This window comes from Pseudomonas sp. DWP3-1-2 (assembly GCF_049896285.1).
GTDB lineage: Bacteria > Pseudomonadota > Gammaproteobacteria > Pseudomonadales > Pseudomonadaceae > Aquipseudomonas.
Genome location: NZ_JAFCTZ010000003.1, coordinates 1 through 112963 on the forward strand (window position 1 = coordinate 1; position 112963 = coordinate 112963).

Annotated in this window: 108 protein-coding genes, 2 tRNA genes, 1 pseudogene and 1 riboswitch (1 of these 112 cut by a window edge); of the genes and pseudogenes, 52 read left to right on the forward strand and 59 right to left on the reverse strand. The window is 59.3% G+C overall.

What is annotated here, in order from left to right; all coding sequences use genetic code 11:
* The 4 genes from ACP7B0_RS08900 to fhuF all read left to right on the forward strand — a co-directional run.
* Window positions 1-984: AMP-binding protein (locus ACP7B0_RS08900; protein ID WP_426140881.1), on the forward strand; the 984-nt coding region annotated here is incomplete at its 5' end.
* A 1-nt stretch (window position 985) separates the two neighbouring features.
* Window positions 986-5038, forward strand: coding sequence for an amino acid adenylation domain-containing protein (locus ACP7B0_RS08905; RefSeq protein WP_426140883.1), 4053 nt, complete (start codon window positions 986-988; stop codon window positions 5036-5038).
* A gap of 75 nt (window positions 5039-5113) precedes the next feature.
* Entirely contained in the window at window positions 5114-6469 is a 1356-nt protein-coding gene (locus ACP7B0_RS08910; protein WP_426140884.1) for a lysine N(6)-hydroxylase/L-ornithine N(5)-oxygenase family protein, read from the forward strand.
* A gap of 90 nt (window positions 6470-6559) precedes the next feature.
* Window positions 6560-7315, forward strand: a complete 756-nt coding sequence (fhuF, locus tag ACP7B0_RS08915) for a siderophore-iron reductase FhuF (RefSeq protein WP_426140885.1) — start codon at window positions 6560-6562, stop codon at window positions 7313-7315.
* Window positions 7316-7484: 169 nt separating this feature from the next.
* Here fhuF and ACP7B0_RS08920 read toward each other — a convergent pair whose 3' ends face one another.
* The gene (locus ACP7B0_RS08920; protein ID WP_426140887.1) at window positions 7485-8252 is read right to left on the reverse strand and encodes an ATP-binding cassette domain-containing protein; all 768 of its coding nucleotides are present in this window, start codon (window positions 8250-8252) and stop codon (window positions 7485-7487) included.
* 754 nt (window positions 8253-9006) lie between these two features.
* Here ACP7B0_RS08920 and ACP7B0_RS08925 point away from each other — a divergent pair.
* Window positions 9007-9231, forward strand: coding sequence for a hypothetical protein (locus ACP7B0_RS08925; RefSeq protein WP_426140888.1), 225 nt, complete (start codon window positions 9007-9009; stop codon window positions 9229-9231).
* Window positions 9232-9262: 31 nt separating this feature from the next.
* On the opposite strand, the gene ACP7B0_RS08930 is transcribed toward ACP7B0_RS08925, so the two are convergent.
* The 5 genes from ACP7B0_RS08930 to ACP7B0_RS08950 all read right to left on the reverse strand — a co-directional run bounded on the left by ACP7B0_RS08930 (window position 9263) and on the right by ACP7B0_RS08950 (window position 13835).
* Window positions 9263-9460, reverse strand: coding sequence for a DNA-binding protein (locus tag ACP7B0_RS08930; RefSeq protein WP_426141536.1), 198 nt, complete (start codon window positions 9458-9460; stop codon window positions 9263-9265).
* Between the two features lie 1091 nt (window positions 9461-10551).
* Window positions 10552-11595 (reverse strand): P63C domain-containing protein, encoded by a 1044-nt coding sequence (locus ACP7B0_RS08935; protein WP_426140889.1) that lies wholly within the window; start codon window positions 11593-11595, stop codon window positions 10552-10554.
* A gap of 243 nt (window positions 11596-11838) precedes the next feature.
* Complete coding sequence (locus ACP7B0_RS08940) at window positions 11839-12078, reverse strand: hypothetical protein (protein WP_426140890.1); 240 nt, start codon at window positions 12076-12078, stop codon at window positions 11839-11841.
* Window positions 12079-12563: 485 nt separating this feature from the next.
* The gene (locus ACP7B0_RS08945; RefSeq protein ID WP_426140891.1) at window positions 12564-13223 is read right to left on the reverse strand and encodes a DUF4145 domain-containing protein; all 660 of its coding nucleotides are present in this window, start codon (window positions 13221-13223) and stop codon (window positions 12564-12566) included.
* 535 nt (window positions 13224-13758) lie between these two features.
* Window positions 13759-13835, reverse strand: a tRNA-Met gene (locus tag ACP7B0_RS08950).
* 1683 nt (window positions 13836-15518) lie between these two features.
* On the opposite strand from ACP7B0_RS08950, the gene ACP7B0_RS08955 reads away from it, so the two are divergent.
* Both ACP7B0_RS08955 and ACP7B0_RS08960 read left to right on the forward strand, forming a co-directional pair.
* Window positions 15519-16589 carry a methyl-accepting chemotaxis protein gene (locus ACP7B0_RS08955; RefSeq protein ID WP_426141537.1) on the forward strand — a complete coding sequence of 357 codons (1071 nt, stop codon included), beginning with the start codon at window positions 15519-15521 and terminating at the stop codon, window positions 16587-16589.
* A gap of 481 nt (window positions 16590-17070) precedes the next feature.
* Window positions 17071-18399 carry a DUF3100 domain-containing protein gene (locus tag ACP7B0_RS08960; RefSeq protein WP_426140892.1) on the forward strand — a complete coding sequence of 443 codons (1329 nt, stop codon included), beginning with the start codon at window positions 17071-17073 and terminating at the stop codon, window positions 18397-18399.
* Window positions 18400-18555: 156 nt separating this feature from the next.
* Here ACP7B0_RS08960 and ACP7B0_RS08965 read toward each other — a convergent pair whose 3' ends face one another.
* A complete protein-coding gene (locus ACP7B0_RS08965; protein WP_426140893.1) occupies window positions 18556-19470 on the reverse strand; it encodes a LysR substrate-binding domain-containing protein in 915 nt (304 codons plus the stop codon).
* A gap of 119 nt (window positions 19471-19589) precedes the next feature.
* On the opposite strand from ACP7B0_RS08965, the gene ACP7B0_RS08970 reads away from it, so the two are divergent.
* Window positions 19590-20966, forward strand: coding sequence for an L-serine ammonia-lyase (locus tag ACP7B0_RS08970; protein ID WP_426140894.1), 1377 nt, complete (start codon window positions 19590-19592; stop codon window positions 20964-20966).
* Between the two features lie 682 nt (window positions 20967-21648).
* On the opposite strand, the gene ACP7B0_RS08975 is transcribed toward ACP7B0_RS08970, so the two are convergent.
* From ACP7B0_RS08975 to ACP7B0_RS08985, 3 genes are read right to left on the reverse strand one after another with little or no spacing between them, the layout of a single operon-like run.
* Window positions 21649-22806 (reverse strand): M20 aminoacylase family protein, encoded by a 1158-nt coding sequence (locus tag ACP7B0_RS08975; RefSeq protein WP_426140896.1) that lies wholly within the window; start codon window positions 22804-22806, stop codon window positions 21649-21651.
* A gap of 5 nt (window positions 22807-22811) precedes the next feature.
* Window positions 22812-24329, reverse strand: a complete 1518-nt coding sequence (locus ACP7B0_RS08980) for an aldehyde dehydrogenase family protein (protein ID WP_426140897.1) — start codon at window positions 24327-24329, stop codon at window positions 22812-22814.
* Window positions 24330-24332: 3 nt separating this feature from the next.
* On the reverse strand, window positions 24333-25223 hold the full coding sequence (locus ACP7B0_RS08985) for an NAD(P)-dependent oxidoreductase (RefSeq protein ID WP_426140898.1): 891 nt from the start codon (window positions 25221-25223) through the stop codon (window positions 24333-24335).
* Between the two features lie 144 nt (window positions 25224-25367).
* Here ACP7B0_RS08985 and ACP7B0_RS08990 point away from each other — a divergent pair, with 144 nt between their 5' ends.
* Together ACP7B0_RS08990 and ACP7B0_RS08995 are read left to right on the forward strand one after the other, a co-directional pair.
* The gene (locus ACP7B0_RS08990) at window positions 25368-26276 is read left to right on the forward strand and encodes a LysR family transcriptional regulator (protein WP_426140899.1); all 909 of its coding nucleotides are present in this window, start codon (window positions 25368-25370) and stop codon (window positions 26274-26276) included.
* A gap of 149 nt (window positions 26277-26425) precedes the next feature.
* A complete protein-coding gene (locus tag ACP7B0_RS08995) occupies window positions 26426-26947 on the forward strand; it encodes a CinA family protein (protein WP_426140900.1) in 522 nt (173 codons plus the stop codon).
* Between the two features lie 92 nt (window positions 26948-27039).
* On the opposite strand, the gene ACP7B0_RS09000 is transcribed toward ACP7B0_RS08995, so the two are convergent.
* The 9 genes from ACP7B0_RS09000 to ACP7B0_RS09040 form a co-directional block, all read right to left on the reverse strand.
* A complete protein-coding gene (locus ACP7B0_RS09000; RefSeq protein WP_426140902.1) occupies window positions 27040-27669 on the reverse strand; it encodes a LysE family translocator in 630 nt (209 codons plus the stop codon).
* Window positions 27670-27884: 215 nt separating this feature from the next.
* A complete protein-coding gene (gene ychF / locus ACP7B0_RS09005; RefSeq protein ID WP_426140903.1) occupies window positions 27885-28985 on the reverse strand; it encodes a redox-regulated ATPase YchF in 1101 nt (366 codons plus the stop codon).
* Between the two features lie 21 nt (window positions 28986-29006).
* Window positions 29007-29591: an aminoacyl-tRNA hydrolase gene (gene pth / locus ACP7B0_RS09010; protein WP_426140904.1), complete on the reverse strand. Its 585-nt coding sequence runs from the start codon at window positions 29589-29591 to the stop codon at window positions 29007-29009.
* A gap of 164 nt (window positions 29592-29755) precedes the next feature.
* Complete coding sequence (locus tag ACP7B0_RS09015) at window positions 29756-30370, reverse strand: 50S ribosomal protein L25/general stress protein Ctc (protein ID WP_426140905.1); 615 nt, start codon at window positions 30368-30370, stop codon at window positions 29756-29758.
* Between the two features lie 138 nt (window positions 30371-30508).
* Window positions 30509-31450 (reverse strand): ribose-phosphate pyrophosphokinase, encoded by a 942-nt coding sequence (locus tag ACP7B0_RS09020; RefSeq protein ID WP_002552145.1) that lies wholly within the window; start codon window positions 31448-31450, stop codon window positions 30509-30511.
* 45 nt (window positions 31451-31495) lie between these two features.
* A tRNA-Gln gene (locus ACP7B0_RS09025) sits at window positions 31496-31570 on the reverse strand.
* 37 nt (window positions 31571-31607) lie between these two features.
* The gene (gene ispE, locus ACP7B0_RS09030) at window positions 31608-32459 is read right to left on the reverse strand and encodes a 4-(cytidine 5'-diphospho)-2-C-methyl-D-erythritol kinase (protein ID WP_426140907.1); all 852 of its coding nucleotides are present in this window, start codon (window positions 32457-32459) and stop codon (window positions 31608-31610) included.
* 2 nt (window positions 32460-32461) lie between these two features.
* Window positions 32462-33079 carry a lipoprotein insertase outer membrane protein LolB gene (lolB, locus tag ACP7B0_RS09035; protein WP_426140908.1) on the reverse strand — a complete coding sequence of 206 codons (618 nt, stop codon included), beginning with the start codon at window positions 33077-33079 and terminating at the stop codon, window positions 32462-32464.
* Window positions 33080-33083: 4 nt separating this feature from the next.
* Window positions 33084-34811, reverse strand: coding sequence for a tetratricopeptide repeat protein (locus ACP7B0_RS09040; RefSeq protein WP_426140909.1), 1728 nt, complete (start codon window positions 34809-34811; stop codon window positions 33084-33086).
* A gap of 224 nt (window positions 34812-35035) precedes the next feature.
* Here ACP7B0_RS09040 and hemA point away from each other — a divergent pair, with 224 nt between their 5' ends.
* From hemA to ACP7B0_RS09070, 6 genes are all read left to right on the forward strand, one after another.
* Entirely contained in the window at window positions 35036-36313 is a 1278-nt protein-coding gene (gene hemA, locus ACP7B0_RS09045; protein ID WP_426140910.1) for a glutamyl-tRNA reductase, read from the forward strand.
* Window positions 36310-37392 (forward strand): peptide chain release factor 1, encoded by a 1083-nt coding sequence (gene prfA / locus ACP7B0_RS09050; protein ID WP_426140912.1) that lies wholly within the window; start codon window positions 36310-36312, stop codon window positions 37390-37392. Before hemA ends, prfA begins: the two co-directional genes overlap by 4 nt.
* A complete protein-coding gene (prmC, locus tag ACP7B0_RS09055; protein WP_426140914.1) occupies window positions 37393-38226 on the forward strand; it encodes a peptide chain release factor N(5)-glutamine methyltransferase in 834 nt (277 codons plus the stop codon).
* Window positions 38220-38990, forward strand: coding sequence for a molybdopterin-synthase adenylyltransferase MoeB (locus ACP7B0_RS09060; RefSeq protein WP_426141539.1), 771 nt, complete (start codon window positions 38220-38222; stop codon window positions 38988-38990). The genes prmC and ACP7B0_RS09060 overlap by 7 nt, the downstream gene beginning before the upstream one ends.
* A complete protein-coding gene (gene murI / locus ACP7B0_RS09065) occupies window positions 38983-39783 on the forward strand; it encodes a glutamate racemase (RefSeq protein WP_426140915.1) in 801 nt (266 codons plus the stop codon). Before ACP7B0_RS09060 ends, murI begins: the two co-directional genes overlap by 8 nt.
* A gap of 115 nt (window positions 39784-39898) precedes the next feature.
* Window positions 39899-40417 carry an acyloxyacyl hydrolase gene (locus ACP7B0_RS09070; protein ID WP_426140917.1) on the forward strand — a complete coding sequence of 173 codons (519 nt, stop codon included), beginning with the start codon at window positions 39899-39901 and terminating at the stop codon, window positions 40415-40417.
* Between the two features lie 109 nt (window positions 40418-40526).
* Here ACP7B0_RS09070 and ACP7B0_RS09075 read toward each other — a convergent pair whose 3' ends face one another.
* The 12 genes from ACP7B0_RS09075 to ACP7B0_RS09130 form a co-directional block, all read right to left on the reverse strand.
* Entirely contained in the window at window positions 40527-40841 is a 315-nt protein-coding gene (locus tag ACP7B0_RS09075) for a YkgJ family cysteine cluster protein (protein ID WP_426140919.1), read from the reverse strand.
* A 26-nt stretch (window positions 40842-40867) separates the two neighbouring features.
* Window positions 40868-41407, reverse strand: a complete 540-nt coding sequence (locus ACP7B0_RS09080; protein ID WP_426140920.1) for a DUF2878 domain-containing protein — start codon at window positions 41405-41407, stop codon at window positions 40868-40870.
* Window positions 41400-42668: a class I SAM-dependent methyltransferase gene (locus ACP7B0_RS09085; protein ID WP_426140921.1), complete on the reverse strand. Its 1269-nt coding sequence runs from the start codon at window positions 42666-42668 to the stop codon at window positions 41400-41402. Before ACP7B0_RS09085 ends, ACP7B0_RS09080 begins: the two co-directional genes overlap by 8 nt.
* Window positions 42655-43455: a DUF1365 domain-containing protein gene (locus ACP7B0_RS09090; RefSeq protein WP_426140923.1), complete on the reverse strand. Its 801-nt coding sequence runs from the start codon at window positions 43453-43455 to the stop codon at window positions 42655-42657. The genes ACP7B0_RS09085 and ACP7B0_RS09090 overlap by 14 nt, the downstream gene beginning before the upstream one ends.
* Complete coding sequence (locus ACP7B0_RS09095) at window positions 43452-44699, reverse strand: NAD(P)/FAD-dependent oxidoreductase (RefSeq protein ID WP_426140924.1); 1248 nt, start codon at window positions 44697-44699, stop codon at window positions 43452-43454. The genes ACP7B0_RS09090 and ACP7B0_RS09095 overlap by 4 nt, the downstream gene beginning before the upstream one ends.
* A complete protein-coding gene (locus tag ACP7B0_RS09100; protein WP_426140925.1) occupies window positions 44696-45484 on the reverse strand; it encodes an SDR family NAD(P)-dependent oxidoreductase in 789 nt (262 codons plus the stop codon). The genes ACP7B0_RS09095 and ACP7B0_RS09100 overlap by 4 nt, the downstream gene beginning before the upstream one ends.
* Window positions 45481-45903, reverse strand: a complete 423-nt coding sequence (locus ACP7B0_RS09105; RefSeq protein ID WP_426140926.1) for a nuclear transport factor 2 family protein — start codon at window positions 45901-45903, stop codon at window positions 45481-45483. Before ACP7B0_RS09105 ends, ACP7B0_RS09100 begins: the two co-directional genes overlap by 4 nt.
* Window positions 45896-47344, reverse strand: a complete 1449-nt coding sequence (gene phrB / locus ACP7B0_RS09110) for a deoxyribodipyrimidine photo-lyase (RefSeq protein ID WP_426140928.1) — start codon at window positions 47342-47344, stop codon at window positions 45896-45898. The genes ACP7B0_RS09105 and phrB overlap by 8 nt, the downstream gene beginning before the upstream one ends.
* Before the next feature lie 9 nt (window positions 47345-47353).
* Window positions 47354-48283 (reverse strand): MerR family transcriptional regulator, encoded by a 930-nt coding sequence (locus tag ACP7B0_RS09115; RefSeq protein WP_426140929.1) that lies wholly within the window; start codon window positions 48281-48283, stop codon window positions 47354-47356.
* Window positions 48284-48286: 3 nt separating this feature from the next.
* Window positions 48287-49243: a YbgA family protein gene (locus tag ACP7B0_RS09120; RefSeq protein WP_426141540.1), complete on the reverse strand. Its 957-nt coding sequence runs from the start codon at window positions 49241-49243 to the stop codon at window positions 48287-48289.
* 228 nt (window positions 49244-49471) lie between these two features.
* On the reverse strand, window positions 49472-49687 hold the full coding sequence (locus ACP7B0_RS09125; protein ID WP_426140930.1) for a TIGR02450 family Trp-rich protein: 216 nt from the start codon (window positions 49685-49687) through the stop codon (window positions 49472-49474).
* Window positions 49684-50670, reverse strand: a complete 987-nt coding sequence (locus ACP7B0_RS09130; RefSeq protein WP_426140931.1) for an NAD(P)/FAD-dependent oxidoreductase — start codon at window positions 50668-50670, stop codon at window positions 49684-49686. Before ACP7B0_RS09130 ends, ACP7B0_RS09125 begins: the two co-directional genes overlap by 4 nt.
* Window positions 50671-50960: 290 nt before the next feature.
* On the opposite strand from ACP7B0_RS09130, the gene ACP7B0_RS09135 reads away from it, so the two are divergent.
* Window positions 50961-51863: a TIGR01777 family oxidoreductase gene (locus ACP7B0_RS09135; protein ID WP_426140932.1), complete on the forward strand. Its 903-nt coding sequence runs from the start codon at window positions 50961-50963 to the stop codon at window positions 51861-51863.
* 13 nt (window positions 51864-51876) lie between these two features.
* Window positions 51877-52902 carry a ferrochelatase gene (hemH, locus tag ACP7B0_RS09140; protein WP_426140933.1) on the forward strand — a complete coding sequence of 342 codons (1026 nt, stop codon included), beginning with the start codon at window positions 51877-51879 and terminating at the stop codon, window positions 52900-52902.
* A 259-nt stretch (window positions 52903-53161) separates the two neighbouring features.
* Here hemH and ACP7B0_RS09145 read toward each other — a convergent pair whose 3' ends face one another.
* Entirely contained in the window at window positions 53162-54439 is a 1278-nt protein-coding gene (locus ACP7B0_RS09145; protein WP_426140934.1) for a uracil-xanthine permease family protein, read from the reverse strand.
* Entirely contained in the window at window positions 54439-55077 is a 639-nt protein-coding gene (upp, locus tag ACP7B0_RS09150) for a uracil phosphoribosyltransferase (protein WP_426140935.1), read from the reverse strand. The genes ACP7B0_RS09145 and upp overlap by 1 nt, the downstream gene beginning before the upstream one ends.
* A 183-nt stretch (window positions 55078-55260) precedes the next feature.
* Between upp and ACP7B0_RS09155 the strand changes: the two genes are divergently transcribed.
* The 3 genes from ACP7B0_RS09155 (at window position 55261) to ACP7B0_RS09165 (ending at window position 56835) form a co-directional block, all read left to right on the forward strand.
* Window positions 55261-55818, forward strand: a complete 558-nt coding sequence (locus tag ACP7B0_RS09155) for a hypoxanthine-guanine phosphoribosyltransferase (protein ID WP_426140936.1) — start codon at window positions 55261-55263, stop codon at window positions 55816-55818.
* A gap of 173 nt (window positions 55819-55991) precedes the next feature.
* Entirely contained in the window at window positions 55992-56480 is a 489-nt protein-coding gene (locus ACP7B0_RS09160; RefSeq protein ID WP_426140938.1) for a hypothetical protein, read from the forward strand.
* A 67-nt stretch (window positions 56481-56547) separates the two neighbouring features.
* Complete coding sequence (locus tag ACP7B0_RS09165; protein ID WP_426140939.1) at window positions 56548-56835, forward strand: PA4642 family protein; 288 nt, start codon at window positions 56548-56550, stop codon at window positions 56833-56835.
* A gap of 72 nt (window positions 56836-56907) precedes the next feature.
* On the opposite strand, the gene mqo is transcribed toward ACP7B0_RS09165, so the two are convergent.
* Entirely contained in the window at window positions 56908-58416 is a 1509-nt protein-coding gene (gene mqo, locus ACP7B0_RS09170) for a malate dehydrogenase (quinone) (RefSeq protein ID WP_426140941.1), read from the reverse strand.
* 731 nt (window positions 58417-59147) lie between these two features.
* Window positions 59148-59381 carry a hypothetical protein gene (locus tag ACP7B0_RS09175; RefSeq protein WP_426140942.1) on the reverse strand — a complete coding sequence of 78 codons (234 nt, stop codon included), beginning with the start codon at window positions 59379-59381 and terminating at the stop codon, window positions 59148-59150.
* Between the two features lie 173 nt (window positions 59382-59554).
* Between ACP7B0_RS09175 and ACP7B0_RS09180 the strand changes: the two genes are divergently transcribed.
* Complete coding sequence (locus ACP7B0_RS09180) at window positions 59555-60136, forward strand: YajG family lipoprotein (protein WP_426140943.1); 582 nt, start codon at window positions 59555-59557, stop codon at window positions 60134-60136.
* Window positions 60137-60215: 79 nt separating this feature from the next.
* On the opposite strand, the gene ACP7B0_RS09185 is transcribed toward ACP7B0_RS09180, so the two are convergent.
* Window positions 60216-60422, reverse strand: coding sequence for a hypothetical protein (locus ACP7B0_RS09185; protein ID WP_426140944.1), 207 nt, complete (start codon window positions 60420-60422; stop codon window positions 60216-60218).
* Window positions 60423-60568: 146 nt separating this feature from the next.
* On the opposite strand from ACP7B0_RS09185, the gene ACP7B0_RS09190 reads away from it, so the two are divergent.
* Complete coding sequence (locus tag ACP7B0_RS09190; RefSeq protein ID WP_426140945.1) at window positions 60569-60838, forward strand: hypothetical protein; 270 nt, start codon at window positions 60569-60571, stop codon at window positions 60836-60838.
* A gap of 54 nt (window positions 60839-60892) precedes the next feature.
* Here the strand turns inward: ACP7B0_RS09190 and ACP7B0_RS09195 are convergent, their stop codons facing one another.
* Complete coding sequence (locus ACP7B0_RS09195; RefSeq protein WP_426140946.1) at window positions 60893-62056, reverse strand: 1-acyl-sn-glycerol-3-phosphate acyltransferase; 1164 nt, start codon at window positions 62054-62056, stop codon at window positions 60893-60895.
* Window positions 62057-62183: 127 nt separating this feature from the next.
* On the opposite strand from ACP7B0_RS09195, the gene ACP7B0_RS09200 reads away from it, so the two are divergent.
* The 3 genes from ACP7B0_RS09200 to ACP7B0_RS09210 are packed head-to-tail and all read left to right on the forward strand — an operon-like array spanning window position 62184 to window position 63308.
* A complete protein-coding gene (locus ACP7B0_RS09200) occupies window positions 62184-62366 on the forward strand; it encodes a CPXCG motif-containing cysteine-rich protein (protein ID WP_426140947.1) in 183 nt (60 codons plus the stop codon).
* The gene (locus ACP7B0_RS09205; RefSeq protein WP_426140948.1) at window positions 62366-62626 is read left to right on the forward strand and encodes a putative signal transducing protein; all 261 of its coding nucleotides are present in this window, start codon (window positions 62366-62368) and stop codon (window positions 62624-62626) included. Before ACP7B0_RS09200 ends, ACP7B0_RS09205 begins: the two co-directional genes overlap by 1 nt.
* Before the next feature lie 52 nt (window positions 62627-62678).
* The gene (locus ACP7B0_RS09210) at window positions 62679-63308 is read left to right on the forward strand and encodes an SOS response-associated peptidase (protein WP_426140949.1); all 630 of its coding nucleotides are present in this window, start codon (window positions 62679-62681) and stop codon (window positions 63306-63308) included.
* 125 nt (window positions 63309-63433) lie between these two features.
* Here the strand turns inward: ACP7B0_RS09210 and ACP7B0_RS09215 are convergent, their stop codons facing one another.
* Both ACP7B0_RS09215 and ACP7B0_RS09220 read right to left on the reverse strand, forming a co-directional pair.
* Window positions 63434-64276 (reverse strand): methyl-accepting chemotaxis protein, encoded by an 843-nt coding sequence (locus ACP7B0_RS09215; RefSeq protein ID WP_426141541.1) that lies wholly within the window; start codon window positions 64274-64276, stop codon window positions 63434-63436.
* 15 nt (window positions 64277-64291) lie between these two features.
* Window positions 64292-65575: pseudogene (locus tag ACP7B0_RS09220) on the reverse strand (HAMP domain-containing protein); the annotation flags it as partial.
* Between the two features lie 225 nt (window positions 65576-65800).
* Between ACP7B0_RS09220 and ACP7B0_RS09225 the strand changes: the two are divergent.
* Complete coding sequence (locus tag ACP7B0_RS09225) at window positions 65801-66619, forward strand: M48 family metallopeptidase (RefSeq protein ID WP_426140950.1); 819 nt, start codon at window positions 65801-65803, stop codon at window positions 66617-66619.
* 180 nt (window positions 66620-66799) lie between these two features.
* On the opposite strand, the gene ACP7B0_RS09230 is transcribed toward ACP7B0_RS09225, so the two are convergent.
* The 3 genes from ACP7B0_RS09230 to ACP7B0_RS09240 form a co-directional block, all read right to left on the reverse strand.
* On the reverse strand, window positions 66800-67384 hold the full coding sequence (locus ACP7B0_RS09230; protein ID WP_426140951.1) for a TMEM165/GDT1 family protein: 585 nt from the start codon (window positions 67382-67384) through the stop codon (window positions 66800-66802).
* Window positions 67385-67455: 71 nt separating this feature from the next.
* Window positions 67456-67593: riboswitch (yybP-ykoY riboswitch) on the reverse strand.
* 40 nt (window positions 67594-67633) lie between these two features.
* Window positions 67634-68632 (reverse strand): methyltransferase, encoded by a 999-nt coding sequence (locus ACP7B0_RS09235; RefSeq protein ID WP_426140952.1) that lies wholly within the window; start codon window positions 68630-68632, stop codon window positions 67634-67636.
* Window positions 68633-68800: 168 nt separating this feature from the next.
* Window positions 68801-69766, reverse strand: a complete 966-nt coding sequence (locus ACP7B0_RS09240; RefSeq protein WP_426140953.1) for a 2-hydroxyacid dehydrogenase — start codon at window positions 69764-69766, stop codon at window positions 68801-68803.
* Between the two features lie 85 nt (window positions 69767-69851).
* On the opposite strand from ACP7B0_RS09240, the gene ACP7B0_RS09245 reads away from it, so the two are divergent.
* The 8 genes from ACP7B0_RS09245 to ACP7B0_RS09280 all read left to right on the forward strand — a co-directional run bounded on the left by ACP7B0_RS09245 (window position 69852) and on the right by ACP7B0_RS09280 (window position 81780).
* A complete protein-coding gene (locus ACP7B0_RS09245; RefSeq protein ID WP_426140954.1) occupies window positions 69852-70481 on the forward strand; it encodes a LysE family translocator in 630 nt (209 codons plus the stop codon).
* Window positions 70482-70760: 279 nt separating this feature from the next.
* Entirely contained in the window at window positions 70761-72437 is a 1677-nt protein-coding gene (locus tag ACP7B0_RS09250; protein ID WP_426140955.1) for a fatty acid--CoA ligase, read from the forward strand.
* A gap of 360 nt (window positions 72438-72797) precedes the next feature.
* Entirely contained in the window at window positions 72798-74735 is a 1938-nt protein-coding gene (locus ACP7B0_RS09255) for a DUF1302 domain-containing protein (RefSeq protein WP_426140956.1), read from the forward strand.
* A gap of 28 nt (window positions 74736-74763) precedes the next feature.
* The gene (locus tag ACP7B0_RS09260) at window positions 74764-76128 is read left to right on the forward strand and encodes a DUF1329 domain-containing protein (protein ID WP_426140957.1); all 1365 of its coding nucleotides are present in this window, start codon (window positions 74764-74766) and stop codon (window positions 76126-76128) included.
* A 264-nt stretch (window positions 76129-76392) separates the two neighbouring features.
* The gene (locus tag ACP7B0_RS09265; RefSeq protein WP_426140959.1) at window positions 76393-79128 is read left to right on the forward strand and encodes a LuxR C-terminal-related transcriptional regulator; all 2736 of its coding nucleotides are present in this window, start codon (window positions 76393-76395) and stop codon (window positions 79126-79128) included.
* A 67-nt stretch (window positions 79129-79195) separates the two neighbouring features.
* A complete protein-coding gene (locus tag ACP7B0_RS09270) occupies window positions 79196-80122 on the forward strand; it encodes a Gfo/Idh/MocA family protein (RefSeq protein ID WP_426140960.1) in 927 nt (308 codons plus the stop codon).
* Between the two features lie 209 nt (window positions 80123-80331).
* Window positions 80332-80976, forward strand: a complete 645-nt coding sequence (locus ACP7B0_RS09275; RefSeq protein ID WP_426140961.1) for an MBL fold metallo-hydrolase — start codon at window positions 80332-80334, stop codon at window positions 80974-80976.
* A 99-nt stretch (window positions 80977-81075) separates the two neighbouring features.
* Window positions 81076-81780: an OmpA family protein gene (locus ACP7B0_RS09280; protein ID WP_426140963.1), complete on the forward strand. Its 705-nt coding sequence runs from the start codon at window positions 81076-81078 to the stop codon at window positions 81778-81780.
* Window positions 81781-81905: 125 nt separating this feature from the next.
* On the opposite strand, the gene ACP7B0_RS09285 is transcribed toward ACP7B0_RS09280, so the two are convergent.
* From ACP7B0_RS09285 to ACP7B0_RS09295, 3 genes are all read right to left on the reverse strand, one after another.
* Window positions 81906-82811 (reverse strand): acyltransferase, encoded by a 906-nt coding sequence (locus ACP7B0_RS09285; RefSeq protein ID WP_426140964.1) that lies wholly within the window; start codon window positions 82809-82811, stop codon window positions 81906-81908.
* 77 nt (window positions 82812-82888) lie between these two features.
* Window positions 82889-84979 carry a phosphate acetyltransferase gene (pta, locus tag ACP7B0_RS09290; protein WP_426140965.1) on the reverse strand — a complete coding sequence of 697 codons (2091 nt, stop codon included), beginning with the start codon at window positions 84977-84979 and terminating at the stop codon, window positions 82889-82891.
* Window positions 84980-85062: 83 nt separating this feature from the next.
* A complete protein-coding gene (locus tag ACP7B0_RS09295; RefSeq protein ID WP_426140966.1) occupies window positions 85063-85359 on the reverse strand; it encodes a DUF3565 domain-containing protein in 297 nt (98 codons plus the stop codon).
* A gap of 14 nt (window positions 85360-85373) precedes the next feature.
* Here ACP7B0_RS09295 and ACP7B0_RS09300 point away from each other — a divergent pair, with 14 nt between their 5' ends.
* The 3 genes from ACP7B0_RS09300 (at window position 85374) to ACP7B0_RS09310 (ending at window position 87771) form a co-directional block, all read left to right on the forward strand.
* On the forward strand, window positions 85374-85859 hold the full coding sequence (locus ACP7B0_RS09300; protein ID WP_426140967.1) for an FKBP-type peptidyl-prolyl cis-trans isomerase: 486 nt from the start codon (window positions 85374-85376) through the stop codon (window positions 85857-85859).
* 120 nt (window positions 85860-85979) lie between these two features.
* The gene (locus tag ACP7B0_RS09305; RefSeq protein ID WP_426140969.1) at window positions 85980-86462 is read left to right on the forward strand and encodes a glutathione peroxidase; all 483 of its coding nucleotides are present in this window, start codon (window positions 85980-85982) and stop codon (window positions 86460-86462) included.
* Window positions 86463-86661: 199 nt separating this feature from the next.
* Window positions 86662-87771 carry an NADH:flavin oxidoreductase gene (locus tag ACP7B0_RS09310; protein WP_426141542.1) on the forward strand — a complete coding sequence of 370 codons (1110 nt, stop codon included), beginning with the start codon at window positions 86662-86664 and terminating at the stop codon, window positions 87769-87771.
* A gap of 45 nt (window positions 87772-87816) precedes the next feature.
* Here ACP7B0_RS09310 and ACP7B0_RS09315 read toward each other — a convergent pair whose 3' ends face one another.
* Both ACP7B0_RS09315 and cysZ read right to left on the reverse strand, forming a co-directional pair.
* Window positions 87817-88992, reverse strand: coding sequence for a glycosyltransferase family 4 protein (locus ACP7B0_RS09315; protein ID WP_426140970.1), 1176 nt, complete (start codon window positions 88990-88992; stop codon window positions 87817-87819).
* Between the two features lie 286 nt (window positions 88993-89278).
* Window positions 89279-90034 (reverse strand): sulfate transporter CysZ, encoded by a 756-nt coding sequence (gene cysZ / locus ACP7B0_RS09320; RefSeq protein WP_426140972.1) that lies wholly within the window; start codon window positions 90032-90034, stop codon window positions 89279-89281.
* Window positions 90035-90224: 190 nt separating this feature from the next.
* Here cysZ and ACP7B0_RS09325 point away from each other — a divergent pair, with 190 nt between their 5' ends.
* Together ACP7B0_RS09325 and trxB are read left to right on the forward strand one after the other, a co-directional pair.
* Window positions 90225-90824: a peroxiredoxin gene (locus ACP7B0_RS09325; RefSeq protein WP_426140973.1), complete on the forward strand. Its 600-nt coding sequence runs from the start codon at window positions 90225-90227 to the stop codon at window positions 90822-90824.
* A 141-nt stretch (window positions 90825-90965) separates the two neighbouring features.
* Complete coding sequence (gene trxB / locus ACP7B0_RS09330) at window positions 90966-91928, forward strand: thioredoxin-disulfide reductase (protein ID WP_426140974.1); 963 nt, start codon at window positions 90966-90968, stop codon at window positions 91926-91928.
* A gap of 160 nt (window positions 91929-92088) precedes the next feature.
* Here the strand turns inward: trxB and ACP7B0_RS09335 are convergent, their stop codons facing one another.
* The 6 genes from ACP7B0_RS09335 to ACP7B0_RS09360 form a co-directional block, all read right to left on the reverse strand.
* Window positions 92089-92430, reverse strand: a complete 342-nt coding sequence (locus ACP7B0_RS09335; RefSeq protein ID WP_426140975.1) for a HopJ type III effector protein — start codon at window positions 92428-92430, stop codon at window positions 92089-92091.
* Window positions 92423-92719, reverse strand: a complete 297-nt coding sequence (locus tag ACP7B0_RS09340; protein ID WP_426140977.1) for a DUF1244 domain-containing protein — start codon at window positions 92717-92719, stop codon at window positions 92423-92425. Before ACP7B0_RS09340 ends, ACP7B0_RS09335 begins: the two co-directional genes overlap by 8 nt.
* A gap of 43 nt (window positions 92720-92762) precedes the next feature.
* Window positions 92763-93134, reverse strand: coding sequence for a dihydroneopterin triphosphate 2'-epimerase (folX, locus tag ACP7B0_RS09345; protein WP_426140978.1), 372 nt, complete (start codon window positions 93132-93134; stop codon window positions 92763-92765).
* Window positions 93134-93697, reverse strand: coding sequence for a GTP cyclohydrolase I FolE (gene folE, locus ACP7B0_RS09350; protein WP_426140979.1), 564 nt, complete (start codon window positions 93695-93697; stop codon window positions 93134-93136). Before folE ends, folX begins: the two co-directional genes overlap by 1 nt.
* A gap of 21 nt (window positions 93698-93718) precedes the next feature.
* Entirely contained in the window at window positions 93719-94429 is a 711-nt protein-coding gene (gene folM / locus ACP7B0_RS09355) for a dihydromonapterin reductase (protein WP_426140980.1), read from the reverse strand.
* 250 nt (window positions 94430-94679) lie between these two features.
* Window positions 94680-95246, reverse strand: coding sequence for an antibiotic biosynthesis monooxygenase (locus tag ACP7B0_RS09360; RefSeq protein WP_426140981.1), 567 nt, complete (start codon window positions 95244-95246; stop codon window positions 94680-94682).
* A gap of 237 nt (window positions 95247-95483) precedes the next feature.
* Between ACP7B0_RS09360 and ACP7B0_RS09365 the strand changes: the two genes are divergently transcribed.
* Window positions 95484-96446 carry a MerR family transcriptional regulator gene (locus ACP7B0_RS09365; RefSeq protein ID WP_426140982.1) on the forward strand — a complete coding sequence of 321 codons (963 nt, stop codon included), beginning with the start codon at window positions 95484-95486 and terminating at the stop codon, window positions 96444-96446.
* Window positions 96447-96476: 30 nt separating this feature from the next.
* On the opposite strand, the gene ACP7B0_RS09370 is transcribed toward ACP7B0_RS09365, so the two are convergent.
* Entirely contained in the window at window positions 96477-97082 is a 606-nt protein-coding gene (locus ACP7B0_RS09370; RefSeq protein WP_426140983.1) for a hypothetical protein, read from the reverse strand.
* A 51-nt stretch (window positions 97083-97133) separates the two neighbouring features.
* Window positions 97134-97595 carry a PAS domain-containing protein gene (locus tag ACP7B0_RS09375; RefSeq protein ID WP_426140984.1) on the reverse strand — a complete coding sequence of 154 codons (462 nt, stop codon included), beginning with the start codon at window positions 97593-97595 and terminating at the stop codon, window positions 97134-97136.
* Between the two features lie 94 nt (window positions 97596-97689).
* Between ACP7B0_RS09375 and ACP7B0_RS09380 the strand changes: the two genes are divergently transcribed.
* The 5 genes from ACP7B0_RS09380 to ACP7B0_RS09400 all read left to right on the forward strand — a co-directional run bounded on the left by ACP7B0_RS09380 (window position 97690) and on the right by ACP7B0_RS09400 (window position 101803).
* Window positions 97690-98145, forward strand: coding sequence for a flavodoxin (locus ACP7B0_RS09380; protein WP_426140985.1), 456 nt, complete (start codon window positions 97690-97692; stop codon window positions 98143-98145).
* 111 nt (window positions 98146-98256) lie between these two features.
* A complete protein-coding gene (locus tag ACP7B0_RS09385) occupies window positions 98257-99051 on the forward strand; it encodes a class II aldolase/adducin family protein (RefSeq protein WP_426141543.1) in 795 nt (264 codons plus the stop codon).
* Window positions 99051-99986 (forward strand): alpha/beta fold hydrolase, encoded by a 936-nt coding sequence (locus tag ACP7B0_RS09390; protein WP_426140986.1) that lies wholly within the window; start codon window positions 99051-99053, stop codon window positions 99984-99986. The genes ACP7B0_RS09385 and ACP7B0_RS09390 overlap by 1 nt, the downstream gene beginning before the upstream one ends.
* Before the next feature lie 63 nt (window positions 99987-100049).
* Window positions 100050-100961, forward strand: coding sequence for an SDR family oxidoreductase (locus ACP7B0_RS09395; protein ID WP_426140987.1), 912 nt, complete (start codon window positions 100050-100052; stop codon window positions 100959-100961).
* Window positions 100962-101227: 266 nt separating this feature from the next.
* On the forward strand, window positions 101228-101803 hold the full coding sequence (locus tag ACP7B0_RS09400) for a hypothetical protein (RefSeq protein WP_426140988.1): 576 nt from the start codon (window positions 101228-101230) through the stop codon (window positions 101801-101803).
* A gap of 307 nt (window positions 101804-102110) precedes the next feature.
* On the opposite strand, the gene ACP7B0_RS09405 is transcribed toward ACP7B0_RS09400, so the two are convergent.
* Window positions 102111-102914 carry a SirB1 family protein gene (locus ACP7B0_RS09405; protein ID WP_426140989.1) on the reverse strand — a complete coding sequence of 268 codons (804 nt, stop codon included), beginning with the start codon at window positions 102912-102914 and terminating at the stop codon, window positions 102111-102113.
* 187 nt (window positions 102915-103101) lie between these two features.
* Here ACP7B0_RS09405 and ACP7B0_RS09410 point away from each other — a divergent pair, with 187 nt between their 5' ends.
* The 4 genes from ACP7B0_RS09410 (at window position 103102) to ACP7B0_RS09425 (ending at window position 107427) form a co-directional block, all read left to right on the forward strand.
* Window positions 103102-104139 carry a Glu/Leu/Phe/Val dehydrogenase dimerization domain-containing protein gene (locus tag ACP7B0_RS09410; protein ID WP_426140990.1) on the forward strand — a complete coding sequence of 346 codons (1038 nt, stop codon included), beginning with the start codon at window positions 103102-103104 and terminating at the stop codon, window positions 104137-104139.
* 78 nt (window positions 104140-104217) lie between these two features.
* Window positions 104218-105318, forward strand: coding sequence for a pyruvate dehydrogenase (acetyl-transferring) E1 component subunit alpha (pdhA, locus tag ACP7B0_RS09415; RefSeq protein ID WP_426140991.1), 1101 nt, complete (start codon window positions 104218-104220; stop codon window positions 105316-105318).
* A complete protein-coding gene (locus ACP7B0_RS09420; RefSeq protein WP_426140993.1) occupies window positions 105308-106294 on the forward strand; it encodes an alpha-ketoacid dehydrogenase subunit beta in 987 nt (328 codons plus the stop codon). The genes pdhA and ACP7B0_RS09420 overlap by 11 nt, the downstream gene beginning before the upstream one ends.
* A gap of 26 nt (window positions 106295-106320) precedes the next feature.
* A complete protein-coding gene (locus ACP7B0_RS09425) occupies window positions 106321-107427 on the forward strand; it encodes a dihydrolipoamide acetyltransferase family protein (RefSeq protein WP_426140994.1) in 1107 nt (368 codons plus the stop codon).
* Window positions 107428-107492: 65 nt separating this feature from the next.
* Here ACP7B0_RS09425 and ACP7B0_RS09430 read toward each other — a convergent pair whose 3' ends face one another.
* Window positions 107493-107651 carry a hypothetical protein gene (locus ACP7B0_RS09430; RefSeq protein ID WP_426140995.1) on the reverse strand — a complete coding sequence of 53 codons (159 nt, stop codon included), beginning with the start codon at window positions 107649-107651 and terminating at the stop codon, window positions 107493-107495.
* A gap of 73 nt (window positions 107652-107724) precedes the next feature.
* Window positions 107725-108513, reverse strand: a complete 789-nt coding sequence (locus ACP7B0_RS09435; RefSeq protein WP_426140996.1) for an MlaA family lipoprotein — start codon at window positions 108511-108513, stop codon at window positions 107725-107727.
* Between the two features lie 169 nt (window positions 108514-108682).
* On the opposite strand from ACP7B0_RS09435, the gene ACP7B0_RS09440 reads away from it, so the two are divergent.
* Entirely contained in the window at window positions 108683-109393 is a 711-nt protein-coding gene (locus tag ACP7B0_RS09440; protein WP_426140997.1) for a response regulator, read from the forward strand.
* Window positions 109390-110745, forward strand: coding sequence for a sensor histidine kinase (locus tag ACP7B0_RS09445; RefSeq protein WP_426140998.1), 1356 nt, complete (start codon window positions 109390-109392; stop codon window positions 110743-110745). Before ACP7B0_RS09440 ends, ACP7B0_RS09445 begins: the two co-directional genes overlap by 4 nt.
* A gap of 15 nt (window positions 110746-110760) precedes the next feature.
* Here the strand turns inward: ACP7B0_RS09445 and ACP7B0_RS09450 are convergent, their stop codons facing one another.
* Window positions 110761-112963, reverse strand: the 3' portion of a protein-coding gene (locus tag ACP7B0_RS09450) for a PAS domain-containing protein (RefSeq protein WP_426140999.1). It continues 896 nt past the right edge of the window; 2203 of the gene's 3099 nt are visible here — the last part of the coding sequence; its start codon lies beyond the right edge, outside the window; its stop codon occupies window positions 110761-110763.

Here is a 112963-nt window from a genome sequence, read left to right on the forward strand (position 1 = left end):
GCCCTGCCTGCGGAATTGCAGCGCCAGGTGTTGTCGCAAACAGCCAGTGAACTGCACAACCTGTACGGCCCGACCGAAGCGGCGATTGATGTCACGTCCTGGGCATGCCGTGAGGACGGTAACAGCGTGCCCATTGGTCGGCCCATCGCTAACACGCAAATCCACATTCTCGATGCCGATCTCAATCCCGTGCCGGTGGGCGTGGCGGGCGAGTTGTACATCGCCGGCGTCAACCTGGCCCGGGGTTATCAGGGACGACCTTCGCTGACGGCTGAACGCTTCGTCGCCAATCCTTACGGCGCCCCCGGCGAGCGCATGTACCGCAGCGGCGACCTGGCGCGTTGGCGTGCCGATGGCGCCATCGACTACCTGGGCCGCATCGACCATCAGGTCAAGCTGCGCGGTCAGCGCATCGAGTTGGGGGAAATTGAAGCGGTGTTGCTCGGTCATGAAACCGTGCGCGAATGCGTGGTCATTGCCCGCGACAATCAACTGCTGGGCTACTGGGTCGGCACCGATGCGGATGAAGCCGCGCTTAAATTTCACCTCGCCCGACACGTTCCTGAATACATGGTGCCGTGGCGCTTGATGCAGTTGGACGTGATGCCGCTCTCGGCCAACGGCAAGCTGGACCGCAAGCAACTGCCGCAACCCGAAGGGCAGGGCTCGCCGAACGGACATGTACCGCCGAGCAGCGATGCCGAACGCGCGTTGGTCGCTATCTGGTCCGAGGTATTGGGCGTGGAGCGGGTCAGCATCACTGACAGTTTCTTCGAGCTGGGCGGGCATTCGCTGAGCGTCATGCAAGTGCGCGCCCAGCTGCAACAACGCCACGGCTGTCACCTGCCGATCAACGCCTTCTTCGATCACGTCACCGTGCAGAAGTTGGCCCAGCAACTGCCGAGCGATTTGTTCGCGGCGGCAGTTGAGCAACGCGAGCGCCTGGATGACATGGCCCGCTGGCTGGATGAATTCGAGGTTTGAGATGAGTATCGATCCGCACCAAATCGCTCGACGTTTCGCTGAGCTGACCCCTGAGCGGCGTCAGGCCTTTCTCGCCAAACTCACTGAAAACGGCATCCGCTTCAGCGACCTGCCCATGGTTGCGCTGCCACGGGCGGACGCTTCGCCGCTGTCCGCCGCCCAGCGAGGCCTTTGGATCGCCTGGCAGCGCGAACCGGACAGCCCGGCCTACAACCTGGCGGGCGTGCTGCGCCTGGGTGGTCTGCTGGATGTTGACGCCCTGGGGCAGGCGTGCAACGACTTGCTCGCCCGTCACGAAGCGTTGCGCACGTCCTTTACCCAGGACGCCGAGGGCGAGCCGCAGCAATGCGTCAATCCCGTGCGGTCCCAGGCGCTGGAGTGCCTGGAAATGGACGAGGAGGCGTCGCGGCAACGGGCCAACGCGTTGACGTGTGAGCCATTCGACCTGCACGCCGGACCGGCGCTGCGCCTGGAGTTGCATCGCCTGGGCCCGCAACAGCATCGGCTGGTCATCGTGCTGCACCATATTCTCGCCGATGGCTGGTCCATCGGCCTCATCATCGAAGACCTGGCCACAGCCTACGCCGCACGCCGCGAGGGACAAGCCGCGCAATGGGCGCCGCTGCCTGTGCAATACGCTGATTACGCCGGTTGGCAACAGCGCTGGCTGGATGCGGGTGAGCAAACCCGGCAACTTGAGTATTGGCGCAAGCAACTTGACGATGACCACACGCCCTTGGCGCTGCCGCTGGACCGCCCACGCAGCGCGGTTCGCGATCCGCGAGGGGCAAACGTGCGAATGCAGTTGCCAGCGGACACCAGCGAGCGTTTGCGCGGCATTGCCAAAGCCAACGGCGCGACCACTTTTATGGTCATGCTGGCGCTGCTCAACCTGTTGCTCGCTCGTCAGAGCGGTGCAGAAAGAGTACGCATCGGCTCGCCGCTGGCCAACCGAACCCGCGCCGAAACACAGCGCGTGGTTGGCTATTTCACCACCCTGAGTGTGCTGAGCAATCGCGTTGACGAGCGGGGCAGTTTTACCGCGCTGCTGAATCAGGTGCGCGGCACCTTGCTTGATGCCCAGGAACATTCCCAGCTGCCATTCGACCAGCTCTTGCAAGCCTTGATGCCACCCCGTCAGGCTGGCACGCATCCGCTGTTTCAGGTCAAGTGCACCGAGCAATCGGCCAGCCGTGCGCAACGCTTCGCCGACCTGTCAATGAGCCTGGACGGGCTGGCGGCGGGCGATGTGCATTTCGACCTGAGTGTGGATTTCACGGATCGCGCCGAAGGCATTGAGGTGCTGATCGCCTACGCGTGCGACCTGTTCGACGTCGAGCGCATCGAGGCATTGGCGGGCAATCTGTCTTCGTTGGCAGAAGCCGTTAGCCTCGCACCGGGCCAGCCGCTGCTGGAGCTCGTCGTCGAACCTGAGCACAGCGCCGATGCTCCGGCAATCGCGGCGGAAGACGTGCTTGTTGGCTGGCAGCGCCAGCATCGCCTTGACCCGGACGCCGCAGCGCTGACCTGCAACGGCATGACCTTCAGTCGGGCGCAAATCGATCACGCCGCCCAGGCCCTGGGTCAGCACCTGCTGGCCCGTGGCATCGGTCCCGGTGCTCGCGTCGCGTTGCTGACCGGACGCACGCCTGGGCTGGTGACCGGCATCCTGGCGGTGCTCAAGTGTGGCGCCGCCTATGTGCCTATTGACCCACGCTGGCCGGCCGAACGCCGTGCGGCCGTGTTGGCGGACAGCGGCGCATGCCTGGTGCTGGGTGCCGATCCCCAGGTGCCAGGCCTGGACTGGCTGGCGCTGGATCAGCCGATGCCTGCGCAGCAGGTCCCCTGGCCGGCTCAGGTGTCGCCGTTACCGGCGTACTTGATCTACACCTCCGGCTCCAGCGGCACGCCCAAAGCCGTCGTCGCCAGCCGTGGCAATCTGGCTGCGTATGTCGCCGGGCTGAGCCAGCGGCTGCAATTGCCTGCGCACAGCAGCTTCGCCATGGTGTCGACGGTGGCCGCCGACCTCGGTCACACCGTGCTGTTTGTCGCCTTGAGCCAGGGTGGCGTGCTGCACCTGGCCGGCGATGAGCATGCCTTTGACCCGGACGCTTTTGCCCAGTGGCAAGGCGAGCAGGGTGCCGACGTGCTGAAAATCACCCCCAGTCATTTGCAGGCGTTACTCAACGCCCGGGAAGCGGCGCGGGTCCTGCCACGGCACACTTTGATTCTTGGCGGCGAAGCCACGTCCTGGCGGCTGCTCGATGACATTCGCACGCTTGCCCCGCACTTACAGGTTTTCAACCACTATGGCCCCACCGAGACCACGGTGGGCGCGCTGTGTCAGGAGGCCGCGAGTGCCGACCGCCGGCGCGCCAGAACCTTGCCCATCGGCACCCCGCTGGCAGGCGTTCAGGCTCGCGTTCTGGATGGCTATCTGAATCCGGTGGCTAATGGCGTGGTCGGCGAGCTGTACCTGGGCGGTCCGGGCGTCACTCAGGGTTATTCAGGCCGACCGGGCCTGACTGCCGAACGCTACGTGCCGGACCCGTACGGCGCGCCAGGTGCGCGGCTTTATCGCAGCGGTGATCGCGTGCGCCGCCTGGACGATGGCAGCCTGGAATACATGGGTCGCAGCGATGATCAGGTGAAAATCCGTGGCTACCGGGTCGAGCCGGGCGAAGTCAGCGCCGCGATTCGCCGCCTGGCGGGAGTGCGCGACGCGGCCGTCATCGCCTTGCCGGGCGAAGACGGCGGCGACCAGTTGCATGCCTATCTGGTGCTGGAGACCGGGACCGGCGTGGACATCCTGCGTCAATCCCTGGCGATCCAATTGCCGGACGCCTTGGTGCCGTCTCACTGGACCGTGCTGGAGCGATTGCCACTGACCCCCAATGGCAAGCTTGACCGTCGCGCCCTGCCGACGGTGCAGAAGGTCCAGCCGGTAAGCGAAGGACCACGCGGCCCGGTGGAACAGGCACTGGCGCAGCTGTGGAGCGACCTGTTGGGGCGCAGCGATATTTCCCGCGAGGCATCGTTTGGCGAACTGGGCGGTGACTCGCTGCTCAGCCTCAAGTTACTGGCACGCATCCGCAAGCAGGGCCTGCAAGGGGAGCGCAAGCTGACCCTGGCCGACCTGCTCAATGCCCCGAGCCTCGCCGCCCTGGCCGAACGGCTGACACCACCGCCAGTGGCCGACCCGGAGGTGGTGTTCCTGTCGCGTTCGGGGCACGGCGTGCCGTTGTTCTGTCTGCCGGGGCTGATCGTCAACAGCAGCGAATTCAAGCCGCTGGTGGAGGCCCTGGACGGCCAGCGGCCGGTGTATGGCTTTGTCAGTCATGTCTATACCGAACAACGCTGGCGTGGTTATGACGTGCCCGCGCTGGCTGGCGAATACGCGGACTACATTGCCCGCACCGTCAAGGGCGGGCGTTGCGCCTTGCTCGGCTGGTCGTCCGGGGGCGAGTTGGCTCTGGAGACCGCGCGCTTGCTGCAAGGGCGCGCCCAAGTGGATTTCCTGGGTTTGGTGGATGTGTTCGAGTCGGTGCCATTCCATCCGCAGCAGCAGCTCGACGAGGGCACGCGCGCCCAGGCGCAGCCGTTGCTGGAAAGCTGGCTGGCCCGCTCGGCCATGGCCGCCCGCTGGCGTGGGTTATTCGCGCTGATGGACGACCGTGAGCGCGACGCCCTGGCTGAACATGTGCTGGCTCACGGCGGGCAATTGCCCTGCGACGGACCGGATTTACTGTCTCGGGAATTCGAACAGTGGGCGTTGCTCGACAAGCGACTGAAAGCGGCCCGTCATGGGCACGCGCCATTGGCGATCAATGCCCACGTCTGGCAGGCCGACGACTCTCTGACCCGCAGCGAGCGTCTGCGCGACTGGCGTGCTTTGGTCAATGTCGTCCAGCAACACTGTGTGGCGGACGCACACCATCTGGACATCATCCGCCATCCGGGCTTCATGGCCGATCTGGCGCAGGCCTTGGCGGCCCTCGAAGCAGGTAAGCGACCAGAGGGCGCTAAATTCGTCGAGGCGGCGAGCGTCTTCTAAGAACACGTTATCCGGCGGCTGGACACGACGATCCGGCCACCGCTCTTTCACCCCCTTCTGGAAGGAATCGGTCACATGACACAGCACCTTACCCCGACGGCTCCCCACGACCTGATCGGCATCGGCTTCGGCCCTTCCAACCTGGCCCTGGCCATTGCCTTGCAAGAGCGCGCGGAGCAGAGTGGCAAGGCTTTTGACGCGCTATTCCTGGAACGCCAGCCGGACTACAACTGGCATGGCAACACCCTGGTCGCCCAGAGTGAGCTGCAGATTTCCTTCCTCAAGGATTTGGTGACCCTGCGCAATCCGTCCAGCCGCTTCTCTTTCGTCAACTACCTCAAGGCCCACGGCCGTCTGGTGGACTTCATCAATCTGGGCACTTTTTACCCGTGCCGTATGGAGTACAACGATTACCTGCGCTGGGTCGCCCTGCAATTTGCAGAGCAGAGCCGCTATGGCGAACAGGTACTGCGGGTCGAGCCGGTGGTGGAAACGGGCGGTCGGGTGCAGCGTCTGAATGTGATCAGCCAGGACCTGCAAGGCCGCGAAGTGATTCGCCAGACCCGTTCGGTGATCGTCAGCACCGGCGGCACGCCGAAGATTCCCCAAGTGTTTGCGGGCTTCAAGGACGACCCGAGGGTGTTCCACCATGCCCGCTACCTGTCGGCCATGGCCGCTCAGGCGTGCGCCCGTGGCGAGCCGATGCGCATTGCCGTGGTCGGTGCCGGGCAGAGCGCGGCGGAAGCGTTTATCGACCTCAATGACAGCTATCCGAACGTGCAGGTTGACATGATCCTGCGCGCCGCTGTGCTCAAGCCGGCCGACGACAGCCCGTTCGTCAACGAAATTTTCGGCCCGGACTACACCGATCTTGTTTTCAACCAGCCGGAGACAGAGCGCGAGCGGCTGATCCGCGAGTACCACAACACCAACTACTCGGTGGTGGACCTGGGTTTGATCGAGCGCATCTACGCCATCCTCTACCGTCAGAAAGTCTCCGGCATCGACCGTCACGGCTTCCTTTGCCGACGCATGATCGAAAGCGCCAGTGATGTCGATGGCCGTGTGCAATTGCAACTGCGCGACCTCGCCACCGGCAGCACCGAGGCGCGGCGCTACGACGCGGTGATCCTGGCGACCGGCTACGAACGTCGTTCGCATCGCGAACTGCTCGCCCCGCTCAAGGACTATCTGGAAGACTTCCGGGTCGATCGCGACTACCAGCTGCTGGCGCGCCCGGAACTGGAAACGCCGGTCTTTATCCAGGGCTTTAGCCAGCATTCCCATGGCCTGAGCGACACGCTGTTGTCGGTGCTGCCGGCCCGTTCCGGGGAGATTGCCGCCGCTCTGGAACAGCGGCTGGACGGCATTCGCCAGCCTCGTCCGGTGTACGAAGCGCACCGCGTGGGCGGTCGAAGCGTCTCGGCCTGATGGCTGAATATCGGCGGCTGTTCGGGTATGCTGGGTGAATGATGCTGTTTCTCATTTACCCATTTCCATGACCAAAGGTGCCAAGGGCTGATGATCGACGTGCTTGCACCGCTGTATCGCGGTGATTTCGAGGCCTACCGCGACGTGTTGGTGCTGGCCGACGATCCGCGTCCGGCCACCCCTTACGACAGGCTATTGACGCCTGCAGCCTTTGGCGACTTGCAAAGCCGTTTCGGCGCGCGCTACAGCGGCGACGACCGCCGTGCTCTGGTGTCCTTGTGGGCCAAGCACTACATCGTCAAGCTGCTGCCGCCCGTGCTGGGGGCCACCTTGTTGCTGCGCTGGCGTTTGCCATTGGCCCTGGCCGACACCGCCCTGGTGCTGGACGAGGGGCACTTGCCTCAGGCGTTTCACCTGATCGGTAAAGGCGAGCCGTTCGCGGCCGATGTGAGCGATCCGTTCGAACTGTTCTCAGGCTTGCTGGACGATCATTTGCAGCCGTTATTCCAAGCCATGGCCAGTCAGGTGAAGCTCTCGCCCAAGGTGCTGTGGAGCAATGCCGGCAACTATTTCGAAAATCTGCTTAACCTGATGGCCAAGGCGGGCATGCCCGCCGAACGCTTGGCCCCGGGACGCCTCTTGCTGGAATCCAGGACCCGCCCCGACGGCACCCGCAATCCACTTTTCCAGCCGGTGCAGTACTTGCCCGTCCACGATGAACACGGCCAGCCCACCTTGCGCCGCGAGCGCAAGGTCTGCTGTGTGCGCTATTTGCTGCCCGAGCTTGAGCTGTGCGGCAACTGCCCCCTGAAGGTCAAACCACCCGGCAAACTGGCGTGTGTCTGAGAGACGAAGGGGGGATGTGTACCGACTGTGCGCGAAGCGAATGGTGTTTGTAGGGGGGGGGCCGGCTTTAGCCAGGAAGGCTGCATTCCTGCCGACCGGATACATCGAATGTACCTGACTCTCCCCGGCTAAAGCCTGTCCCACGGGTTGAACTACCCGATGGGACACCTCAGTAGTGAAAACTGATCGCCGATCCATCGCGCGGGTGCGGCATGACGCCCATGCTGATGCCGTAGATGGACTCCAGCACTTCACTGTTCATCAGGTCCGCCGGTGGGCCCTGGATCAGCAATCGGCCGCTGTGCAGTGCCACCAGATGGTCGCAGTAACGCGCAGCCATGTTGATTTCATGCAGCACCACGACCACGCCCAGGTCCAGCTTGTGGCTCAATTCGCGAATCAACCCCAGCACCTCGACCTGATGAGCAATGTCCAATGCCGAGGTCGGTTCGTCGAGCAGCAGATAGCGGCTGTTCTGTGCCAGCAGCATGGCCAGCCAGACCCGCTGGCGTTCGCCGCCGGAGAGGTTGTCCACCAGGCGGTCGGCATAGGCGGTGGTGTGAGTCAGTTCCAGAGCCTGTTCGACCTGCGTGTGATCCTGCTCGCTCAAACGCCCCAGGGCGCCATGCCACGGGTAGCGGCCAAAACGCACCAGTTCGCGCACGGTGAGGCCGTCGGCAGCGGGCAGTTGTTGCGGCAAGTAGGCCACCTGCCGTGCGAACTCGCGGTTTTTCCAGGCCGACAACGGCACACCATCGAGTTTTACCGTCCCTTGGCTCGCGACTTGTTGGCGGGCCAGCAACTTGATGAGGGTCGATTTTCCTGAGCCGTTATGCCCGATCAAGCCGGTGATCTGACCATGGTTCAGGGTCAGGTCCAGCGGGTGCAGGAGGGTGCGCTCGGGGATGTCGAAAGAGACGGCCTGCAACTCGAACATGGAAAGGTCCTAGGGTAAAAGACGCTAATTTAGAGCAAACAAGAAGCATTATCAAAGGTTGCGTGGCGCGACTCAGTGCAGATGGCGCGTCACGGCGCCTGCGTGCAGTCTTTGCCTTCGCCCAGTCGGGATCTCCAGGTGCCGAACTCGTCAGTCGGCGATGGGAAGGATGCGGGTAGATCGGGGGATACACTAGGGGATACACGGTGCCGTCTGCTGGGATGGTTTTATCGTATCTAGCTACTCTCCAGAGGTCCGGTATAGGCGCTTGGATTGGGAGCTGGGTTCCGATGAACGGTCACTCCAATGGAGCTGGACTTCCAGCATCTGCCTTCATCCCAATCGATTGATTAGGCCTGCGTGCTGAGTCGCGTTTGCGCAGATCGCCTGCCGAAGATTTCCCCCTCTGCACCCAGACCTCGTAACCCTCCACGTCGATCAAAACCCGGCCATCTGGCGCATGGCACCAAACCTGTCCTTTCAGCCACACGTCGCCCTGAATCTTTGAGCGCACAGCGGCCTCGCTGTATCCCGACTCGCTAGAGAACTTTCTGATTGTCAGGTAGCGCATCGTTCATCTCGCTTTGACGTGTACGTTTTGTTAACGCCAGTGCCAGGCTGCTCTGTAGCTTTCGTGATGCTGATGAGGGTCATAAGTGAACCTCCGACTGCTGGCGTCGAGCCGACCAGTACTCGCGAATGAAACCTAGATCAATCAGACTAGACCATCATTTAGAGATAGCCGGAGTCGAGCATGGGTATATCAGTGAGCTATAAAATTGGAGAGATGACGCATTTTTTAGATATGGCGGGTTCTGTGCCATCCGATTCACTAAGCCTGAAGAAGCTGGTTGCGCAGCATCTTGGAGCGGACGATTCTCCAGCGACCGTGGATGAGCCGGATCTTACGCCTGAGCAGTTCGTCGACGCCCGTCTATCCCATGCCGGCGTCACCGATTTCCAAATTCATCGTCAGTAACCTTATGTTTGAGGTATCGGCCAATTCGCACTCAGAGCTGGCCTCCCATCCATTCCTCAATCGCTGAACGGCAATAGACGATTACATTTGCCGGATCGGTGCGCCAGTGCTTTCCCTCCAGCCAAACACCCCTGGACCGATATTTGCGGGCCGCCTCAATGCTGATCCCGAATACATAAGGCAAGAGCGCGCCTCTGAACCATTTTCCCGGAAAGGACTGTTGGGCTATTGGCTCACTCGCGCGGAGCCCATCGCGCTTTGTTGAGTGGTCCACTTCCACCCACTGCGAAAGATCCTGAATGGCGTCGGCAAGAGCTGACTGTTTTTCAGAGACCGCGCTGAGTAGCTGGGGAAGTGTTCTAGCTCGCTTCATGCGACAGCCCCTTCAAAAGGACGACGTAGCCTTGCAACTAATAACTCAGTTCCCGGGAGGGCTCAGTACCAAGGACTGATCAATCATCAGGATCTGAGGGCTCTTCAGGCCTCCGTCGCTCGACCAGATCAACCAGGCTGGCGCGAATCGAATCAGAATTGTCTTCGAAGACCTTCAGATAGCTGCGGATGCTGTCGGACGTCACAGTCGATCCGCGCTGCTCAATCCAGACGCGAACCTCGTCAATGGCTGACACCAGGGCGTTTATGTTCTGGTTGAGGCGAGAGAGTAGGGGGTTGGGTCATCCGGTAGGGACATGGCGTTTCCTCCATAGAAGAGGAAAGCGTAGCAGTGATGAACAGCTTACCGTTCGTAGGAAAGCCCTTACAACCATTGAGACCGTACTAGCCTTTCGAGGGGGGCCAATCTCAACAACAAAAGGGCTTCGAAGCATGAATATCCCAATGATACTAACTGTCGCTGTCGCCACATTCGTCGCGGGCTGCGCTTCCGATGCAGGGCACTCACCTGCACCGCCAGGAGCGACATCTCTAACGGGAAGCCAGATACCAGAGGCGCTTAACGGCAAGACGCTCAAGGGTACGACTTGGCAGAAAAAGCCGTTCACGATGAAATTTCACCCTGACGGAACAGAAATATTCCAAGAGTCCGGTGAGACTGCGAAGAGTGAGCGATGGGTAGTGAAGGGAAACCAGGTCTGCGTGTCTAGCCCTACCTACCCTGAGGAATGCAGTGAAGTGAAGGTCTCCGGGCAGGAGCTCTGGTTTATCATCCCTGGTACCCAAAAAACACGAAACCGCATGATCCTGGAGTAGGGGATCATTAAAAGGCATGGGTGCGGACTCTGGCAAGCGGCAGCTCTAAGAATAGCCTGGCAAATTGCAGGCAATAAAAAGCCCGGCGCTTGGCCGGGCCTGGGGTGGCTTTTAAATACCTTCGCCAGAGTCCGATTCGAGCTCCAAGGGGAGTGATAACGTCATTTCGAAAGGGGGAAGGATCCTGTCGAGCTTGTCTTTAAAATCTTGCCAGTTCACGCTTAATTGCATCACCGTAACCACTTTTAGCAGAAGCTCTTTGAGGCGGGGGTCGCCAACATCGGGCGTCAGGAGTCGATGGAGTTGATGCGTGGGACGGCCTTCCGAGTTGCGCTTGACCTTTTCCTTAAGGTCTTGCCAGACCCCCGGTGCCAAGCGGCGGTAGACTACGTCATTAGTTAGATGGCCGAAGTAGGGAGGCCTTTTAACAGAAGTGGAGTTAAAGGGAAGTCCCCTGAGCCTGAACATCTCCTCATAGAACTCTGCCGGGAATTTGCTCACGTAGGGCTGCATTTCCTTTGCGACAAAAGCTTCAAGGATTTTAGCCAGAGCATCCCTTGCCCGATCTTTTTGGTAGCCTGTGGCTTCGTCCACTAGAGCAACAATGCCTACTCGTGCGAAGCCCCTAATGAGCGCCTCGCATTGCTTGGCGAGTCCAGCTTGCCTATCACTCAAGGATCCTGCTGATCGCGCTGCCAGAACAGCCTCGCAAAGATCCGCAAGCACTGTAGCCGGGTAACCGTATGCGGACCTGCCTCCATGGGGAGGGCGGAAGCGGATTGGATTTTTGATCACCTCCGTTAACTCACTGTTAATTAGGCCATTTCCCTCCAAAGACTTAGCCAAAACAGTCAATCGATCATCGCCGCTTCTCGTAGAGCCTTTTGTCATACCCAGGCCAAGCAACAAGCCACTTTGAGAGATGACTCGCGTCTCATCTTCGAGAACGTAACATGCCATTTCAACATCGCCGATCTTCAGCGGACGATCTGAAGATCCGTGTGTAACCTTTGGAAGCTGTGCGACTTCTTGCTTAGCTTGTGCGCCACTTTTTGCGATTTCTGATCTGCGATCAGGCGTAAGCTTGGCTGCGCGTGCTACTCCTCCTTTTGCCTTCCCAGTAGGAGGTTTTGCGCCAGGTATCTTCTTGGTCATAATGCAAGCTCATGTGGGAATTTGCTTACATTAGCCCCGATGGTGATCATTATGCAAGCTGAAATAAATAGAGGCGGTGCACTGGCGTGAAATTATTTAGTAGTGCATGGCTATGCTGAAATGATTTTCAGGCTCTATGGTAAAGCCTTATCCTGCACAACCTTCACCTCATCAGCTCGCACCATAGAAGTGGTTCCCTGTCGCTTCGACTAGATATCCGCGCGCCTCACGAGATAGCCCGACCTACTCACCCCTCTCCCGCACAATCCGCCCCGCACCCACTTCTTCCGCATACCCATCCAGCTTGTCCTCTACCGCCTGGAGCACACCGGCAATCTTCAGCAGCGCCCAGGCGTCAGGCTCATTGCCTGCAAAACTAAGACGTTCCGCTATCCGCATCAGGTCAACGGCAGACCACTTCATATCCGCCGCCGAACTGGTCAGGTCACGCTTGAGCTGTTGGTTGGGTTTGTTGAGTGCCATGTTGCCTCCTGCAAGTCATCATCACCACTGGAGATCAAGCCGGCTGTCCATTCCACACGTACAGGACGCGAGCCAGGATGTACTCGCGGCTGTGAGTCTAATGAAATGAAGCTGGCAACTGGCTATCGGTGGAATATAACAAGGCTGTAATCCGTCCGCGCAGGCATTTTCGGATGGCAGCAGCCAAACGCTTCTGATCTGCTTCATTTGTCCCAGGTGATCGGCCTTAGCCAAATGGTCGCTCTGTGAGGTACCCGATAGGGTACCTATCTTGCCCTACCCTATACCGCGACGCTCATAAGCCGTTCACGGGTATATTCCGCAGTCGTTGTTCTCGCGTTTTTCTACCGTTGCCCCAGGGTGGCTTCCAATTTGAGGAGGCCGGGAAAGTTTTTTGTCTTTCCCCACCCCACAATAGGGCCTGAGATCAGGCGTGGACACATGAAAAATATGCGCAGTTTGAGCTGATCTCTTTGCAGTGTTCATCACTGAAGCGTTGTCGTGAGAAAGCGCTCAACGTCGTTGATCATCCCCTTGACATCGTCGGGGTTGAATTCGTCCTTGTTACCGTGAGCGGCGCTATTACGTATAGCAGCCATCGCGGTGATGCGTTTCTGTTGAAGCGAGTTATAGGCGCCAGCCTTGGTTAAGTCATCATTCATTCTGTTGAGGGTGGTGTGGCCGATGTCATGCTCTGTACACAGATTTCTCAGGCTCGTCTCCAAAACGACGCCCGCGATGACTGCGGCCGACGACGCATATCCCGCGGACAGCAGCTCGCTGGCCTGTTCAAGCTCGCTCCCGAATACTTCCGCCTGAACCAGATTGCGGACGGTGTTGAGGTATCCACCCTCATAGTCTTCTTTAGCGGCTAAAAAGACCTCCTTGACTCGACACAGTGTCTCGAAATCGTTCGAGTACATGGTTAGCTTTTCCGCCTCGATAAACGCTGTCAGGTGCAGGGATTTTTCTCCGCACGCATTGGACAGAAGTGACTTTGCCTTTACCCCCCAGCCGAGGAGAGAATTTGAGTCGATGTACGGATAAGACCCCATCATCTCGCTATTTTTCATCATCTTGGTGGCCTCAAGGGCCAATATCTGCGCCTCAAGCTCAGTAAAGCGTCGCTCGAACAGCTTCGTCATTCCGGATTCCTTTTCCTGGCTGGGGACAATTCCCGCGCTGATAGTCACCGGGCAGTGCGGCGTTGGCAATGGGCGCTGATGGCAACTCCAGCAGAGCCGTACCAACTTCTACAACGGGACGTCCCCCACCACCGGAGGAGGTTAGGCCTTTTGATTCCTGTCATCGCCAGTAGCTCATCCATGCGGATGATTATTGTCGAGGGGTCGTGCTTGTGTTGAGTGTGCATATCTGTTCACCGATGTGGATAACGTCGGCGTCAGATTCGTTTAGAGGAGATAGATGAGGAAGACAGGTCTGCGCGCAGACACCGGTGGATGGGGGACGTTATCGGAAAGGGGGCGACGTTTTATCTCGGAGCGCTTCATTTGGGCTTGTATCCCCTCGGTTCAATTAGCTGTCGAGGATGCACAGGGGATACACGGAGGGAAGATATTGGGGGATACAGGGAGAGATAGCCAGAAACAAGAAAGCCCGCACGAGGCGGGCTTCTTGAGGTGATTCATAGACTGCTGTAGACATCTATGGATCGGTACTTGGTGGCTACACAGGGACTTGAACCCCGGACCCCAGCATTATGAATGCTATGCTCTAACCAACTGAGCTATGTAGCCAAGTGGCGCGCATTATTCTCGGAGAACGAACATGTGTCAAGCGTTGTTCTGAAAAATTTATGCGTGCGATCAACCGGTTAGGAATTTCCCCTGACTCTTGCGGGGTGCTGGTTGGCGCGCTGGCCAGTGTTACGCAGCGTCCAGCATCCCTTAGGGGCCATTGATTATTCATTTTTGCGCTGCTCACGTAGCAAGGCGTTGATGATTTTCGGCCCCTCTTGCAGGTCTTCCAGGTTGAACGCCATGCAGCGGTACGCCTTCTGAAGGTCGTTCAGCACTTCATCAGGCCATTTTTTCCAGAAGAGTATTGAATGTTTCTGTTGGAAACCGGGTTCTGGGCCATCGGGTTGGGATGCCACACTACTAAGGGCGGACGGTCACCGGCCATTTGGCTTCTCCCCGGGCTTAAAATGTAAAAGCGTAACCATCGTTGGCGTATTTTTGAAGTTCTTGATGGAAATGGCGAGTTTCCCTGCTTTGCTCGGGCTTCAGGTCTTACGGTCTGAATTTTGCTTGTGTATTGGACATTGCTGGATACCTACACGCCTTGCGTGTGGCCAGACGTTACTCGTCGCGCAAACGCGGTGGCTATCGTAATTCAATCAATAACATGGCATTTTGCCTCTAATGAATTTTCAGTCAGGCATTTGCCACGGCAGCGCCGTGTTTGCAGAGCGTCCAGGGGAGTAGTCGGGCATGTACAGTGTGTTGTCGCCGGGGATGCGTTTGCTAGGACGCTTCCGTTTTGCTCGCAAGTTTCAGGTGTTGTTCCTGTTGTTCATGCTGCCGCTGGTGGGCAGCTTGTGGATGATCGGCCAGGACTATCGCACCAGGCTTGCTGTGATATCGGGCGAGCGCTCAGGTGTTCGCCAGTTATTGGCGCTGGACGTGCTGGATATTGAGCTCTCAGGCCAGCGCGATAACGCTGCACGCTGGAAGGCGGCCGATATCCTTCGCGAGCCGACGCCTGCTGCCAAGGCTGCGATGGCGGCCATGGATGCTGCAAACCCACGTATCGCACAAGCGCTTGAAGCGTTGAGGGTCACGCTGGAGCGGGAAGGGGCGGGTGGCGATGCCTTGAAGCGTTATGAAACGCTCAAGGCTTCGTTGACCGGCCTGGACATCGCTTCGTTGCGCACGGTCGGTTGGTGGCCAGACGGCTACGACCGTTTCACCAAAGCCCTGAGCGATGCTCAGGCATTGCGCGAGCAAATCGCTACAGACAGCGGCCTGATTCTCGACCCTTGGCTGGAAACCTACTTGTTGATGCAAATGTCGACCGGGCAGGTGCCGGAGCTGATCGAGCGTATCGGACGCCTGGCAAGTGTCGGGCAAACGTCGGTGGTCACCGGGCAGTTCAGTCTGCAAAGCCGCCTGCAGGTCCGCGAACTGCGTGGACGAATCAGTGATGCCCGTGAGCAATTGCTCAAGACGGGCACGTTGTTACAAGCCAAGCTGCCGTCGCAATTGCAATCCTGGTCTGACGAATACAGTGCCAGCATGCAGGTGCTGGATACCGAGCTCAAGGTGCTTGATGAGGGTGTTTTCGGTTCCAGTATCAAGCTGGACGCGCCTGCCTTTGAGCGCAGTGTGGATGCATTGTTGAATAACCTGGCGGCGTTGCGTAATCACTCCCTCAACAGTCTGGATGCGCGTCTGGCTTTTTATCGCGACCAATCCAACATGCAATTCATCCCCATCGGCGTGTGCTTTGGCTTGTTGCTGTTAGCAGGGCTTTATCTGTTTGCGTGTTTGCAGGCTTCGATTCGGCGCAGTGCCAGCGGCATCACGACCCTGGCGGAGTCCTTGCGTGATGGCAATCTGTGCGTCCAGGTGAAGGTCGAAGGCCGGGACGAGCTGGCGGCGATCAGTTCTGCACTCAACGTGGCGGTTGTGCAGTTGCGCACAAGCCTGCTGGGGGTCAATCACGAAACGTTGCAACTGGGGCAAGCCGTAAGGATTCTCAATACCCAGTCCAGTGGCACGCTCAATGAGGTCGAGGAGCAGCAGCACCAGATCAGCCAGATCGCCGCTGCGGCCACTGAGCTGGCGGCGACGTCTCAAGGTGTGGCCAGAAGTTGTGAACAGGCTTCCGACAGCGCCCGTCAGACGCGCAGGATCGCCGAAGAAAGCAGCCGCGACAGCCTGCGCACCACGGACAGCATCCAGCAGCTCAATCAGCGGTTGACCGATACCGCCTCTGCCTTGCAGCGGGTAAGCGAACAAGGCCAGCAGATTCAATCAGTGGTGGATGTCATTCGCGGCATCGCCGATCAGACCAATCTGCTGGCGCTCAATGCCGCCATCGAAGCGGCGCGCGCGGGTGAACAGGGCCGTGGTTTTGCGGTGGTGGCGGACGAAGTGCGCAGCCTGTCGCAACGTACCCAGGCCTCTACCGCGCAAATCGCCGGGACGGTCGACAGCTTGCGCTCGACGGTGAGCCAGGCGGTCGGGCTGATGGAGGCCGCGTGTGGTCAAGCCATTAACGATGCCGAATCAGTGACGGGGTTGGGTCAGCGGCTGGTGGAAATCGCCAGTGCGGTACAGGGCGTCACCGACACCCTGGCGCAGATTTCCACGGCAGTGGAAGAGCAGGCAAGCACGGCCGATGAAGTCAGCGGCAATATTCAGCAGGTCGATCAGGCGGCGGGTCGCTTGTTGGATGGCGCACGCGCCGTGAATCACGCGGCAGATACCTTGAGCCAAGGCAGCAAGGCCCTGAGCGATAACACGGCGCGGTTCCGGCTGGATTGATCGCCAACACAATCATCTGGCCCCGGATGGTTTTTCAGGCGCCCACGTGTGGGCGAGGCATCGAATATGCCTCGCCCTATCGCTGCCTCGCGTGGCTCTTGAGCCGCTAAACACCCTGCAGCCCCGGCTTGGGTGTTCTGTTTAAGGCAACAATAAATAAAATCCGCAATATTGGCGTGAGCCCTCACGCTACCCATACTCGAACTGCACCGCAGAGTGATTCAGCGCCGTTAAGTTCCCTCGGGTCGAGGCGATTTTCAGCCCTGAGCGCTGCGGTAGCCAACGGCCGATCTGCCGGTGGCCTGCGCATTTTCGCAGGTCGTGCCGCATGGATAAGAGCAATGAGACACGACTCACCTCAGCGTGAGTTTCCATGCCTGACATGGATTTGAATCTGCCCTGGGCGCCGTCGGCGCCTCCTGAAAAACAACAACTATTGGACGGCCGCATGACGGCTTTTCAGCAGGTGAAGGGGACTACCATGCAACATTCACACGCCGCGACACTGGGTGATAGCAGCGCTGTTTCATCGACGGTCAAGCTGTACATTTGGGCCGCCGTCGTTCTGATCATTGCCGAGTCGATCGGTGCCATCAGTATCCCGTTAGGTCCCGGTAAGGTCGTGCTGCTGCCCATGGTCTGGGCGTTGATCATGGGGGCGGGCATCGGTCTGATCAGTCGCCGGATGCCGGGCACTATCGGTCTGGATTACGGCGATCAAATGCGTTCGGCTTCGATCCTGCAACCTGCACTGCTGGTGTTTATCGCCAAGTTGGGCATGGTGGTGGGTGGTTCCTTGCCGGTGGTATTTGCCTCCGGCTGGGCGTTGATGTTCCAGGAGTTCGGGCATTTTGTCGGTACCGTGATCCTCGGCCTGCCAGTCGCCTTGATGCTGGGTATCAAGCGCGAAGCGATTGGTGCGACATTTTCGGTGGGTCGCGAGCCTAGTCTGGCCATCATTGGCGAGCGTTTCGGCATGGACTCCCCCGAAGGTCGCGGCGTACTGGCTGAATACCTGACGGGTACGCTGTTCGGTGCGTTGTTCATCGCCATCGTCGCCGGCTTTATCGCCAGCCTGGGGATCTTCCACCCCAACTCGCTGGCGATGGGGTCAGGCATCGGTTCCGGCAGCATGATGGCCGCCGCCGCAGGCGCCATCGCTGCCCAGCAAACGCCGGAAGTTGCCAAGGAAGTCATGGCCCTGGCCGCCGCGTCCAACTTGATCACGACCACCATCGGCACGTACTTCACGCTGTTTATTTCGTTGCCGCTGGCGATCTGGGGCTACCGGGTTCTGGAGCCGATCATCGGCCGGACCACCAAGGCATCGGTCCTGACCTCGGGGCCGAAACACGACGAGGTCGCGCTGGAAGTTCGCGATCTGAGTTGGGTGGGCAAGTTCAGCGCATGGCTGGCAGCCGGCGCATTGGCACTGATCGCCAACTATGTCGGCTACAAGACGCTCTCGTCGGCGGCCTTCGGTGGCGTGGCGATCATGATTCTGGCGGTGTTCATCGGCGAGATGCTGTGTGTGGCCTTGCGCCGCAAGATTCCGGCAGTGTGCACAGTCTCGATCGTGGCGATGTTCCTGACCTCGCCGCTGTGCCCTTGGGCCGCACAAGTGTCGCAGATGGTGGGCGCGGTCAACATGCTGGCGGTGATCACGCCCATGCTGGCCTTCGCCGGGCTGTCGATTGCCAAGGACTTGCCAGCGTTCCGCTTGCTGGGGTGGCGCATCGTACTGGTGTCGTTCCTGGCCAACTTCGGGACCTTCATCGGTGCCGTGATGATTGCCGAGTTCTTCCACTGATCCGTAAGCGTTTTTGCGGGTAGAAGTCCCGTCGGAGCGAGGCTTGCCCGCGAAGAGGCCAGTGCATCCCCGGCATTGTTGGAACCTGAAACAAGGCCTTCGCGGGCAAGCCTCGCTCCAACAAGGGGTCGTATTTCTCTGTGGGAGTGCAGATAATCAACGCATCAGCGCCTGCTCCACAAGCCAGTCGTGTACAGCGCGCCGCGAAGGCGTCTTGAGCGCACCTTCGCGGTAAACCAGTACGTATTTCTTTCGCGCTGCAATCGGATGGCCAAACGGCACGATCAATGAGCCTTGCTCCAGCTCATCGGTGATCAATGCCTTGCGGGCGATGGCCACGCCCATGCCCATGATTGCCGCCTCAATGGTCAGGTGATTGCGATTGAACGTGTGGCCGCGCCGCACATCGATGCCGGTGGCCCCGATGGCGTTCAGGTAAAACTCCCATTCCGCGTACTCGTAGCTGCCACGCCAGGCGGTGATGTCGTGCAGCAACGGGTAATGCACCAGTTGGCTGGGGGTGTCCAGCGGCGGCTTGCCTTCCTGCAGGGCGGGGGAGCAGACCGGAAACAACTCCTCCTCCAGCAATGAGGTGGTCATCAGGCCCGGATAGCTGCCGTCATTCAGGTCGATGGCCAGATCGAAATCGTCATCGCGCAGCGAGCCGCTGCTGTCTTCGGCGACGATGCGCAGTTGAATGTCCGGGAACGCCCGTTCCAGCAACGGCAAGCGCGGCATCAGCCATTTGCTGAGGAATGACGGGATACAGCGCAGCTTGAACACGCCGCCGATACGCCCCGAGTGCAGCAGGCGCAGTTCATCATCGATGCGGCTGTGCACTTCATTGGCGACCACCGCCAGGCGCTGGCCTTCGGCGGTCAATTCCAGGCCGCGTCCCACCCGATGAAACAGCGCAAAGCCGAGGCGCTCTTCGAGCTGGCGCATCTGCTGGCTGATGGCACCCGGGGTGACATGCAGCTCATCCGCGCAACGGGTGAAAGACAGGTGTCGGGCAGCGCAGGCGAAGACCTGAAGCCAGGCGTGCATTTGCGCGTTGAGGATTTTGCTCATTGATCAGTTCTGCTTAACCGTGGCTTAGGAAGTTTCGTTTGTCGATCCGCTGGCCAGTGCCAAGAATGCCAGCCATAGAAAAGTGGTTTTCCAAGCCTCTCACGAATCGAGCAATCTGTATGGCTATCAGCGTCTTCGACATGTTCAAAATCGGCATCGGCCCTTCAAGTTCCCATACCGTGGGACCGATGCGGGCGGCGGCGATCTTCAGCAACCAACTGCGTGAAATGCAGCTGTTGCAACAGGTCGAGCGCGTCGAAGTGCGTTTGTACGGTTCGCTGTCGGCCACCGGCGTCGGTCATGGCAGCGACCGCGCCGTGGTCATCGGCCTGATGGGGGAGTGGCCCGATCAGGTCGACCCCGCTCGGATGGCCCCGCTGATGCAGGCTGTGCTTGAGCAACAGGCGTTGCGGCTGGCGGGCGAGCATCAGATTGCGTTCGACTGGCAGCGCGACATGCGCTTGCTGGAAGAATGCCTGCCTTACCACCCCAATGGCATGACGCTCTGTGCCTATGGTGCCAGTGGCGAGCTGTATGAGCAGACGTATTATTCCGTGGGTGGCGGCTTTGTCATCGACGCCGAGCAAGCGGCCAAGGGCGTGCTGGACAGCGATACCACGGAGCTGCCCTATGATTTTTCCAGCGGCGCGCAGTTGTTGCGCTTGTGTAAGCAGCATGGTTTGAGCATTTCCGGCCTGATGCTGGAAAACGAAAAGGTCTGGCGCACGGAGGCTGAAATTCGCGGGAAGGTCATGCACATCTGGCGCGCCATGCAGGACTGCGTGAACAAGGGCTTGAGCGAGGAGGGCATTCTTCCTGGCGGGCTCAATGTTCGGCGCAGGGCGTTTCGTCTGCATCGCAGTTTGCAGGAGTTGGGTAAGCCCAACGTGATCAGCTCGACCCTGAGCGCCATGGAATGGGTCAACCTGTTTGCCTTGGCGGTCAACGAAGAGAACGCCGCCGGCGGGCGCATGGTCACCGCGCCCACCAATGGCGCGGCGGGCATTATTCCGGCAGTGCTGCATTACTTTATGAAGTTCAACCCTGATGCCAACGAAGACGACGTGGTTCGGTTCTTCCTGAGCGCGGCAGCGGTGGGGATTCTGTGCAAGAAAAACGCATCGATTTCCGGCGCGGAAGTGGGTTGCCAGGGGGAGGTCGGTTCGGCGTGCGCCATGGCGGCGGCGGGGCTTGTGGAAATTCTCGGCGCGACGCCGGAGCAAGTGGAGAACGCTGCGGAAATCGGCCTGGAGCACAATCTGGGGCTGACTTGCGACCCAGTAGGCGGGCTGGTGCAAGTGCCGTGCATCGAACGCAACGCCATCGCCGCCGTGAAAGCGATCAATGCCGCGCAAATGGCTCTGCGTGGCGATGGCGAACATTTCATCTCGCTGGATCACGCCATCCGCACCCTGCGCGATACCGGCGCTGACATGCTCGACAAATACAAGGAAACATCCCGGGGTGGATTGGCGGTCAAGTGGGTGGAGTGTTGAGCGCTCTCTAGCCGCCTCGCAGGACACGTGAGCCTCCACAAACCGATGTGGGCGCTCACTCGCACCGCGAGGCAGCGATAGCGGTTTGCCTGACACTCCGCTTCGCGGGCGTCGTAACCTCCGTGCGCTCCTACGGAAATCAGCGAACGGGCAGCTCCTGCTCAATCAACCCCCCCAACCGATGTGGGCGCTCACGAGCAACGCGAGGCAGCGATATCGGTTTGCCTGAGACTCCGCTTCGCGGACGTCGTAACCTCTGTGCGTTCCCACAGAGATCAGCGAATGGGCAGCTCCTGCTCCACCAGGCCCTAAACCGATGTGGGCGCTCACTCGCACCGCGAGGCAGCGATAGCGGTTTGCCTGACACTCCGCTTCGCGGGCGTCGTAACCTCCGTGCGCTCCTACGGAAATCAGCGAACGGGCAGCTCCTGCTCAATCAACCCCCCCAACCGATGTGGGCGCTCACGAGCAACGCGAGGCAGCGATAGCGGTTTGCCTGAGACTCCGCTTCGCGGGCGTCGTAACCTCCGTGCGCTCCTACGGAAATCAGCGAACGGGCAGCTCCTGCTCAATCAACCCCCCCAACCGATGTGGGAGCTCACGAGCAACGCGAGGCAGCGATAGCGGTTTGCCTGACACTCCGCTTCGCGGGTGTCGTAACCTCCGTGCGCTCCTGCCGAAATCAGCGAACGGGCAGCTCCTGCTCCACCAGGCGGGTCCACACCGCGACCCCCGGTTCGATGGCCTGATCATTGAAGTCGTAGTACGGATTGTGCAGCGCCGCTGACGGTTTTTCGCCGTCCACGCCTAGCCAGACATACGCACCGGGACACTCATTGAGCATGAACGCGAAATCCTCGGACGCCATGGATGGGTTGCAGCCCCACTGCACCTTCGATTCACCCACTGCCGCAATGGCTGCCCGGCGCATGGTCGCGGCGGCATCGACGTTGTTTTCCGTCACCGGGTAACCCACGGTGTAGGCCAGTTTGCCGCTGACGCCGAACGCCGTGGGCAATTGCTCGACGAATTCACCGATCAACCTTTGCACCTTGTCGCGCACCGGCGATTGCAGGCAACGCACGGTGCCGCGCAGCACGGCGGTTTCCGGAATCACGTTAATGGCTTCGCCAGCATTGAACTGGGTAATGCTGATCACGGCCGAGTCCAGCGGTGACAAGCGCCGCGAAGTGATGGTCTGCAAGCCCAGGACCAGCTCTGCAGCGGCAACGATCGGATCGGCGCCTTTGTCCGGCATGGCAGCGTGGCTGCCTTTGCCGGTCAGGATTATCTCGAAGGTATCCAGCGAAGCCATCATCGGCCCCGGATTGATCACCACATGCCCGGCCGGAACGCCCGGCCAGTTATGCAGGCCGTAAATGGCCTGCATGGGGAAGCGCTGGAACAGCCCGTCTTCGATCATCTTTCCGGCGCCGCCCAGGTTCTCCTCGGCGGGCTGAAACACGAAATGCACCGTGCCACTGAAATGGCGCGTTTCGCTCAGGTGGCGGGCGGTGGCCAGGAGGATGGCGGTGTGCCCGTCGTGGCCGCAGGCGTGCATGCAGCCTTTGTGATTCGAACTGTGGGAGTGCCGGGCCAACTCCTGGATCGGCAGCGCGTCCATGTCGGCGCGAATGCCAATCGTCGGCCCATCGCCGGTGCGCAAGGTGCCCACAACGCCGGTGCCACCGAGGCCGCGATGGACCTCGATGCCGAAGCTTTCCAGCAATTGCGCCACCCGTTCGGACGTGCGCAACTCTTCAAACCCCAGCTCAGGGGCGGAGTGGAAATCACGACGCCAGGCGATGGCGTCCTCAATCAGATGTTTGGAAACCGTCATTACCCTTACTCCAGACTCGCGCCATAGCCGAAACTGGCCGCGGGCACCGCAGCGGTTTCAACCCAGACGCTTTTGACTTCGCTGTACTCGCGCAATGCATCCAGCCCGGACGAGCGGCCGTAGCCGCTTTCACCGTAGCCACCGAACGGCGAGCTGACGTGGATCGTTTTGTAGCTGTTGACCCAAAAGGTCCCGGCGCGCACCTGTCTGGCGACTCGGTGAGCACGGCCGACATCCCGGGTCCAGACGCCACCGGCCAGGCCGAAGCGGCTGTCGTTGGCAATGCGGATCGCGTCGGCTTCGTCTTTGAACGGGATAGCCACAACCACCGGGCCGAAGATTTCTTCCTGGGCGCAGTAAAGGTCGTTCGTACCCGCCAGTACGGTGGGGTTGACGTAGTAGCCCGGCACATCCGGCAGCGGATCGGCATCAACGCCTACCAGTCTTGCACCGTCTTTCAATGCGCCTTCCACCATGGTTTTCACGTGGGCGTACTGTTTGGCGTTGTTGATGGGGCCGATCTGGGTGTGTGGATCGCCAGGATCGCCCACCTTGAATTGCTTGCCCGCTGCCGCAAGGGCGAGGGTGAAGCGCTCGAAAATCGACGCCTGCACCAGCAGTCGCGAACCCGACACACAGCTTTGCCCGGCACCGGAGAAAATCGCCGCTTGAGCGCCCCGCAAGGCGACTTCCAGGTCCGCGTCTTCAAAGACGATGTTGGCAGACTTGCCACCCAACTCCATCACACAGGGGATGCCCCGTTGCGCCGCAGCGATAGCGATGTGCTTGCCCGTGGCCGGTGAGCCGACGAATACGACTTTGCGGATATCGGCCTTGGCAATCAACGCCTGGCCGATGGTATGGCCGAACCCGGCAATCACGTTGACCAGCCCTTTGGGCACGCCCGCGCGCTCAATCAGCACAGCCACCGCCAGTGACGACAGCGCGGTCAGTTCGGAGGGCTTGAGGATCACCGCGTTACCGGCGGCGATGGCCGGAGCGATCTGCCAGCCGCAGGTGAAAATCGGTGCGTTCCATGGGGTGATTTGCAGCACCGTGCCCAAGGGTTCATACGTCACGTAATTGAGGTGCGAGGTCGGTACCGGAATGACTTCGCCGTGCAACTTGTCGGCCCAGCCTGCGTAGTACTCAAACATCTCGGCGACCTTCGCCACTTCGACCGTCGCGTCGCGGATCGGCTTGTTGGCGGTCAGGGATTCGATCTGCGCCAGGCTGTCAGCCTCCTGGCGTATCAAGGCCCCGACCTGATACATCAGGCGGCCACGGGCCTGGGCGGTCAGTGCGGCCCATTTTGCCTGGGCGGCTTTCGTCGCCGTATTGGTCAGTTCGACCAACGAAGTGTCGGCGTCGGCGTAGCTCAACATCGGGCTGTCATCGTGAGCGTTACGCACTTCAACCGGCGCGCCATGGCCCGCCACGAACTCGCCCCCGACATAACTGCCGACCGTGCTGCGGTCGCCCCAATACGGACGCATCAAGTCGAGAATCTTTTGTGTGCTCACGGGTTATTCCCCTTTGCCAAACAGTTGGGCGTCGGTGCGTTGCACGATGCAGTTGAAGTCTTCGCCATCGGGCAGCGATTCGCTGCTGGCGGCCCACAATTGCGCGACGACGCGTGACAGCGGCAAGTCCATATCAAGGCTTTCGGCCAGGTCGCGGGCCAGGCCAACGTCCTTGCGCATCAGCCCCATGGTGAAACCAGAGTTGTAGGTCTTGTTCAGTACCCAGGTCGGAAACATCACCTGAGTCGCGCCGCTACGCCCCGAACCTGCGTTGAGGCCAAGCATGAGTTTTTCCGGATCGACGCCTGCTTTGGCCGCCATGCTCACGGCTTCGGCGGTGCTGATCAGGTGGCAGGCGGCGAGCATGTTATTGGCGATCTTCGCCACGTTTCCCGCCCCACAGGTGCCCACGTGCACGCGGGTGCCGCTCATGGCTTCAAGGACCGGCATGACGGTGGCCAGATCCTCGTCCTGTGCGCCGATCACCATGGACATGGTGCCGGTGGCAGCGCCCTTCGGGCCGCCGGAAACCGGCGCGTCGATAAAGCCGATGCCTTTTTCAGCCAGCGCGGCGGCAACCTTGCGGCTGGCTTCGGGGGTGGACGTGGTGGTGTCGACGACGATCAGACCCCGATTGCCCTGTTCGAGGACGCCTTCAGCGCCCAGGCACACGGCTTCTACGTGCTCGGCCTTGGGCAGCGACAGAATCAGGACGTCGACCTGTTTGATCAGGGCAGCTCTGTCGATGACGGGTTTGACGCCGTTGCTCTCGGCGCTCGCCAGCGCGGAAGCCGACAAGTCGAAACCGCTCACATCGAAGCCTTTGCTGGCCAGGGTCGCGGCCATGCCGCCGCCCATGTTGCCCAAGCCAATCACACCTACTTTTATAGTCATTCGGAAATGCTCGCTTAGCTACTTGATACGCAAGGCCGCTGTTCAGGCTTGAGTTGCGGATGAGTCGAGTATGGACAGCGCTCTGCCCACGCAGCAATAATCGCTAAATTCATTTTTGTTGCGTTTACCGCAACGCAGGTGGCTATGAGTCTGGTTCAAGATCGACGCATTCTGTATTTCTTCGAAGCGGTGCGTTTGGGCAGCGTGCGTGCCGCAGCGGATTTTCTGGACGTAGCGCCTTCTGCCGTGAGCCGCCAGATCGCCCAGTTGGAGCACGAGCTGGCTGCGCCGCTGCTTGAGCGGCATCGACGCGGCGTGAAACCGACCGAAGCGGGGGAGCGCGTGTTGGGGTATTACCGTCAACGGTTATCCCAGCAAGAGGTTCTGCTGGAGTCGCTTCAGGCCCTGCGCGGTTTGCAAAGTGGCTCCGTGGTGCTGGCCGTCGGGGAAGGTTTCATTGACGGGTTGTCCGAGCCCCTGGCCAGGTTCTCCACGCTTTACCCCAAGGTCGAACTGCACGTGAACGTGTGTGGCACCAACGAAGTGATTCGCCAGATCGTGGAAGACGAGGCGCACATCGGCCTGGTGTTCAATCCACCCACCGATCCGAAGATCCGCTCACATGCCCATCAGAAACAACCGGTTTGCGTGGCAGTCAGCCCGGAACATCCCCTTGCACAATCAACGAGCCCGCTGCCGCTCAAGGGGCTGGATGCCTATCGTCTGGGCTTGCTCGGCGTGTCTTACGGCATTCGCCAGATACTGACCCTGGCCGAGCAACAGTCCGGGGTTTCGCTCATCCCGACCCTGACCTGCAATACCTTCGCCATGCTCAAGCGCTTTGCCATGCAGGGCGGCGTTACCTTGTTGCCAACCTTCGTCATGGTTGATGAACTGCAGAGCGGCAAGCTGATTGCGCTGCCGCTGGAATCCGAGGTGTTCAGCAACTCTCAGGTGCACCTCATCAGTCGTTTGGGACGACAACTGAGCGTGGGATCAAGCCGACTGTTGAATCAAGTGGCGCAGGAAATGACGGCGTTTCAGAAACATTGAGCTGTACCTCCGCCCGTTCGTCGTCAGGGCGGAAATCCCTGCAAACCTTTGTCTTTTTCTGTTCTCCCAATTAAAGACAGTGCTGGGTTAACGCCAGTCCGGACCACAAAAATCATCGCTTCAAGCGAGCCATCTCTGCGGAAAGTCATATGTCTATTGCCGCCACTACTGTTAGTTATCTGCGCCAATATTCATTGATATTGACGACAGCCGAGTCCTGCACAGCTGGCAAGATCGTCATGCTGTTGTCCGAGATCGAAGGCAGCGGGCAGTTGATCGAAAGTGGTTATGTCGTTTATTCCCCGCAAGCCAAACAGCGCCTGTTGCGGGTAAACCCTGAGACCATTAAGACGTTCAACCTGACCAGTTGCGAAGTGGCCAGGGAAATGGCGTTGGGTGCATTGCATGACAGCACGGCCAATGTCGCCGTGGCGACCACCGGCATTCTTGGGCCGGATGATGTCGATGGCATCCCGGCGGGTACCGTATGTTTTGCCTGGGCCTTTCAGTCAGAGCAAGGCCAGAGCCTGTTCAGCCGAAAACATCGATTCGCCGGGGCTCGCACTGAGGTGCAACAGTTGGCAGCCGAATACGCCCTGGAGTTGCTGCCGTCTTACCATCGGAGGGCACTGGCCGGCGAGCAGGTGCCGAAAACGCTTGATGAACGATGAACCTGACTATTGCGACATTCACTCGCTAGACGCTCACCGCTCATGTCGGATACCACGTCCTATACGACCAGGCATCATGCGCTCACTTCTCTTTACTTGTGAGTCAGCGCGAGTCGAACGCCCAGTCCGATGAATGTGATACCGATCACTCTGTCTATCCATTGTCTGACCTGCGGTCGTCCGCCGACCGCCCGCGCGGCTTTCGCGGCTAGCCATGCGACGGCAATATCATTGACCAGCCCCAGGAAAACGAACACTGCACCCAGCACCAGAAATGCCGCAGTTTTGTCGACGCTGTCGGGCGTTACAAATTGTGGAAAGAATGCGACATAAAACAGCAGGACTTTGGGGTTCGACGCATTCGTCAGGAAACCGCGAAACAAAAGCGTCCGATGGTTTAGCCGGGGCGTCGCAGCACGGATGTGGCCTGGCGTGGTTTTTGAGAAGAGCGTTCGCACCCCCAGATAGATGAGGTATAGCGCACCCAGGTACTTGATCGCGATGAACGCTGAAGGTGAAGTAGCCAGCAGGGCTGTGAGCCCGACCGCACAACAAATCGTGTGCAGGCATCCGCCCAAGGCAACACCCGCCGCGGAAAGAATACCTGCGCGCCGACCGTGCACCATGCTTTGGCCCGCGACATAAGCGACATCGGGCCCTGGCGTTGCATTGAGGGCCATGACTGCCAATACAAACAGCGGAAACTGGACGATGCCTAACATAGAAACATCCTTCTTCAACGGTGATCGGCAATAACCTGATGCCAGGCCAGCTGCTTGAGACTGTTCCTCACCATAGCCCCGAACGCTGCTATCAAGAAGGTGTGTTGGTCAGACAGTTACGTCCCTGAAACGCAAAAGCCCCGATATACGGGGCTTTTGCGGTCTTCGTCGGGTTCCATGCACGCTATGGAAGCCCGGAAAACGCTGCTTTCTGGTTAGACGTTAAACCGGAAGTGCAGCACATCACCGTCCTTGACGATGTAGTCCTTGCCTTCCAGACGCCATTTGCCCGCTTCCTTGGCTCCGGCTTCACCCTTGTACTGGATGAAGTCGTTGTAGGCGATGCATTCGGCGCGGATGAAGCCTTTTTCGAAGTCGGTGTGGATCACGCCAGCGGCTTGTGGGGCGGTGGCACCGACGCGGACAGTCCAGGCGCGGACTTCTTCGACACCGGCAGTGAAGTAGGTCTGCAGGTGCAGCATTTCGTAGCCTGCGCGAATCACGCGGTTCAGGCCCGGTTCTTCAAGGCCCAGGGCCTCAAGGAACATGTCCTTCTCTTCGCCGTCTTCGAGCTCAGCGATTTCGGCTTCGATCTTGTTGCAGACCGGCACCAGCATTGCGCCCTCTTCTTCGGCGATGGCGCGAACCACATCCAGCAGGGGATTGTTCTCGAAACCGTCTTCGGCGACGTTGGCGATGTACATGACCGGTTTGGTGGTCAACAGATGGAAGCCACGAACCACTGCCTTGTCGTCAGCGTTCATGTTCTTCATCAAGGTGCGGGCCGGCTTGCCTTCGGTGAAGTGGGCAATCAGTTGTTCCAGCAGGGCTTTCTGTACCACCGCATCCTTATCGCCACCCTTGGCGTTGCGGGTGACTTTCTGCAGCTGTTTTTCACAGCTGTCGAGGTCGGCGAAGATCAATTCCAGGTCGATGATCTCGATGTCGCGCTTCGGGTCGACGCTGTTGGAAACGTGGATCACGTTTTCGTCTTCAAAGCAGCGCACAACGTGAGCGATAGCATCGGTTTCACGAATGTTTGCCAGGAACTTGTTGCCCAGGCCTTCGCCTTTCGATGCACCGGCAACCAGGCCGGCGATGTCGACGAATTCCATGGTGGTCGGCAGGATGCGCTTGGGATTGACGATGGCTGCCAGTGCCGCCAGACGCGGATCAGGCATGGGCACTATCCCGGTGTTCGGCTCGATAGTGCAGAAGGGGAAGTTCTCCGCTGCGATCCCGGACTTGGTCAGGGCGTTGAACAGAGTGGATTTGCCGACGTTGGGCAGGCCGACGATGCCGCAATTGAAGCCCATGGTGTTTCCCCTCGAGTGATGTCAGGCCTTCTGGCTGTGCAGGTTTTTCATCGCTCGGTTCCATTCCCCGGCGAAGATATCCGGCAGCACGCCGAGGGCAAAGTCGATGCTGGCGTCCAGTTTTTCCTGCTCGGCGCGAGGCGCTCGACCCAGAACAAAACCGGAGACCTTGCTGGCGTCGCCCGGGTGGCCGATGCCAAGCCGCAAGCGGTGAAAAGTATTCTGATTGCCAAGCTGCGCGATGATGTCGCGTAGCCCGTTGTGACCGCCATGGCCGCCGCCCTGCTTGAGCTTGGCGACGCCCGGTGGCAGGTCGAGTTCGTCATGGGCCACCAGGATCGCCTCGACCGGAATACGGTAGAAACCGGCGAGTGCCGCGACGGACTGGCCGCTGCGGTTCATGAACGTGGTGGGGATCAACAGACGAACATCCTGACCCTGGTGACTGAAGCGCCCGGTCAGGCCAAAAAATTTGCGCTCGGCGACGAGATTGACCCGTTGCGCGTCAGCGATACGTTCAACAAAAAGAGCCCCTGCGTTATGCCGGGTCTGTTCGTATTCAGCGCCTGGATTTCCCAGGCCAACGATCAGTTGTATGGCAGTCACGACAGGGGCCCTTCTTTAGAGTTGTGGATAACACCGCTGATGACAGCGACAAACGTGGACAAAAACTGCTCATTTACCATGATGTAAACTCCGCGATCCTGCCCGATTTGCCTGCTGTCTTTCACGATGCTTCCAGAGCAACTCCGGCGTTACCCAGTAATGAATTACTCGGCGGTGCCTTCTTCTTCTTCTTCGCCTTCTTCAGCGGCAACAACGCGTGGAGCGTGAACGTTGGCAACAGCCAGGTCGTTACCGTGCGCCAGGGCCACGAACTCAACGCCTTTAGGTGCTTTGAGGTCGGACAGGTGAACGATCGAACCGATTTCCAGAGCAGACACGTCTACTTCGATGAACTCAGGCAGATCTTTCGGCAGGCAGGTAACTTCCAGCTCGGAAGTGACGTGCGAAACTTCGCCGCCTTTCTTCACTGGAGCTTCTTCACCGATGAAGTGTACAGGCACGATAGCGGTCAGTTTCTGGCCGGCTACAACGCGTACGAAGTCGGCGTGCATCACGTGGCCTTTGGCCGGGTGACGTTGCAGTGCCTTGATGATTACGTTCTGCTTCTTGCCCGCTACGTTCAGCTCGATGATGTGGCTGTACGAAGCTTCGTTTTCCAGCAGCTTGGCAACTTCTTTGGCCAGCATGCTGATGGACTCAGGGGCTTTGTCGCCACCGTAGACTACAGCTGGAACCAGGCTTGCGAGACGACGCAGGCGGCGGCTCGCACCTTTCCCCAGGTCGGAACGCAGTTCAGCATTCAAAGTAAATTCGTTCATGTTGTTTCTCCAAATTAACCACATCCGTCTTCGCGTTTGCGACCAGCGCTAAGACGGTATGGGCAAAAAAGCCCCGCCCTGACCGAATGTCAGGGCGGGGCGCTTTTCGTCTGCGAAATGTTTTGCCGGGACAAGCCCTTAGCGGAACATCGCGCTGATCGATTCTTCGTTGCTGATGCGGCGGACCGCCTCGGCGACTACCGGAGCAATATCCAGTTGACGGATACGGCTACAGGCCTGTGCTGCAGCGGACAACGGGATGGTATTGGTTACCACCAGTTCGTCCAGCACGGAATTTTCAATGTTTTCGATCGCCCGGCCCGACAGCACAGGATGCGTGCAGTAGGCAAAGACCTTGGCAGCGCCATGCTCTTTCAAGGCTTTGGCCGCGTGGCACAAGGTGCCAGCGGTATCGACCATGTCATCGACCAGAATACAGGTACGCCCTTCGACATCACCGATGATATGCATCACTTCAGAGTGATTGGCTTTCTCACGGCGTTTGTCGATGATCCCGAGGTCGACACCCAGGGATTTGGCAACGGCACGTGCACGCACGACGCCACCGATATCCGGGGAAACGATCATCAGGTTTTCGAAGCGTTGATCTTCAATATCATCCACCAATACAGGGGAGCCGTAGATGTTATCTACCGGAATATCGAAGAAACCCTGGATTTGGTCAGCATGCAGATCAACCGTGAGAACACGGTCGATCCCCACCACGGTCAGCATGTCAGCGACAACTTTCGCGCTGATAGCCACACGTGCGGAGCGCGGACGGCGATCCTGACGGGCATAACCAAAGTAAGGAATCACAGCAGTGATTCGGGACGCTGAGGAGCGACGGAAGGCATCAGCCATCACGACGAGTTCCATCAGGTTGTCATTGGTCGGTGCGCAAGTCGGCTGAATGATGAAGACGTCCTTACCGCGGACGTTTTCATTTATCTCAGTACTGATTTCACCATCGGAAAATTTACCGACGGAGACATCACCTAGTGGGATATGCAGCTGACGTACGACACGTCGAGCCAGATCGGGGTTAGCGTTCCCCGTAAAGACCATCATCTTGGACACGCGCAGTACCTAGAGGCTGAGGGTAACCTGGATGAGTATAGAAAATGGCAGGGGCGGCTGGATTCGAACCAACGCATGGCAGGATCAAAACCTGCTGCCTTACCGCTTGGCGACGCCCCTGTATCTGTTGCATCGAGTACCCAGTACCCGGTTCCTTTTAGAGCAGATCTTGCAGCTTGCGATGCAACATTGACACGTTGCTTCCTTTCGCTACAAACCCTGTAAGGGTCTCTGTAAGAAGGGCCGAGACTTTATCAGCTTCAGCTTTGTTTGGGAAGGCCCCAAACACACAACTTCCAGTTCCGGTTAATTTTGCTTCGGTAAATTTACCTAACAAATTCAAAGCGTTACGTACATCTGGATAACGCCTTGCTACAACCGGTAAGCAGTCATTTCGACTGTTTCCCTTGGGAACGGGGCGCACTTTAATGGGAGGAGTGTTACGTGTCAACAGTGGATCTGAAAAAATTTCCGCTGTACTTACAGATACTTGCGGCACGAGGACCAGATACCACGGTTCTTCAAGGTCTACAGGGGTGAGTTTTTCACCCACGCCCTCGGCAAACGCAGCATGTCCATGGACAAAAACCGGGACGTCCGCGCCCAGGGAAAGGCCCAGCGCCGCGAGTCGGTCTGCGTTCCATCCCAGGTTCCACAAATAATTCAAACCCAGCAGGGTCGTGGCAGCGTCAGAGCTTCCGCCGCCGATACCGCCGCCCATGGGCAGGCGTTTTTCCAGCCAGATGTCCACGCCGAGCTCGCAGCCCGATTGTTCTTGCAGCGCACGAGCGGCCTTGATGATCAGGTTGCTGTCGTGGGGAACGCCCGGTACGTCGGTCTGCAAGCGAATGTCGCCGTCCTGGCGAACGGCGAAGCTGAGTTCATCGCCGTAATCGAGAAACTGAAACAGGGTTTGCAGTTCGTGATAGCCGTCAGGACGACGGCCAAGAATGTGCAGCATCAGGTTCAGTTTGGCCGGGGCGGGCAGTGTCAGGCGAGGCTCGCTCATGTTTACTGCCCCAGTTTGCGCGGTTGCCAGTCCTTGATGACCAGCGTGACGTCGAGGTCCTGGCCATGCAGTTTGACGCGTTCAGGCAGCCAATAGCCGTTTTGCTCGACATAGCTCAGGTATTGAACCTGCCATCCGTCCTGTTCGAGGCTTGCCAGACGGCTGTCGCCATCAAGCATCAGACGACTTTTGCTGTCAGGTGCGGGAAGGCCGCGTACCCACCAGACAAGGTGCGAGACCGGAAGCTTCCAGCCCAGTTGATCCTGCAGCAGTGTTTCGGGGGTGGCAGCTTCGTAGCGGCCCTGATTGGCGACTTCCAGGCTGACCGCGCCGGGGCGACCGGTGAGGCGCGCCGCGCCGCGTCCCAGTGGGCCGGACAGGCGGATGTCGTAGTAATCCTGGCGTTGCAGCCAGAACAGCGTGCCGCTCCCCGAGTCCTTAGGTGCACGGATGCCGACCTTGCCGTTGATCTGCCAGCCGTCGAGGCTGCTCAGCTGTTGTTTGTGCTGGCGCCATTGCGCCGGGTCCCCTTTGCCCTCCAGGGCTTCACGGGAAGAAATACCGGCGCAGCCGGCGAGCAGGGCGATGAGGCTGAAGACGATTACATGGCGCAAAAACATAGAATTAAAGAGTCTCGGATCCGGTCAGGCGCAGCAAGGTGCTACGCAAAATAGGGCTGTCAGGTTGTTGTTCCAGGGCTTTGCCCCAGACTTTTCGGGCTTCGCGCTGTTCGCCTTTGGCCCAGAGCACTTCGCCCAGGTGTGCGGCGACTTCGTGATCCGGGAAGCGTTCCAGGGCCTGACGCAGCAGGCGCTCGGCTTCGTCCAGATTCCCCAGGCGATAGTTCACCCAGCCGAGGCTGTCGAGCACCGCCGGGTCATCCGGGTTGAGCTTGTGAGCTTTTTCGATCAGTTCCTTGGCCTCTGCGTAGCGCGTTGTGCGGTCGGACAAGGTGTAGCCCAAGGCATTCAGCGCCATGGCATTCTCGGGTTCACGCTTGAGAATCGCCCTGAGGTCTTTTTCCATCTGCGTCAGATCGTCGCGCTTTTCCGCCAGCATTGCCCGTGTGTACAGCAGGTTCAAGTCATCAGGGTACTGCTTGAGCGCCTGGTTCAGTACCTGCCAGCCACGTTCGGCCTGATTGTTATTGGCCAGGGTTTCGGCTTCGATCAGGTACAGCTGAATGGCGTAGTCCGGTTGCGCCTCCCGGGCTTCGGTCAGACGTTTTGACGCTTCGGCTGCGCTGCCGTTGCTCATCAGGATATCGGCCTGACGCAGTTGCGCGGTCAGGTAATCGGCGCCCGGGCCGACCTGGGCGTATTCCGACAGGGCACTTTGTGGGTCGTTGCGTTCTTCGTGGATGCGTCCCAGATTCAGGTGCGCAGAGTCAACGTGCGCGTCACGGGCGATCAGGTCTTCCAGATAGCCCGCCGCTTCATCCCACGCCTTGGCTTCCAGGCAGACCAGCGCCAGGGAGTAGCGCAGGTCGTCGTCCTCGGGGAATTGCTGGACAAGGCTGGAAAACTGGGCCTTGGCATCTGTCATGCGATTGAGCTCGACCAGCATGCGTGCATAGGTCAGGCGCAAGCGTTTGTCGTCCGGGTATTTCTTGATGCTTTTTTCAAGGATCGGCAGGGCTTCCTTGCTGCGGTCCATGCCTTGCAGCAAGCGCACGCGCAGCAGGATAGGCGCGATTTCGCCTTCCTTGGGCGGATTGTCTTCCAGTAATTTCAAGGAATTTTCGGCGTCGCCGTTTTGTTGCAACAACAGCGCCTTGCCGAAAATCAGCTGGCCGTTGTTGGGGTACTTCACGAGCAGCCGGTCAAAACTGGTCAGCAGCGCACTGCGCGTTTCAGGGTCCGTTTCGGAGGCAGACAGCGCGAGAAAATCGAAATGCGTGTCGCCCTGGCCCTGAAGCACTTTTTCCATGTAGGTCATGGAGTCGTCGTAACGACCGGCGCGAGCCAGCTGGATGGCGGCGGCGCGCTGGGCTTCAAGACTGGCCGGGTCGTTTCTGGCCCAGATCATCGCGGTGTCCAGCGCGGCCTGATCGGCGCCCAGGTACTCGGCTATGCGGAACGCCCGTTCGGAGACACCGGGGTCCTGAGTCTTGATGGCCTCGGTGACGTAGTTGTCCAGCGCGATGTCGAAGCGGTTGCGCTGCCCCGCGAGCTCGGCGCTCAGCAGGCTGACCAGGGTTTCCTGGGTGAACGATCCATAGACCTGAGGCTTGCCTTCAGGTGCGGGGGGCGCGTCCTTCGGTGCAGGCGTGGCCTGTGGCTCAACGGGGGCCATTGACTGGCAGCCGCTCAGAAAGACAAGGGCAAGGAATAAAGCGGAGGATCTATTCATATATTAAGAAGGGGCGACTTACCTGCGGTTTGGGCATCATGACACAAGGCCGGGAGCAAACCCACAGCCGGTTGAAAACTGCCGGGGTGCATTTTTTGCACGCTACAGGTCCCGTTCAGGGGCGCCTGTACAGTGCGTCTATTAGGACAATAGTCTGCGGTGGTTGTTCTGAATCTATTGAAGTAGGACAATTGTCGGCTTCACGTCACCATCAGCGACCTTGAATGGCCTTCCTTGCACTTGGTATTAACCATAAGACTGCCTCGGTAGACGTCCGCGAGCGCGTGGCTTTTACGCCTGAACAGTTGGTAGAGGCCCTGCAACAGCTCTGCCGTCTGACCCACAGCCGCGAAGCTGCGATCCTCTCGACCTGCAACCGCAGTGAGTTGTACATCGAACACGATGAACTCGCGTCCGATTCCATCCTGGCCTGGCTGGCCGATTATCACCAGCTGAGCCTTGAAGAATTGCGTGCCAGTGCCTATGTGCACGAGGACGATGCCGCCGTGCGCCACATGATGCGCGTTGCGTCGGGCCTTGACTCGCTGGTGTTGGGCGAGCCGCAGATTCTGGGTCAGATGAAATCGGCTTATGCCGTGGCCCGGGAGGCGGGAACCATTGGTCCGCTGCTGGGCCGTTTGTTCCAGGCCACGTTCAGCGCCGCCAAACAGGTGCGTACGGACACGGCGATCGGCGAGAACCCGGTCTCGGTGGCCTTCGCCGCCGTCAGCCTGGCCAAGCAGATCTTCAGTGATCTGCAGCGCAGCCAGGCATTGTTGATCGGGGCGGGCGAGACCATCACGCTGGTTGCCCGTCATTTGCACGAACTGGGCGTCAAACGCATCGTGGTGGCCAACCGGACGCTGGAACGCGCCAGCATCCTGGCCGCGGAATTCGGCGCCCATGCGGTGTTGCTGTCCGATATTCCGGCCGAGCTGGTCAACAGTGACATCGTGATCAGCTCCACCGCCAGCCAGTTGCCGATTCTGGGCAAGGGCGCGGTGGAAAGCGCCCTGAAGCTGCGCAAGCACAAGCCGATTTTCATGGTCGATATCGCCGTGCCGCGGGATATCGAGTCTGAGGTCGGCGAGCTGGACGACGTTTATCTGTATACCGTCGATGACTTGCACGATGTGGTAGCCGAAAACCTGAAAAGCCGTCAGGGCGCGGCTATGGCGGCCGAGCAGATGGTTACCGCGGGCGCCGACGAGTTCATGTTTCGCTTGCGTGAACTGGCTGCGGTCGACGTGCTCAGGGCTTATCGCCAGCAAAGCGAACGACTGCGCGACGAGGAACTGCTCAAAGCGCAGCGCATGCTGGCCAACGGTGCCAATGCCGAAGACGTGCTCGTTCAGTTGGCCCGCGGTCTGACCAATAAATTGCTGCATGCACCCAGCGTGCAACTGAAAAAACTGTCTGCCGAAGGCCGCCTCGATGCGCTGGCCATGGCCCAGGAACTTTTTGCCCTCGGTGAGGGCTCGACGGATAAACCCCCGCGATGAAAGCTTCACTGCTCAACAAGCTGGATATCCTCAGCGACCGTTTCGAGGAATTGACTGCGTTGCTCGGCGACGCGGAAGTCATTAGTGACCAGAACAAATTCCGCGCCTATTCCCGTGAATATGCGGAAGTCGAGCCGATCGTCGCCGCTTATAAACAGCTCCTCAAGGCACTGGCGGATCTGGACGGCGCACAGGCGCTGCTCAAGGACAGCGATCCGGACATGCGTGAAATGGCTGTGGAGGAAGTCCGGGAAACCAAGCAGTTGCTGGCGGAGCTGGAAAGTCAGCTGCAACGCATGCTGCTGCCCAAAGACCCTAATGACGGCCGCAACGTGTTCCTGGAAATTCGTGCCGGAACCGGCGGCGATGAGGCGGCTATTTTCTCCGGCGACCTGTTTCGGATGTACTCCCGTTACGCCGAGCGACGTGGCTGGCGGGTGGAAATCCTGTCGGAAAACATCGGCGAGCATGGCGGTTACAAAGAAGTCATCGCCCGGGTCGAAGGCGATAACGTCTACGGCAAGCTCAAGTTCGAGTCCGGCGCGCACCGCGTGCAGCGCGTTCCCGAGACTGAATCCCAGGGCCGTATCCACACCTCGGCGTGTACCGTCGCGGTATTGCCGGAGCCGGATGAGCAGCAGGCTATCGAAATCAATCCGGCAGACCTGCGTGTTGACACCTATCGTTCATCAGGCGCCGGTGGACAGCACGTCAACAAGACCGACTCGGCCATTCGGATTACTCACTTGCCCTCGGGTATCGTCGTCGAATGTCAGGAGGAGCGCTCTCAGCACAAGAACCGTGCCCGAGCGATGTCCTGGTTGTCTGCCAAACTCAATGATCAGCAAACCAGCGCAGCGGCCAACGCCATTGCCAGCGAGCGTAAATTGCTGGTGGGTTCGGGCGATCGGTCCGAACGCATTCGTACGTATAACTTCCCTCAGGGGCGAGTGACGGATCACCGCGTCAATCTGACTTTGTATTCGCTGGATGAAGTTCTGGCCGGCGGGGTCGATGCAGTGATAGAGCCGCTGCTCGCCGAATATCAGGCAGATCAACTTGCGGCATTGGGTGAGTAAATGACCATCATCGCCAGCTTGTTAAGAAGCGCCGAGCTTCCCGATTCGCCGACTGCGCGTCTGGATATCGAATTGTTACTGGCCGCAGCGCTGGGCAAACCGCGCAGCTTCCTTCATACGTGGCCGGAACGCATTGTCAGCAGCGAAGCGGCGTTGACATTCGCGTCCTATCTGCAGCGCCGCCGAACCGGCGAGCCCGTGGCTTACATTCTGGGTCAGCAAGGTTTCTGGAAGCTGGACCTGGAAGTGGCTCCGCACACCCTGATCCCCCGGCCGGAAACCGAAATGCTGGTGGAGGCTGCACTGGAACTGGTGCCGGGCTTCGCGCCGAACCGGGTGCTGGACCTGGGCACCGGCACCGGGGCCATTGCCCTGGCACTGGCGAGCGAGCGCCCGAACTGGCAGGTCACTGCGGTCGATCGGGTGATCGAAGCCGTCGCCCTGGCTGAACGCAACCGTCAGCGTTTGCATCTGAACAATGCCAAGGTGCTGAACAGCCATTGGTTCAGCGCCCTTGAAGGGCAGCGGTTCGACGTGATTATCAGCAATCCGCCTTATATAGCCTCGGCAGATCCGCATCTTGACACCGGCGATGTGCGTTTCGAACCCAATAGTGCCCTCGTCGCCGGGGCCGATGGCCTGGATGACCTTCGCCTGATTACCCGCCAGGCTCCGGCCCATCTGAATGCCGGCGGCTGGTTGTTGCTTGAGCATGGTTACGATCAGGGCGCCGCCGTGCGCGACCTGTTGAGCGGCCAGGGTTTCGAAAAAATCCAGACTCGCCGCGATCTGGGAGAGCACGAACGCATCACCTTCGGATGCCTGCCGTGCTGACCGACGGGGAACTGTTGCGCTATAGCCGACAGATTCTGTTGCAGCATGTGGACATTGAAGGCCAGTTGCGCCTCAAGCAAAGTCGGGCATTGATCGTCGGCCTTGGCGGCCTGGGTTCGCCCGTGGCCTTGTATCTGGCTGCGGCGGGCGTTGGCGAGTTGCATCTGGCCGACTTCGATACGGTCGATCTGACCAATCTGCAGCGTCAGATCATTCATGACACCTCCAGCGTCGGTTTGGGCAAGGTCGATTCGGCCATTGCCCGGCTGACCGCGATCAACCCTGAAATCAGGCTCGTTGCTCATCGCCGTGCCCTGGACGATGACACCCTGGCTGCGGCGGTGGACGCCGTGGACCTGGTGCTCGACTGCTCGGATAATTTCGCCACGCGCGCAGCGGTCAATGCGGCATGCGTTGCTGCGTGTAAACCTCTGGTCAGCGGCGCTGCAATCCGGCTGGAAGGGCAGTTGTCGGTGTTTGACCCGCGCCGCTCCGAGAGCCCGTGTTATCACTGCTTATACGGGCACGGTACTGAAGCCGAGCTGACCTGTAGCGAAGCGGGCGTGATCGGGCCCCTGGTCGGCTTGGTGGGCAGTCTGCAAGCGCTTGAGGCGCTCAAGCTACTGGCTGGATTCGGCGAGCCCATGGTCGGACGCCTGTTGTTGATCGATGCGTTGACCACGCGCTTTCGCGAATTGAAGGTCCGGCGCGATCCGGGGTGCAGCGTCTGTGGTTCAGCCAACGAACAGGGCAAGCATGAGTAGAGCCAGTGATGCGCCGGTAGGTGTTTTCGATTCAGGTGTCGGCGGGCTTTCCGTGTTGGGCGAGATTCGCCGCCTGCTGCCGAACGAGTCATTGCTGTATGTCGGTGATTGCGGAAACATTCCCTACGGCGAGAAAACTCCGGAATTCATTCGTGAGCGGTGCATGGTCATCGCCGGTTTTTTTCGCCAGCAGGGTGCCAAGGCACTGGTCCTGGCGTGCAATACCGCAACGGCAGCCGCTGCCGCTCAACTGCGTGAGCGCTACCCGGATTGGCCCATCATCGGGATGGAACCCGCGGTAAAACCGGCAGCGGCCGCCACGCGCAGTGGCGTTGTCGGCGTGCTGGCCACTACCGGGACGCTGCAAAGCGCCCGATTTGCCGCATTGCTTGACCGCTTTGCCGGGAATGTCCGGGTCGTCACTCAGCCATGTCCGGGGCTGGTTGAGCTGATCGAAACCGGTGATCTGTCCAGCCCGACCATCAGGGCGCTGCTGCAAAGTTATGTTGATCCACTGCTGGCCGAAGGCTGTGACACCATTATCCTTGGCTGCACCCACTATCCCTTCCTCAAGCCGTTGCTGCGCGAAATGATCCCCGAGTCGATCATTTTGATCGACACGGGCGGCGCAGTTGCCCGGCAGCTCCAGCGATTGCTGGCCCGCGACGACCTGCTGGCCGATATTCCCGCCCGGGAGACGCTGTTCTGGACGAGTGCCAATCTGTATCATTTCAGAAATATCCTACCTACACTCTGGAAAAAAACTGACAGTGTGCGAAGCTTCGATTTGTAAAAAAATCGTGAAAAGGCGCTGTTTCGCTCTGAACTATTGTGTAAGCGAAGATTTCTATAGAAGCGTCTGGTGATGTAAAAATCTCTAATAACGGCTATCGGGTAGGAAGTATTTGATGAAGCGTCTTCTTTGTTTGGCTGCCGTTGCGGCTGCACTCGTGGGGATCAACACAACCGCTTACGCTGCAGGTGTCGAGTTCTCGGTCGGCCAGACCGGAGAGCACACTCAGACGTATCGGCTGGGTATGAAGTTTGACTGGGACAAAAGCTGGTTCCAGAGCGATGTCGGGCGCCTTACGGGCTATTGGGATGGCGCATACACCTACTGGGATGGGGATACCCACTCAAGCAACAACAGCGTGTCGTTTTCTCCTGTGTTTGTTTATGAGTTTGCAGGTGAAACAGTCAAACCCTACGTTGAGGCGGGTATTGGCGTAGCGCTTTTTTCCAGCACGGAAGTGGAAGACAACAAGCTGGGTTCAGCCTTCAGCTTTGAAGACCGAATCGGGTTCGGCCTGCGCTTTGCCGGTGGGCATGAAGTGGGTATTCGCGCGACGCATTATTCAAACGCCGGTATCAAAGAACCCAACGATGGGATTGAAAGCTACGCCTTGCATTACACAATGCCGCTTTAAGCTCACACGTTGCGTTGGAGCGACGCTTGTCCGCGAAGACGTCATTTCATTCGATAGATAGGTCGAATGGAATACCGATTCACGGGCAAGCCTCGCTCCAACGGGCTCGTTATAAATAAGCCGTTTCAATCCCTTGGCGCTCGTTCATGCAGTCTTGCGAGCCGGTCTCGAATTCTCTGCAGATCAGCGGTCGCCTTTCATAGATCGTGCACCTCATGGTGTTGCGATCCAGGGCTGCGCACCAGCCATCCTCCAGACGCAGCATGACCTCGCCGCCCCAGTCATCCGTGTCGATGTAACGTTCAGGCACGCCGGTGTCGGTGATCAGCATCACTTCCAGTTGGCAGCAGCAGGCGGCACAGGTTGAGCAAGTAATTGCCGTTTCTGTGCGGATTTGATGGGTTGCAATCAAGGTGGACGTCATAGGCGCGCAGTGTATGCCAGCACAGGTCACTCGTGTGGAACGTCTGACCGATGCCCGTCAGAATTATTGGTCTGTCTCGTCCGAAGATACCTGGCGAGCCCTTGCAGCAGCGGAAACACCACCGCCCATATCACGCCCAGTACCAGCATGCTGGGCCACAGCCCCAAGGGCAGTTGTACACCCGCCAATTGCGAGCCGGCGTAATACGACATCGGCCCACCTATTGCGCCCAGCAGGCTGGCGCGCCACCAGGGGCTGGCAGTCCAGCTCAGGCAATGATTGAGCGTTGTCGCCAGTATCGCCCACAGCAGGATCAGCCACACCGGGATCAAAGGCCCGCCCGTATCGAAATCAAACAGGCCCATCATGAGCAAAACACTGTCGAGAACAGTGCCTAGACCTGTTATCCACAGCAGTAATTTGCCTTCGGCGGCCCACGAACTTATCCACAGCAGATGCACGATCAATACGCCAATCGGGATCAGCAGCCAAACACTGTCGCCGCCCAGGACACAGGCGAACCACCCGGCCTGGAACAGCGCCGCGTTAGCGATTGTTTTAAGCATCGAAGCGGCCGAGCAGCGGTTGTGGCTGTGCCGAGGGTTTGGCCAGCAGCAGTTGCGCGGTGCCGATGGTGCGCTCCAGAAAGCCCCCCTCGCAATAACACAGGTAAAACTCCCACAGGCGCAGGAAGTAATCGTCGTAGCCCAGTTCCATCAGATAGCCGTGGGCGTGGCGAAAGTTGTCATGCCACAGCCGTAAGGTGCGGGCGTAATGCAGGCCGAAGTCTTCCATGTGCAACAGGTTCATGTCGGTGTCGCGACCTACGATCTCGATCATTTTGTGCACCGACGGCAGTGCGCCGCCGGGAAAGATATAACGCTGGATGAAGTCGACACTGCGCTTGGCTTGCTCGTACCGCTGTTCGCGAATGGTGATGGCTTGCAGCAGCATCAAACCGTTGTCCTTGAGCAGGTGCGAACATTGCTTGAAATACGTCGGTAGAAATCGATGGCCGACGGCTTCGATCATCTCGATGGACACCAGCTTGTCGAACCGGCCTGTAAGGTCCCGGTAATCCTTGAGCAACAAGGTGACTTGATCTTGCAGGCCCAGTTTGGCGATGCGCTGCTCGGTGTAAGCGAACTGCTCTTTGGACAGGGTCGTGGTGGTGACACGGCAGCCATAGTGCTGGGCCGCGTAGATCGCCATGCTGCCCCAGCCGGTGCCGATTTCCAGCAAGTGATCTTCGGGCTTGAGCGACAGTTTCTGGCAGATGCGTTCCAACTTGTTTAGCTGCGCTTGCTCCAGCGTGTCCTCGGGGGTGAGGAATTGCCCGGCGGAATACATCATGGTGGGGTCGAGAAATTGTTCGAACAGCTCATTGCCCAGGTCGTAATGGGCGGCAATGTTCTTCTGGGACCCTTCACGGGTGTTGCGATTGAGCCAGTGCAGACTGTGAATGAACGGCCGCCCGAGACGGGCAATGCCGCCTTCCATGCTGTCGAGCACATCCAGATTACTGACGAAAATCCGGATGACGGCAGTCAGGTCCGGCGAGGTCCAGTAACCATGAATGTAGGCTTCGCCCGCGCCAATGGAGCCTGAACTGGCAACCATGCCCCAGGTGGCGGAATCCAGTACATGAATTTCACCCTGGATGAGCGCGCCGGCGATGCCGAATACATGGCGTTCGTCACCTTCAACAAGGACCAGTTGTCCTTTTTGCAGTCTTGCCAACTGACGCAAAACACCTCGGCGCAGCAGGTTGGCGGTCAGGCTGTTGGTACCCAGATTGGCAGAAAACCCAGTGCTACTGCTTTTCATGGCGTTGGTCCTTGGGTTGCGCGGCGGCGGTGCGATAGTCGCCTTCAGCAGCCTGATGCGGAAAAATCGGAATGCGTTTGATAAAAAGACGCGCGGCCTGCCAGTAAATGGCCAGGCACGTTTTCGCGGTCATCCAGGGGAATGTCAGCAGATAACGATGCAAGGTCTGGCGGTTCAGCACCTGACGCTCAAGGTTCAGGGTGGCGTCGAACATCTTCAGCTCCCCCTGCCAGTCGGCCATATGCACCCCAAGGCGGTCACCGGGCTGGCTGAAACTCATGCGGTACTCAAGGTCGCGGGGCAGGAAAGGCGACACATGAAAGGCCTTGGCCACCGCGAAATGCTGATGAGATTCGCCATTGGCGGGCAGCACGTAGTGATAACGCTCGCGCCAGGGTGTGTTGGTGACTTCGCACAGAATGGCGGCGAGCGTGCCGTCTACTTCATGGCAATAAAAAAAACTGACCGGGTTGAACGCCAGGCCCCAACTGCGAGGCTGGGTCAGCAGGCAGACCTTGCCCAAGGGGGTATGGCCCAGTGCCGCCCCCACGAGTCGGCGCACGGCATCGATCAGCGGTGTGCCGCTTCCGGTCATTGCGTGCAGGTAATCGGTTTCCCGAAAGGAAAACGGCGCAAATCTTCGCGCTCCCGCCAGGGGCGACAGGTCAAGCACGGCCGCCTGTTCGTCCAGATCCAGGTACAGCAGGCCGATCCGATAACGGAATGCATGGCCCTTGGGGGCGAACCGGCGATGGCTGATCCAGCCGCTGTACAAGGCGCTGTTCACAAGGACTCACCGAACTCGGCCGCCACGCGCAGCGCGCTGACAACACCGTCCTCGTGGAAGCCATTGGCCCAGTACGCGCCACAGAACCAGGTGTGGTTGGCACCGTTGAGCTCTTGCCAGCGGCTCTGGGCTGCAACGCCTGCCAGACTGTATTGCGGGTGGGAATAGCGGTAGCGGGCGAGGATTTTCTGCGGATCAATGGCGGCAGTCTGATTCAGGCTGACGCAGAAGGTGGTGTCGCTTTCGATCCCCTGCAGAATATTCATGTCATAGGTGACAGCGGCCATCTGGGTTTCGTCGCCGCCGAGCCGATAGTTCCAGCTGGCCCATGCCAACGGCCGTTTGGGCAGCAGATTGATGTCGGTGTGCAACACCACCTCGTTTTCGGCGTAGGGCAGGGCGCCGAGAATGGCCTGTTCGGTGGCGGTGGGGTCTGCCAGCAGCCTGAGCGCCTGATCGCTATGGCAGGCAAAAATCACCTTGTCGAAACGCTCGCTGCCGGACGCACTGTTGACCATCACGCCCTTGGCGTCCCGGTGAACGCTATGCACCGGGCAGGCAAGGCGGATCCGATGCTGGAACGACTCGATCAACGGCTCGACGTAACGGCTTGAGCCGCCCTCGATAACACACCACTGCGGACGATTGCTGATGGACAGCAGCCCGTGATTCTTGAAAAAACGCACGAAGAACTGCAACGGAAACCCCAGCATGTCCGCCAGGGACATCGACCAGATCGCCGCGCCCATAGGCACGATGTAGTGCTCAGTGAAGCGCTGCCCATAGCCGGCGCTTTTCAGGTAGGCGCCCAACGTGGTGTCCTGGGCGATGCGCTTGCTTTGCAGGTCATCCAGCGCTTCCCGGTTGAAGCGCAAGATGTCACGCAGCATGCCCCAGAAGCTGGGTGACAACAGGTTGCTGCGCTGGGCGAACAGGCTGTTGAGGTTATTGCCGTTATATTCAGTCCCGGTTTTCGGATCGCACACCGAAAAACTCATCTCGGTGGGCTTGAACGCAACGCCGAGCTGTTCCAGCAGGCGGATGAAGTTCGGGTAAGTCCAGTCGTTGAATACGATGAACCCGGTGTCGATAGCGTAATCGCGGCCGTCGACCTGAACGTCAACTGTATGGGTGTGACCGCCGATCCAGTCCTCAGCTTCGAAGACCGTAATTTCATGGGCGCGGTTGAGCAGATAGGCGCTGGTCAGGCCGGCAATGCCGCTGCCAATGATGGCTATTTTCATCGCCCACCCTTCATCGGCTGCGACGTTCGCGCCATACGCTTGCCCAAGGCCAGTTGCACCCGCGTCGGCAGCGCCGACAACAGGCGCAGCATCAGGATGAACAGCATGGGGAACGAGATTTCCAGTGGGCGGCGGTTACGGTGCAGGCGTTCTGCAATGTATTGGGCGGCCTTGTTTGCCGACCAGCGCATGGGCATGGCGAAGTCGTTTTTGGCGGTCAGCGGTGTGTCGACAAAGCCTGGGCTGACAACCGTGACATCGATACCTTCATGGGCCAGATCAATGCGCAGCGACTCGAACAGATAGCGCATCCCGGCCTTGGAGGCGCCGTAGGCTTCGCTTCGGGTCAACGGCACGAAGGTGACCGAACTGCAAACTCCCACCAGGTGAGGCTGTTGCCCATGGCGAAGCAGCAGCAATGCTTCTTGCACGCAGTAGGAACTGGCCAGCAGATTGGTGCGTACCACACGTTCGAACAGCGCCGCGTCGTAAGCGCTGCTGTCGATGTATTCGCAGGTGCCGGCGTTGAGTATGGCGGTGTCCAGCGCGCCCCATACCTGGGTTATTCGGTCGCCAATGTCCGTGACTTTCTGGCCATCGGTGACATCGCCGGGCACCAGCAGCACCTGTTGTGGATAGCGTTTTTCCAGGTCTTCAAGTGGCTGAAGCGTTCGCGCTGTCAGAGCGACCAGATGACCGTCCTTGAGCAGTTGCTCAGCCAGCGCCAGGCCGATACCGCTGCTGGCGCCCGTCAACCAGATGCGTCGTGGGTTCGGATTTGTCATGCCAGTCTCCCTTTGAGCCACGCAATGCTTCGTCCCATGATGGGCAGGTGCTCGTAGAGCAACGCCCCGGCATCGAAGTAGTCGCGGTGTTGATAAACCTTGTCGGCCCAGAGCAAGTGCGAACAGCCATCCACGCGGATCAGGCCGCCTTTGGCCAGACGTGGGTGCGCGTAGCTCATGGTCCAGCGCAGATAGCCGCTGCCTGGCGTGACTTCATCGAAGCCGTAGAAATCGAAATGCAGACGGCTGACATTGGCGTACAGCTGGGCGAAGTAGTCCTGCATGGGCTTCAGGCCACGGATCTTGTGCAGCGGGTCGGTAAAAACCACGTCGTCGCTGTACAGGGTGCCGAGCCGGTGCAGGCTGTTTTTGTCCAGCGCCGCAAACTCATGGGCAAAGCGCCGCAGGTAATCACTCATGGTCAGGCTCGCTGGTGGTGTTGCGATGCGGCAGGGCCTTGAAAGCGGCCAGGGCTCGGGCGCGGCTTTTGCTCAGGTCGACGATGGGCCTGGGATAATCCGCCACCCCGAACAGCCCGCCGGCGGCTGCCGGGTTATGCAGTTCTTTTTTGTTTAACCCGGCCAGTTCAGGCAGCCATTGCTTGAGGAAGCGCCCCTCGGGGTCGAATCGTTCCGACTGGGCCACCGGGTTGAAGATCCGGAAATACGGCACCGAGTCTGTGCCCGTGGACGAGCTCCATTGCCAGCCGCCGTTGTTGGCCGCCAGGTCGCCGTCAATCAGATGCTGCATGAAGAACCGCTCGCCTTCGCGCCAGTCGATGAGCAGGTTCTTGGTCAGGAACATGGCAACCACCATGCGCAGGCGGTTATGCATCCAGCCGGTGTCCAGTAGCTGACGCATGGCCGCATCGATGATCGGCAAACCCGTGCGGCCTTGTTGCCAGGCCGCCAGTTCTTGCGGAGCATCACGCCATTTCAGCGCTTCGGTTTCGGGGCGAAAAGCCCGGTGGCGGGAGACGCGCGGGTAACCCACCAGAATATGTTTGTAGAATTCGCGCCACAGCAGCTCATTGATCCAGGTGACCGCGCCAACGCTGCCAGTCTCGAACTCGCCATGGTTACTGACCAGCGCGGCATGCAGGCATTGACGCGGCGAAATCACGCCAGCCACAAGATACGCTGACAGCTGGCTGGTGCCGGGCTTGGCGGGGAAATCGCGCTCGCTGCGGTAATAGTCGATTTGCTCATCGCTGAATGCGGCCAGTCGGCGGCGGGCTTCATCTTCGCCCGCGGGCCACAAGGCTTGAAGCGCGGCACTGGGGCGCTCGAAGCCTTCTACCTGGTCGGGCACCGGGTCACTGTCGATGTTCAGTGCCTGTTTTTTTTTCGGCGCATGGACCAGTGGCGGCATGGCTTGATGCATGCGTGCATAGCAAACCTTGCGGAACTGGCTGAAGACCTTGAAGTAACTGCCGGTTTTGGTCACCACGCTGCCCGGTTTGAACAGCAGTTGATCCAGATAAGTGCGCCAGTGGATGCCTGCCTGGTCAAGGGCGCTCGCCACCGCCTGATCACGCCGGGTTTCATGGATGCCGTATTCATCGTTGGCATGCACGGCCTGGATCTTGTGCTCGCGACACAGCGTAAGCAACACGTTCGGTGCCTGGTCCCAGGTATTAGCGTGGCGAATCAACAACGGTACGTTCAGGCTGGCCAGTGCATTTTTGACCTGCGCGAGGTTGCGCATCCAGAAATCCACTTTGCACGCCGCGTCGTCATGGCGCCTCCACTGTTCTGGGCTGATCAGGTAGACGGCCACGGTCGGTCCCTGCTCCATGGCAGCGGTCAACGCCGTGTTGTCGTGAGTGCGCAAATCACTGCGCAGCCAAAGCAGTTGCATGGTCATTCCTTAGATAAGCCCGAGTTCTTGCAATGCGGTTTGTGCGGCCGGCGGGCCGTCCGCCAGGGTCAGGCCCTCTATGCGGGTCGCGGGGGTGACGAGTTCGTTGTAATGAATGCGCACAGCCGAGCCCACCAGCAGGGCAGGGCAGGCGACATTGGTCAGGAGCTTGGGAAACTGTCCGATGTTCAGCGCCTTGCTGGAGTACAGCAGCACCGCTCGGGACTTGAGCAGCTCGCTGGCCAGGGCCAGCTCACCGGCCGGGAGCGGCCAGTCAAAGACCTCCACGGCACAGTCACAACTGCTGATCAGCCAGGCCGTCAGCCACAAGTGAGGCTCCAGGGACAGGTCGGAATGATTGATCAGCAATACCGGCGCACCGCTCAACTGGCGGTTGTTGTGGTAAATCCGCGCGCCCAGCTTGCTGCGCAGCCAGGAGTAAAAGAACACGCGCTCCATCTGTCCGCCGAAATGACCTTGCCAGCGGCATTCCAGCTCTGACAGCAGCGGCATCAGCAACTGTTCGCAGAGCGTGCGCGGGGGATAAAGCGACATCGCTTGGTTGAACGCATCATCGACCCGGCGTTCGGCCAACTCACCGATGAGGGTGATCAGGGTTTGACGCAGTGCATCCCAGTCGTTGCCGGGCACGCTGGCCTCTTGCTGACGGCTGTCGATCAAATGCTTGACCTGGCTGACCGAAACGCCACGGTTCAGCCAGGTGAGAATGTTCATCACCCGCTGCACGTGATAATCCGAATAGAGCCGATGCCCCTTGGGCGTGCGATGGGGGACGATCAACCCATAACGGCGTTCCCAGGCGCGCAACGTGACGGCGTTGACGCCGGTTTGCCGAGCGACTTCGCGAATCGGCAACCAGCCCTCTTCAAGGGCCAGGCCAACTTCGTCTTCATGGTCGGGGTGGGTCGGGTCATTCATGGTTCAGATCGCATTCCGCAGGCTGAGGTTTTCCGGATGCGGTTGCATGTAAACCTGCAGCGCCACATAGGGATCGGGGTGTTGGCGGAAGTGATGCTTGAGCAAGGTCAGCGGCACGATCAGAGGCACGATGCCTTGATGGTATTGAGTGATGAGCTGCTGGATCTCCTGCTTGTCGGCGGCGCTGATGGTCTGTTTCAGATAGCCGGTCAAATGCTGCAGGACATTGGTATGTGTGCGACGGGTAGCGCATTTTTTCAGCGCGGCCATCAGGTCACTGAAATACTGCGCGGCGATGTCGTTTGGGTCGCTGCGGCCCATGCTGCCGAGCATGTTGCCCAGCGCTCTGTACTGAACCGGGTCGTTGGCCATCAGTTGATATTTATAGCGCGAGTGGAATTCGGTCAGGCTGCGGCGAGTGAGGCCGGCTTCGAGCAGTTCATGCCAGGCGGCATAGGCAAACACGCGGGTGATGAAATTTTCCCGCAGTATCGGGTCGTTCAGACGGCCGTCTTCCTCTACGGGCAGATTGGGATGGCGTGCGCAAAACGCCTTGGCGTAAATACCGGTCCCACCGCCGTCCACGGGGGCGCCGTTTTCCCGGTAAACCTTGACCCGCTCCAGGCCGCACGATGGCGACTTTTGCATGAAGATGTAGCCGCTGATGTCACTCAGTTCATCGGCCATCTGAACGCCGTAATCGGCCAGCGCCTGGGTAACATTCAGTTCGCGGTTGACGCTGCCTAGGGCTTGGGGATTTTCCGCATCACCCACCAACCGGATAGGTTCGCGAGGAATGCCCATGCCGATAGCCACTTCAGGGCAGGCAGGCACGAACTCGAAGTAGTCGGTCAGGGCACGGGTGCATAAGTGCGATTCTTTGTGACCGCCATTGAAGCGCACCTCGGCTCCCAGCAGACAGGCGCTGACACCTAGCTTCGGTTTACGGGATGCAGGCATGGTCATGGCGGAACCTCTGATCAGGACCTGTACAGATTCGGTTTTCTGTACAACTTCCTGTCATCATAGGTGCGCAGCTGTACAAGTCAAATTATTTGTACAGGTTATGTAGTGGCTTGTGCGGGAGGGGTTATCTGGCGGGGAGGAGCAAATCGGAAGAAAGTGACGTCATTGACACACAGACAGCGGACTCACCTTGACAAGGTTGGTGCTTCTTGGACGATTCAGCTACTTCCAGCCCATCCGCCAGGTCTCGTCGTTCTGCAAGGTCTGCCACGCCAGGCGTTCGCTGCGTTGCGTCAACACGGCCTGAAGTTCAACCTCCAGCACCGTGCCGTCTTCGTCGCGAAACAACTCGGTGACCATAAAATGTTTTTCCCGATTCACAGGACGTGCTGCCGTCCATTTCGACAGCAGCAGTTTGCTCGGGTTAAGCCGGTTCAATTCAGGTGTTCCATGAGGCGCCGTGCCGATTCCTGGCCGCTGAGCCAGGCGCCTTCGACGCGGCCGGACAGGCACCAATCGCCACACACATAAATACCCAGGTCAGGGTCGGACAACGCCCCCCATTCGTGTGCGCTGGCTGGCCGGGCATAAAGCCAGCGATGGGCGAGGCTGAAGCTGGGTTCGGGCATTGCGCAGCCGATCAACTCCGCAAACGCTCCATGCAAGTGCTCGATGACTGTTTCCTTGGGCATGTCCAGATGCTGCTTGCTCCAACTGCTGGTTGCATGCAACACCCAGGTGTCGAGGGTCACGTCGCGGCCCGGTTTGCTGCGGTTGCGAGCCAGCCAGTCAATCGGGCTGTCTTGCACAAAACAGCCCTCAAGCGGGGTTTGCAGCGGTTGGGCGAACGCCAGGGCGACGGCCCAGGTCGGGTCCATTTTTACGCCCGCGGCGACGCCTGCAAGTTTCGGCGCGGCTGCCAGTAACGTTGTCGCTTGCGGCGCTGGCGTGGCGATAATCACATGGCTGAAAGGGCCATGGCTCTGGCCTTCGGCATCCTGGAGATTCCAGTGTTGTTCACCCTGGAATACTTCTGTAATCCGGCAGGAAAACGTAACGGGCAAATCACCCAGCATGGCTCGGGTAATAGCACTCATGCCGGGCGTGCCCACCCAGCGCACTTGTTCGTCCGGCGACGGGCTGAGCTGGCCTGCATGATAGTTGTAGAGCGAAGGGGTCCACTGGGCCACGCAGCCCTGAGCCTGCCACTGTTGAACGGCCGCCATGAAGCGCCGATCACGGGCGGTGAAATACTGGGCGCCCATATCGAGGGAGCCTGCATCGCTGCGTTTGCTGGCCATCCTTCCACCGCTGCCGCGGCTTTTGTCGAAAAGATGGACACTGTGCCCGGCAGCATTAAGTGCCTGGGCGGCGGAGAGTCCGGCAATGCCGGTACCGATGATTGCGATAGGTACGGTCATAGGGGCCTCGTTACCTTGTCTGTACAGACTACGCCGTAGTTAAAACCTGTACAATATTGTTTTTTGGTATAACTTGCAGCCATCTGCGGCTTACACGTTGTCGAGTGCTGCTTGTACGGCTCACGCCAAAGATCCAGCACGTAAACGTCTTGTGCAACTGTGCGAAGGGATAGTCCCGCTTTACGCTTTCAAGGTTTGGCCTATCGTTCAAACACAGGCTGGAGATTTTTTTCAGCGTCTTGAAAAATAGACTACGCAATGGCCCCGAACGCCACTCAAGGAACCCTGCCATGCACATATTGCTGACCGGCGGTACTGGTTTGCTAGGACGTCAGTTATGCCGACTCTGGCAACAACAAGGTCACCAACTGACCGTCTGGAGTCGTCGACCCAGGGAAGTCACGCGTGTGTGCGGCGAGTCCGTGCGAGGCATCGCGCACCTCAACGAGCTTGGCGAAGAACCGGTGGATGCGGTGATCAACCTGGCTGGCGCGCCCATTGCGGACCGCCCCTGGACCCGCAAGCGCAAGGCGCTGTTGTGGGACAGCCGGGTCGGGCTGACCGAGCAATTGCTGGTTTGGCTTGAGCAGCGTGAGCACAAGCCTCGGGTGATGATCAGCGGATCGGCGGTCGGCTGGTACGGCGACGGCGGTGAGCGAGAGCTGGACGAGACCTCACAACCGGTCAACGAAGATTTCGCCAGCAAATTGTGTGGCGCGTGGGAAGAAACCGCCCTGCGCGCAGAAGCCTTGGGGGTGCGAGTCGTCGTCATTCGCACCGGGCTGGTGCTGTCCAAGGAAGGGGGCTTTCTGCAGCGGCTGTTGCTGCCTTTCAAGTTGGGAATGGGCGGCCCGATCGGCAGCGGTCGGCAATGGATGCCCTGGATTCACATTCAAGATCAAATCGCCGCCATTGATTTTCTGTTGCGAGAGAATGAAGCACAGGGTCCGTATAATCTCTGCGCGCCATCACCGGTACGCAACCGGGATTTTGCCAGGAGCCTGGCCGGGGTGCTGCATCGGCCCTCGTTCATGCCATTGCCCGGTATTGCCCTGAAGGTTTTGATGGGCGAGCTGTCTGTGTTGCTGCTGGGTGGACAGCGGGCTCGCCCGACCCGTCTGGAAGCCGCTGGTTTTATTTTTCGATTTGCCGAACTGGACGCCGCCCTGGATAACTTACTCGGCCGCCACTGAAATAGGATGTTGCATGACCGATCACGCGCTGTTACTGGTCAATCTGGGTTCGCCGGCCTCTACTTCGGTGGCGGACGTGCGCAGTTACCTCAATCAATTCCTGATGGACCCTTACGTTATCGATCTGCCTTGGCCGGTGCGCCGGTTGTTGGTGTCGTTGATCCTGATAAAACGCCCTGAGCAGTCCGCTCATGCCTACGCCTCGATCTGGTGGGACGAAGGCTCGCCCCTGGTGGTGCTGAGCAAGCGCCTGCATCAAGCGATGACCCACGAGTGGAAACACGGCCCTGTGGAACTGGCCATGCGCTATGGCGAGCCGTCCATCGAGACCGTTCTGACTCGCCTGGCCGGTCAGGGCATCAAAAAAGTGACGCTCGCGCCCCTGTATCCGCAGTTTGCCGACAGCACGGTGACCACGGTAATTGAAGAGGCAAAGCGAGTGGTGCGCACCCAAGACCTGAAAATGCAATTTTCAGTGTTGCAGGCCTTTTACGACCAGCCGGAGTATCTGGATGCGCTGGTGGAAAATGTTCGCCCGCACTTGCAACAACCTCATGATCATCTGTTGCTGAGCTTTCATGGTTTGCCCGAGCGTCATCTGCTCAAGCTCGACCCGACACGCAGCCACTGCCTTAAAGGCCCGGATTGCTGCATGACCGCGCCGCCTGAAGTCCTGGCGACGTGCTATCGCGCGCAGTGCATCCAGTCTGCGGCAGCCTTTGCCAACCGCATGGGCATCCCTGACGGCAAATGGTCGGTGTCCTTTCAGTCCCGTCTGGGACGGGCGAAATGGATCGAACCCTATACCGAGGCGCGCCTCGAAGCGTTGGCCGCTCAGGGCGTGAAGAAGTTATTGGTCATGTGTCCGGCGTTTGTCGCGGACTGCATCGAAACCCTGGAAGAGATCGGTGATCGCGGTGCGGAGCAGTTCAAGGCAGCGGGGGGAGAGGAGCTGGTGCTGATCCCGTGCCTGAACGATGACCCCAACTGGGCGGCGGCGCTGAACCGCCTGTGCGAGCGGGCGCCGTTGATGTTGTAAAGAACCCGTCGCGTTGGAGCGAGGCTTGCCCGCGAATCAGAATTTCAGGCGACCTATATGTATCGCCTGATACGACGTATTCGCGGGCAAGCCTCGCTCCAACGGGATTTGCGTTCAATACCGTCACATCTCTGCCACGAGAGCGCCCCACGTTGGAGCGAGGCTTGCCCGCGAATCAGAATTTCAGGCGACCTATATAGATCGCCTGATACGACGTATTTGCGGGCAAGCTTCGCTCCAACGGTCTCTTTAGTGGCCGTTACGGCAACTGATCATCCAGATGCTTGTTCTTCCAGCTGTCATTGCCCGGCAGCAGCAGGTTCAGCGCAATCGCAGTCACGGCGCACAGCGCGATGCCCTTGAGGCCGAAATCGTCCGGGCCGTTGCCGGTGCCGATCAACACACCGCCAATACCGAACACCAGCGTCACCGAGACGATGACCAGATTGCGTGCTTCTGCCAGATCGACCTTGTGGCGAATCAGGGTGTTCATGCCCACCGCTGCAATCGAACCGAACAACAGGCAGAGAATCCCGCCCATTACCGGCACCGGAATGCTTTGCAGCAGCGCACCGAACTTGCCGATGAAGGCCAGGCTGATGGCGAAGATCGCCGCCCAGGTCATGATCTTCGGGTTGTAGTTCTTGGTCAGCATCACGGCGCCGGTCACTTCGGCATAGGTCGTATTGGGCGGGCCGCCGAACAGACCGGCTGCCGTGGTGGCGATCCCGTCGCCCAGCAACGTGCGGTGCAGGCCGGGTTTCTTCAGGTAATCGCGCCCGGTCACACTGCCCACAGCGATCACCCCACCGATATGTTCAATGGCCGGAGCCAGGGCCACGGGCACGATGAACAGAATCGCCTGCCAGTTGAATTCCGGCGCCGTGAACGCAGGCAACGCCAACCAGGGCGCTGCGGCGATTTTTGCGGTGTCGACCACGCCGAAATAAAACGCCAGAGCGAACCCCACCAGCACCCCGGAAATGATCGGCACCAGGCGAAAAATCCCTTTGCCGAACACCGCGACAATCAGCGTCGTCAGCAGGGCAGGCATGGAGATCCACATGGCGACGTTATAGGGAATCAGTTCGGCACCATCGCCGGACTTGCCCATCGCCATATTGGCCGCAATCGGCGCCATGGCCAGGCCGATGGAAATGATCACCGGGCCAATCACCACGGGTGGCAGCAGGCGGTCGATGAAACCGGTGCCTTTGATCTTCACTGCCAGCCCGAGGAAGGTATAGACAAAGCCCGCCGCCATGATGCCGCCCATGGTCGCTGCCAGGCCGAACTGGCCCTTGGCGAGAATGATCGGCGTGATGAAGGCGAAGCTCGACGCCAGGAAAACCGGCACTTGCCGCCCGGTAACCAGCTGGAACAGCAAAGTGCCCAGGCCCGCCGTAAACAGCGCGACGTTAGGATCCAGCCCCGTGATCAATGGCATAAGTACCAGCGCACCGAACGCCACGAAGAGCATCTGCGCGCCCGATAAAACCGTGCGCCACAGTGGATCGTTGAACTCGTCCTGCTTCATTACGCGTCCTTTTGCTTGGTGCCGAAAATCTTGTCGCCGGCATCGCCAAGACCCGGAATGATGTAGCCGTGTTCGTTAAGACGCTCGTCGATGGAAGCGGTGTAGATCGTCACGTCCGGGTGAGCCAGCTCCACCGCTGCGATACCTTCCGGCGCGGCCACCAGCACCATGGCGCGGATTTCCTTGCAGCCGGCTTTTTTCAGCAGGTTGATCGTGGCAACCATCGAACCGCCGGTAGCGAGCATCGGGTCGATAATCATCGCCAGGCGCTCGTCGATCTCCGGTACCAGCTTTTCCAGATAAGTGTGTGCTTCGAGGGTTTCTTCATTGCGGGCCACGCCTACGGCGCTCACCTTGGCACCCGGAATCAGCCTGAGCACGCCATCGAGCATGCCGATGCCGGCGCGCAGGATCGGCACCACGGTGATCTTCTTGCCAGCAATTTTCTCGACCTTGACGGTGCCGGCCCAACCCTGGATGTCATAGGTTTCCAGAGGCAGATCAGCGGTGGCTTCGTAAGTGAGCAGGGAACCCACTTCCTGCGCCAGTTCACGGAAATTCTTGGTGCTGATGTCGGCACGGCGCATCAGGCCGAGCTTGTGGCGGATCAGCGGGTGACGTATTTCACGGATAGGCATAAAAAAGGCTCCGGGCGGGGGCAAAAAAACGGCCTAGGGTAATCTATTCAGCTGTTACTGTCCTACGTGTGTTACGGCGTTTTCATACGAATCCTGACACGTTAGTCCAGAATTGCTTGCTCTGACCCGAGCGGATGCGTACCTTTGCCCGCTTTTCTTACACTGCCCCCACTGGAGAGCGTCATGTCTGCTGATCTCGAGCATATCCGTCAAATCATGCGCGAGGCTGACTGCCTCTACACCGAAGCCGAAGTCGAAGCCTCTATCGCTCGGGTCGGCGCGCAAATCAATGCCGAACTTGCCGACCGCAACCCGGTGGTGTTCTGCGTGATGAACGGCGGCCTGATCTTCGCTGGCAAGCTGCTGACTCACTTGAACTTCCCTCTGGAAGCCTCGTACCTGCACGCGACCCGTTATCGCAACGAAACCAGCGGCGGCGACCTGTTCTGGAAAGCCAAGCCAGAAGTCTCGTTCATTGATCGCGACGTGCTGATCATTGACGACATCCTCGACGAAGGTCACACCCTGGGTGCGATCATCGACTTCTGTAAACACGCCGGTGCCAGCGCTGTACACACTGCCGTACTGATCGACAAGGATCACGATCGCAAGGCCCGCCCTGACCTGAAAGCCGATTTCGTCGGTCTGCCGTGCATCGACCGCTACATCTTCGGTTACGGCATGGATTACAAAGGCTACTGGCGCAACGCAGCCGGGATCTACGCGGTTAAAGGGATGTAATCCTGACACCGTGGGACCGGCTTTAGCCGGGGAGGGGTATTTCAGGCGATGCAGATGCAGCGAACGCCCTGGCCTCTTCCCGGCTGAAGCGGGTCCCACAGGTTCTCCGTTTGCTGCGCGACAGCGCGTTTCTGCATGCTAAAGTGCCAGCCCAGTTCTTGCGGAAAGTCGAAATGAAGCTGTTGATCCGTAGCGCTGCGTTGGCCATGTTGTTCGGCTTGCCCCTCGTGGCAACCGTTTCAGCCGAGCCAATGCATGCCCAGTATTTGCCGCCTGATGACCTGAACGTTCGGGAAGGCCAACCCGAACAGCAACAGTTGCTGCAGATCACCGAGTATTCGGTGGTGATCGGTTCCCAGCGTCAGTCCAATCAACAACCGATTCCGGTGACATCGCCGATATTGCTGCGCCTCAAGGGCAAGCCCTTGAACAAGGGAGCGACGATAGCCGAGGTGCTGATCCATTTCGACGGCGAAAGCAAAAGCCTGAAGAAGCCGACCTTTGATGATCAAACCCGCACGCTCACCTTGTATTACCCGGTCACGCAGTACCGGGTGCTGCTGGATCTGCTGCGCAGCGAAAAGGTCTATTGCCAGTTCCTGAGCTACGCCAACGGCCACGTCTGGGCCGACTTGCACACCACGCCTGCGCGTATGCGTTGAGCCTTTAGCCGGGTGGGGGGTAAACTGCCCGCCGGTTAACATGTCCGCGATTCAGTGGGAGTCAGCAATGCGTAAAGATAAGAAGCAGTTGATCGGAGACGAGATCGGCGATGCGCAGGTCAAATCGTTTCTGGACTTCGAGCCGGTCGACGCCACGTCGCCGTCGCTGCACAAGCTGATCAAGGCCTACCGTGGTTTGCGGGTCAATGATTTCGAGCGTTTTCTGGTGTTCTTCCGCGAGGCGGGTTACGACCTGGAAGGCAAGGACGAACACGGGAATGACTTCATTGCCTTGATCAAGGATCAGCGCAATGCCGAGGAATACATCGAACTGATCGAAAAGGCTCGCGGCTGATACCGGCTGTCTTTGCGGTCAAACGCCAGAGCAAAAAAAACGCCCGCAAGGGCGTTTTTTTATGGGGGACGATTACGCGATGCTTTGCGCTTCGCTGCGTTTCTCGACCAGTTCAAGGCGCTCGTTGTTCAGGGTGCTGACGCGCTCATACAGCTGCGCGTCGGTTTCCAGCGCTTTTTCCCGGGCCGGGAAAATCTCGTTGAGCTTGGCCGCCCATTCGCCACGGGCTTTTTCCGGGAAGCAGCGGTCAAGCAGTTCCAGCATGATCGAGACGGTGACCGATGCGCCAGGGGAAGCGCCCAGCAACGCCGCGAGGCTGCCGTCTTTCGCGGAAACCAGCTCGGTGCCGAATTGCAGCACGCCGCCTTTCTTGGCGTCTTTCTTGATGATCTGCACCCGCTGCCCGGCCACTTCCAGGCGCCAGTCTTCAGCCTTGGCTTCAGGGTAAAAACGACGCAGGGAGTCAAGGCGCTGTTCCATGGACTGCATCACTTCGCTGACCAGGTATTTAGTCAGGTCCATGTTGTCCCGGGCCACGGCCAGCATCGGTTTGATGTTGGCGGCGCGAACCGACAGCGGCAGATCCAGAAAGGAGCCGTGCTTGAGGAACTTGGTGGTGAAACCGGCGTATGGCCCGAACAACAGGGATTTCTTGCCATCCACCACACGGGTGTCGAGATGTGGTACGGACATCGGCGGCGAACCCACGGCCGCCTGGCTGTAAACCTTGGCCTGGTGGTGTTTGACCACTTCCGGATTGTCGCAACGCAGCCACTGGCCGCTGACCGGGAAACCACCGAAACCTTTGCTTTCTTCGATGCCGGACATTTGCAGCAACGGCAAGGCCGCGCCACCTGCGCCGAGAAAGACGAATTTTGCGTCGATTTCGCGGGTGCTGCCGCTGTTCACGTCTTTTATGCTGACGCTCCAGCCAGCGCCCTTGCGGCTCAGGCCGGTCACGCGCTTGCAGTATTTGACCTGAGAGTCCGGCGTGCTGGTCAGGTGTTTGAGCAACTGATTGGTCAGGTTGCCGAAGTTGACGTCGGTGCCATGCATCACGCGAGTGGCCGCGATTTTCTCATCGGCTGGACGGCCGGGCATCATCAAAGGCATCCACTCGGCCAGGGTTGCCTTGTCTTCGGTGTACTCCATGGACGCGAACGCGTGATGCGTGCGCATGGCTTCGTAGCGAGTCTTGAGAAAAGCGATGCCTTGCTCGCCCTGGACAAAGCTCAGGTGAGGCACGGGAGCGATAAACGACTTCGAGGAGCCGAAGGTGCCTTTTTGGGTGAGGTACGCCCAGAACTGCTTCGAGACTTCGAACTGGGTATTGATGTGCACGGCTTTTTTGATGTCGATGGAACCGTCGGCCGCGGGCGGCGTGTAGTTCAGTTCGCAAAGCCCGGCGTGACCGGTACCGGCGTTGTTCCACGGGTTGGAACTCTCCGCAGCGCCTGAATCCATCAGCTCAACGACTTCCAGCTTCAGGCTGGGGTCGAGCTCTTTGAGCAGTACGGCGAGGGTGGCACTCATGATGCCTGCCCCGACCAATACCACATCAACTGCTTCGTTATGCGCCATTAACGCGTCTCCAAAATCTGCAGCACCAAATTGACGGCATACGATCCCGAGGTCGGTCGCCAGGTTGCGGGGCGTGGATCAAAGTAGTCCCCAGGTAACGCTGGCCAGGATCGGCATGTCCGGTTCTTCGCAATTTTTCGCATCGTCAACGGAGGTCACCCTTCGGACCTGAATGTGCTGTTCTAAAAGCTTGCATGAACGCATTTTTCAGGTCGGTCGGCCATTCGACTATCGTCAAGGCCCCCGGTAATGCAACCAAATCCGTAGGGGACAGGCTTCAGACTCCGGTCATGGAGACTGCGCAGCAGCGATCAATCCTGTTCAAAGGGGCTGGGTCAGACGCTGATAATGGTGCATTTACAAACGCGTACCTATTCATTTGCTCGCCACACTCTTGTGAAGTTGTGAAACCCGTTTTTTTCACGCTCTTTTGGAAACGTGAAGCTCAAACCTCAAAAAGGGCTGCGCAATGGCAGCTCTGGCAGATCAAAGGCAGGCAAGAGTAAGGCGCTTTTTGGCAGGAAAGGTTCGAAACGATCCGCCGGCCAGCGAGTACAGGTGTCTGCACATGATCTGTGTGGGCGGCTCTCTGTGGGCGATACGAAGGCGCTAATTCGGTGATTAGCAATGCTGCGAGGCCCGATCAGGAGACGTCCTTATAATCGGGGGGAGATTATAGCGATGAAACGCAGGGAATTGATCTGATTAAGTGACTTTTATTCGTTGTGCGGTCAGATGATGAGCATTGCCCGGGCCGCGGATCGACCGGCGGCTCTGTGCAGACGGGCATGGGCTGGCAGTGGGCGACCCAGCCAGGTGCAATTTTCTTCGACGATTTCTACCCATTCATGCCCTGTTGGCGCCTGGCGGCAGTGTTTGAACGCGCGGCAAACGCCCGACTGATCGACACGAGCGTAGTGGCGGTACTTGCGACGTGGGCTGAACAGTGACCAGAGAAAGTCCATGGCGATGCTCCTGTTGGATTGAGCATAGGGTGCACGCTGGACGTGACATCATGGTTACACCCGTGTTGCTGAACCATTGCGGTCTGTTTACAGTCCGATTTTCAACTGGTTAGCGTGCCGTGCGCGCCGCTATACTGCGGCACATTTAGTGCCCTGCCCATGGAGAAATGAGCATGCTGCGTCGAATTTTGTTTGGTTTGCTTGCTGTCAGCAGTCTTACACTGGCCGGCTGTGCCCTCAGTCCGCAACAACTTAGTCCGCAACCCAAGCTGACCGCCCAACTCGCACCGGTAGGCCGTGGCCAGCCGGTTGTCGTGCGCGTGGTCGATGGGCGTCCAGGCCCGACACTGGGTACCCGCGGCGGCACTTACCCGGAAACCAGCGCCATCAGCGTCTCCAGTGCGGACCTGCTGCCTAAACTTCAGGCCCAGGCCGAGGCCGCTGTTCGCCTGCTAGGCTTCACGCCGAGCTCGAGCGGTAACGGTCCGCAATTGACCGTGACCCTGGCAGACCTTAAATATCAGTCGCCCAAGCAAGGGCTGTATGTCACCGAGGCGACGATCGGTTCGACCTTCCGTGCCGACGTGCAGAACAACGGCCGCAGCTACAGCGGTCGCTACGCCGCTTCGCTGGACCAACGCTTCGGCATGGCACCGAATCAGGAGACCAACACCAAGCTGGTCAGCGACGTGCTGAGCGACGCGCTGACGCGTCTGTTCCAGGATCAGACCATCGCCAGGATGCTGGCTGAGTAACAGCGTTACCGCTGAATCAAAAAAACCCGGCGCTCTGTGAGGAGGCCGGGTTTTTTGTTGTATGAACGGTCCGCTTACATCAAGCCGCCTGCTGGTAAAAATCCAGAAAGCTGAAGCCGGTCTGCTGATCCATATCCGGCAGATCGTGATGCTGGTGGCCGCCAAGGGCGCAGTACACCAGCCAATGGCGGTCCTGGACGTTGAATGAAAGACCGTCGATCAACGCTTCCTGCTCATCGCTCGGGGCGATCAGATAGAGGCGGTCCTGGTTGATTGCGTGCAGCATGACAAGCTCCAAAAGGGATCAAGGTCCAGCCTCGAGGAGCCATACAGTGCCCGGTTCAGGTTACGTTAAGGTGACGATGGCTAGATTGAATGGCAGATCAATCACGAATCTGCGGGCCCCCTTACACAGGAGCCAACGAGGCCGTCATGTCGCTGTTATCTCTGACTCCTGCCTTCACCCTCAACCTGTTCGCGCTACTGGCCGCTTGCCCTGGCGTGGCCTTGCTGTGCGCGACCCGCAACCGCGAGCGGCGCGAGCTCAAGCATCTGGCGGTGCTCTCGGCGTTGTCGCAGATTGATGAACCGATGCATTTAATGGACGGGGCGTCGTTGCGGATGAACCGGCTCTGCTACCGGGTCGGGGCGGCCTGCCTGGGGTTTGCCTTGCTGATGTCGTGGGTCAGCACATGGCTGTGAATGAAAAAAAGGCGCTCTTGACTTCAGGAGCGCCTTTTTTAAAGCCCGGCCGCGTTACAGGGCAAGGCCCGCCTTGACCCGATACTGATTGCGCACCGGCGTGGCGTACTGCTGAATCAGGAAGGGGCGATGATCGTCGGGGCACTGGGTGAGACGACGCTGCCATTCTTCCTGCGCCTTTGCCAGTTCTTCGGCAGGGAACACGTCCGCCGCCAAGGGCACGTTCAGGCTCGGATCGGCATCGGTCCATTGCGCATAGGCCAGATAATGCACCGGAAACAGGCGATACCCACCCAGGATCTGGCGATCCATTTCGATGGCCAGTGCTTTGGTGTCTTCGAACAGCTCGGTGATCGGCGGCGCGAAGTTAACGTGCACCCGGCCTTTGTAGCCGGTGATCCCGAGGGCAATGCTGACATCGTCCTCGCCCGGCACCTTGGTGTAGGTTCCGGTGGTGGCGCGGATATACAGCTCCCGCGCCTTGGCCTGGTCGCACGGATCGTATTCATAGCTGATCGATACGGGCGTCAGGTTCAGCGAGCGGATCACCTCGGCGAACGGCTCATCCTTGCGGCTCATGTGGAACATTTTAAGGATGGCGGATTCGGTGCGGTCGTCGCCGTCCTTCGCGCGGCCTTCGGCCTGAGCGATCCAGATCGACTGGCAGTCGTTGCGAATCGAGTGGTTGATGTACGCCGACAGCAACTGGTAGGCGGCCATCTTTTCTCGACGTCCGGTAATGGAGCGGTGCACGATGAAACTCTTGTTCAGGCGCATCAGGTCGCTGACGAACGGCTTTTGCAGCAGGTTGTCGCCGATAGCGATACGCGGTGTCGGCAGGCCCGCGTGATAAACCGCGTAATTGACGAAGGCCGGGTCCATCACGATGTCTCGGTGGTTGGCCAGAAACAGGTAGGCACTGCCGGACTTGAACTGCTCGACACCGGTATAGGTCACACCGTCAGTGGCGCGCTCAATGGTGTGGTCGACGTAGTACTCGACCTTGTCCTGGAGCGTGGCTACCGAATCGATACCGGCAAATTCGCGGCGCAGCTTGCGCGCCAGCACCGGTTGCAGCACCCAGCCCAGCGCACCGGCCAGACGTGGGAAGCGAAAATGAGTCAGGATCGCGAGGAACGCTTTGTCGCTGAGCAGGCGCGCGAGTACAGCTGGGACTTCGGCGTCGTCGTAAGGTCGGATGGCATCGAATTCGCCCATCATGCTCTCTTGTAGGGAATGGCAGGAAAAGGGAGGCTGGGTCTGAAAATAACGTCCAGACTCGGAAATGGAACATCAGCCTTCAAATAGAGCGCGATTATACGCACAACTGGTCCGGGAGACCTTGATGCAGGAAGTACAGAGTTATGATTGCCCTTATTGTGGCGAGCCCGTCGAAGCGGTACTGGATTTGTCCGGTGGGGATCAACACTACATTGAAGATTGCCCGGTCTGCTGTCGGCCGATTGTTTTCGATCTGCAGACGGACGGGGAAGACTGGAATCTGGACGTTCGCAGCGAGAACGAGTGATGCAAAAAATCTATGAACCGCAGAACTTGCTCGAAGGTGAACTGCTGTTAGGCATGCTTGCCAGCGAAGGCGTGCAGGCGCACCTGACGGGGGAGCATCTGCTAGGCGCTGCCGGTGAGTTGCCGATTTTCGGTCTGCTGGGGATTTCGGTGGACAACGATCAGGCCGAACACGCACGGGCGTTGATCACTGCGTACAATGCTGCGCTGCCTGTGTCCGGCGACGAACCGGATAATTTTCCTGACGTACTGGTGTGCTGACCCGCTGCCTGATTCTGTTTTTTAGCTGCCAGAAAAGAGTTCTTTTGCCCTTATGTGTGGACGTTATGCCCTGTTTCGCTGGACGCCCGCTTTTGCGGCCTTGCCCGGTTTTCCGGCTGACCAACAGGCGCAGTGGAATATATCCCCGGCCGATTCGGTACTGATGCTGCGTGCCAGCGCCCAGGTGGAGGGTGAACTGGAAGTGGCGCGGGCACGCTGGGGCCTGACGCCTGCCTGGCTGACTGACCTGTCCCGCACGCCGGCCCACGCCCGCGCCGAAACCTTGGTCGAGCAGCCGATGTTCAAGGATGCGTTTCGCTCACGTCGCTGTCTGCTGCCCGCCAATGGCTTTTACGAATGGCGCGGCACAACCCGCAAGCGACCGTTCTGGCTGACACCGGGAGAGGGCTCGGCGCTGTTTTTTGCCGCGATCTGGGAGGCGTATCCCGTGCAAGGGCACACGTACCTGAGCGTCGCGGTCGTGACCCAGCTTGCCGCCAACCAGCGTCGCCCCCTGATTCTCGATGCGCAGGGCCAAAAGGACTGGCTGGCCGCCGACACCCCTTTGGCGACCTTGCAGGCGCTGTTGGCCAGCCCGCAAACGGCCCTGCGCGAAAGACCGCTGGCCAATCTGGTCAACGATCCCAAGCTCAACGCGCCGGAGTGTCTGACGCCTTTGTGACTGAACCCTTCGTTGGGGCGCCCAGACGGCTTGCCCGCGAGGGCGTCAACGTCAATCAATAAAAGCATCGACTGAAACGCCTGTTCGCGGGCAAGCCTCGCTCCAACGCGGGTTAGCCTGCCTTCCTACACCTTGAACTGATTGATCAAGCGACGTTGCTGCTCGGCCAGTTTGGTCAGCTCTGCGCTGGCCTTGCTGGATTCATCGGCACCGCCCGCGACCTCATTGGCGACCTGACCAATATTGATCACGTTGCGGTTGATGTCGTCGGCCACGGCGCTTTGCTCCTCGGCGGCGCTGGCGATCTGGGTGTTCATGTCGTTGATCACCGATACCGCCTTGGTGATGGTGTTCAGTGCTTGCGCTGCGTCGGCGGCATGGCTGACGCTTTCGGCGGTCCTGGACTGACTGCCTTCCATGACCTGAACCACCTCGCGCGTGCCGCTTTGCAACGCCTGAATCATGCTCTGAATTTCCTGGGTGGCCTGCTGCGTCTTCTGCGCCAGATTGCGCACTTCGTCGGCAACGACCGCAAAGCCACGCCCTTGCTCGCCAGCGCGGGCGGCCTCGATAGCAGCGTTCAACGCCAGCAGGTTGGTCTGCTCGGCGATGCCGCGAATGGTGGTCAGGATCGCGTTGATGTTCTCGCTGTCTTTGGCCAGGGTTTGCACGACATTCACTGCGCGGCCTATTTCAACCGCCAGGTTACTGATCGATTGGGATGTGTTTTGCACGATCTGCATGCCTTCGTGGGCGGCGCTGTCCGCGTGGCTGGCCGCTTGCGCTGCCTGGGTTGCGTTACGCGCCACGTCCTGGGCCGTTGCGGTCATCTCGTGTACCGCCGTAGCGACCAGGTCGATTTCCGACATCTGCTTCTGCACGCCCAGATTGGTGCGGATGGCGATATCAGCGGTGTGCTCCGAGGAATCACTGACCTTCTGCACAGACGTCACGACCTGACTGATCATGACCTGCAGTTTGCTCAGGAACGTATTGAAACCCTGGGCAATCTGTCCGGTTTCATCGACCCTGTCGCTGTTCAGGCGTTTGGTCAGATCCCCGTCGCCCTGAGCAATGTCATCGAGCATGACGACCATCTGTTTGAGGGGGCGCGCGATTGCACGTCCTGCCAGCCAGATCACCAGCAAGCCCAAGGCTGCTATGAGCAAACCCACCATGGTCATGCCGAAAATGTTACTGCTGTGCTGCTGCTCAAGATCACGTTGCAGCGCATTCAGTTCGGCCATGACCGCATCGAGGGGCAACTGCATCATCAAGGTCCAGCGCGCATCGGTCGCGCCGATACCGAAGGGCATGTACACCTCGATATGGCCGTGCTCCTTGTCGATGTCATAGCGCACCTCGCCCACGTTGATTTTGGCCAGGTTGGCCACTTCGTTGGCGTCCATCAGGACGCTGGCCTTTTCGCCCAGCCTGGATGGATCTTTGGTGTAGGCAACCAGCGAGCCATTGCTGGAGATCAAGGCCATTTCCCCGGCGCCGTCGTAGAGCTTTTTGTCTGCGGCCTCAAGCATCTCCTGGATGAAGTTCACCGACAGGTCGGCGCCGACAATGCCCTGGAACGTGCCGTTGATCATGATCGGCTGGATGAAGGACGAGAGCATCACCATCTTGCCGTCGAGGGGGTAGGGCGCCGGGTCGATGACGCAGGGTTTTTTGGTTTCCCGGGAGCACAGGTAATACTCACTCGAACGCACGCCGGTGGGCAGCAACCGGGTGTCTTCAAGGCTGGAGAGTTTTTCCAGGGTCAGGCTGCCGTCTGCCTTGCGATACCACCACGGCATGAAGCGGCCATCTTTCGGGTCGGCACCCGTTGTGGTCGAGCCCACATACGCCGCGTCATTGTGGTCAAGAACGTCGGGTTCCCAGCCTATATACGCGCCGAGAATCTTCGGATTCTGCTCCACGGCACTGCGCAGCAGATTGAGCATTTGCTCGCGACTGATCTTCAGTTGCGGCTGGCCGTTGCTGTCGTTGATACCCAGCAAGGCGTTGGTGGCGGCTAAACCTGCCGTGAGCAGGAGCGGTGTTTCAAGTTCGCGCTTGATCTCGCTGGCCTGGTTGCGGGCCAGCGCGCCAAGACGCGACTCTACCGAGCGCTCGAACTGCGCCTGGGTTTGTTGCTCAACCATCGCCTGGGTTCTCGCTCCAGCAAACAGTGCATACAGCACTAAGGCGACAATGATGCTGAGTACGATGGCGCTCGTCAGTGCAGCGACTGAAGACTGGATCGATTTGAACTTCATAGAGGGCTCCGGACGCTAGGGTACGTCTGTAGTTGTCTATCGGCTAATCTCTGAAGAAGCATGAACACACTGGCTGAATTTGACGTTAGTAGTGTTAAAACGTCGTAATCAGACAGGTCGTTCGCGTGTTCATCAATGGGGGCAGCTGACCGGCAAGACGATTGTTTGCTGGCGTGCACACTCTTTGCCGCTTAGGATGCCAGCACGATTCCAGGGAGATTCATCATGCGTCGTTCATTTGCTTTATGTGCCTTGAGTACCAGTCTGTTGCTCAGCGGTTGCCAATCGGTGAACACCACCAGCGGGGATGCGGTCGGTGTGGAGCGCAAGCAGTACATGTTCAGCATGCTGTCGACCGATGAGGTCAACAAAATGTATGCCCAGTCCTATCAGGAAACCGTGACCGAGGCCTCCGGCAAGGGCGTGCTCGATACCACCAGCGCCAATGCCAAGCGGGTGCATGCCATCGCCGACCGGTTGATCGCCCAGGCACCTAAACTGCGCCCGGACTCAGCCCAATGGCAGTGGGAAGTGAACCTGATCAAGAGCGATGAGCTGAACGCCAACTGCGGGCCTGGCGGCAAGATCTTTGTCTACAGCGGCTTGATCGATAAACTGAAGCTGACAGACGATGAGCTCGCCGCAGTGATGGGGCACGAGATTGCCCATGCGTTGCGCGAACATGGTCGCGAAGCGATGTCCAAGGCGTATGGCGTGGCGATGGCCAAGCAAGGGGCGGGGGCGCTGCTGGGGTTGGGGCAGGACAGCCTGGCGCTGGCCGATACCGTGGTCAATTACAGCCTGACGCTGCCGAATAGCCGCGGCAATGAAAACGAGGCTGATCTGCTGGGTCTGGAATTGGCCGCGCGCGCCGGTTACAACCCTAATGCCGCTATTACCTTGTGGCAGAAGATGACTCAGAATTCCGGTGGTTCTCAACCCGAATTCATGAGCACTCACCCGGCCTCCGACAACCGCATTGCCTCGTTGCAGGCAGCGATCCCCAAGGTGATGCCGTTGTATCAGGCGGCCAAAAAATCCTGAGTTGAGTGAATGTCCAGCTTTTGAGGGCCGTTCACCGGGTGGGGCTGGCTAAAGCCGGTCCCACACGGAATGCTGTGACCTGTAGGAGCGAGCTTGCTCGCGATAGCGTCGCGTCAGCCTGCGTCAGGCGGCGACACCTGCACACAACCGCCCGACGCGCATCAGGCTAAGCCGCGCCCGTTAAACCCACCCACTTACCTGCATCGCCTTGTACACCGCCACCAGCGCCAGTACGAAGAACGCGCTGGCCGCCAGGCGGCGAATCAGCGTCAGTGGCAGCTTCTCTGCGGCAAAGTTACCCGCCAGGACCACCGGGACGTTGGCAATCAGCATGCCCAGCGTGGTGCCGAGAATGACCAGCCACAGGTAGGAGTATTGCGCTGCCAACATCACCGTGGCGATTTGCGTCTTGTCGCCGATTTCCGCGATGAAGAAGGCAATCAGCGTGGTCAGGAATGGCCCGAACTTGCGCCCGTTACCGGTTTCGTCGTCGTCCAGCTTGTCCGGCACCAGCGTCCACAGCGCGGTGGCGGTGAAGCTTGCGGCGAGGATCCAGTGCAGCGTGGCATCGGAGAAGAAATTGCCGACCCAGGCACCTACCGCGCCCGCTGCTGCGTGGTTGGCCAGCGTGGCCGCGATAATGCCGGCGATGATCGGCCAGGGCTTGCGAAAGCGGGCGGCGAGAATGAGGGCGAGCAGTTGGGTCTTGTCACCGATTTCGGCCAATGCGACGACAGCGGTGGGGACCAACAGGGATTCCAGCATCAGGGTTTTCCTAAGGGGCGGGTCGACACGGCTATGACACGTACAGCCTTCCCGCCCCGGGTAAGGTGTTCGTGTCATAGGTCTTGTCAAACCACCGATCCGTCTGAGCGGATTCCGGGTCGTACGCACCATGGTCTGAGGACCAAGTATGTTGATGCGTACCGGACGAGCATGGCGCTCGTGGGAGACTACTCCCCTAGGACGGTGCGGATTCTGCCTACGCACGCCGCATTCGGCAAGCGCTTATTTTCAGGCGCGCTTGGCGCGATAAACCCGGAAACCATTGCCCTGCGCCTTGACTGCGCACACGCCCAAGTGCTCCTCGATAAGCGGCTGATACTTGAGGAACGCATTCGCAACCAAGCGCAGTTCGCCACCGGATTTCAGATGTTGGCGTGCTTTTCGCAGCAGGTTTTCCGTTGCCTGATAGTCGGTGTGTACCCCGACATGGAACGGCGGATTACTCAGAATCGTGCTTAAACCCATGGGCGCCGCGTCGATGCCGTCGCCCGTCAACACTTCGGCTTCCAGGCCATTGGCAGCCAGCGTCAGACGGCTGCTGGCGGTGGCGAAGGCATCCACGTCGAGCATGATCACGTTGTTGTGCGGGTAGCGACGTTTTACCGCAGCCCCCAGCACGCCGGCACCACAGCCGAAGTCCAGCAGGTTGCCACTGGGCAGCTTGTCGATGTTCTGCAACAGCAGCGCCGAGCCACGATCCAGGCGGCCGTGGCTGAACACGCCCGGCAAGCTGACCACTTTGAGTGGCCCGTCATCCATTTCCACCTCGTAATGCTGGGCGAGGCTTTCCAGGGTTTGTGCTTGCGGGGCACTTTCCACGGTCACCTGCCAGAGCTGGCAGTGACGGGCGCTGTCCAGCTTGCGCGCACGACCGAACGGGCTTAACTGGCGCGCAGCGGCTTCGATACCGCTGCGTTTTTCACCGACCAGAAAGAGCTCGCGTCCTGCCAGACGGGAGGCCAGGGCATTGAGAATATAGTCGGTCAGGTCACGGGATTTGGGCAAAAACACCACGGCGGCGTCGAAGGGTTCGGCCGGCGCGTCGACGCCGAAGTGCGTGCGCCCTTCGAAGCGTGCATCCAGCGCGGCCTGATCGCCCGCGTGCCAGCACCAGCCGCGTGCCAGGGGCAGACGACCCAGCAGATCGTCTGCCGGCAATCCGGCCAGCAGCAGCGAACCCTGAAACAGCTCGGCCTGACGGAGTAACACTTCACTGCGCGGGTCCATGGGAGGGCTCCTTGAAAAGGGGCGCAGTCTAGCAGCTTGAATGCGCTGTTGGAGCGAGCGGGCCGCGTTCCGACTTGCCCGCGAATCCGGCGCTTCGGTGGGCCAGACCCACCGCGTAAACTTTCTTCGCGGGCAAGCCTCGCTCCAACAAGCTTCTCCAGCCCCGGCTTAACTCACCACCCGTACCGGCTCGCCGGCAAAAAACGCCCAGGCATTTTCCGTGACCTGGCTGACGATCCGTTGGCGAGCCTCGCGGGCGCCCCACGCGCTGTGGGGCGTGATGATCAGACGGGGAATATCGCCAGCCAGCAGCGGGTTGCCTGCAACCGGCGGTTCCACGGTCAAGACATCGGACGCGGCACCGCCCAGATGGCCGCTGCGCAGCGCATCGGCAAGGGCCTGTTCATTGATCAGCCCGCCGCGAGCGGTGTTGATCACATAAGCGTGGGGCTTCAAGAGGCTCAATTCGTGATGCCCGATCATGTCGCGGGTGTGCTCGTTGAGCGGGCAGTGCAGCGTCAGGGCGTCGACTTGCGGCAGCAGTTCTTCCAGCGGCAGGCGATCTGGGCGGGCAGGGCGGCCGGGGACTTGCCCCAGCAGAACGTGCATGCCAAAGGCTTGTGCCAGTTTTGCCACTGCGCTGCCGAGCTCACCGTGCCCCAACAGGCCCAGGGTTTTACCTTCCAGCTCGAAAATCGGGAAGTCCAACAGGCAAAACTGGGTGGATTTTTGCCATTGGCCTTGTTGCACGGCGTTCTGGTAATCCGGCAGGCGCGTGGCCAGGGCGAGCAACAGCATCAGCGTGTGCTGAGCCACCGACGGGGTGCCGTAGCCCTGGCAGTTACTGACGGTGACACCGTGCGCGCGGGCGGCGGCCAGGTCGACGTTATTGGTGCCGGTGGCGGTCACCAGAACCAGCTTCAAGTCAGGGCATGCGGCGAATGCGTCGGAGTCGATCATGACCTTGTTGGTGATCGCCACGGTGGCGCCTTGCAGGCGCTCGATGACCTGATCGGGCGTGGTGCTGTCATGCAGTACCAGTTCGCAGAAGCATTCCCTCAGCGCGCTGAAGTCCAGATCGCCCAGATCCAGGGAAGTGTGATCAAGAAAAACTGCCTTACCGTGATTACTCATCAGCTGTACCTGTCTTTGAACGTTTTGAAAGCTTAAGGTGATCAGCCTAACAGAGCGAAATGCTTGCTTACATTTGGAGAAACCCATGTATTGGGCAGAATTTCTGACCGTCGCCTTGATCCACCTGCTCGCCGTCGCCAGCCCGGGTCCGGATTTTGCCGTGGTGGTGCGTGAAAGTGTCACCCATGGCCGCAAAGCCGGTACCTATACCGCCATGGGCGTGGGGACCGCGATTTTCCTGCATGTGGGCTATTCGCTGCTGGGGATCGGGCTGATCGTTTCTCAATCCATCGTGCTGTTCAATGCACTGAAGTGGGCGGCTGCGGCTTATCTGCTGTACATCGGCTTCAAGGCCCTGCGTGCCAGACCGGCCAGCGCCAGCGATGCGCCGGTCAAGCTGGCACAGGGCGAGCGTACCGCCCGGGGCGCCTTCGCCAGCGGTTTCGTCACCAACGGTTTGAATCCCAAGGCGACGCTATTCTTTCTGTCGCTGTTCACGGTGGTCATCAATCCGCACACGCCGCTTGGGGTGCAGGCGGGCTACGGTGTTTACCTCGCGGTGGCAACCGGGCTGTGGTTCTGCATGGTGGCGCGGCTGTTCAGCCAGGAGCGAGTACGCGCCGGGTTTGCTCGCATGGGCCATTGGTTTGATCGGGCCATGGGGGGCGTGCTGGTGGCGTTGGGCGTGAAGCTGGCGTTTACCGAGATTCATTGATAGCCCCCGCACGAGAGGCGATCGCACAGCAGGCACCGGACCGGCCGGGCTTTTCCCGGCGAAAGCCGGTCCCACGATCAGTTCAGAGGATTAGGCAATATTTGATAAGCGCACGCTTGCCCGCGACGGGATCGCTCCGGCTTGAAGCGGGTGTGATATAGCCAATCGCCTTCATCCGGCTCGTCCAGCAAATCATCCCTTCGGCTGATTTGGCTGGCGGCACTGGCCTCTAGAGTGCATATTTTCAAGCCTCGACTGTGCACTCGAAAAGGAACTCCTATGCTGCAGACCCGCGTTATTCCACCAGCCGATGGCGCCTATCAGTACCCCCTGTTGATCAAGCGGCTATTGATGTCTGGCAGTCGCTATGAAAAAACGCGTGAAATCGTCTATCGCGACACTGTTCGCTATACCTACCCCGAGCTCAACGAGCGGGTCTGTCGCCTGGCCAATGTCTTGACCGCCGCTGGCGTCAAAGCCGGTGATACCGTGGCGGTCATGGATTGGGACAGCCATCGTTATCTGGAGTGCATGTTCGCCGTCCCCATGATCGGCGCGGTCATCCACACCATCAATGTGCGGCTTTCACCCGAGCAGATTCTCTACACCATGAACCATGCCGAAGATAAGTTCGTGCTGGTCAACAGTGAGTTCGTCGGGCTGTATCAGGCGATCGCCGGGCACCTGACCACGGTCGAGAAAACGTTATTGCTCACTGACCTCCCGGAAAAAACCGCCGAGCTGCCCAATCTCCTGGGTGAGTACGAAACCCTTCTGGCCCAGGCGAGCAATCAGTACGAATTCGAAGATTTCGACGAGAACTCCGTGGCCACCACGTTCTACACCACGGGCACCACGGGCAATCCCAAGGGCGTGTATTTCAGTCATCGGCAACTGGTGCTGCACACCATGGGCGTGGCGACCATCGTCGGCAGTGCCGAGCGTCTGCTGTGCACCGATGACGTCTACATGCCCATCACGCCGATGTTTCACGTGCATGCGTGGGGCATGCCTTACGCGGCCACCATGCTGGGCTTAAAGCAAGTGTATCCCGGGCGTTATGACCCGGAGTTCCTCGTGGAATTGTGGCGCAAGGAGAAGGTGACGTTCTCCCATTGCGTGCCGACCATCATGCAGATGGTGCTCAATGCCAAAGCCGCCCAGGGGCAGGATTTCGCGGGCTGGAAGATCATCATTGGCGGCAGTTCGCTCAATCGCACGCTGTACGAGACGGCCAAGGCACGGGGCATTCAACTGACCGCTGCTTATGGCATGTCGGAAACCGGGCCGCTGATTTCCGTGGCGCACTTGAACGACGAGCTGCGTGCAGGCAGCGAAGACGAGCGCATTACGTATCGCATCAAGGCGGGCGTGCCGGGGGTGCTGGTGGACGCGGCCATTGTCGACGAGGCGGGCAACTTCCTGCCTGCCGATGGCGAGTCCCAGGGTGAGCTGGTATTGCGCGCTCCCTGGCTGAGCGAAGGCTATTATCGCGAGCCCGAAAAGGGTGTCGAACTCTGGGCCGGTGGCTGGTTGCATACCGGCGATGTGGCGACGCTGGACAGCATGGGCGTGATCGACATTCGTGATCGCATCAAGGACGTCATCAAGACCGGTGGCGAGTGGATTTCGTCTCTGGACCTTGAAGACCTGTGCAGTCGCCATCCGGCGGTGCGCGAAGTCGCCGTGGTGGGCATTGCCGATCCGCAATGGGGTGAGCGGCCTTTCGCGTTGCTGGTGATCCGCGAGGGGTACAGCATCGACGCGCGAGCGTTGAAGGAGCACCTCAAGCCTTTCGTCGAGTTGGGGCACATCAACAAGTGGGCGATTCCGCACCAGATTGCCCTTGTTACTGAAATTCCCAAGACCAGCGTCGGCAAGCTCGACAAGAAGCGCATGCGGCTGGATATCATCGAGTGGCAGAACAGTAACAGCACCTTTCTTTCGACGCTTTGATACCCACAGGCCGCGCTGCCTGAGCGCGGCCTGTCGCTTCCATTGCGCCCGATCAAGCGCTTGCCTTGCCAAATCCGGATATTAAGCCATTCTCCCCCACGAGCTACTGGGGGCAGGTGCATGGAAACAGGTGTGCCAGAGGGTTTGAGGCTGCAAATCACACTTTAGAGGGATCAAGCAGTGCGACCGGCTGGCTATAGTCGGCGTCAGGGGCTGGGTAAGAGCGCAAAAAGGCGCGAATTCGTGTCGTAACCCCCTGGGTTGCCCGATGAGTGTCAAAATCGGAATTTCGACGAGAATTCCGGTCGTTTTTAGCAGTACCCACTGCCAAAAAAAATAAAAGCACATGGAGTAGCGTCGATGACATCAGCAAACCAGTTCTGGCGCCGGGCAAAATTGCCTCTGGCCGTCAGCCTCGCTTCTACGCTCGCCGGCCCTGCATTCGGCGTCAGTTTCAACATCGGCGAAATCGAAGGGAAATTCGACTCGTCGCTTTCCGTGGGCGCCAGTTGGTCCACCGCCAACGCCAACAAGAACCTGATCGGTGCCAACAACGGCGGGAATGGCCTGTCGCAGACCTCCGATGACGGTCACCTGAACTTCAAGCGTGGGGAAACGTTTTCGAAGATATTCAAGGGCATCCACGACCTGGAACTGAAATACGGTGACACGGGCGTGTTTGTGCGGGGCAAGTACTGGTACGACTTCGAACTCAAGGACGAAGGCCGTGAATTCAAGGACATCAGCGACTCCAATCGTAAAGAGGGCGCCAAGTCCTCCGGCGGGCAAATCCTCGATGCCTTCGTCTACCACAACTACAGCATCGGCGATGAGCCGGGTTCGGTCCGTCTGGGCAAGCAAGTGGTCAGTTGGGGCGAAAGTACCTTTATCCAGAACGGCATCAACAGCATCAACCCTATCGACGTGTCCGCATTCCGTCGTCCTGGGGCGGAAGTCAAGGAAGGCCTGATTCCGGTCAACATGTTTTATCTGTCCCAGGGCCTCACCGAAAACCTGTCGGCTGAAGGTTTCTATCAACTGGAATGGGACCAGACCGTCACCGATAACTGCGGCACGTTCTTCTCCCAGCCTGACGTGATCTCCGATGGCTGCGACAGCAACCTGGCTGTTCTGCGCAGTCGCAACGGCCTGAACAGCTCGTTGACGGCCGCCGGTCTGCCAGCCGGTGCCCGTGCCGCCGTGTTCAATTCGTTAGCCCAGCAGGGCGTGACCTTCGGTAATCCTGATGAAGGCGCCATCGTGGCTCGCGGACCTGACCGTGACGCCCGTGATAGCGGGCAGTTTGGTCTGGCGATGCGCTACAACTTTGAACCCCTGGACACCGAGTTCGGTGCATATTTCATGAACTACCACAGCCGTTTGCCGATTTTCAGCGGCAAAGGCGGCCCGGCCAGTGCCTACAGTGCTACCGGTCTGGTGCGGTCATTGGCCAGTAACGGCATTCCGGTCGCCACGGCTTCGGCGTTGGCGTCGACCTTGCTGCCCGTTGTGGTTGCGGGCAACTCCAGCTACTACGTCGAATACCCTGAAGATATTCGCCTTTATGGCTTGAGTTTCTCCACCACCTTGCCAACCGGTACGGCGTGGAGCGGCGAGATCAGCTATCGCCCTAACGCGCCGGTGCAGGTCAACACCACAGACATCCTGTATTCGGGCCTGTCGCCGCTCAATCCGAACGTTTCGGTGCTGACCGGTAGCCCGAACACCGATCAGCCGGGCTACCGCCGTAAAGAAATCACCCAGATGCAAACCACCTTCACCCAGTTCTTTGACCAGGTGATGGGCGCCGAGCGTCTGACCGTCGTGGGCGAGGTTGGCTGGACTCACGTGGGTGGGCTGGAGAACACCTCGAAAATCCGTTACGGCCGCGATCCGAGCTACGGTCCAGGTCCTTTGCCTGGCGGGCAGTGCACCACCCTCAATGCCAGCACGCTGACGGGCGCTGCGCAAAACAACTTGAGTCGCTACTGCGAAGACGACGGTTACACCACTGCCAACTCCTGGGGCTATCGCGCCCGTGCCATCTGGGACTACAACAGTGTTTTCGCCGGTGTGAACCTGCGTCCAAGCATTGCCTGGTCGCACGACGTCGAAGGTTATTCACCGGGTCCCGGGGGCAACTTCGAGGAAGGGCGCAAGGCTGTCAGCCTGGGCCTGGATGCCGAATACCAGAACACCTACACAGCGAACCTTTCGTATACCAATTTCTTCGATGGCAAGTACACGACTGTTGATGACCGCGATTTCGTTGCGCTCAGCTTCGGCGTGAATTTCTAAGAACACGGCTTTCAGGGCGAATATGAAAATGAGAATAACAACAGGTCTGTTGCAAGTCGGTGTCTTGAGCCTGTCATTGCTGGCAACCGGTGTCATGGCCGCAGTATCTGAATCGGAAGCTGCAAAGCTGGGCACCACGTTGACGCCGATGGGGGCAGAGAAGGCCGGCAATGCTGCCAATACGATTCCAGCCTGGAGTCCTATGCCGAAGAACGCAGGTGCCGTGGACGGCGACGGCTTCCTGTCTAATCCGTATGCCAGCGAAAAGCCGCAGTTCATCATTACGGCCGCCAATGTCGAGCAGTACAAGGACAAGCTTGCTCCGGGGCAGTACGCGATGTTCAAGCGCTACCCGGACTCCTTCAAAATGCCGGTCTATGTGTCCCATCGTGGCGCAACCGTGCCGGATGAGGTGCTTGCCTCCATCAGGAAAAACGCCACCAACACCAAGCTGGCCGGCGGTGGCAATGGCCTTGAGAACTTCGAGACCGCTGTGCCGTTCCCGATTCCGTCAACCGGCGTCGAGGTGATCTGGAATCACATCACTCGCTATCGTGGCGGCAGCGTAACGCGGCTGGTCACCCAGGCAACGCCGCAGCCCAATGGCTCTTACAGCCTTGTGTATTTCCGCGATCAGTTCGTGTTTCGCGACAAGATGAAAGACTTTGATCCCAAGAACCCCGGCAATATCCTGTTCTACTTCAAGCAGGAAGTGACGGCGCCGGCGCGTCTGGCCGGTGGTGTGCTGCTGGTTCACGAAACCCTCGATCAGGTGAAGGAGCCGCGTTCGGCGTGGGTCTATAACGCCGGTCAGCGCCGGGTGCGTCGCGCACCGCAAGTGTCTTACGACGGTCCGGGTACCGCAGCCGATGGCCTGCGCACCTCTGACAACCTGGACATGTACAACGGTGCGCCGGATCGCTACGACTGGAAACTGATCGGCAAGCAGGAAATGTACATCGCCTCCAACAGCTACAAGCTGGACGACCGGAAGCTCAAGTACGCCGACATCATCAAGGCCGGCCACATCAATCAGGACCTCGCACGCTATGAGCTGCGCCGCGTCTGGCATGTCACGGCGACCCTGAAGGAAGGTCAGCGCCATATCTACGCCAAGCGCGATTTCTTCATTGATGAAGACACTTGGCAGGCCGCCGTGATTGACCACTACGATGGCCGTGGCCAACTGTGGCGCGTGGCGGAAGCTCACGCCGAGAACTACTACGACAAGCAAGTGCCGTGGTACGCCCTGGAAACCCTATATGACCTGCAATCGGGTCGCTATCTGGCTCTGGGTATGAAGAACGAAGAGAAACGAGCGTACGATTTCGGCTTCACCGCGACCACCAGCGAATTCACGCCGAATGCCCTGCGTCAGGAAGGGGTGCGTTGATCGGGAGGTGATCACAGGCAGTGCCCGTTCGTCAGGTGCCGTATGTGGGCTGCAGGAAAGCATAGGTCGGGATATCTCGCACTTTTCTGCAGCCAGACCTAAAGCCCCTTGACCGGGGCTTTTCTATGCGTAGGCATTCGCCATAATGATTGTAGGAACTTTGTTACAGTCTTTTGCCCTCCAGCCTTCAAAAGACAGTGTTTAACCGCTAGTCTCGGGAGTATCTGCTTAGCCGCTAGAGCACCTTAACAACAAGAGCCGGCCATGACTGATCTGTCCCGTATGCAAGGATTCGCAGGCAGCGCGGTGACCGCGCTGGAAGGGCGATTCTTCAGACCGCCGTTACCAGACGGATACATACCTCGCCCTCGCTTGTGCGAGCGGCTGACGGCTGGCTTGTCCGGAAGGCTTTTGCTCGTCTGCGCGCCAGCCGGGTTCGGTAAAAGTTCGCTGGCGGTGGAGTTCTGCCAAAGTCTGCCGCCACAGTGGCAAAGCGTGTGGGTCGGTTTGAGTCACCGTGACAGCGATCCGGGCCGTTTCCTCGAGCGTCTACTGGCTGGACTGCAGCAGTTTTTCCCACAACTGGGCGCTCAGGCCCTTGGCCTGTTGAAAATGCGCCAGCGGCACCAGCCGTTTGCCTTCGAAGAATGGCTGGACGGCCTGCTGGATGAACTGGCTGTTCACTTATTGCTCAGCAAGCCGTTGCTGCTGGTGCTCGATGATTACCATCTGGCCCAAGGCCCGGTGCTGGATCGTTGCCTGCAGTTTTTTCTGAATCACCTGCCTGCGGGCCTGCTTGTCATGGTTACCAGCCGTCAGCGTCCCGACTGGCACCTGGCGCGCTTGCGTCTTTCCCGGCAACTGCTGGAACTCAACGAACAGGATTTGCGCCTGACTCATTGCGAGTCGCAGGCATTGCTTGAGCAGCACAGTAACTCCCTGGACAGCGAGGCCCTGCAAAGCCTTATCCAGCGCAGTGAAGGGTGGGTCGCGGGTTTGCGCTTCTGGCTGCTTGCCGCCTCTGAAGCCGGGAATGACAACAGCTTGCCTCAAGCGCTGCACGGCGGTGAGGGGCTGATTCGTGATTATCTGCTGGAAGAGGTCATCGATTGCCTGCCCGCTGACGTGCAGGCTTTCCTTTACGAAACCGCGTGTCTGGAGCGTTTTTGCATTGAGCTGTGCAACGCGGCGCGTGACAGTCACGACAGTGCGCAAATGCTGAGCTACCTGCAATCCCATCAGGTGTTTCTGGTGCCGCTGGATGAGCACGGTCGCTGGTATCGCTATCACCACCTGTTTTCCGATCTGCTGCGCGCCAGGCCCGATGCCGAATTGCAGCAAACCCGGTTGCACCTCAATGCATGCCGCTGGTTCAGTGAACAGGGGCTGCTGGACGAAGCTGTCGAGCACGCCCTGCGCGCAGGGCACCTGGACGTTGCCGCCAATCTGGTTCAGAACCTGTCCGAAGAGCAATTGCTGGCTGAACAGAACGTCGGGATGTTGCTGCGTTGGAAAATGGACTTGCCCGACAGTCTTCTGGTCAGCACGCCACGCTTGATTGTCCTGTACGCCTGGGCCCTGGGCCTGGCGTGTCAGCTTGATGCCGCCGAAGAACTGGCCAGTCACCTCAGTCGCTTTTTACCCGCCCCGTCGGCCACGGCCCAGAACTCCATGCTGGCGCAATGGCTGGCCCTGAGCGGCATTATCGCCCGAGGGCGAGGCGACAGCGCCCGGGCACAGCTTTGCTGCTCCCAGGCCCTGGTCAGCCTGCCGCAAAAACGCTACGGTCAACGATTGTTATGCCTGTCGACCTTGTCCGGCCTGGCGATTATCGATGGGGATATGTGGCGCGCACGTGCATTGAACCGTGACGCGCTGGAGTTGGCCCAGCGCGTGGCCAATCCGTTGTTTGAAGCCCTTGCACACTACGACCGTGCGCGAGTGCTGCAAGCGCGTGGGGAAATCAACCGCTCACTTGAAGAGGTTCGCCAGGGCCTGCTGCGCCTCAAGGGTCTTGGCCCGCAACGTTTGTATGCGATCCGTGCACGCTTGACGCTCTACGAAGGTTACCTGCTGACCCTGCGCATGCAGGCCGAAGCCGGCCGGGCGCAATTGGTGGCCGGTCTGGCTGAAGCGCGATCCTGTCGCGACATCAGTGTGTTGATAGGCCATTGCGTGATTGCCGGGCTGGAAGGGCGTGAGGGTCGCTTCGCCGAAGCCTTCGCTGAACTCGCGGAAGCCGAGCGTCTGATGCATATATGGGATGTGCCGCCAGTGTATTACCTGGCGATGATCACCTTGGTCAAATGCGAGCTCTGGCTGGCCCAGGGCCGTATCGATCTGGCCGAAGGCTGGCTGCTGCGACTGACCCAGACCTACAGCGGCCACGCCCCGGCGGCAGCCCCGGAATGCCATCCACACCTGCCGCAACAGGTCCAGTTGCAGCGCGCTGTGCTGGAGCGGATTCAAGGCAACGTCGCGGCCTGTACTCAGCGTTTGCAGGCGCTGGAGAGTGATGCACAGAAAGTCGACGGCCAGTTACTGATGCTGTCGACGTTGACCCAGCAAATCCTGGGTTTGCTGGGCAGCGGGGATGAGCCACGGGCGCGGGTGCTGTTGACTCGCGGCCTGCAGGCCGCCTCGGGCGGCGCTTTGTTACCCTTCTACGAACTGATCCGGCAACAGCCATGCTGGTTGCGCGAGCAGTTGCTCCAGGCTGCGCCTTGTCCGGTGCGCGACACCCTGTTGAGCAAGCTGCCGTCTGCGATCGGCGTGCGTGAGCCTTGCGAAGCGGTGCATACCACCGACACCCTCAGCGCCCGGGAGCGCAGTGTGTTACAGCTCATCGCCCAAGGGTGTTCGAATCAGGAAATCAGCGACCAATTGTTCATTTCGCTGCATACCGTCAAAACCCACGCCAGCCACATCAACAGCAAGCTGGGTGTCGAACGTCGCACCCAGGCGGTGGCGCGCGCCAAAGAGATGGGCTTGTTGGTGTGAGCCAGTTGAATGCGCGTTGATTTGCGTCTAGCTTGCTGCATCCAATAAACACAAAAAGGAACCCGCAATGCAGCCGATTCGTCTCGGTTTGGTCGGCTACGGCAAGATAGCCCAGGATCAGCACGTACCGGCGATACTCGCCAATCCTGAGCTCCAGCTGTCAGCAGTAGCCAGTCTCGGGCAACCCTGCCCAGGCGTGGAAAACTTCACATCACTCAGCGAAATGCTCGCCCAAGGGCCGCAGGTCGACGCCGTGGTTTTCTGCACGCCGCCCCAGGGACGCTTTGGCCTGGTGCGTGAGGCCATTGCGGCGGGTAAACACGTGTTGGTGGAGAAGCCACCCTGCGCCACCCTTGGCGAAGCCTTGGCCTTGATTGATCAGGCTGGCGAGCAGGGCATCAGCGGTTTATTCGCCTGGCATTCCCGGTTTGCGCCGGGAGTTCAGGCGGCACGGGACTGGCTGGCCACCCGCACCCTTGAGTCGGTGCAGATCGACTGGAAGGAAGACGTGCGCAAATGGCACCCAGGCCAGGCGTGGATCTGGCAGCCGGGCGGGCTTGGTGTTTTCGATCCGGGCATCAATGCCTTGTCCATCGCCACGCACCTGCTGCCGTTGTCGCTGTTCGTACAGGCCGCCGAACTGCGCGTGCCGAGCAATTGCCAGTCACCCATCGCCGCGTCCCTGCGGTTATCGGACGCCAGCCATCTGGACGTTCGCGCCGAGTTTGATTTCGATCATGGCCATGATGAGCTGTGGAGCATTCAGGTGCGCTGCAAGGAAGGCACGCTACGCCTGGATAATGGCGGCGCCACGCTGAGCATTGATGGCGTTGCCCGCGCCGTCAGTGAAGAGGGCGAATACCCGGCGGTGTACAGGCACTTCGCAGCACTGATCCGCGACAAGGCGAGCGATATGGACCTGCAGCCTTTGCGTCTGGTGGCAGACAGCTTCTTTGTCGGCAGCCGGGAATCAGTGGCGCCGTTCTACGACTGAACCCTTCAAGACCGATTGCACTAAAGCGGGACGGGATGCAGCAGGCGATTGCTCGTCCCGCACAGCGCTTGAGAGGTGCGATGGCAGTGAGCGTGCTCGCGATTGTGTTGGTTTAGCCGAGGCTTATCTCGGATACTCACCCCTCGCGACCCTGCCCACGCGTGTCGTCTGATTCACCGCTCCTCGGCCATTGATTGACAGGAAATACGATGAACCCCGCAAAACCCGCGCTTATCCGCGAAACCTTCCCCGTTGGCCCTTTGCAGTGCAATTGCACCATCATCGGCGATCCGATCAGCAAGCAGGCCATCGTGGTCGATCCGGGCGGCAATCATGAAATGATCATTGCGCGTCTTGAAGCGCTGGGCTTGAAGCTGGTCAGCATCATTCACACCCACGCGCACCTGGATCATTTCCTGGCGTCCGGGCAGTTGAAGGAAAAAACCGGCGCGACCCTGCACTTGCACAAAGAAGATCAGTTCCTTTGGGACAACCTTGAAATGCAGTGCCAGATGTTTCGCGTGCCGTATACGCCAGTGCCCTCGCCGGATCGTTGGCTGGTCGATGACGAGGAGCTGGCCTGCGGTTGCGGCGTTGCCTTGCACACGCCGGGTCATACGCCCGGTTCGATGAGTTTCTGGTTCGCTGACGCCAAGTTGCTGATTGCCGGGGATACTTTGTTTCGCCGCGGGATTGGTCGCACGGACTTGTGGGGAGGCGACCAGCCGACCATCGTGCGATCCATCAAACAGCGGCTCTACACCCTGGATGAGGACGCCACAGTCATCACAGGCCATGGCCCCGAGACACGGCTGGGTGATGAAATGCGTGAGAACCCATTCGTTCGGGCATGAGACCGTTCAGGCAGGATTAAGGAATTTTTGACAGGTGACGTGCTCTAATCGCCGTGTTAGGCGCCAGCCTTGACGTTCATAGCAATCAGGAGCTTCCCCATGTTTACCTCGCGTCGTTTGATCATTGTCGCTACTGCCGTGGCCATGCTTTCTGGCTGTGCTTCGCAAAATCCGTATGACAACCAAGGCCAGGCGCAGAGCTCGGGTGGCCTGAGCAAAGCCGCCACCTACGGCGGCCTGGGCGCGCTGGCCGGTGCCATTGCCGGTGCGGCGATCGATCATAACAACCGGGGCAAAGGGGCCTTGATCGGCGCTGCGGTTGCGGGCGTCGGTGCAGCCGGTTATGGCTACTACGCCGACAAGCAGGAAGCGGCGCTGCGTGCGAGCATGGCCAACACCGGCGTGGAAGTTCAGCGTCAGGGCGACCAGATAAAATTGATCATGCCGGGCAACATTACATTTGCCACGGATTCGTCAGCCATCGCCAGCAGCTTCTATTCGCCGCTGAATAATCTGGCGGGTTCGTTGAAGCAGTACAACCAGAACATCATCGAAATCGTCGGCTACACCGACAGCACCGGCAGCCGTCAGCACAACATGGACCTTTCGCTGCAACGTGCGCAAAGCGTCAGCACCTACCTGACTTCACAGGGCGTGGACGCTTCCCACCTGTCCGTGCGTGGCGCAGGCCCCGATCAGCCGATTGCCAGCAACGCCGACGTCAACGGCCGCGCCCAGAATCGTCGGGTAGAGGTCAACCTCAAGCCGATTCCGGGTCAGCAGTATGATCAGTATCAGCAGTAAGGTTGAATGAGATCTGTTGGAGCGAGGCTTGCCCGCGAATCGATTTTCAGCAGACACAACTCTGTGGCTGAACTGACGCCTTCGCGGGCAAGCCTCGCTCCTACGGGGCTGTTTTTTGCCCAGGCTCACCGAACCTGCGGATACTCGCTGTGCAGCCGATCCAGTAACGCATCCTTGTCTTCCCACAATCTGTTGATCCACTGCTGGAATTCCAGTCGGTACTCGCCATCCTGGTCGTAGTTCTTGCCGATGAAATGCGCCGGGATGTTGATCTCTTCGAAACGCGCGACCACTTCCTTAACGTTGCCACACAACAGGTCCCAATAGCCCGGACGCCCGCCCGGATAGTGGAGGGTCACGTTGACGATGGATTGCAATTGTTCGCCCATGGCATCAAGGACGAATGCGATGCCACCCGCCTTGGGTTTGAGCAAATGGCGAAACGGTGAGTTCTGCGCGGCGTGCTTGCCTTCGGTGAAACGCGTGCCTTCTGCGAAATTGAAGATGCCCACCGGGTTGTTACGGAATCTGGCGCACGTACGTCGTGTGGTTTCCAGGTCTTTGCCTTTCTTTTCCGGATGCTTGGCCAGGTAGGCTTTGGAATAACGCTTCATGAACGGAAAGCCCAGCGCCCACCATGCCAGGCCAATGACCGGCACCCAGATCAGCTCTTGCTTGAGGAAAAACTTCAGTGGCCGGATGCGTCGGTTCAGCACATGTTGCAGGACCATGATGTCGACCCAGCTTTGATGGTTGCTGGTCACCAGATACGAGTGCTGATAATCCAGGCCTTCAAGGCCGCTCAAGTGCCAGCGAGTGTGCCCCAGCAAATTCATCCAGCGGCTGTTATTCGCAATCCAGGCTTCGTGAATGTGGCTCATCAGCCAGTCGGTCACGCGTTGGGCAGCAGCGAAGGGCAGGCAAAACTTGAAGAGGGCAACCACGAACAGCAGTGAGCACAAGAGGATGGTGTTCAGCGCCAAAAGCAGCGAGGCGATGACGCCGCGCAAGGGTGCAGGCAAAAAATCCATGACGGATCAGGCTCCAGAAGGTATTCGGATGCCGCCGGCGTACGCCGACGGCATGTGCAGTGTGGTGTGTGAGTGTGTCAGGAAAGGGTGTCGGCCTGAATGGCAGTCAGCGCGATGGTGTAGACGATGTCGTCCACCTGCGCACCCCGTGGCAAATCATTCACCGGCTTGCGCAGGCCCTGCAGCATCGGCCCGAGGCTGACGCAATCGGCGCTGCGCTGAACGGCCTTGTAGGTCGTGTTGCCCGTGTTGAGGTCGGGGAACACAAACACGTTCGCCCGACCGGCCACCGAGCTGTCAGGCGCCAGTTGGCGTGCCACGTTTTCGTTGGCGGCGGCATCGTATTGCAGTGGGCCGTCAATCAGCAGATCGCGTCTCGCTTCATGAGCCAGTTGTGTCGCTTCGCGGACTTTCTCCACTTCTTCGCCGCTGGCGGAATTACCACTGGAGTAGCTGATCATCGCCACCCGAGGTGTAATGCCGAAGGCCAGGGCGGAGTCGGCGCTCTGCAAGGCAATTTCAGCCAGTTCGCTGGCGCTTGGGTGCGGGTTCATGATGCAGTCGCCGTACATCAGGACCTGCTCCGGGAAGAGCATGAAAAACACTGAGGACACCAGCGTGCAGCCCGGCGCGGTCTTGATCAGTTGCAGGGCAGGGCGAATGGTGTTGGCGGTGGAGTGAATGACGCCGGAAACCAGCCCGTCCACTTCATCCAGTGCCAGCATCATGGTGCCGATCACGACCGTGTCTTCCAGTTGTTGCTCGGCCATCGGCGCGTTCAGGCTTTTGCTTTTGCGCAGCTCGACCATGGGGGCGATGTAGCGCTCGCGAATCACGTCCGGGTCGAGAATTTCCAGCCCCGGCGGCAATTCGATGTCCTGCGCTTTGGCGACCGCGTGGACTTCTTCAGGTTTGGCCAGCAGCACGCAGCGGGCGATGCCCCTCGCCTGACAGATCGCTGCCGCCTGGATGGTCAACGGATCGCTGCCTTCAGGCAGCACAATGCGTTTGTTGGCCGACTGTGCACGCTGGATCAACTGATAACGAAACACCGCCGGGGACAGGCGCAATTCGCGCGGCGTACCGCAGCGTTGGTGCAACCAGTTGGCGTCCAGATGGCTGGCGACGAAATCAGTGATGATCTCGGCGCGCTCCCGGTCATCGATGGGGATTTCCTTGTTGAGCTGATTGAGTTGCGTGGCGGTTTCGTATGACCCCGTGCTCACCGCCAAGACCGGCAGTCCGGCCTGCAAGGCGCCTCGACACAGCTCCATGATGCGAGGGTCGGGTACGATGTCGCTGGTCAATAACAAGCCGGCCAGCGGCACGCCGTTCACTGCCGCGAGACTGACGGCGAGAATAATGTCGTCGCGATCGCCCGGCGTCACCACCAGCACGCCTGGCTTGAGCAACTGCACGGTGTTGAGCACGGTGCGCGCACAGATGATGATTTTCGACATGCGCCGCTGTTCGTAATCGCCGGCGTTGATGACTTGAGCACCCAGCAATTCGGCCACGTCACGCGTGCGCGGCGCGTTGAGGTCGGCTTGATACGGAATGCAACCCAGCAGGCGGAACTCACCGCCGCGCAGCAACGGTGAATGTTCCTTCAGCCGGGCGGCAAAGGCCTCCATGCTTTCGTCGGTGCGGACTTTATTGAGGATCACGCCCAGCACTTTCGGGTCTCTCGGGCCGCCAAACAGTTGCGCCTGCAATTCGACCCGGCCCGACAGTTCGGTCAGCACTTCGTTTTCCGGTGCGGAAACCAGGATCACGTCGGCGTCCAGGCTCTTGGCCAGGTGCAGGTTCACCCGTGCGGCATAGCTGGCGTGACGTGTCGGCACCATGCCTTCGACGATGAGCACGTCCTTGCCGATGGCGGCCTGTTGGTACAGTGCGATGATTTCTTCCAGCAGTTCATCGAGCTGACCGTCCCCCAGCATGCGCTCCACATGGGACAGGGCCAGCGGCCGTGGAGGCTTCAAGCCATGGGTGCGCGCCACCAGTTCCGTGGAGCGTTCCGGGCCCAGGTCGCCGGGGTGCGGCTGTGCAATCGGTTTGAAGAACCCGACTTTCAGCCCGGCACGCTCAAGGGTGCGCACCAGCCCCAGGCTGATGGATGTCAGACCCACACCAAAGTCTGTGGGGGCAATAAAGAAAGTCTGCATTCAGGGTTCTCGCTTGAGCAGTACAAGGGTCGTGGCGAACATCAACCGACCGACAAAGCAGGGCGCTGTCGAATTGCAGCGTCTCAACGGGACGTAAGGTTATCGTTATCCAGCGTCCGCGCACACCAGCCACAGCGAAAGCTTTGTCCTGTTTTCTGCTGACGTTGCGCTGGATCAAGCACCCAGGGGCGGGACTGCCAGGGTGGCTGATGGCGCAGGTGTTGAGTGTGCCCGCAGGACAGCAGGGCGACCCAATGGCCTTGCTCGTCCTGCCGGAAGCCGATCACCGTGCTGTTTTCCAATATGGGCCGTCCGTCAGAGTTGCGTTCGCTTTCGGGCGATTGCTTGGTTAAACTTGCTCGTTCTTCAATCTTAAGCAAAAGGTCTTGCCCTCATGCCGATCGCCGCCAATAAGGCTGTCTCCATCGACTATACCCTGACCAACGACGCTGGTGAGGTCATTGACAGCTCCGCCGGTGGCGCGCCGCTGGTCTACCTGCAAGGCGCAGGTAACATCATTCCGGGCCTGGAAAAGGCTCTGGATGGCAAGAACGTCGGTGAAGAACTGAAAGTCTCCATCGAGCCGGAAGACGCCTACGGCGAATACTCCGCAGAACTGGTCAGCACCCTGAGCCGCAGCATGTTCGAAGGCGTTGACGAACTTGAAGTCGGTATGCAGTTTCATGCATCCGGCCCTGACGGCAGCATGCAGATCGTCACCATTCGCGACCTGGATGGCGACGATGTGACCGTTGACGGTAACCACCCGTTGGCCGGTCAACGCCTGAACTTCGACGTCAAGATCGTCGATATTCGTGATGCGAGTCAGGAAGAAATCGCTCACGGTCACGTGCATGGCGAAGGCGGCCATCAGCACTGATTTGTGCTGCCAAGCTGAGCTAGCTGGCAAGGCGCCTTTGGCAGGTTCTGTGCGAACGATTATGTTCTGCACGGGCTTGTGGGGCGCCTTTTTAGTCCGCAGCAATAAAGGGAGTTCGTCATGAGTGCTTTTCACGACATGAAGCTGAAGGCTCTGGATGGCCAGGAAATGCCGCTCTTGCCCTTCAAGGGCCAAGTGGTTCTGGTCGTCAATGTGGCTTCCAAGTGCGGTTTGACGCCTCAGTACGCGGCGCTCGAAAACCTCTATCAGCAATACCGGGATCAAGGCTTCAGTGTGCTGGGTTTGCCTTGTAACCAGTTCGCCGGCCAGGAACCGGGCACGCCGCAGGACATTCAGGCGTTCTGCAGTCTCAACTACGGCGTGACGTTTCCGTTGGGCGACAAGCTGGAAGTCAATGGCCCGCACCGCCATCCGCTGTACCGTCTGCTTGCCGGTGAAGGCGCGGAATTCCCGGGGGATATCACCTGGAACTTCGAGAAATTCCTGGTGGGCAAAAACGGTGGCGTAATCGCTCGCTTTTCACCAAGAACCGCACCGGATGATCCTGTGGTCATTCAGGCTATCGAGAAAGCGCTGGGCTGAATCCATCAGCCCGGTTGTCGGCTTTGGTGTGCCCGACCTGTTTCTGCTCATGGGGTCTGTCTGGACCACTTCTGTTGCAAAATCACTCAGATCAATAGTGATGGGCTGGCCCTCCCGGGCGGCTCTATGCTGCGTGCCTGCGTTTCCAGCGACAGTCCGATCAAGCGATGGCTGGAGACCCTTTCAATCGCCTGAGGACATCTGCATGCCGGTCAAAGCCTTGTTCAAACCCTTCCAGCTAGGCAACTTGACGTTGTCATCCCGGGTCGTCATGGCGCCTATGACGCGCTCCTTTTCCCCCGGCAACGTCCCGAATTCGAAGGTGGTCGAGTACTACCGGCGTCGGGCTGCCGCGGGTGTTGGCTTGATCATCACCGAAGGCACGACGATCAATCACAAAGCTTCCAACGGTTACCCGAACGTGCCCCAGTTCTTTGGCGATGCGCCATTAGCCGGTTGGAAAAAGGTCGTGGAGGCCGTGCACGCCGAGGGCGGCAAGATTGTCCCGCAACTGTGGCATGTGGGCGCGGTACGCCGTCTGGGCACTGAACCGGACGGCAGCGTTCCCGCCTACGGGCCGATGGGAAAACTCAAGGACGGGAAGGTCGTGGTCCATGGCATGAGCCAACAGGATATCGACGAGGTGATCGGTGCATTTGCCCAGGCCGCCAAAGACGCCAAGGCCATCGGCATGGACGGCGTGGAGATCCACGGCGCGCATGGTTATCTGGTGGACCAGTTCTTCTGGGAAGGGACTAACCAGCGCACGGATGGTTACGGTGGCAGCCTGGTCAATCGTTCGCGTTTCGCCATTGAGTTGATCCAGGCTGTGCGCAAGGCTGTCGGTGATGATTACCCGATTATCTTCCGCTTTTCCCAGTGGAAGCAGCAGGACTACAGCGCACGCCTGGTGCAGACGCCGGAGGCGCTCGCTGAATTCCTCAAGCCGCTGTCCGACGCGGGGGTGGATATTTTCCACTGCTCGACACGCCGTTTCTGGGAGCCCGAATTCGAAGGCTCTGAACTGAACCTTGCTGGCTGGACTCGCAAACTGACGGGCAAGCCGACCATCACCGTGGGCAGTGTCGGTCTGGATGGCGAGTTTCTGCAGTTCATGGTCAACACCGATAAAATCGCCCAGCCAGCGAGTCTGGAAAACCTGCTGCAGCGTCTGGGGGATGAAGAGTTTGACCTGGTAGCCGTGGGGCGCGCTTTACTGGTCGATCCTGATTGGGCGGTGAAGGTGCGGGACGGGCGCGAGCAGGACATCCTGCCCTTTAGCCGCGACGCCCTCACGACCCTGGTCTGAGCCCGGTCAATTGACGTCTGCCCCGCGCGCGGTGCGGGGCAAGCGTCAGCGCTGAACGTGCTGCCCGATCACTACCGCTTCCGGCGCGGCGCAGGCGCTGCGCAGATGCCGCTCGAACAGATCAATGATCGCTGCCCACCCCTGACGACTGGCGTGCTGGCGAGCGTTCAAGCGCACGCGACGCAAGGTTTCGCTGTCATCGAGCAGCCAGCAGGCAGCATCCACGAACGCGTCCTCATCCCCCGGCATCGCCAGCGCGCCATTATGGCCGTGACGTATATGCTGACCCGCTGCCGCTTCATCGTAGGCCACCACGCCAAGGCCCGAGGCCAAGGCCTCCAGTACGACGTTGCCGAAGGTTTCGGTCATGCTGGGAAAGAGAAAGACATCCCCCGACGCATAGTGCGTCGACAACGCCTCACCGCGCTGCGTGCCGCAGAAGATCGCATCGGGTATCTGTTGCTCAAGCATCCCTCGCTGAGGGCCGTCACCGACAATGATCAATTTCAGCTGCCGACGTGGGTATCGGGCTTTCAGAGCCTCGAACGTCAACTTCAGCAACCCCAGATTTTTCTCGGGTGCCAGTCTGCCGACGTGCAGCACCGCCGTGTCGCCGACCTGCAACCCCCATTGTTCGCGAAGGGCCTGGGAGCGATGTGACGGATGAAACAACTGGCTGTCGACGCCCCTGGACAGCAGTTCGATGCGTTCGAAACCGCGTCGCTCAAGCTCCATCTTCTGACTGATGCTCGGCACCAGCGTTACCCGCGAACGGTTATGGAACCAGCGCAGGTAATGGGTCAGCAGGCGAGCGATGCATCCTAGGCCGTACTGTTGGGTGTATTGGGCAAAGTTGGTGTGAAAGCCGCTGACCACCGCAATCCCAAGGCGTCGCGCGGCCCTGAGCGCCGATAACCCCAGCGGGCCTTCCGTCGCGATGTACAGCACGTCCGGACGCTGTCGCTGCCAGCGTCGCAACAACTTGCCCATGGACGAATGGCCCCATTGCAGGCCCGGATAACCTGGAATCGGCCAGCCACGGCACAGCACCAGGTCCTCAGCGGCCGGCCCTACATCCTGGCTTTGCCTGGGCCTGACCAATTCAATTCGATGCCCCAGCGAACGCAGCCCGTCGCACAGTCGTGCCAGGGTATTGGCCACGCCATTGATTTCGGGAGCGAAGGTTTCGGTGATGAGGGTGATACGCATGGATTTGCTCATGAAAATCAGTGTCGGCCGGGATGATTTCGGTTCTGTGGCGGCGGTGTGATGGTTTTGTGACGGCGGGGCGGGCTCGCCAGGGCGTTGGGTAGATGGCTGAGATGTTTGCTAATGTCGTGCCTGTTTATCGGCGGATGCACGGAATCCTTAAGTCTGTCCAAGTGCCGATGCGGTCTGAAACCGGATTCCGGAGTATCGGCGTGCAGCGTGTTTTATATCGGTTCCCTGCACTCGTTCCTTACGCAGTGGATTGCTTGAATGAAGGCCCTCCCTGGGCCTTCTTCTGTTACGCCTTCTGTGGCAAAAGCGCCTCTTCCCCACGCTCACGCACCCAGAACAACGTTGCCCCGGCAACAGCCGCCGGCATCATCAGGATGTTGACCACCGGGATCAGCAGGACAACATACACAATCCCGCCAAAGCTCAGGCTCTGCCAGCGTTTGGCCCTTAGCCAGGCGAGCATTTCGTTCCAGCCCAGTTTGTGGTTGTCCGCCGGGTAGTCGATGTATTGGATCGCCATCATCCAGACGCCAAACAGCAGCCAGAGCGGCGCAGCGATCAGATTGACCACCGGGATGAATGACAGGATGAACAGCCCGAGGGCCCGTGGCAGGAAGTAGCCCAGTTTGCGCATCTCACGGCCAAAGGTGCGCGGCACCATCGCCACCAGTTCACCCCAACTGAAGGCAGGGAAATCGTCGGTCCCGCGCACCACGACCTCGACTTTTTCCGCCAGGAAACCATTGAATGGCGCGGCAATGACATTGGCGAGCATGGTGAAGGTGAAGAACACCATCAGCAAAACCAGGACGACGAATAGCGGCCACAGGATGTAATCGAGAAAACTCAACCACGCCGGCAGCTCAGGCATGAAGGTGTCGACCCACATGCCAAATTGATGCATGGCCAGGTAGATCAAGCCGCTGAACAGCAGCAGGTTGATAGCCAGCGGCAACAGGACGAACAGCCGCAGGCCGGGGCTTAGGACCAGTTTCAGGCCTTCGCGCAGGTATTGCGGGCCCGAGAGAGCAGGAGCGGGCATGGGCAGCCTCCAATGGATAGAAAACCCGCCGACCTTACCGGCTTTGATCCGGTGGCGAAAGCGTCGCCGTATAGAGGCCGGCTATGAGGTGGATTGTGAAACGGTATTTCCTTAATCTTTGTACCCTCGATAAGCTGCACGCCAACTTATCAGCCCTTTCCTTGAATTCTGAACCTCCAAAGGAGATTTCATGAGCGTACTGGTTAACAAACAGGCACCGGACTTTGACGCAGCAGCCGTGCTGGGCGATGGCTCTATCGTCGACAGCTTCAAGCTTTCTTCGCTGCGCGGCAAATACGTGGTGCTGTTTTTCTGGCCGCTGGATTTCACCTTCGTTTGCCCATCGGAAATCATTGCTCACAACAACCGCATCGCTAAATTCCGCGACCTGGGCGTTGAAGTGGTGGGCGTTTCCATCGATTCGCAGTTTACTCATTACGCCTGGCGCAGCACGCCGGTCGAGAAGGGTGGCATCGGTGAAGTGCAATTCGCCATGGTTGCCGACGTCAAGCACGAGATCACGCGTGCCTATGGCATTGAGCATGAGGATGGCGTCGCGCTGCGTGCTTCGTTCCTGATTGACCGCGAAGGTGTGGTTCAACACCAGGTTGTGAACAATCTGCCACTGGGCCGTGATGTGGATGACATGGTTCGTCTGGTTGAGGCGCTACAGTTCACCGAAGAGCACGGCGAAGTCTGCCCTGCGGGCTGGCGTCCAGGTCAAAAAGGCATGAAAGCCGACGCTCAGGGCGTTGCTGATTACCTGGCCCAGAACGCCAACAGCTTGTAATACGTTGCTGCGACTGCGGTCGCCGCCACTGACTTTCCAGGACTGCCGTGCTGTAGAGCCTTCCCCAAGTGCTTTCGGTGGTCCTTTTTTATTCCAGCCGTTCCGACCACGGCATAGATGGTCGGTCGATAGGAGTGTGTCATGTCCGATGTCCGTCATTCCCGAGTGATTATTCTCGGCTCCGGCCCTGCCGGCTACAGCGCGGCGGTGTATGCCGCCCGCGCGAACCTCAAGCCTCTGTTGATCACAGGCATGCAGTCTGGCGGCCAATTGACCACCACCACTGAAGTCGACAACTGGCCCGGCGATCCCCATGGCCTGACCGGCCCGGCGCTGATGGACCGTATGCGTGAGCATGCCGAGCGTTTTGAAACTGAAATCGTCTTCGACCATATCAACGCAGTCGATCTGGCCGGCAAACCGTTCAGCCTTAAAGGTGACAGCGGTACTTACACCTGTGACGCCTTGATCATTGCCACCGGTGCCAGTGCTCGTTATCTGGGCCTGCCGTCCGAAGAAACGTTCATGGGCAAAGGCGTTTCAGCCTGCGCCACCTGCGATGGTTTCTTCTATCGCAACCGTGAAGTGGCAGTCGTAGGGGGTGGTAACACCGCTGTGGAAGAAGCGCTTTACCTGGCCAATATCGCCAGCAAAGTGACTCTGGTTCACCGTCGTGAGACGTTCCGCGCCGAGAAGATCCTGATCGACAAGCTGCATGCACGTGTGGCCGAAGGCAAGATCGAGCTCAAGCTCAATGCCACGCTGGATGAAGTCCTGGGTGACAACATGGGCGTGACCGGTGCTCGCTTGAAGCACAACGACGGCAGCAGTTCAGAGCTGAAAGTGGATGGCGTGTTCATCGCCATCGGCCATACGCCGAACACGTCGTTGTTCGAAGGCCAGTTGGCGCTCAAAGACGGTTACATGGTTGTGCAGGGCGGGCGTGAAGGCAATGCGACGGCCACCAGCGTGGAAGGTGTATTTGCTGCGGGCGACGTGGCTGACCACGTGTATCGCCAGGCGATCACGTCTGCGGGTGCAGGCTGCATGGCGGCACTGGACGTTGAACGTTATCTGGATGGCCTGGCGAACGCCTCGTTCTGATAGCGCTTGGCGACATTAAAAAAACCGGCCCAGGCCGGTTTTTTTGTGACAGAACTTGTTGGAGCGAGGCTTGCCCGCGAAGGCGTCAACCCAGGCGATAGAGATGTCGGCTGACATTCCGATTCGCGAGCAAGCCCGCTCCCACAAGGGAACGCACACATTAACCCTTGCGCGTGAGCGGTTCGCCAGCAAACTTCACCCCGGCCAGACCATGGGCGATCAAGGCGCGGATATTGCCGTGGTCGCTGCCTTCCGGCGTGGCGCGTACCGACCGGTAATGTTCGCCGAACGCCAGCAAAGCCTCTTCGTCGCTCAAACCCTCCAGCAACGCCAGCCCCAGCGTCTTGCACGCCCCTTCGTTCTGCCCGGCGGCGTTTTCCACCGGGCCATTGCTGAACGCTTGGGGTTGGTAGTCATAGTCCGCGGCGATGAAGGCCAGGGTGTCGGCGAACAGGTGTTCGCCACTCGCTAGGCTGGCGCGCAGGGTGTTCAGGTCAGTCATGCTTGGTTTCCTTGGCAAACGCCGCTTTCTGTTCGGCGCTGGCTTCTTGCTGGTATTGAGCTTTCCACTCGCTGTACGGCATGCCGTAAACCACTTCGCGGGCGTCGTCGAGGCTGATGTCGATGTGCTTTTCGTCCGCGGCGGCCTTGTACCATTTGGACAGGCAGTTGCGGCAGAAGCCGGAAAGGTTCATCAGGTCGATGTTCTGCACGTCCTTGCGGCTGTCCAGATGTGCGACCAGTCGGCGAAAGGCGGCGGCTTCGAGTTCGAGGCGGTCTTGCTCGGTCATGATGGGCTCTTTGCAGGCAAATAAGGTCGCAATGATAAGAGGTTCAGCGTTGGCCCGCGAGGGTGATCGACACCGACTCAGCGAAACGCAGGGCGTGTGGCTTGTCGACTTCGACCTCGGCATACAGCACGGGCTCGTAGCTCATCACCAGGTCCAGCACCTCCTGAGTCAGGCGCTCAAGCAAGGCAAAGCGGTTGCCTTCGACATGCTGAATGATGGCTTTGGTGATGGTGCGGTAGTTCAAGGCGTGGCCGATGTCGTTGTCGCGCACGGCTTCTTCGGCGGCGTACAGAATCGTCAGGTTGATCAGGACGTCCTGTTTATTGAGGATTTCATCTTCATTGATGCCGATGTAGGTGCGCAGGCACAGGTCCTTGACCCGGATGCGAGCGGTCCCAGGTTCGAGTCTTGCCATCAGTTTTTGCTCCGTCCGATCAGTTGAAGGAATTCCTGACGGGTCGTGCTCGAATCACGGAATGCGCCGAGCATCACCGAGGTGTTCATGGTGGAGTTCTGCTTTTCGACGCCGCGCATCATCATGCACATGTGCTTGGCTTCGATGACCACCGCCACGCCAGCGGCGTTGGTGACTTCCTGAATCGCATCGGCAATCTGCCGGGTCAGGTTTTCCTGGATTTGCAGGCGTCGGGCAAACATGTCCACCAGACGGGCAATCTTGGACAGGCCCAGGACTTTTCCGGTCGGGATGTAAGCCACGTGAGCCTTGCCGATGAAAGGCAGCAAATGGTGTTCGCACAGCGAATAAAGCTCGATGTCCTGGACGATGACCATTTCATCGTTATCGGACGCAAAGAGCGCGCCGTTGACGATTTCCTCGACGCTCTGTGCGTAGCCGTGACACAGGTATTGCATGGCTTTGGCAGCACGCTTCGGGGTGTCCAGCAGCCCTTCGCGGTCGGGGTCTTCGCCCAGGCCTTTGAGAATTTCACGGTAATGCTGTGGCAGGGATTCGCTCATCAAAAGGGTCCTCGGGGCAGCTTACTTGACGTGCCGTCCGCCGTTTACGGTAAGGGTTGTGCCGGTGACATACGGGCTGTCCAGCAGGTAACGCAGGCTTTGGTAAATGACATCAGGTCCGGGCTCGATGCCCATGGCGGATTTTGCCAGGGCGCGGGCGCGGTAGGCGCAGTCGTCGTCGGGTTGAAACATCAACAGGGCGGGAGCAATGCCGTTGACTTTGATCCTTGGCGCAAACCGTGCGGCGAAAGACAGCGTCAGGCTGTCCATGCCGGCTTTGCTGGCGCAATAGGCGATGTGCTTGCTGCTGCCTTTGCGGGTTACGTCATCGCTGATGTGGATGATGTCCGCGACCTCACACTGATGCAACAACGGCTCGCAATGAAGGTTGATCAGGTAGGGCGCAAGCATATGGACGCTGAACATCCGGGTGAAGACTTCTGCCTCGCTGCCCGGTGTTTCGGCTAGCCACTCTGAAGCGTTGTGCACGATGGCCCGCAGGCTTTTCGTCTGGCTTTTGAGCTGCGCGATGAAATCCATGACCCCCGCTTCGGACGAAAAATCTCCATGAATCGCGACGGCGCCCAGCGCACGAAGCTGTTGAACTTCAGGGCGTTCGCTGCGGTAGCTGACAACGACCGGCTGACCGTCCGCCAGAAGGCGCTGCGCGCAGTGAAGCCCGACGCGCCGACTGGCACCTGTAATCAGGATGGGGGCTGGAGACAAAGCCATGAGTGCTCGCACATCGGAGTGAGGGGGTGTCGACCTTTGCTGGCCGTTAGCAGCAGCAAACTTATACCAATGGCTACTCTTGTACAACTGCGCGCAACGATACGTCAGACAGTGACCAGCCTTTCACGCGGGACAGAATACGGGACTGAGCAAGGTTGCAGGGGGTGAGTGGCGTCGGATCAGAGGGCTTTAGGCTTATGCAATACCTGTACAGCTATTCGTATTGGTGTACAGGTATTGCAGGCGGGACTCATCGGGAGTGGACCGATTCCGTGGTCGTGGGAGGCGCTGGAGGGGTATTGAGCCAGGACGACAGCAAGTGCGTCGACAACGGGATAAACCAGAACACCATCAAGGGCGTCAGCAGCAAGGTGCTGATCAGTACCCGAGGCAGTAATTGCAGGTCATTGAGCAATGGGCCGAGCACGAAATTGAACAACAGCGAGACCGGAAAGAACGCCAGCCAGATCGCAACCGCCTGTTTCCAGCGCGGCGGGCGTTGGCCGACTGCACCAAACCAACCGTCGATACCGCTGACACGATGTTCAGAAGGCTGGGCAAAAAGACCGCTGCCGCGCACCAACCAGGAGCTTCTGGAAGCGGAATGCTCCCAGGCGTGCATGGTTTCAGCATTGGCGAAGCGGAAGATAATCTGGAATTCATCGTCGCCGGGAGGCGGCGCAAGGACCCCGGAACCCAGATAACCGGGGAAATCGGTGGCCAGTCGTTCGCCTTCATGCAGCCAGGCGATGAGTTCCTGGTAGCGGCCATGGGCAACGCGACGAGCAACCATCAGGGTGACGGGGTTGGCAGACATTATGTATCTCCGATAGACGAGTGAGATTCCCGGGTAGGGAAGTCACATGACGCAGCTCCGGGGTAATGGGCTGTGTCAGCTTCGCGTTTGAGCAAGCAAGGATTATTCCTGAACGCTGCAAATTAGCCAGAGGGTTTTATCGCTTTGCGAACATGGAGCGGGAGTTGCAGGGGTTTTTGGTGAAAAACAGGTCCGCAGGCGTACAATGCGCCCCATTGTTTCCAAGCGATCCCCGTCATGACTGAATCCCTCGTTGGCCACAGCGTCTCAACTGGCCTCAAGCAAGATCTCAAGCAGGAAGAATTGTTTCCAATCCGTGAGGTCTCGCGCATGACCGGTATCAATCCGGTCACGTTACGCGCGTGGGAACGGCGCTATGGCCTGATTCAGCCAACACGCACCGAAAGTGGTCATCGGCTCTATTCCCAGGCGGATATCGAAGAAGTGCGCAGTATCCTGGGCTGGATCGAACGCGGCGTTGCGGTGAGCAAAGTCGGCAAGATCCTCGCCAAGACCCAGGCTGCCCGCATTCAGCCCGCTGCTCCCGAAATCGATAACTCGCTGGGGGAGCAGGGCGAGTGGCAAGAGCAGGTTCGGCAGGCGGCTGGCGCTTTTGACGAGCGCCGGCTGGAGCAGATCTACGGGCAAGTGTTTTCAAGCTATCCGCTGACCGTAGTGTTTCAGGACATCCTGATGCCGATATGGCGCGAGTTGCTGCTGAATCAGGACCGTTTCGGGCAAATGAGCGAGTGGCTGTTCCTCGACACGTTCCTGCGCGCCCGGACCTTGCAGCGCCAGCAATTGTCCAGCGGCTTGACCGACAGGAAGGTGGTGCTCGCAGGCGTGCCGGGCGAATGTCGGGAGCTGGAGTTATGGGTCGCGGGGTTAATGCTGAGCAATGACGACTTCAATATTCAAGTACTAGCGGTAGGCCAGCCACTGGAAGAACTGACCCTGGTATGCGGCAAGGTTCGGCCGGTGGTCGTTGTGCTATTTACCAACCACCCGCCAACCCTGGACCTTCCGCGCCGGCTCAAGCGGCTGTCGCTGGCGCTGGATTGTCCTTTGGTGCTGGCGGGAGAAGGGGCTGATCTGGCGCAGGAAAGCCTGGAAGGAACGCCCGTTGCCTGCATCGGCAGCGAAGGCCGCTCCATGCAGCGGCGCTTGCGGCAGTTCATCGAGGGGCATCTGGACACGTGATGGCGCGCAGGACGTTGCTCGCGGCCGCGATTAACGATGCACCGTAGGATAGAGGCGTCGGTGTTCCTGAAGGATGTACTGGCGTAGCCGCTCGGTGTCTTCCTTGTTGCGCTGGCTCAGGCGATACGCGGCAAGCCCGGATTCAGTGAGCCGTTCGAAAGTACCTCGCAACGCAATGGGCGCTTGCCCGGCGGGTGCGAACCACGCGGAAAAGTTTTTCGGTGGTTTGGTCGGCCTGCGGTTTTCCAGCAGTATGCCTTTGAACGACACCTCATGAACCCATAACGACGTCAGCGTGCCTTTTTCGGTTTCCAGCGGCATGGGGTCCTGCAGAACCAGGCGCCATGGGCGTATCCTCGGCCCTTCTTCAAAGATGCTCGGCGCACCCAGTTCCAGGTGCAGGGCGTGGAACTCGTCCTCCACCAGATGCAACGGGAACGTCATCTGTTGATTGGCAAACTGCGCCTGGATCGTCACTTGTTCGTGGGCCGCCAGACGGGTGAGCAACTCCTGAATCTGCACGCCGCCGTTCACCATCAAACTTCGCGTCGGATCTCGCTCGTTCAACTGAGGGTTGTGCTGCATGTTCTGGATAAATTCCAGCTCAGCCTGAGTGAGAAGGGTTTCGTGGGGCATGACAACGCTCGAAAAAACCGGTTATTGAATGAGCAGACCATAAATTCAACATTATGTTGCACTTTCGCCATTTTTTAGCGCGGCGATTTCTCTCTTCGCCAGCGCCAGCTCGGCTTCCAGTTCCAGAACACGTTGTTGAGCTTCGACCTGTTGGGTGACGTTTTTTTGAATACCGATGAAATAAGTCAGCTGGTCCGCCTCGTTCAGCACCGGCGTAATCGATAACTCGTTCCAGAACACCGAGCCGTCCTTGCGATAATTACGCAGGATTTGCCGGCAAGGCTGGCCGTTGTGTACCGCCTCGCGAATGGCTTGCAGGGCTGGCTGGTGTCGGTCATCACCCTGCAGGAAGCGGCAATCCTGATAGAGGATGTCGTCCACCGGATAGCCGGTCAGGGCTTCGAATGCCTTGTTTGCATAAATCAGAATATTGTCTTCGCCTTCCTGCTCGGCGACGACAATGCCGTCATTGGAAGCGTCCACCACCAGTTGCAGCAGTTTTGCGTTGATCATGAAGTTTTTCCGAAGCGAGGCAATACTGCATTCTAGGTCATGCATTGGCTTGGGGCATAATGTCCTACGTTTTTACGCTGATACAGGATGATTCATGAAAGTCGCCATCGTTTCCGGTTCTGTCTATGGATCGGCTGAAGAGGTCGCCCGACACGCCGGAAAAATCCTGCGCGACGCCGGCCACGACGTTCTGCAGGACTCGCGCGTGACGTTCGAAGCGCTGCAGGGCTTTGCCCCCCAGGCGCTTCTGTTCGTGACGTCGACCACCGGTATGGGCGAGCTGCCCGATAACATCCAGCCGCTCTATTCGCAGATCCGCGATTCCTTGCCTGCCGCCTGGCGTGGCTTGCCCGGTGGTGTCATTGGCCTGGGGGATGCCAGTTATGGCGACACGTTCTGCGCCGGTGGCGAACAGGTCCGTGAGTTGTTCGCGGAGCTGGGTGTCGTCGAAGTTCAGGAGATGCTGCGTCTGGATGCCAGTGAAAGCGTGACGCCTGAAGCCGACGCCGAGCCCTGGCTGGCGCGTTTCGTCGAACGGCTGAACGGATAGAAAACCCGATTGGCCTTTTTGGCCGTCAATGTGGCGTCGATGTCTGCAACGGTTTTTCAGGGGGGGACTAAGCTCAGCGTCAAAAGCACGCTCAATGCCGAGGAAACCCCCGTGAACCCTGACCATGTCCTGCACAGTCCCGATGCACCCCTTGATGTAAAAGATCAGGTCAGCCCCGCTGAATGGCAGACTCGCGTCGATCTTGCCGCCTGCTATCGTCTGGTGGCGATGCACGGCTGGGACGATCTGATTTTTACCCACATTTCTGCCAAGGTGCCGGGCACTGACGATTTTCTGATCAATCCTTACGGTTTGATGTTTCACGAGATCACCGCCTCGAGCCTCGTCAAGATTGACCAGGCTGGCAATAAGCTGATGGACAGTCCGTACGAGATCAACCCCGCGGGCTTCACCATTCACAGCGCCATTCATGCGGTTCGCCATGACGTCGCGTGCGTGTTGCACACGCACACTGCTGCGGGCGTGGCGGTATCGGCCCAGCGACAGGGGATCCTGCCCATCAGTCAGCAATCGCTGTTTGTCCTGTCGAGTCTGTCTTATCACCCGTACGAAGGCGTCGCCCTCAATCACGAGGAGAAAGCTCGCCTGCAGGCTGACCTGGGTCAAACCAACTTCTTGATGCTGCACAACCACGGCCTGCTGACCTGTTCGGCCAGCATTGCCGATACCTTCCTGATGATGTTTATCTTCCAGCGCGCCTGCGAAATCCAGGTGCTGGCCCAAGGGGGAGGGGCGCAGTTGATTGCCATTGACGGGCAGATTCTGGCGGGGGCCAAGGCCATGCTTGCCGGGGTCACCAGGAGTGCTCAGGGCATGGGCGGCGTGTTGGCCTGGCCTGCGTTGTTGCGCAAGCTGGACCTGACCGACTCGAGTTATAAACACTGATGCCTCTGACCGAAATACCGCTGCGTATCTGGCGCACCCGTGGACAGACGTTCAGATTCAACGGGCATGCCGTTCGCTATTGGACCGCAGGCGAGGGTGAGCCCTTGCTGCTGATTCATGGTTTCCCCACCGCCAGTTGGGACTGGAACTTCCTCTGGCAACCGTTGGCGAACCGTTATCGGGTCATTGCCTGTGACATGCTCGGCTTCGGCGATTCCGCCAAACCGCTGCGTCATCAATACAGCCTCATCGAACAGGCCGACTTGCAACAAGCCTTGTTGCAGCGCCTTGGGCAGGACAGGCCGGTTCATGTGCTTGCCCATAATTACGGCGACAGCGTGGCTCAGGAACTGTTGGCGCGGCATCTTGAAGGCCGCTTTGCCATGGCCAGTTGCGTCTTTCTCAATGGCGGCCTGTTTCCGGAAACCCACCGCAAGGTCTTGGCGCAAAAACTGTTGTTGAGCCCTCTTGGGTGGGTGTTCAGTCGCCTGTTCAGTCGAGGCAGTCTGGACAAGAGCTTCAGCGAGATATTCGGGCCCGATACCCGACCCAGTGAAAGCGAGCTGGATGATCTCTGGGGCCTCATTGCTGCCAATAAGGGCACGCGCATTTTTCACCGTCTCATTCGCTATATCCCTGAGCGTGTCGAGCACCGGGAACGCTGGGTGGCGGCCATGCAAGCTGGAGGCGTGCCCATGCGCGTCATTGACGGCGCGGTTGATCCCATTTCGGGCGCGCACATGGTCGAGCGTTACCGGCAGTTGATCCCGGACGCCGACAGCGTTCTGCTGCCGGGCATCGGTCATTACCCCCAGCTCGAAGCACCCGTATTGGTCCTTCGCCACTATCTGGCATTTCGAGAAACCCTGGGCGCGGCTCAAAGCGACCCTCATGGCGCTGCATTATCGGGCACTATTCAGTGGGGATCGGGTTGATTGTGACCGGAAGTCGGGTGGACGACACTGAGACGTCGCTGTCCCTTTTTCCAGGAGTTAATCATGAGTGAGCCCGTCCGTTTTGAAGACAAAGTAGTGATCGTCACCGGTGCCGGCGGTGGGTTGGGCCGCGCTCACGCGTTGCTGTTCGCCCGCCATGGCGCGCGCGTGGTGGTTAACGACCTTGGCGGTTCTGCCCATGGAGAAGGCGCCAATGCATCGGCTGCCGATCAAGTGGTCAGCGAGATTCGCAAAGCCGGTGGCACAGCGGTGGCCAACCACGACTCGGTCACCGATGGCGACAAAATCGTACAGAACGCCCTGGATGCGTTCGGCCGTATTGATGTGGTGGTGAACAATGCCGGGATTCTGCGGGACAAATCCTTCGCCAAGATGGAGGACGCGGATTGGGATCTGGTTTACCGCGTGCATGTCGAAGGGGCCTACAAGGTGACACACGCGGCCTGGCCTTACTTGCGCGAGCAGAACTATGGTCGCGTGATTTTCACATCATCGACCTCCGGTATCTATGGCAACTTCGGTCAATCCAATTACGCCATGGCCAAGCTGGGCCTTTACGGCCTCACTCGCTGTCTGGCCCTGGAAGGGCGCAAGAACAACATTCTGGTCAATGCCATCGCCCCAACCGGCGGTACGCGCATGACTGAAGGGCTGATCCCGGCTGATGTCTTCGAGTTGCTCAAGCCTGAACTGATCAGCCCCCTGGTCGTCTACCTGGGCAGCGAACACTGCCAGGACAGCGCCGGCTTGTTTGAAGTGGGCGGCGGCTGGATTGGAAAAGTCCGTTGGGAACGAAGCCTCGGCGCGGGCTTTGATCCTCATGAAGGGTTCAGCCCAGAGGATGTTGCCCGGCATTGGCAAACCATCAATGACTTCCAGGACGCTGCGCATCCTCAGGATAACCTTGAGGCGTTAAAGGAGATGATGGCTAACCTGCAGAAACATAAAGGGTGAGCAAAAAAGTCTCAATTAAAAGAAGGAAACCGATCAGCGTTGATCGGTTTTCTTTAATGCGAACACTTGAATCAATGCAGTCGCTTTGACCGTGGCTAAAGTTTGAAAGGTGAATATAAAGAAGATTCTTGATTTGCTGTAGGAATATTCTAGTAGTGCCGTAGTTTATGTATGGATTTTTGCGGAACATCGTTTTTACCATTCAGTCATCCGGTTTGGTTCCGATAGGTTCGATGTCGCTATTCGAAAATAAAAGGAGCAAGACGATGGGAATGATTAATCGGGTGGGTGAAATGCCGCAAGTCATCATCAAGAAAAGGTCGGAAGACCTCACGACCAAAAGTGCCAGTGCCGACACTAAACGCATTCTGCTTGAGGTTGGTGAAAACCCTGTTGCGCTCAATACCATTGCCATGGAACAAAGCAAACTCAAGCCACTGTTTAAAGGGTTCGATGCCGAGGATGTCAGCCCCGAGGTGCTCGGGAACGTTGGCAAACAGCTGTTGGCGTTCGGGCTGGTGGATAATCTGACGGCGGATTTGATGGGACGTGCGGCAATGGAATTCGACAAGGACGGCACTATCAAACATCCCGACATCAAGATAAATGCCTTGGAGTTTTTCGCCAAACGAATCGATGATATGCAGAAACAAGTACTGGGAGGGGACAAGTACGCGAAGCTGTTACTGCCGGATTACATCAAGACCGTGCACGTCATCAAGAATCTGCAAGTGTTTGCATCCACAGGTGATACCTACGGAACACTGGCCCTTAACAAGCGGATCAAGAATGGCGAGATAAAACCCGAGAACCTGCCCGGTAAACTAAAATCCAAGGTGTAGTGGCGCAAAGCCATAGGCTGTGGTGCAGGCCAAAAAAAAGCCGCTGTATTAACAGCGGCTAAACAAGACGTGGATTCAGGAGCTATAAAATCAACGTCGATACACCTCGCGCTCCGGCACGTTATCCTTTGAAAGGATATCAACGTGCCAGTGCTGGTTGATTCGGTACATAAAGATTAAGTGCGCTGCCAGTGAATGACTGCTCAAGTCCGGCAAGAATAGAGTGTTCAACTGCATTTAAAAACCATGATTTGCGACATTGACTGTTGCATCTACGGCAACAGTCGGCAGAGCCTCGGCGGGCACTTCAATGGATGGCGTTGCTCGACGGTAACTGGCTCAGACGCTCCGTAATTTGCAGGCGCTGAACGGGATCGTCGCTCAACAGCAACGCATGCTGCAGATCAAACCGTTCTGCCTGCGGGCATTCCAGAGCGTTATACAGACCGGCCCGGACCAGATAATCCCCGGTGGTCGCCTGACCCAGTTCCACCACCCGGTCAGCGTCTTTCAATGAGGCCATCACATCGTCGTTCAGTTGGTGCAGGTGCCGAAGGTTGCGCGACAGTCGTTGCAGCATGCTCAGGTCGGTGGCGCGAATCATGTGTGCAGCGCACAGTTGCATGTCTGGCCCGAACTGACGCACCAGCAGTTCCCGGCAGTCTTGCGGGTAAAGCCGTCGACCGCCACAAGGGTCCAGCAAATGATCGGCTCCCGGGACCCGCAGCAGAAAGTGCCCCGGGAAATTGACGCCCTCAAGGTGGATGTCCAGCCGTCTGGCGATCTCCAGGGCAATGAGCGCCAACGCCAGGGGTTGGCCGCGACGGCGCTCCACGACCTTGTGCAATAACGCCGATTGCGGTTTCGCAGGGTTCCAGTCGTCCCGGGCGAAACCCAGGGCATTGAGCTGGCGTAACAGGGGTTGGGCCAGCTCGGAAGTCGGCAATGAGGGCAGCGCCGCGTTCACCTGACGCTGCAATTGATCCATCTCATCGTGCAGGTGCCGGGGAAGGAACTGAGGGTCATGTTCGGCCGAGACCCACAAGGCGGCCTCGAATACATCGCTCGGGCTTTGCTGCAGGCAAGACAGACAATGCTGACGTGGCGTCATCGACCTCTCCGACAGGCTCCAGGCAAATGGAATGTGGGCAGTGATGACCTGTTTTAGCCCCCGCTGCATATTTCGTCCAGTGACGAATCAAAGAGTGGATGTGTTTTGTCGGCATGCATCAGCGGTCAATCGTTTTTCCCGGCATCGCCTATAATCGCCTTACAAAAACAAATCGGGAGCACCACTGATGTTCGCTCTCATGCACAGTTCACGCATTGAATCCCTGCACATGGTCGTCGATCCTGAAACCGGCCTGAAGGCCGTTATCGCCCTCGACAATTGCCAGCGCGGTCCCGCTTTGGGGGGCTGTCGTTACCTCGCTTATCCAGATGAAGACAGCGCCATCGAGGACGCTGTTCGCCTGGCGAAAAACATGAGTTACAAAGCCGTGCTTGCCGGCCTACCGCAAGGCGGCGGCAAAGCGGTGATCATGCGTCCCGCCCACGTCCCTGATCGTGCTGCGTTGTTTGAATCCTTCGGACGCTTCATCGAGAGCCTTGGCGGCCGCTATATCACGGCGGTGGACAGCGGCACGTCCAGCGCCGATATGGATTGCATTGCGCAGTACACCCAGCATGTCACCAGCACCACCGAAGCCGGTGATCCTTCGTCGCATACCGCCATGGGCGTTTTTGCCGGGATCCGTACCACGGCGATGGCGCGTCTGGGCAGCGATAATCTGGAAGGGTTGCGTATAGCGGTTCAGGGCCTGGGCCATGTGGGGTACGCCTTGGCCGAACAGCTCCACGCTGCGGGGGCAGACTTGCTGGTCAGCGATCTGGACAGCGGTCGCGTGCAGCTCGCCATGGAACAGTTCGGCGCTCACCCGATTGCCTGTGAAGCGCTGCTCAGTACGCCGTGTGACATCCTCGCGCCGTGCGGGCTGGGCGGGGTGCTCAATAGCCTGAGTGTCGCGCAGTTGCGTTGCGCAGCCGTGGCGGGGGCGGCCAACAATCAACTGACCAGCCTGCAGGTCGCCGACCAGTTGGAGAATCGCGGCATTCTTTATGCGCCGGATTATGTGATCAATTCCGGTGGCCTGATTTACGTGGCCCTGCAGCATCGCGGGGAGACGCTGGGCACCATCACGGCCCATCTTGCCCAAATCGGACAACGATTGACTGAGGTCTTCGCTCACGCACAGGCGGAAAAGCGCTCACCTGCGCGGGTCGCTGACATGCTGGCGGAGCACCTTCTGGACGTCGGCCCACACCAGACCCGGTGAACGCCGACGCTTGAAACCTCGCCGCCACAAGCTGCGAGTTTTTGCGTAACACGCATACCCCGCGTGGAGGAGTAGGCAATGCCCGGCAAACCCTTCGATATTTCGTATACCCGTTACCTGGCGCCCGATGGACATCCGACGGGGGAGCTGCCGCCCTGGGCTGACGATTTCAACCTGCTGACCCGGCTCTATCGGCAAATGGTCCTGACCCGGCTTTTCGACCAGAAAGCCGTGGCGTTGCAACGCACCGGGCGCATCGGGACTTACGCGCCCACGCTCGGTCAGGAAGCCATAGGTGTGGCCATTGGCAGCCTCATGCAGCCTGAGGACGTGCTCATTCCTTATTACCGCGACACCGCCGTGCAGCTCATGCGGGGCGTGCGCATGGAAGAAATCCTGCTGTATTGGGGCGGCGATGAGCGCGGCAGTGACTTTGCCGAACCTGCCGTCGCTCAGGATTTCCCCCTTTGCGTGCCGATTGCCACTCAGGCGCTGCATGCCTGCGGCGTCGCCAGTGCGTTCAAGATTCGCGGCGAACATCGGGTTGCCGTCACCACATGCGGCGACGGCGCGACCAGCAAGGGTGATTTTCTCGAAGCGCTGAATGTGGCCGGCGCCTGGCAACTGCCGGTGGTGTTTGTCATCAACAACAATCAGTGGGCGATTTCCGTGCCTCGGCGCATTCAATGCGGCGCGCCCACGCTGGCGCAGAAAGCCATGGGTGCGGGTTTTCACGGCGAGCAGGTCGACGGCAATGACATCCTCGCCGTTTACGAGCGCATGCAGACTGCCCTTGAGCGTGCGCGCAAAGGCAAAGGGCCGGTGCTGCTGGAATGCCTGAGTTACCGGCTCGGCGATCACACCACGGCTGATGATGCCACGCGTTACCGTTCGGCTGAAGAAGTGAAGCAGGCCTGGCTGGAGGAACCGGTCAAACGCCTGCAATCGTTCATGGCCAGCCAGGGCGTCTGGGACGAAGGCCGCGAACAGGCGCTTATCGCGCACTGTCAGGCGCAGGTGCAACAGGCCGTCGATGCGTTCGAGGCGGCCGGTATTCAGGCCCCTGAATCCGTGATCGATCACGTCTACGCCCAATGGCCAGCGGCATTGGCCGAGCAACGTGAGTGGTTTCTGGAGCGGGTGGCACGGCGCGCGGGAGGTGAACATCATGACCGGTGAAAAAGTCAGCCTGCTGGAAGCGGTCAATCTGGCGCTGCATCGGGCCATGGCCGAAGACGAAAACGTCGTGGTGCTGGGTGAGGACGTGGGCGTCAATGGCGGAGTGTTCCGCGCCACTCAAGGGTTACGCGACAGCTTTGGATTCAAGCGTGTGATTGATTCGCCACTGGCGGAAACCATGCTGGGCGGACTGGTCATCGGCATGGCCGCACAAGGCATGAAGCCGGTGGTGGAGATCCAGTTCATGGGCTTCATCTACGCCGCCATGGAACACCTTGTGTCCCACGCCAGCCGCCTGCGCAATCGCACCCGTGGACGCTTGAGTTGCCCGATGGTCATGCGCTCGCCCATGGGCGCAGGCATACGCGCGCCGGAACATCACAGCGAAAGCACCGAAGCGTTGTTTGCCCACATCCCCGGTCTGCGGGTGGTGATTCCCTCCTCACCGGCGCGGGCCTACGGCTTGCTGCTGGCAGCCATCGACGATCCTGATCCGGTGATCTTCCTGGAACCGACACGGTTGTACCGCATGAACCCGCAGCCGTTGCTCGATGACGGTAAACGGCTGCCGCTGGATACCTGCTTTACCCTGCGCGAAGGCAGCGATATCACCCTGATCAGTTGGGGGGCGAGCGTGCACGAAACCTTGCAGGCCGCCGCAGCGCTGGGCGACCGGGGCATTTCGGCGGAAGTGATCGATGTTGCCTGCATCAAGCCGCTGGATCTGGACACCCTTGAGGCCTCGGTACGCAAGACCGGTCGCTGCGTGATCGTCCATGAAGCGCCGCGCTCTTGTGGTGTCGGCGCGGAGATCGCCGCCAGCCTCTATGAACGGGCCTTGCTGGATTTGCAGGCGCCCATTGTGCGGGTCACCGCCCCGGATATTCCGCCGCCGTTGTACCGACTGGAGTCGCTGTACATCCCCGGCGTGCAAGACATCCTTCATGCCTGCGATCAAACGCTCAATTTCGCCTGACGGCCCCCGGATTCAGGAGACGTGCGATGAAATATTTCAGACTGCCCGATCTGGGCGAAGGCTTGCAGGAAGCGGAAATCGTCCAGTGGCACGTCAAGGCGGGCGATACCGTCAAGGCGGATCAACGGGTGGTGTCGGTGGAGACGGCCAAGGCGATCGTCGATATTCCTTCGCCTTATGACGGTGTGGTCGCCAAGGTCTACGGCGGCGACGGCGATATCCTCCACGTGGGCGACCCCTTGATGGCCTTCGAAGGCGAGGGCGATGCCGGTACAGTGGTCGGTCGTCTCGAAGGCGGCGGCAGTCAGGAGGACCGGTTTTTCGTCGGCGCGGCGCCGTCGACTCGTGAGCATCTTGCTGCCAGGGCGACACCTTCCGTACGTCAATTGGCTCGGCAGTTGGGTGTAGACCTCAGCGCATTGGGTGGTTCGGGGAATGACGGCCTTATTACCCGGGCTGATGTCGAAAGCGCTGCGCAGGCCGATCGCGATCGTTTTGGCGGCGAAAAGCTGCGTGGCGTGCGGCGCAGCATGGCGCTGAACATGGCCAGGTCCCACGCGGAAGTCGTGCCGGTGACGATTTATGGCGATGCCGACCTGCATCGCTGGCCGCAAGCCCGGGACCCATTGATCCGGCTGGGTAAGGCCATGGCAGCGGCCTGCAAGGTGGAGCCGGTGCTCAACAGTGGGTTCGACGGCAAATCCTTGTCCATCAAACAGCATCAACAGCTTGATCTGGGGATTGCCGTGGACACGCCCGACGGTTTGTTCGTGCCAGTGCTGCGGGACGTGGGCAATCGCGAACCCGCCGACTTGAAGGAAGGCATGGGCCGGTTACGCGCGGACGTCAAAGCCCGTTCGATTCCCGCGAAGGAAATGATGGGCGCGACCCTGACGCTGTCCAATTTCGGCACCCTGTTCGGACGCTATGCCAACCCGGTTGTGGTGCCGCCACAGGTGGCAATCCTCGGTGCGGGCGCGATCCGTGACGAACCGGTGGCGGTCAATGGCGAAGTCGTGGTGCACCCGGTGCTGCCGCTGTCCCTGACCTTCGATCATCGGGCGGTCACCGGAGCTGAAGCGGCGCGGTTCTTTCAGGCGTTGGTGGATGCGTTGGAGAAGGCCGACATCTGACACACCGAGTCTGACGATGCGATCCGCCGATGGAGCGCCGCTTGGGCGCTCCATCAGCCTCCCCGCTAAACCTGGATTCCTTCCCCATTGTTGATCATCCAGCGGATCATGCGGGTCAGGGGCACGCGATGGTGGCGAATCGAGCACCAGGCCGTGTGTTCGTCGCCGTACAACTCGATGTAGCGGCTCAGCATCACGTGTTGACCATCGTCGGTAAGGCTCAATTCGATTTCGCGGCAGTGCAACGACGTCCGGTCGGGGGCCCTTGTTCGGCGGTGAAGCACCAAGGCATTGCTTCTACTCGGCATGAGGCTCACCGCTGGGGCAGTTGGAACGGGCCGGGGTGACGGCGCCTGACTTGCCTTCCATCACAAAATTGGCGCGCTTTTGCGCCACGGTGTCGCGCAGTGCCAGGTAGTAATCCGGTTGTTTACGCAGTTGGTCAGTGACCGGCAATAGCTCGGCACGACCGTCGACGATGCCGCCCACGGTATTGATGGTGCCCAGGGTGTTGACCGTATCGCTGTTGCTGCCCAGGGGGTCGACCACAAAGCTCACCAGTTTGCCCGTGGCATCCCTGAGGTTGTGGGTGCCGAACAACGGCAACTCGACGATAGGCCCGTTGGCGATATTCCACACGCCGAAGGTCTGGCCGAAGTCAGAGGTGTGTCGTGCCATGCCCATCTTGCCCGACACGTCGATCAACCCGACGATACCTACCGTGGTGTTGATGACGAAGCGGCCGAAGGTGGTCACCGAGCGCTCACCGTTGCCTTGCAGCACGTCATTGATGAACACCTTGGGCTCGCCGAAGTTGGCGACGAAGTTGTGAACCCCGGCCTGAAAAAAGTCCGGCAGGTGCAGGTAACCCTTGGCAACCGGGGTCAGGGCGTAATCATCGACCGTGCGGTTGAACGCAAAGATGCCGCGGTTGACCGACTCGGCCGGGTCATGAAGGGTGTAGCCGACGTTGTCACAGGGGCCGGGCAGTGTAGGCGGCGCGCTGGCGCATCCGCTGGCAAGCACCACAACAAAACCGGCAAGCGTGGAGCGAACAACGGGCGAAGCGCATTTGATAGTTGGCATGCAAGGTCATCTCGGCAAGGACTGCGGGCATGCTGCCTGCGCTTTTTTGCCCGAAGATTTCCGCTTTATTGCCCGCCCGTAGTTTTATTGCCGAGTTGAAATATATGACGTAACGCCGGGAATGATTTTATATACGCACTTGCGAATTGATACCGGCAGCGAGTCCACTGTGAGTCATTTATTACTGGTCGACGATGATGTTGAAGTCCTCGCCCTGTTGCAAAAATTCCTTGAGCAACACGGCTACAGCGTGGAAGTTGCCGTCGATGGCCCTTCCATGTGGCGGGCCGTGGAAAGGCGTTTGCCGGACATTATCATCCTGGATGTGATGCTTCCCGGAGAAAGCGGGCTGGTGCTCTGCCAACAGCTGCGCGCCAGACATGCCATCGCGGTGATCATGTTGACCGCCATGGGTGAGCTGAGCGACCGGGTTGTGGGCCTGGAGCTGGGGGCCGACGATTACCTGACCAAACCTTTCGACGCGCGGGAACTGCTGGCCCGAGTGCGCGCCGTGCTCCGGCGCACCGGGGAGGCCGCAACCGTTGCAGGTGACTCGTCCCGCGCCATTCTGGAATTCGCGCAGTGGCAACTGGATGTGACCCGCCGCGAATTGCGCTCCCCGGAAAAAGTCATGATCCCTTTGTCTACCGGGGAGTTCGAGCTGCTGCTGGTATTTGCCCAACACCCGCGACGCGTCCTCACGCGGCAACAGTTGCTGGATCTGGCCCGTGGAGAGGCTTACGACGCCTTTGATCGCAGCGTCGATGTGCAGGTCAGCAGGCTACGGCGCAAGCTGGAGTCTGATATCCACAGCGAGCCGATGATTCGCACGATCCGCAATGGCGGCTATCTTTTCAGTCCCTCCGTGGTGAAACGATGAGTGTGTGGTCCGGACTGCGAGCCCGATTTCAGCGGCCCCACGACACAGTGGCGCGCTGGATTGCCCTGACCACGCTGCTCGCGATGCTGACCTGGCTGGCCTTGAATGGTGCGTTCAGCCTGCTGGCGGGTGTCTGGGCCCGGCCGCCCATTCTGGAAACCGGCTTGATGGAAAAGGTTGCCGTCATCACGCGCATTATCAACGCCGCGTCTGTCGATCAGCGTAGGGGAATTGCGCAAGCCGCCAGTGACAAGGTATTCAACATTCAGTGGCTACCACGCCGTGAAGACGGGTATCTACCCGAGATCGATGATCTGGGCTTCGATGATGGCCAGCAGTTGCTGCGAGCGTTAGCGGAGTTGCCTGATGCAAAGATTGAGGCTTACGAGCCCGACGATTGGGCTGTGGATCAGGTCGACCGACCCTATGCGTTGATGATCCAGTTGGCCGATGGCTCTTGGGTGCAGTTTTCGGTAGCAACGCGCAAGTGGGGGCTGGACCCCGTCCAGCGCAATCTGATCGTGATTGTCCTGGCGCTTTTATCGACCTTTGTGGTGGTGCTGATCGCAACCCGTCATCTGGCAACGCCGCTGGAACGTTTTGCCGAAGGGGCCCGCCGTTTTGGCAAGGATTTCCGGGCGCCTCCCATTCAGGTGGTGGGGCCACACGAAATCCGTCAGGCGATTCTGGCGTTCAATGCCATGCAGGCGCAGATTCAGCATTTCCTCAATGACCGCACGCAAATGCTGGCTGCCATTTCCCACGACTTGCGTGCGCCGCTGACGCGCATGCGGCTGCGCGGGGAGTTCATTGACGATGCCGAACAGCAATCCAAATTGTTCCGGGACGTGGATGAGATGCAGGCGATGGTGAACAGCGCGCTGGAGTTTTTTCGGGATGATGCACGGCTTGAACCGGCCACTGCGTTCGACCTGGCTGAACTGCTGCTTACGGTTGTCGATGATTTCAAGGACGCGGGCGTCGAGGTTTCTTTCGAAGGGCCGAGCCGCTTTGTCTATGTTGGCCGGCCTATCGGTATCAAGCGAGCACTCACCAACCTGGTGGATAACGCCATCAAATACGGACAAGCGCCGGGGGTTCGATTGAAAACCGCCGGGGCATGGGTCGAAATCGGCGTGGTAGATCGCGGACCGGGGATTGCCCTTGAGCATCAGGAGCAGGTGTTTACTCCCTTCTACCGCATTGAAGGCTCACGTAACAAACACACCGGCGGCGTCGGGCTGGGCCTTCCAGCGGCCCGGGCGACGGTACTTGAGCATGGCGGGTCGCTGACGTTGCGCAATCGACAAGGTGGAGGGCTGGAAGTGAAGGTGACGTTGCCGTTGGACTGAAATGATCGCTGCTGTTCAGGCCCGGATGAGTTCACGCACGTGAGCCACGAGCTTGTCGATCACAAACGGTTTGGTCAGTACGCGGGTGTCCGGCCCGAAATGGTCATCGCCGATGGCGGCGTTTTCTGCGTAGCCCGTGATAAACAGCGTTTTCAGCCCCGGCCTCACTTCCCGACCTGCATCAGCCATTTGCCGACCGTTCATGCCGCCGGGCAGGCCCACGTCAGTGATGAGCAGGTCAATGCGTACATCGGATCGGAGCACGTTAAGTCCGGCGATGCTGTCACCGGCCTCAATGAGGGTGTAATTGAGATCGCTCAAGACGTCCATCAACAGCATCCGGACCGTCGGTTCATCATCGACAATCAGAATGGTTTCTCCAGGCCGGGCTGGCGCGGCCGAGGCCTTGTTCTCCTCGCGTTTATCCTCCAGGGCGCTTCCATGGTAACGAGGCAAACGGATGCAGATTGTTGTGCCCTGGCCAACTTGAGAGTAGATGCGCACCTGCCCACCGGACTGCTTGGCGAACCCATAGATCATTGACAGGCCCAGACCTGTTCCTTGACCAATGGGTTTGGTGGTGAAAAAAGGGTCAAAGGCTTTGGCGATGACATCCGGCGTCATGCCTGTGCCGGTGTCAGTGACGGTGAGGGACACATACTCACCCTCGGGCATATCGAAGGCCCTGGACGCGTCATGATCGACCCATTCGTTCGCCGTCTCGACGCAGATGCGGCCGCCGTGGGGCATCGCATCACGTGCGTTGATGCACAGGTTGAGCAACGCATTTTCAAGTTGGCTCGGATCGACGAGCGTTGACCAGATATCCGGCGCCCCGAACGTTTCGATCGTGATGCTGGGGCCAACGGTGCGCTGGATAAGTTCGCGCATGCCCTCTATCAGTACGTTGACGTCGGTGGACCGCGGATCTAGCGTCTGTCTTCGGGAGAACGCCAGAAGGCGGTGAGTCAGCGAGGCAGCGCGCATTGCCGCGCCTTGAGCGGTGGTGATGTATTTCTCGGTCTCCTGCCAGCGGCCCTGGGTGATGCGCATGTGAATAAGCTCCAGGGCGCCGGAGATACCTGCCAAAAGGTTATTGAAGTCATGGGCCAGGCCGCCGGTCAATTGGCCAACGGCTTCCATTTTCTGGGATTGGCGCAGCTTCTCCTCGGCTTGCATCAGCTCGAAGGTCCGGTCAGCCACACGTTGTTCCAGTGTTTCATTGAGGTTGCGCAGCGCCGCGGTCGCGCGGTCGCGCTCAGCCTCCACGGAGCGCCGGCTTTCGACGTCAATGAGCACGCCCGGCAGGCTAAGAGGGGTGCCATCCTCGGTGCGATCCACGCGTCCGTTCGCCTCTATCCAGTAATAGAGCCCATCAGCCCGGCGCACTCGGTACTGGTGCGCATAGGCCCCACCTTTGTTGAGGGCGTCGTCGATCGCGGCTTTCAACCCGTCTTTGTCTTCGGGATGAACGGACATGATGACTTGTTCGAGGCTAAGGCCTTCAAGCTCCAGGACCGGATCAAGACCAAACGCACGGGCAAAGGCTTCGTCGATGGTAAAGCGGTCGTTGAGCAGGTCCCAATGCCAGGTGCCGATGATCGCACCTGCGGCGAGGGCCAGTTGGACGCGCTCCACGTTCTGGCGCGCAAGTGCTTCGCTGACTCTCAGGCGTTCCTGCGCATTGCGACGTTCCGTGACGTCGCTGAAAATGATCGCAATCTGCCTGTCCGCCGGATCACCCACCCGGACCGCCCGCACGTCGAACCAGCGCTTGAAGGCCTCGGCGTAATTTTCAAACGTGGCGCGCTCCCCGGTCTTGGCAACGTGTCCGTAGGTTTCAAACCAGAAAGGCTCCAGGTTAGGCGCGAACTCGGTGACCCACTTGCCACGCAGATTGACGCCAGCCTGATGTTCGAAGGCTGGGTTGGCCTCGACAAATCGATAGTCAATCGGCTTGTCGTCTGCGTCGAATTTCACCTGGACAATGGCGAATGCGGATTCAACCGTTTCCAGGATGGTCCTGAAACGCTCTTCACTGTTACGCAGTGCGGTCTCTGCCTTGAGCATCCGTGACATGTCGAGCATCGCGCCGATCATGCGCACAGCCTGACCGTCGGCATTGCGTATCACGTGTCCACGATCCAGCACATTGGCGTAGCTACCGTCCAGGCGCTTGAAACGGTACTCCTCCGACCAGGTGGTACCGGTTCCGTCG

Coding starts and splice junctions, on each gene's coding strand:
- ACP7B0_RS08905 (WP_426140883.1), top strand. CDS start 986: ATGAGTATCGATCCGCACCAAATCGCTCGACGTTTCGCTGAGCTGACC.
- ACP7B0_RS08910 (WP_426140884.1), top strand. CDS start 5,114: ATGACACAGCACCTTACCCCGACGGCTCCCCACGACCTGATCGGCATC.
- fhuF (WP_426140885.1), top strand. CDS start 6,560: ATGATCGACGTGCTTGCACCGCTGTATCGCGGTGATTTCGAGGCCTAC.
- ACP7B0_RS08920 (WP_426140887.1), bottom strand. CDS start 8,252: ATGTTCGAGTTGCAGGCCGTCTCTTTCGACATCCCCGAGCGCACCCTC.
- ACP7B0_RS08925 (WP_426140888.1), top strand. CDS start 9,007: ATGGGTATATCAGTGAGCTATAAAATTGGAGAGATGACGCATTTTTTA.
- ACP7B0_RS08935 (WP_426140889.1), bottom strand. CDS start 11,595: ATGACCAAGAAGATACCTGGCGCAAAACCTCCTACTGGGAAGGCAAAA.
- ACP7B0_RS08940 (WP_426140890.1), bottom strand. CDS start 12,078: ATGGCACTCAACAAACCCAACCAACAGCTCAAGCGTGACCTGACCAGT.
- ACP7B0_RS08945 (WP_426140891.1), bottom strand. CDS start 13,223: ATGACGAAGCTGTTCGAGCGACGCTTTACTGAGCTTGAGGCGCAGATA.
- ACP7B0_RS08955 (WP_426141537.1), top strand. CDS start 15,519: ATGCAATTCATCCCCATCGGCGTGTGCTTTGGCTTGTTGCTGTTAGCA.
- ACP7B0_RS08960 (WP_426140892.1), top strand. CDS start 17,071: ATGCAACATTCACACGCCGCGACACTGGGTGATAGCAGCGCTGTTTCA.
- ACP7B0_RS08965 (WP_426140893.1), bottom strand. CDS start 19,470: ATGAGCAAAATCCTCAACGCGCAAATGCACGCCTGGCTTCAGGTCTTC.
- ACP7B0_RS08970 (WP_426140894.1), top strand. CDS start 19,590: ATGGCTATCAGCGTCTTCGACATGTTCAAAATCGGCATCGGCCCTTCA.
- ACP7B0_RS08975 (WP_426140896.1), bottom strand. CDS start 22,806: ATGACGGTTTCCAAACATCTGATTGAGGACGCCATCGCCTGGCGTCGT.
- ACP7B0_RS08985 (WP_426140898.1), bottom strand. CDS start 25,223: ATGACTATAAAAGTAGGTGTGATTGGCTTGGGCAACATGGGCGGCGGC.
- ACP7B0_RS08990 (WP_426140899.1), top strand. CDS start 25,368: ATGAGTCTGGTTCAAGATCGACGCATTCTGTATTTCTTCGAAGCGGTG.
- ACP7B0_RS08995 (WP_426140900.1), top strand. CDS start 26,426: ATGTCTATTGCCGCCACTACTGTTAGTTATCTGCGCCAATATTCATTG.
- ACP7B0_RS09000 (WP_426140902.1), bottom strand. CDS start 27,669: ATGTTAGGCATCGTCCAGTTTCCGCTGTTTGTATTGGCAGTCATGGCC.
- ychF (WP_426140903.1), bottom strand. CDS start 28,985: ATGGGCTTCAATTGCGGCATCGTCGGCCTGCCCAACGTCGGCAAATCC.
- ACP7B0_RS09015 (WP_426140905.1), bottom strand. CDS start 30,370: ATGAACGAATTTACTTTGAATGCTGAACTGCGTTCCGACCTGGGGAAA.
- ispE (WP_426140907.1), bottom strand. CDS start 32,459: ATGAGCGAGCCTCGCCTGACACTGCCCGCCCCGGCCAAACTGAACCTG.
- lolB (WP_426140908.1), bottom strand. CDS start 33,079: ATGTTTTTGCGCCATGTAATCGTCTTCAGCCTCATCGCCCTGCTCGCC.
- ACP7B0_RS09040 (WP_426140909.1), bottom strand. CDS start 34,811: ATGAATAGATCCTCCGCTTTATTCCTTGCCCTTGTCTTTCTGAGCGGC.
- hemA (WP_426140910.1), top strand. CDS start 35,036: ATGGCCTTCCTTGCACTTGGTATTAACCATAAGACTGCCTCGGTAGAC.
- prfA (WP_426140912.1), top strand. CDS start 36,310: ATGAAAGCTTCACTGCTCAACAAGCTGGATATCCTCAGCGACCGTTTC.
- prmC (WP_426140914.1), top strand. CDS start 37,393: ATGACCATCATCGCCAGCTTGTTAAGAAGCGCCGAGCTTCCCGATTCG.
- murI (WP_426140915.1), top strand. CDS start 38,983: ATGAGTAGAGCCAGTGATGCGCCGGTAGGTGTTTTCGATTCAGGTGTC.
- ACP7B0_RS09070 (WP_426140917.1), top strand. CDS start 39,899: ATGAAGCGTCTTCTTTGTTTGGCTGCCGTTGCGGCTGCACTCGTGGGG.
- ACP7B0_RS09075 (WP_426140919.1), bottom strand. CDS start 40,841: ATGACGTCCACCTTGATTGCAACCCATCAAATCCGCACAGAAACGGCA.
- ACP7B0_RS09080 (WP_426140920.1), bottom strand. CDS start 41,407: ATGCTTAAAACAATCGCTAACGCGGCGCTGTTCCAGGCCGGGTGGTTC.
- ACP7B0_RS09085 (WP_426140921.1), bottom strand. CDS start 42,668: ATGAAAAGCAGTAGCACTGGGTTTTCTGCCAATCTGGGTACCAACAGC.
- ACP7B0_RS09095 (WP_426140924.1), bottom strand. CDS start 44,699: ATGAAAATAGCCATCATTGGCAGCGGCATTGCCGGCCTGACCAGCGCC.
- ACP7B0_RS09100 (WP_426140925.1), bottom strand. CDS start 45,484: ATGACAAATCCGAACCCACGACGCATCTGGTTGACGGGCGCCAGCAGC.
- ACP7B0_RS09105 (WP_426140926.1), bottom strand. CDS start 45,903: ATGAGTGATTACCTGCGGCGCTTTGCCCATGAGTTTGCGGCGCTGGAC.
- phrB (WP_426140928.1), bottom strand. CDS start 47,344: ATGCAACTGCTTTGGCTGCGCAGTGATTTGCGCACTCACGACAACACG.
- ACP7B0_RS09115 (WP_426140929.1), bottom strand. CDS start 48,283: ATGAATGACCCGACCCACCCCGACCATGAAGACGAAGTTGGCCTGGCC.
- ACP7B0_RS09120 (WP_426141540.1), bottom strand. CDS start 49,243: ATGCCTGCATCCCGTAAACCGAAGCTAGGTGTCAGCGCCTGTCTGCTG.
- ACP7B0_RS09130 (WP_426140931.1), bottom strand. CDS start 50,670: ATGACCGTACCTATCGCAATCATCGGTACCGGCATTGCCGGACTCTCC.
- ACP7B0_RS09135 (WP_426140932.1), top strand. CDS start 50,961: ATGCACATATTGCTGACCGGCGGTACTGGTTTGCTAGGACGTCAGTTA.
- hemH (WP_426140933.1), top strand. CDS start 51,877: ATGACCGATCACGCGCTGTTACTGGTCAATCTGGGTTCGCCGGCCTCT.
- ACP7B0_RS09145 (WP_426140934.1), bottom strand. CDS start 54,439: ATGAAGCAGGACGAGTTCAACGATCCACTGTGGCGCACGGTTTTATCG.
- upp (WP_426140935.1), bottom strand. CDS start 55,077: ATGCCTATCCGTGAAATACGTCACCCGCTGATCCGCCACAAGCTCGGC.
- ACP7B0_RS09155 (WP_426140936.1), top strand. CDS start 55,261: ATGTCTGCTGATCTCGAGCATATCCGTCAAATCATGCGCGAGGCTGAC.
- ACP7B0_RS09160 (WP_426140938.1), top strand. CDS start 55,992: ATGAAGCTGTTGATCCGTAGCGCTGCGTTGGCCATGTTGTTCGGCTTG.
- ACP7B0_RS09165 (WP_426140939.1), top strand. CDS start 56,548: ATGCGTAAAGATAAGAAGCAGTTGATCGGAGACGAGATCGGCGATGCG.
- mqo (WP_426140941.1), bottom strand. CDS start 58,416: ATGGCGCATAACGAAGCAGTTGATGTGGTATTGGTCGGGGCAGGCATC.
- ACP7B0_RS09175 (WP_426140942.1), bottom strand. CDS start 59,381: ATGGACTTTCTCTGGTCACTGTTCAGCCCACGTCGCAAGTACCGCCAC.
- ACP7B0_RS09180 (WP_426140943.1), top strand. CDS start 59,555: ATGCTGCGTCGAATTTTGTTTGGTTTGCTTGCTGTCAGCAGTCTTACA.
- ACP7B0_RS09185 (WP_426140944.1), bottom strand. CDS start 60,422: ATGCTGCACGCAATCAACCAGGACCGCCTCTATCTGATCGCCCCGAGC.
- ACP7B0_RS09190 (WP_426140945.1), top strand. CDS start 60,569: ATGTCGCTGTTATCTCTGACTCCTGCCTTCACCCTCAACCTGTTCGCG.
- ACP7B0_RS09195 (WP_426140946.1), bottom strand. CDS start 62,056: ATGGGCGAATTCGATGCCATCCGACCTTACGACGACGCCGAAGTCCCA.
- ACP7B0_RS09200 (WP_426140947.1), top strand. CDS start 62,184: ATGCAGGAAGTACAGAGTTATGATTGCCCTTATTGTGGCGAGCCCGTC.
- ACP7B0_RS09205 (WP_426140948.1), top strand. CDS start 62,366: ATGCAAAAAATCTATGAACCGCAGAACTTGCTCGAAGGTGAACTGCTG.
- ACP7B0_RS09210 (WP_426140949.1), top strand. CDS start 62,679: ATGTGTGGACGTTATGCCCTGTTTCGCTGGACGCCCGCTTTTGCGGCC.
- ACP7B0_RS09215 (WP_426141541.1), bottom strand. CDS start 64,276: ATGATCAGTCAGGTCGTGACGTCTGTGCAGAAGGTCAGTGATTCCTCG.
- ACP7B0_RS09225 (WP_426140950.1), top strand. CDS start 65,801: ATGCGTCGTTCATTTGCTTTATGTGCCTTGAGTACCAGTCTGTTGCTC.
- ACP7B0_RS09230 (WP_426140951.1), bottom strand. CDS start 67,384: ATGCTGGAATCCCTGTTGGTCCCCACCGCTGTCGTCGCATTGGCCGAA.
- ACP7B0_RS09235 (WP_426140952.1), bottom strand. CDS start 68,632: ATGGACCCGCGCAGTGAAGTGTTACTCCGTCAGGCCGAGCTGTTTCAG.
- ACP7B0_RS09240 (WP_426140953.1), bottom strand. CDS start 69,766: ATGAGTAATCACGGTAAGGCAGTTTTTCTTGATCACACTTCCCTGGAT.
- ACP7B0_RS09245 (WP_426140954.1), top strand. CDS start 69,852: ATGTATTGGGCAGAATTTCTGACCGTCGCCTTGATCCACCTGCTCGCC.
- ACP7B0_RS09250 (WP_426140955.1), top strand. CDS start 70,761: ATGCTGCAGACCCGCGTTATTCCACCAGCCGATGGCGCCTATCAGTAC.
- ACP7B0_RS09255 (WP_426140956.1), top strand. CDS start 72,798: ATGACATCAGCAAACCAGTTCTGGCGCCGGGCAAAATTGCCTCTGGCC.
- ACP7B0_RS09260 (WP_426140957.1), top strand. CDS start 74,764: ATGAGAATAACAACAGGTCTGTTGCAAGTCGGTGTCTTGAGCCTGTCA.
- ACP7B0_RS09265 (WP_426140959.1), top strand. CDS start 76,393: ATGACTGATCTGTCCCGTATGCAAGGATTCGCAGGCAGCGCGGTGACC.
- ACP7B0_RS09270 (WP_426140960.1), top strand. CDS start 79,196: ATGCAGCCGATTCGTCTCGGTTTGGTCGGCTACGGCAAGATAGCCCAG.
- ACP7B0_RS09275 (WP_426140961.1), top strand. CDS start 80,332: ATGAACCCCGCAAAACCCGCGCTTATCCGCGAAACCTTCCCCGTTGGC.
- ACP7B0_RS09280 (WP_426140963.1), top strand. CDS start 81,076: ATGTTTACCTCGCGTCGTTTGATCATTGTCGCTACTGCCGTGGCCATG.
- ACP7B0_RS09285 (WP_426140964.1), bottom strand. CDS start 82,811: ATGGATTTTTTGCCTGCACCCTTGCGCGGCGTCATCGCCTCGCTGCTT.
- pta (WP_426140965.1), bottom strand. CDS start 84,979: ATGCAGACTTTCTTTATTGCCCCCACAGACTTTGGTGTGGGTCTGACA.
- ACP7B0_RS09300 (WP_426140967.1), top strand. CDS start 85,374: ATGCCGATCGCCGCCAATAAGGCTGTCTCCATCGACTATACCCTGACC.
- ACP7B0_RS09305 (WP_426140969.1), top strand. CDS start 85,980: ATGAGTGCTTTTCACGACATGAAGCTGAAGGCTCTGGATGGCCAGGAA.
- ACP7B0_RS09315 (WP_426140970.1), bottom strand. CDS start 88,992: ATGAGCAAATCCATGCGTATCACCCTCATCACCGAAACCTTCGCTCCC.
- cysZ (WP_426140972.1), bottom strand. CDS start 90,034: ATGCCCGCTCCTGCTCTCTCGGGCCCGCAATACCTGCGCGAAGGCCTG.
- ACP7B0_RS09325 (WP_426140973.1), top strand. CDS start 90,225: ATGAGCGTACTGGTTAACAAACAGGCACCGGACTTTGACGCAGCAGCC.
- trxB (WP_426140974.1), top strand. CDS start 90,966: ATGTCCGATGTCCGTCATTCCCGAGTGATTATTCTCGGCTCCGGCCCT.
- ACP7B0_RS09335 (WP_426140975.1), bottom strand. CDS start 92,430: ATGACTGACCTGAACACCCTGCGCGCCAGCCTAGCGAGTGGCGAACAC.
- ACP7B0_RS09340 (WP_426140977.1), bottom strand. CDS start 92,719: ATGACCGAGCAAGACCGCCTCGAACTCGAAGCCGCCGCCTTTCGCCGA.
- folX (WP_426140978.1), bottom strand. CDS start 93,134: ATGGCAAGACTCGAACCTGGGACCGCTCGCATCCGGGTCAAGGACCTG.
- folE (WP_426140979.1), bottom strand. CDS start 93,697: ATGAGCGAATCCCTGCCACAGCATTACCGTGAAATTCTCAAAGGCCTG.
- folM (WP_426140980.1), bottom strand. CDS start 94,429: ATGGCTTTGTCTCCAGCCCCCATCCTGATTACAGGTGCCAGTCGGCGC.
- ACP7B0_RS09360 (WP_426140981.1), bottom strand. CDS start 95,246: ATGTCTGCCAACCCCGTCACCCTGATGGTTGCTCGTCGCGTTGCCCAT.
- ACP7B0_RS09365 (WP_426140982.1), top strand. CDS start 95,484: ATGACTGAATCCCTCGTTGGCCACAGCGTCTCAACTGGCCTCAAGCAA.
- ACP7B0_RS09370 (WP_426140983.1), bottom strand. CDS start 97,082: ATGCCCCACGAAACCCTTCTCACTCAGGCTGAGCTGGAATTTATCCAG.
- ACP7B0_RS09375 (WP_426140984.1), bottom strand. CDS start 97,595: ATGATCAACGCAAAACTGCTGCAACTGGTGGTGGACGCTTCCAATGAC.
- ACP7B0_RS09380 (WP_426140985.1), top strand. CDS start 97,690: ATGAAAGTCGCCATCGTTTCCGGTTCTGTCTATGGATCGGCTGAAGAG.
- ACP7B0_RS09390 (WP_426140986.1), top strand. CDS start 99,051: ATGCCTCTGACCGAAATACCGCTGCGTATCTGGCGCACCCGTGGACAG.
- ACP7B0_RS09395 (WP_426140987.1), top strand. CDS start 100,050: ATGAGTGAGCCCGTCCGTTTTGAAGACAAAGTAGTGATCGTCACCGGT.
- ACP7B0_RS09400 (WP_426140988.1), top strand. CDS start 101,228: ATGGGAATGATTAATCGGGTGGGTGAAATGCCGCAAGTCATCATCAAG.
- ACP7B0_RS09405 (WP_426140989.1), bottom strand. CDS start 102,914: ATGACGCCACGTCAGCATTGTCTGTCTTGCCTGCAGCAAAGCCCGAGC.
- ACP7B0_RS09410 (WP_426140990.1), top strand. CDS start 103,102: ATGTTCGCTCTCATGCACAGTTCACGCATTGAATCCCTGCACATGGTC.
- pdhA (WP_426140991.1), top strand. CDS start 104,218: ATGCCCGGCAAACCCTTCGATATTTCGTATACCCGTTACCTGGCGCCC.
- ACP7B0_RS09420 (WP_426140993.1), top strand. CDS start 105,308: ATGACCGGTGAAAAAGTCAGCCTGCTGGAAGCGGTCAATCTGGCGCTG.
- ACP7B0_RS09425 (WP_426140994.1), top strand. CDS start 106,321: ATGAAATATTTCAGACTGCCCGATCTGGGCGAAGGCTTGCAGGAAGCG.
- ACP7B0_RS09435 (WP_426140996.1), bottom strand. CDS start 108,513: ATGCCAACTATCAAATGCGCTTCGCCCGTTGTTCGCTCCACGCTTGCC.
- ACP7B0_RS09445 (WP_426140998.1), top strand. CDS start 109,390: ATGAGTGTGTGGTCCGGACTGCGAGCCCGATTTCAGCGGCCCCACGAC.